This is a genomic window from Mycobacterium sp. MAC_080597_8934, assembly GCF_000523975.1.
Taxonomy (GTDB): Bacteria; Actinomycetota; Actinomycetes; order Mycobacteriales; family Mycobacteriaceae; genus Mycobacterium; species Mycobacterium avium.
Map to the genome: position 1 here is coordinate 1 of NZ_JAOS01000026.1, position 105,851 is coordinate 105,851.

Annotated in this window: 107 protein-coding genes, 5 pseudogenes and 1 other annotated feature; of the genes and pseudogenes, 45 read left to right on the forward strand and 67 right to left on the reverse strand. The window is 64.3% G+C overall.

Annotated elements, in window-relative coordinates:
* On the reverse strand, positions 1-183 hold a 183-nt coding region (locus NF20_RS27235), incomplete at its 3' end, for a helix-turn-helix domain-containing protein (protein ID WP_155947448.1).
* Between the two features lie 119 nt (positions 184-302).
* Here NF20_RS27235 and NF20_RS26375 point away from each other — a divergent pair.
* From NF20_RS26375 to NF20_RS14580, 11 genes are all read left to right on the forward strand, one after another.
* Complete coding sequence (locus NF20_RS26375) at positions 303-761, forward strand: hypothetical protein (protein WP_079628283.1); 459 nt, start codon at positions 303-305, stop codon at positions 759-761.
* Entirely contained in the window at positions 758-1,861 is a 1,104-nt protein-coding gene (locus NF20_RS26380; RefSeq protein WP_081759519.1) for a hypothetical protein, read from the forward strand. Before NF20_RS26375 ends, NF20_RS26380 begins: the two co-directional genes overlap by 4 nt.
* Before the next feature lie 80 nt (positions 1,862-1,941).
* Positions 1,942-2,808 (forward strand): hypothetical protein, encoded by an 867-nt coding sequence (locus tag NF20_RS14535; RefSeq protein WP_155947447.1) that lies wholly within the window; start codon positions 1,942-1,944, stop codon positions 2,806-2,808.
* Between the two features lie 25 nt (positions 2,809-2,833).
* Positions 2,834-3,244, forward strand: a complete 411-nt coding sequence (locus NF20_RS28250; RefSeq protein WP_255343253.1) for a hypothetical protein — start codon at positions 2,834-2,836, stop codon at positions 3,242-3,244.
* Positions 3,241-6,129: an ATP-binding protein gene (locus NF20_RS14545; protein ID WP_255343254.1), complete on the forward strand. Its 2,889-nt coding sequence runs from the start codon at positions 3,241-3,243 to the stop codon at positions 6,127-6,129. Before NF20_RS28250 ends, NF20_RS14545 begins: the two co-directional genes overlap by 4 nt.
* Positions 6,126-8,273 carry a hypothetical protein gene (locus NF20_RS14550; protein ID WP_155947449.1) on the forward strand — a complete coding sequence of 716 codons (2,148 nt, stop codon included), beginning with the start codon at positions 6,126-6,128 and terminating at the stop codon, positions 8,271-8,273. Before NF20_RS14545 ends, NF20_RS14550 begins: the two co-directional genes overlap by 4 nt.
* A gap of 77 nt (positions 8,274-8,350) precedes the next feature.
* On the forward strand, positions 8,351-10,126 hold the full coding sequence (locus NF20_RS14555; protein WP_179944212.1) for an AAA family ATPase: 1,776 nt from the start codon (positions 8,351-8,353) through the stop codon (positions 10,124-10,126).
* Positions 10,127-10,204: 78 nt separating this feature from the next.
* Positions 10,205-10,678 (forward strand): hypothetical protein, encoded by a 474-nt coding sequence (locus NF20_RS27685; protein ID WP_179944047.1) that lies wholly within the window; start codon positions 10,205-10,207, stop codon positions 10,676-10,678.
* Positions 10,679-10,766: 88 nt separating this feature from the next.
* Positions 10,767-11,102, forward strand: coding sequence for a hypothetical protein (locus NF20_RS14565; protein WP_033711445.1), 336 nt, complete (start codon positions 10,767-10,769; stop codon positions 11,100-11,102).
* Positions 11,103-11,145: 43 nt separating this feature from the next.
* Positions 11,146-12,000 carry a hypothetical protein gene (locus tag NF20_RS25695; RefSeq protein WP_050593686.1) on the forward strand — a complete coding sequence of 285 codons (855 nt, stop codon included), beginning with the start codon at positions 11,146-11,148 and terminating at the stop codon, positions 11,998-12,000.
* A 103-nt stretch (positions 12,001-12,103) separates the two neighbouring features.
* Complete coding sequence (locus NF20_RS14580; protein ID WP_033711446.1) at positions 12,104-13,213, forward strand: hypothetical protein; 1,110 nt, start codon at positions 12,104-12,106, stop codon at positions 13,211-13,213.
* A gap of 80 nt (positions 13,214-13,293) precedes the next feature.
* Here NF20_RS14580 and NF20_RS14585 read toward each other — a convergent pair whose 3' ends face one another.
* The gene (locus tag NF20_RS14585; RefSeq protein WP_033717324.1) at positions 13,294-14,721 is read right to left on the reverse strand and encodes a TraM recognition domain-containing protein; all 1,428 of its coding nucleotides are present in this window, start codon (positions 14,719-14,721) and stop codon (positions 13,294-13,296) included.
* 171 nt (positions 14,722-14,892) lie between these two features.
* On the opposite strand from NF20_RS14585, the gene NF20_RS14590 reads away from it, so the two are divergent.
* The 4 genes from NF20_RS14590 to NF20_RS26385 all read left to right on the forward strand — a co-directional run bounded on the left by NF20_RS14590 (position 14,893) and on the right by NF20_RS26385 (position 20,306).
* Positions 14,893-15,687 carry a hypothetical protein gene (locus tag NF20_RS14590; protein WP_033711448.1) on the forward strand — a complete coding sequence of 265 codons (795 nt, stop codon included), beginning with the start codon at positions 14,893-14,895 and terminating at the stop codon, positions 15,685-15,687.
* A gap of 119 nt (positions 15,688-15,806) precedes the next feature.
* A complete protein-coding gene (locus tag NF20_RS14595; protein ID WP_033711450.1) occupies positions 15,807-17,078 on the forward strand; it encodes a tyrosine-type recombinase/integrase in 1,272 nt (423 codons plus the stop codon).
* Positions 17,075-19,606 (forward strand): tyrosine-type recombinase/integrase, encoded by a 2,532-nt coding sequence (locus tag NF20_RS14600; RefSeq protein WP_205626389.1) that lies wholly within the window; start codon positions 17,075-17,077, stop codon positions 19,604-19,606. The genes NF20_RS14595 and NF20_RS14600 overlap by 4 nt, the downstream gene beginning before the upstream one ends.
* A 151-nt stretch (positions 19,607-19,757) precedes the next feature.
* Entirely contained in the window at positions 19,758-20,306 is a 549-nt protein-coding gene (locus tag NF20_RS26385; RefSeq protein ID WP_081759520.1) for an AAA family ATPase, read from the forward strand.
* Here NF20_RS26385 and mobF read toward each other — a convergent pair.
* A complete protein-coding gene (gene mobF, locus NF20_RS14605) occupies positions 20,245-26,130 on the reverse strand; it encodes a MobF family relaxase (protein WP_050594184.1) in 5,886 nt (1,961 codons plus the stop codon). The genes NF20_RS26385 and mobF overlap by 62 nt on opposite strands.
* 318 nt (positions 26,131-26,448) lie before the next feature.
* Here mobF and NF20_RS14610 point away from each other — a divergent pair, with 318 nt between their 5' ends.
* From NF20_RS14610 to NF20_RS27870, 3 genes are all read left to right on the forward strand, one after another.
* Complete coding sequence (locus tag NF20_RS14610) at positions 26,449-26,922, forward strand: hypothetical protein (RefSeq protein WP_155947450.1); 474 nt, start codon at positions 26,449-26,451, stop codon at positions 26,920-26,922.
* Complete coding sequence (locus NF20_RS14615) at positions 26,919-27,467, forward strand: hypothetical protein (protein WP_081759521.1); 549 nt, start codon at positions 26,919-26,921, stop codon at positions 27,465-27,467. Before NF20_RS14610 ends, NF20_RS14615 begins: the two co-directional genes overlap by 4 nt.
* A gap of 209 nt (positions 27,468-27,676) precedes the next feature.
* A complete protein-coding gene (locus tag NF20_RS27870; protein WP_155947451.1) occupies positions 27,677-27,865 on the forward strand; it encodes a hypothetical protein in 189 nt (62 codons plus the stop codon).
* A 38-nt stretch (positions 27,866-27,903) separates the two neighbouring features.
* On the opposite strand, the gene NF20_RS27240 is transcribed toward NF20_RS27870, so the two are convergent.
* The 8 genes from NF20_RS27240 to NF20_RS26390 form a co-directional block, all read right to left on the reverse strand.
* Complete coding sequence (locus NF20_RS27240) at positions 27,904-28,548, reverse strand: hypothetical protein (RefSeq protein WP_155947452.1); 645 nt, start codon at positions 28,546-28,548, stop codon at positions 27,904-27,906.
* A gap of 2 nt (positions 28,549-28,550) precedes the next feature.
* Positions 28,551-28,946, reverse strand: coding sequence for a hypothetical protein (locus NF20_RS14630; protein ID WP_033712482.1), 396 nt, complete (start codon positions 28,944-28,946; stop codon positions 28,551-28,553).
* 36 nt (positions 28,947-28,982) lie between these two features.
* On the reverse strand, positions 28,983-29,405 hold the full coding sequence (locus NF20_RS14635; protein ID WP_033712481.1) for a hypothetical protein: 423 nt from the start codon (positions 29,403-29,405) through the stop codon (positions 28,983-28,985).
* On the reverse strand, positions 29,402-29,665 hold the full coding sequence (locus NF20_RS14640; RefSeq protein ID WP_033712479.1) for a redoxin NrdH: 264 nt from the start codon (positions 29,663-29,665) through the stop codon (positions 29,402-29,404). Before NF20_RS14640 ends, NF20_RS14635 begins: the two co-directional genes overlap by 4 nt.
* Before the next feature lie 438 nt (positions 29,666-30,103).
* The gene (locus NF20_RS14645) at positions 30,104-30,580 is read right to left on the reverse strand and encodes a hypothetical protein (RefSeq protein WP_033712477.1); all 477 of its coding nucleotides are present in this window, start codon (positions 30,578-30,580) and stop codon (positions 30,104-30,106) included.
* Positions 30,574-30,807 carry a hypothetical protein gene (locus tag NF20_RS14650; RefSeq protein WP_033712474.1) on the reverse strand — a complete coding sequence of 78 codons (234 nt, stop codon included), beginning with the start codon at positions 30,805-30,807 and terminating at the stop codon, positions 30,574-30,576. Before NF20_RS14650 ends, NF20_RS14645 begins: the two co-directional genes overlap by 7 nt.
* 100 nt (positions 30,808-30,907) lie before the next feature.
* Positions 30,908-32,521, reverse strand: a complete 1,614-nt coding sequence (locus NF20_RS14655; RefSeq protein WP_081759522.1) for a DNA cytosine methyltransferase — start codon at positions 32,519-32,521, stop codon at positions 30,908-30,910.
* A gap of 425 nt (positions 32,522-32,946) precedes the next feature.
* Positions 32,947-33,732 (reverse strand): hypothetical protein, encoded by a 786-nt coding sequence (locus NF20_RS26390; RefSeq protein ID WP_255343271.1) that lies wholly within the window; start codon positions 33,730-33,732, stop codon positions 32,947-32,949.
* A 210-nt stretch (positions 33,733-33,942) separates the two neighbouring features.
* Between NF20_RS26390 and NF20_RS14665 the strand changes: the two genes are divergently transcribed.
* Both NF20_RS14665 and NF20_RS26395 read left to right on the forward strand, forming a co-directional pair.
* On the forward strand, positions 33,943-35,148 hold the full coding sequence (locus NF20_RS14665; protein ID WP_255343270.1) for a hypothetical protein: 1,206 nt from the start codon (positions 33,943-33,945) through the stop codon (positions 35,146-35,148).
* Positions 35,149-35,221: 73 nt separating this feature from the next.
* Positions 35,222-35,461, forward strand: coding sequence for a helix-turn-helix domain-containing protein (locus tag NF20_RS26395; protein WP_033712497.1), 240 nt, complete (start codon positions 35,222-35,224; stop codon positions 35,459-35,461).
* A gap of 86 nt (positions 35,462-35,547) precedes the next feature.
* Here the strand turns inward: NF20_RS26395 and NF20_RS14670 are convergent, their stop codons facing one another.
* Together NF20_RS14670 and NF20_RS14675 are read right to left on the reverse strand one after the other, a co-directional pair.
* Positions 35,548-36,234 (reverse strand): helix-turn-helix transcriptional regulator, encoded by a 687-nt coding sequence (locus NF20_RS14670; protein WP_155947453.1) that lies wholly within the window; start codon positions 36,232-36,234, stop codon positions 35,548-35,550.
* A 121-nt stretch (positions 36,235-36,355) separates the two neighbouring features.
* Positions 36,356-36,664 carry a hypothetical protein gene (locus NF20_RS14675; protein WP_155947454.1) on the reverse strand — a complete coding sequence of 103 codons (309 nt, stop codon included), beginning with the start codon at positions 36,662-36,664 and terminating at the stop codon, positions 36,356-36,358.
* Between the two features lie 218 nt (positions 36,665-36,882).
* Between NF20_RS14675 and NF20_RS27245 the strand changes: the two genes are divergently transcribed.
* Entirely contained in the window at positions 36,883-37,056 is a 174-nt protein-coding gene (locus NF20_RS27245) for a hypothetical protein (RefSeq protein ID WP_155947455.1), read from the forward strand.
* Positions 37,057-37,131: 75 nt separating this feature from the next.
* Here NF20_RS27245 and NF20_RS14680 read toward each other — a convergent pair whose 3' ends face one another.
* From NF20_RS14680 to NF20_RS14690, 3 genes are all read right to left on the reverse strand, one after another.
* The gene (locus NF20_RS14680; protein WP_033712468.1) at positions 37,132-37,641 is read right to left on the reverse strand and encodes a hypothetical protein; all 510 of its coding nucleotides are present in this window, start codon (positions 37,639-37,641) and stop codon (positions 37,132-37,134) included.
* Positions 37,642-37,791: 150 nt separating this feature from the next.
* Entirely contained in the window at positions 37,792-37,968 is a 177-nt protein-coding gene (locus NF20_RS14685; RefSeq protein WP_255343269.1) for a hypothetical protein, read from the reverse strand.
* Entirely contained in the window at positions 37,961-39,178 is a 1,218-nt protein-coding gene (locus tag NF20_RS14690) for a helix-turn-helix domain-containing protein (RefSeq protein WP_033712464.1), read from the reverse strand. Before NF20_RS14690 ends, NF20_RS14685 begins: the two co-directional genes overlap by 8 nt.
* A 137-nt stretch (positions 39,179-39,315) precedes the next feature.
* On the opposite strand from NF20_RS14690, the gene NF20_RS14695 reads away from it, so the two are divergent.
* The 3 genes from NF20_RS14695 to NF20_RS14705 are packed head-to-tail and all read left to right on the forward strand — an operon-like array spanning position 39,316 to position 40,281.
* The gene (locus NF20_RS14695) at positions 39,316-39,597 is read left to right on the forward strand and encodes a type II toxin-antitoxin system Phd/YefM family antitoxin (protein WP_033712462.1); all 282 of its coding nucleotides are present in this window, start codon (positions 39,316-39,318) and stop codon (positions 39,595-39,597) included.
* A gap of 1 nt (position 39,598) precedes the next feature.
* Positions 39,599-39,874: a type II toxin-antitoxin system RelE family toxin gene (locus NF20_RS14700; RefSeq protein ID WP_033712460.1), complete on the forward strand. Its 276-nt coding sequence runs from the start codon at positions 39,599-39,601 to the stop codon at positions 39,872-39,874.
* A 53-nt stretch (positions 39,875-39,927) separates the two neighbouring features.
* A complete protein-coding gene (locus tag NF20_RS14705; RefSeq protein ID WP_155947456.1) occupies positions 39,928-40,281 on the forward strand; it encodes a hypothetical protein in 354 nt (117 codons plus the stop codon).
* Between the two features lie 24 nt (positions 40,282-40,305).
* Here the strand turns inward: NF20_RS14705 and NF20_RS26400 are convergent, their stop codons facing one another.
* On the reverse strand, positions 40,306-40,911 hold the full coding sequence (locus NF20_RS26400) for an XF1762 family protein (RefSeq protein WP_255343268.1): 606 nt from the start codon (positions 40,909-40,911) through the stop codon (positions 40,306-40,308).
* A 297-nt stretch (positions 40,912-41,208) separates the two neighbouring features.
* Between NF20_RS26400 and NF20_RS14710 the strand changes: the two genes are divergently transcribed.
* Genes NF20_RS14710 through NF20_RS14725 form a run of 4 tightly spaced genes read left to right on the forward strand, consistent with a single transcriptional unit; the run spans position 41,209 to position 44,279 of the window.
* A complete protein-coding gene (locus tag NF20_RS14710; RefSeq protein WP_033712459.1) occupies positions 41,209-41,733 on the forward strand; it encodes a C40 family peptidase in 525 nt (174 codons plus the stop codon).
* Between the two features lie 14 nt (positions 41,734-41,747).
* On the forward strand, positions 41,748-42,119 hold the full coding sequence (locus tag NF20_RS14715) for a hypothetical protein (RefSeq protein WP_033712457.1): 372 nt from the start codon (positions 41,748-41,750) through the stop codon (positions 42,117-42,119).
* 42 nt (positions 42,120-42,161) lie between these two features.
* Positions 42,162-42,656: a hypothetical protein gene (locus tag NF20_RS14720; protein ID WP_033712456.1), complete on the forward strand. Its 495-nt coding sequence runs from the start codon at positions 42,162-42,164 to the stop codon at positions 42,654-42,656.
* 51 nt (positions 42,657-42,707) lie between these two features.
* Positions 42,708-44,279, forward strand: a complete 1,572-nt coding sequence (locus NF20_RS14725; protein WP_155947457.1) for a hypothetical protein — start codon at positions 42,708-42,710, stop codon at positions 44,277-44,279.
* 77 nt (positions 44,280-44,356) lie between these two features.
* On the opposite strand, the gene NF20_RS14730 is transcribed toward NF20_RS14725, so the two are convergent.
* The 4 genes from NF20_RS14730 to NF20_RS14745 form a co-directional block, all read right to left on the reverse strand.
* A complete protein-coding gene (locus NF20_RS14730; protein WP_033712452.1) occupies positions 44,357-45,949 on the reverse strand; it encodes a hypothetical protein in 1,593 nt (530 codons plus the stop codon).
* Complete coding sequence (locus NF20_RS14735) at positions 45,943-46,803, reverse strand: protein phosphatase 2C domain-containing protein (protein ID WP_033712451.1); 861 nt, start codon at positions 46,801-46,803, stop codon at positions 45,943-45,945. The genes NF20_RS14730 and NF20_RS14735 overlap by 7 nt, the downstream gene beginning before the upstream one ends.
* A 153-nt stretch (positions 46,804-46,956) precedes the next feature.
* The gene (locus NF20_RS14740) at positions 46,957-47,613 is read right to left on the reverse strand and encodes a vWA domain-containing protein (RefSeq protein WP_207550639.1); all 657 of its coding nucleotides are present in this window, start codon (positions 47,611-47,613) and stop codon (positions 46,957-46,959) included.
* Positions 47,614-48,032: 419 nt separating this feature from the next.
* A complete protein-coding gene (locus tag NF20_RS14745; RefSeq protein WP_033712445.1) occupies positions 48,033-48,359 on the reverse strand; it encodes a hypothetical protein in 327 nt (108 codons plus the stop codon).
* Between the two features lie 175 nt (positions 48,360-48,534).
* On the opposite strand from NF20_RS14745, the gene NF20_RS14750 reads away from it, so the two are divergent.
* Positions 48,535-49,026, forward strand: a complete 492-nt coding sequence (locus NF20_RS14750; protein WP_033712443.1) for a hypothetical protein — start codon at positions 48,535-48,537, stop codon at positions 49,024-49,026.
* Between the two features lie 42 nt (positions 49,027-49,068).
* Here NF20_RS14750 and NF20_RS14755 read toward each other — a convergent pair whose 3' ends face one another.
* The 11 genes and pseudogenes from NF20_RS14755 to NF20_RS14800 form a co-directional block, all read right to left on the reverse strand.
* Positions 49,069-49,461: a hypothetical protein gene (locus NF20_RS14755; protein ID WP_081759532.1), complete on the reverse strand. Its 393-nt coding sequence runs from the start codon at positions 49,459-49,461 to the stop codon at positions 49,069-49,071.
* Between the two features lie 108 nt (positions 49,462-49,569).
* On the reverse strand, positions 49,570-49,833 hold the full coding sequence (locus NF20_RS27250; RefSeq protein ID WP_132935540.1) for a hypothetical protein: 264 nt from the start codon (positions 49,831-49,833) through the stop codon (positions 49,570-49,572).
* A 69-nt stretch (positions 49,834-49,902) separates the two neighbouring features.
* Positions 49,903-52,095: a helicase-related protein gene (locus NF20_RS14760; RefSeq protein ID WP_050593723.1), complete on the reverse strand. Its 2,193-nt coding sequence runs from the start codon at positions 52,093-52,095 to the stop codon at positions 49,903-49,905.
* 215 nt (positions 52,096-52,310) lie between these two features.
* Positions 52,311-52,670, reverse strand: coding sequence for a hypothetical protein (locus NF20_RS14765; protein WP_048896566.1), 360 nt, complete (start codon positions 52,668-52,670; stop codon positions 52,311-52,313).
* 32 nt (positions 52,671-52,702) lie between these two features.
* Complete coding sequence (locus NF20_RS14770) at positions 52,703-53,644, reverse strand: metallophosphoesterase family protein (RefSeq protein ID WP_016343873.1); 942 nt, start codon at positions 53,642-53,644, stop codon at positions 52,703-52,705.
* Positions 53,641-53,955, reverse strand: coding sequence for a cupredoxin domain-containing protein (locus NF20_RS14775; protein WP_029374068.1), 315 nt, complete (start codon positions 53,953-53,955; stop codon positions 53,641-53,643). Before NF20_RS14775 ends, NF20_RS14770 begins: the two co-directional genes overlap by 4 nt.
* A gap of 240 nt (positions 53,956-54,195) precedes the next feature.
* Positions 54,196-54,900, reverse strand: coding sequence for a Rieske (2Fe-2S) protein (locus NF20_RS14780; protein ID WP_033712440.1), 705 nt, complete (start codon positions 54,898-54,900; stop codon positions 54,196-54,198).
* Positions 54,897-55,406 carry an RNA polymerase sigma factor gene (locus tag NF20_RS14785; protein ID WP_162145477.1) on the reverse strand — a complete coding sequence of 170 codons (510 nt, stop codon included), beginning with the start codon at positions 55,404-55,406 and terminating at the stop codon, positions 54,897-54,899. Before NF20_RS14785 ends, NF20_RS14780 begins: the two co-directional genes overlap by 4 nt.
* Positions 55,407-55,536: 130 nt before the next feature.
* Complete coding sequence (locus NF20_RS14790; RefSeq protein WP_016343869.1) at positions 55,537-56,568, reverse strand: NAD-dependent epimerase/dehydratase family protein; 1,032 nt, start codon at positions 56,566-56,568, stop codon at positions 55,537-55,539.
* A pseudogene (locus tag NF20_RS14795) lies at positions 56,565-58,096 on the reverse strand (molybdopterin-dependent oxidoreductase). Before NF20_RS14795 ends, NF20_RS14790 begins: the two are co-directional and overlap by 4 nt.
* Positions 58,097-58,165: 69 nt before the next feature.
* Entirely contained in the window at positions 58,166-58,735 is a 570-nt protein-coding gene (locus NF20_RS14800; protein ID WP_016343867.1) for a TIGR03086 family metal-binding protein, read from the reverse strand.
* Positions 58,736-58,834: 99 nt separating this feature from the next.
* Between NF20_RS14800 and NF20_RS14805 the strand changes: the two genes are divergently transcribed.
* Positions 58,835-59,431, forward strand: coding sequence for a CGNR zinc finger domain-containing protein (locus NF20_RS14805; protein ID WP_050593722.1), 597 nt, complete (start codon positions 58,835-58,837; stop codon positions 59,429-59,431).
* A gap of 38 nt (positions 59,432-59,469) precedes the next feature.
* Here the strand turns inward: NF20_RS14805 and NF20_RS14810 are convergent, their stop codons facing one another.
* The 3 genes from NF20_RS14810 to NF20_RS14820 all read right to left on the reverse strand — a co-directional run bounded on the left by NF20_RS14810 (position 59,470) and on the right by NF20_RS14820 (position 61,520).
* Entirely contained in the window at positions 59,470-60,444 is a 975-nt protein-coding gene (locus NF20_RS14810; RefSeq protein ID WP_016343865.1) for a quinone oxidoreductase family protein, read from the reverse strand.
* Positions 60,445-60,509: 65 nt separating this feature from the next.
* Positions 60,510-60,755: a hypothetical protein gene (locus NF20_RS14815; protein WP_016343864.1), complete on the reverse strand. Its 246-nt coding sequence runs from the start codon at positions 60,753-60,755 to the stop codon at positions 60,510-60,512.
* A gap of 198 nt (positions 60,756-60,953) precedes the next feature.
* Positions 60,954-61,520, reverse strand: coding sequence for a redoxin domain-containing protein (locus NF20_RS14820; RefSeq protein ID WP_016343863.1), 567 nt, complete (start codon positions 61,518-61,520; stop codon positions 60,954-60,956).
* Between the two features lie 94 nt (positions 61,521-61,614).
* On the opposite strand from NF20_RS14820, the gene NF20_RS14825 reads away from it, so the two are divergent.
* Both NF20_RS14825 and NF20_RS14830 read left to right on the forward strand, forming a co-directional pair.
* Positions 61,615-62,274, forward strand: a complete 660-nt coding sequence (locus NF20_RS14825) for a TetR/AcrR family transcriptional regulator (protein ID WP_016343862.1) — start codon at positions 61,615-61,617, stop codon at positions 62,272-62,274.
* Between the two features lie 392 nt (positions 62,275-62,666).
* Positions 62,667-63,143, forward strand: a complete 477-nt coding sequence (locus NF20_RS14830) for a redoxin domain-containing protein (protein ID WP_016343861.1) — start codon at positions 62,667-62,669, stop codon at positions 63,141-63,143.
* Positions 63,144-63,173: 30 nt separating this feature from the next.
* Here NF20_RS14830 and NF20_RS14835 read toward each other — a convergent pair whose 3' ends face one another.
* The gene (locus NF20_RS14835) at positions 63,174-63,440 is read right to left on the reverse strand and encodes a hypothetical protein (protein WP_050593720.1); all 267 of its coding nucleotides are present in this window, start codon (positions 63,438-63,440) and stop codon (positions 63,174-63,176) included.
* Positions 63,441-63,798: 358 nt separating this feature from the next.
* On the opposite strand from NF20_RS14835, the gene NF20_RS14840 reads away from it, so the two are divergent.
* Positions 63,799-64,221: a heavy metal-responsive transcriptional regulator gene (locus tag NF20_RS14840; RefSeq protein ID WP_016343859.1), complete on the forward strand. Its 423-nt coding sequence runs from the start codon at positions 63,799-63,801 to the stop codon at positions 64,219-64,221.
* Between the two features lie 45 nt (positions 64,222-64,266).
* Positions 64,267-65,616: a hypothetical protein gene (locus NF20_RS14845; protein WP_016343858.1), complete on the forward strand. Its 1,350-nt coding sequence runs from the start codon at positions 64,267-64,269 to the stop codon at positions 65,614-65,616.
* On the opposite strand, the gene NF20_RS26405 is transcribed toward NF20_RS14845, so the two are convergent.
* From NF20_RS26405 to NF20_RS14870, 5 genes are read right to left on the reverse strand one after another with little or no spacing between them, the layout of a single operon-like run.
* Positions 65,542-66,000 (reverse strand): hypothetical protein, encoded by a 459-nt coding sequence (locus tag NF20_RS26405; RefSeq protein WP_016343857.1) that lies wholly within the window; start codon positions 65,998-66,000, stop codon positions 65,542-65,544. The two genes, NF20_RS14845 and NF20_RS26405, sit on opposite strands and share 75 nt — an antisense overlap.
* On the reverse strand, positions 65,997-67,100 hold the full coding sequence (locus NF20_RS14855) for a molybdopterin-dependent oxidoreductase (RefSeq protein ID WP_033712437.1): 1,104 nt from the start codon (positions 67,098-67,100) through the stop codon (positions 65,997-65,999). The genes NF20_RS26405 and NF20_RS14855 overlap by 4 nt, the downstream gene beginning before the upstream one ends.
* Positions 67,097-67,726 (reverse strand): class I SAM-dependent methyltransferase, encoded by a 630-nt coding sequence (locus NF20_RS14860; RefSeq protein WP_016343855.1) that lies wholly within the window; start codon positions 67,724-67,726, stop codon positions 67,097-67,099. Before NF20_RS14860 ends, NF20_RS14855 begins: the two co-directional genes overlap by 4 nt.
* 1 nt (position 67,727) lies before the next feature.
* Entirely contained in the window at positions 67,728-68,390 is a 663-nt protein-coding gene (locus tag NF20_RS14865; RefSeq protein WP_016343854.1) for a TIGR04282 family arsenosugar biosynthesis glycosyltransferase, read from the reverse strand.
* Positions 68,387-69,043 carry a glycosyltransferase family 2 protein gene (locus NF20_RS14870; protein WP_095786048.1) on the reverse strand — a complete coding sequence of 219 codons (657 nt, stop codon included), beginning with the start codon at positions 69,041-69,043 and terminating at the stop codon, positions 68,387-68,389. The genes NF20_RS14865 and NF20_RS14870 overlap by 4 nt, the downstream gene beginning before the upstream one ends.
* A gap of 115 nt (positions 69,044-69,158) precedes the next feature.
* On the opposite strand from NF20_RS14870, the gene NF20_RS14875 reads away from it, so the two are divergent.
* From NF20_RS14875 to NF20_RS26410, 4 genes are all read left to right on the forward strand, one after another.
* Entirely contained in the window at positions 69,159-69,845 is a 687-nt protein-coding gene (locus NF20_RS14875) for a response regulator transcription factor (RefSeq protein WP_016343852.1), read from the forward strand.
* A complete protein-coding gene (locus NF20_RS14880; RefSeq protein WP_033712436.1) occupies positions 69,832-70,860 on the forward strand; it encodes a sensor histidine kinase in 1,029 nt (342 codons plus the stop codon). The genes NF20_RS14875 and NF20_RS14880 overlap by 14 nt, the downstream gene beginning before the upstream one ends.
* Positions 70,857-71,633 (forward strand): haloacid dehalogenase type II, encoded by a 777-nt coding sequence (locus tag NF20_RS14885; RefSeq protein WP_016343850.1) that lies wholly within the window; start codon positions 70,857-70,859, stop codon positions 71,631-71,633. The genes NF20_RS14880 and NF20_RS14885 overlap by 4 nt, the downstream gene beginning before the upstream one ends.
* 476 nt (positions 71,634-72,109) lie before the next feature.
* Positions 72,110-73,036, forward strand: coding sequence for an SDR family NAD(P)-dependent oxidoreductase (locus NF20_RS26410; RefSeq protein WP_016343849.1), 927 nt, complete (start codon positions 72,110-72,112; stop codon positions 73,034-73,036).
* 343 nt (positions 73,037-73,379) lie between these two features.
* Here the strand turns inward: NF20_RS26410 and NF20_RS14895 are convergent, their stop codons facing one another.
* From NF20_RS14895 to NF20_RS14910, 4 genes are read right to left on the reverse strand one after another with little or no spacing between them, the layout of a single operon-like run.
* On the reverse strand, positions 73,380-73,970 hold the full coding sequence (locus tag NF20_RS14895) for a DUF6262 family protein (protein ID WP_029374208.1): 591 nt from the start codon (positions 73,968-73,970) through the stop codon (positions 73,380-73,382).
* 2 nt (positions 73,971-73,972) lie between these two features.
* Positions 73,973-76,567, reverse strand: coding sequence for a tyrosine-type recombinase/integrase (locus tag NF20_RS27255; protein WP_205267362.1), 2,595 nt, complete (start codon positions 76,565-76,567; stop codon positions 73,973-73,975).
* A gap of 5 nt (positions 76,568-76,572) precedes the next feature.
* Positions 76,573-77,841, reverse strand: a complete 1,269-nt coding sequence (locus NF20_RS14905; protein ID WP_230589224.1) for a tyrosine-type recombinase/integrase — start codon at positions 77,839-77,841, stop codon at positions 76,573-76,575.
* Positions 77,796-80,855, reverse strand: coding sequence for a hypothetical protein (locus NF20_RS14910; RefSeq protein WP_050593718.1), 3,060 nt, complete (start codon positions 80,853-80,855; stop codon positions 77,796-77,798). Before NF20_RS14910 ends, NF20_RS14905 begins: the two co-directional genes overlap by 46 nt.
* 128 nt (positions 80,856-80,983) lie before the next feature.
* On the opposite strand from NF20_RS14910, the gene NF20_RS14915 reads away from it, so the two are divergent.
* Positions 80,984-82,288 carry an IS256-like element IS666 family transposase gene (locus NF20_RS14915; RefSeq protein WP_011724019.1) on the forward strand — a complete coding sequence of 435 codons (1,305 nt, stop codon included), beginning with the start codon at positions 80,984-80,986 and terminating at the stop codon, positions 82,286-82,288.
* Positions 82,289-82,640: 352 nt separating this feature from the next.
* Here the strand turns inward: NF20_RS14915 and NF20_RS14920 are convergent, their stop codons facing one another.
* The 12 genes and pseudogenes from NF20_RS14920 to NF20_RS28255 form a co-directional block, all read right to left on the reverse strand.
* Entirely contained in the window at positions 82,641-83,444 is an 804-nt protein-coding gene (locus tag NF20_RS14920; protein WP_255343238.1) for a hypothetical protein, read from the reverse strand.
* Positions 83,441-83,893 carry a hypothetical protein gene (locus NF20_RS14925; protein WP_155947458.1) on the reverse strand — a complete coding sequence of 151 codons (453 nt, stop codon included), beginning with the start codon at positions 83,891-83,893 and terminating at the stop codon, positions 83,441-83,443. The genes NF20_RS14920 and NF20_RS14925 overlap by 4 nt, the downstream gene beginning before the upstream one ends.
* A gap of 113 nt (positions 83,894-84,006) precedes the next feature.
* Entirely contained in the window at positions 84,007-84,150 is a 144-nt protein-coding gene (locus NF20_RS27260; RefSeq protein ID WP_155947459.1) for a hypothetical protein, read from the reverse strand.
* Between the two features lie 19 nt (positions 84,151-84,169).
* On the reverse strand, positions 84,170-84,541 hold the full coding sequence (locus tag NF20_RS14930) for a hypothetical protein (RefSeq protein WP_207558516.1): 372 nt from the start codon (positions 84,539-84,541) through the stop codon (positions 84,170-84,172).
* Between the two features lie 55 nt (positions 84,542-84,596).
* Complete coding sequence (locus NF20_RS14935) at positions 84,597-84,935, reverse strand: hypothetical protein (RefSeq protein ID WP_033711092.1); 339 nt, start codon at positions 84,933-84,935, stop codon at positions 84,597-84,599.
* A gap of 53 nt (positions 84,936-84,988) precedes the next feature.
* Entirely contained in the window at positions 84,989-86,191 is a 1,203-nt protein-coding gene (locus tag NF20_RS14940; protein WP_033711088.1) for a DUF1173 family protein, read from the reverse strand.
* 57 nt (positions 86,192-86,248) lie between these two features.
* A complete protein-coding gene (locus tag NF20_RS14945) occupies positions 86,249-86,584 on the reverse strand; it encodes a hypothetical protein (protein WP_155947460.1) in 336 nt (111 codons plus the stop codon).
* Positions 86,585-86,587: 3 nt separating this feature from the next.
* Positions 86,588-87,337, reverse strand: coding sequence for a DNA methyltransferase (locus NF20_RS26420; protein WP_081759524.1), 750 nt, complete (start codon positions 87,335-87,337; stop codon positions 86,588-86,590).
* Between the two features lie 127 nt (positions 87,338-87,464).
* Positions 87,465-88,695 (reverse strand): annotated as a pseudogene (locus NF20_RS14955) (IS256-like element IS1245 family transposase).
* 90 nt (positions 88,696-88,785) lie between these two features.
* A complete protein-coding gene (locus NF20_RS14960; RefSeq protein ID WP_033717329.1) occupies positions 88,786-89,067 on the reverse strand; it encodes a winged-helix domain-containing protein in 282 nt (93 codons plus the stop codon).
* Between the two features lie 415 nt (positions 89,068-89,482).
* Complete coding sequence (locus NF20_RS14965; RefSeq protein ID WP_050594185.1) at positions 89,483-90,028, reverse strand: hypothetical protein; 546 nt, start codon at positions 90,026-90,028, stop codon at positions 89,483-89,485.
* A 176-nt stretch (positions 90,029-90,204) separates the two neighbouring features.
* Positions 90,205-90,489, reverse strand: a pseudogene (locus tag NF20_RS28255) (DNA methyltransferase); the annotation flags it as partial.
* A gap of 68 nt (positions 90,490-90,557) precedes the next feature.
* Here NF20_RS28255 and NF20_RS14980 point away from each other — a divergent pair.
* A protein-coding gene (locus NF20_RS14980; protein ID WP_085989547.1) for an IS3 family transposase occupies positions 90,558-91,819 on the forward strand; the annotation gives its coding sequence in 2 pieces (ribosomal slippage) (positions 90,558-90,861 and positions 90,861-91,819; 1,263 coding nt in all).
* Positions 90,857-90,988 (forward strand) — a sequence feature (AL1L pseudoknot). It overlaps the preceding gene by 132 nt.
* A gap of 177 nt (positions 91,820-91,996) precedes the next feature.
* Here the strand turns inward: NF20_RS14980 and NF20_RS26430 are convergent.
* The 6 genes and pseudogenes from NF20_RS26430 to NF20_RS27700 form a co-directional block, all read right to left on the reverse strand.
* A pseudogene (locus tag NF20_RS26430) lies at positions 91,997-92,551 on the reverse strand (DNA-methyltransferase); the annotation flags it as partial.
* Positions 92,552-92,724: 173 nt separating this feature from the next.
* Entirely contained in the window at positions 92,725-93,693 is a 969-nt protein-coding gene (locus NF20_RS26435; RefSeq protein ID WP_081759527.1) for an alpha/beta fold hydrolase, read from the reverse strand.
* Positions 93,690-94,181: a hypothetical protein gene (locus tag NF20_RS26440; RefSeq protein ID WP_081759528.1), complete on the reverse strand. Its 492-nt coding sequence runs from the start codon at positions 94,179-94,181 to the stop codon at positions 93,690-93,692. Before NF20_RS26440 ends, NF20_RS26435 begins: the two co-directional genes overlap by 4 nt.
* A 314-nt stretch (positions 94,182-94,495) precedes the next feature.
* Positions 94,496-95,308: a DUF4326 domain-containing protein gene (locus NF20_RS26445; protein ID WP_081759529.1), complete on the reverse strand. Its 813-nt coding sequence runs from the start codon at positions 95,306-95,308 to the stop codon at positions 94,496-94,498.
* Complete coding sequence (locus NF20_RS14990) at positions 95,305-95,622, reverse strand: hypothetical protein (protein WP_033711378.1); 318 nt, start codon at positions 95,620-95,622, stop codon at positions 95,305-95,307. Before NF20_RS14990 ends, NF20_RS26445 begins: the two co-directional genes overlap by 4 nt.
* A gap of 19 nt (positions 95,623-95,641) precedes the next feature.
* Positions 95,642-96,094 carry a WhiB family transcriptional regulator gene (locus NF20_RS27700; protein WP_033711377.1) on the reverse strand — a complete coding sequence of 151 codons (453 nt, stop codon included), beginning with the start codon at positions 96,092-96,094 and terminating at the stop codon, positions 95,642-95,644.
* A gap of 877 nt (positions 96,095-96,971) precedes the next feature.
* Between NF20_RS27700 and NF20_RS15000 the strand changes: the two genes are divergently transcribed.
* A complete protein-coding gene (locus tag NF20_RS15000; protein WP_155947463.1) occupies positions 96,972-97,658 on the forward strand; it encodes a helix-turn-helix domain-containing protein in 687 nt (228 codons plus the stop codon).
* On the opposite strand, the gene NF20_RS26455 is transcribed toward NF20_RS15000, so the two are convergent.
* A complete protein-coding gene (locus tag NF20_RS26455) occupies positions 97,633-98,688 on the reverse strand; it encodes a C40 family peptidase (RefSeq protein ID WP_081759530.1) in 1,056 nt (351 codons plus the stop codon). The genes NF20_RS15000 and NF20_RS26455 overlap by 26 nt on opposite strands.
* 145 nt (positions 98,689-98,833) lie before the next feature.
* On the opposite strand from NF20_RS26455, the gene NF20_RS15005 reads away from it, so the two are divergent.
* Together NF20_RS15005 and NF20_RS15010 are read left to right on the forward strand one after the other, a co-directional pair.
* On the forward strand, positions 98,834-99,016 hold the full coding sequence (locus NF20_RS15005) for an antitoxin VbhA family protein (protein WP_033710484.1): 183 nt from the start codon (positions 98,834-98,836) through the stop codon (positions 99,014-99,016).
* Between the two features lie 12 nt (positions 99,017-99,028).
* A complete protein-coding gene (locus tag NF20_RS15010; RefSeq protein WP_033717330.1) occupies positions 99,029-99,667 on the forward strand; it encodes a Fic/DOC family protein in 639 nt (212 codons plus the stop codon).
* A gap of 43 nt (positions 99,668-99,710) precedes the next feature.
* Here NF20_RS15010 and NF20_RS26460 read toward each other — a convergent pair whose 3' ends face one another.
* The 3 genes from NF20_RS26460 to NF20_RS15025 all read right to left on the reverse strand — a co-directional run bounded on the left by NF20_RS26460 (position 99,711) and on the right by NF20_RS15025 (position 102,923).
* A complete protein-coding gene (locus tag NF20_RS26460; RefSeq protein ID WP_155947464.1) occupies positions 99,711-100,832 on the reverse strand; it encodes a hypothetical protein in 1,122 nt (373 codons plus the stop codon).
* Between the two features lie 310 nt (positions 100,833-101,142).
* Positions 101,143-102,075: a ParB/RepB/Spo0J family partition protein gene (locus tag NF20_RS15020; protein WP_050593650.1), complete on the reverse strand. Its 933-nt coding sequence runs from the start codon at positions 102,073-102,075 to the stop codon at positions 101,143-101,145.
* A 2-nt stretch (positions 102,076-102,077) separates the two neighbouring features.
* Positions 102,078-102,923 carry a ParA family protein gene (locus NF20_RS15025; RefSeq protein WP_081759533.1) on the reverse strand — a complete coding sequence of 282 codons (846 nt, stop codon included), beginning with the start codon at positions 102,921-102,923 and terminating at the stop codon, positions 102,078-102,080.
* A 1,188-nt stretch (positions 102,924-104,111) separates the two neighbouring features.
* Here NF20_RS15025 and istA point away from each other — a divergent pair.
* On the forward strand, positions 104,112-105,665 hold the full coding sequence (gene istA / locus NF20_RS15030; RefSeq protein ID WP_033711544.1) for an IS21 family transposase: 1,554 nt from the start codon (positions 104,112-104,114) through the stop codon (positions 105,663-105,665).
* Positions 105,662-105,851 (forward strand): annotated as a pseudogene (locus NF20_RS15035) (ATP-binding protein); the annotation flags it as partial. The gene istA and the pseudogene NF20_RS15035, both read left to right, overlap by 4 nt.

The window sequence follows — 105,851 nt, forward strand, 5'->3', positions numbered from 1 at the left end:
TGCCTGGTCGAGCTGGGCGATGGTTTCGGGGCGCAGGCCGCGGGAGTTGCGGACAGCTTTGTAGAACGTGCTGCGGCTAAGTCCTGCGCGTTTGGCCAGTTCGGTGAAGGTCATCCGTTTCTCGGTGAGGCGGCGTCTGACATACCAATCGAGCCGTGCGGGGCCATCTTGAGGTGCTTCCACGTTAGAAAGATAACTGTAGATGACAGTTTACGTCTACATGTGTCGACAGAAAGATGATTTAGTCGCTAGAGTCATGCCTACATGATGAGGTTTTGTTGACAGTGAACGGAGAAGGTGACATGAAGGTGCTGAAGGCGGCTCTGGCGCTGGCCGGGGTCGCAGCGGTCGCGCTCTACGTGGCCGTGATGCTGCTCATTGAGCTGCTGGCCCGGCTGTTGCCGCTCATCGTGCTGGGCGCGGTCGTGATGTTGACCGTCTATGTGTGGCGCCGGGTCCAGGCCTACCGCCGAGAGCGCCACCCACAGAGGGCAGCGATGAAGAATCGCGCACATCGCGCGGGGCTGGCCCGTGCACCGCAGCCGCCGGTACCCGTGGTTTCCGCACTGCCATCGCATCGGCACACGCGGGTGATCGTCGGCGGCGAAGGGGAAGGCAGCTTCGAGGGGGAGGGGTACCTACAGCTGGGGCCGCCTCTGGCTCTGCCTAGCCCGGCGGGCCAGTCCTACGCCTCGGCATCTGGGCGTTCCCACGCCCGGCGCAGCGTCTCGCACGCACGTCCGCGGAGCAGCCGGCCATGACCCGACCCACTCCGCTCGATGACGATGAACGCTGGCTTGTGGGCATCGGCGCTCAAGTTCGGCCCGAGGACAAAGACGACGAAGCCGACGCCGAGGCCGACGACGCACACGACGACGAGTTCGATCACGACCGCGGCGACTCTGACGACGATGCGGGCGACGAGACGCTCGATCAGCCCGAAGTCCACGGCGGTGACGATGATCAGGGCTCGACGACTACGCAGTTGACCACGGTCACCGATCTCGACGCAGCGCCGAGTTCAGACCGCAAGCCCGCGACCGGCGACTCCGCGGACAAGCGCCGCCGTTTCACACCGTGGGTGTTGGGAGCGGGGGTTGGCGCGGTCGCCCTGGCAACCGTAATCACCGCTGTCGCTTCAAATTTGAACAGCCCGGCTCCTGCTGCGGCGCCAACCGCGCCCACTGCGTCGTCATCGTCCGCGCCGCGGCCTGCTCCCACAGCACCACCACGACCTACGGCGCCCAGCGACGCCAACGCAGACGGGCCGCTGCCGTTCACGGCCAGTTCTGACTGCGACGAGGCCGGCTCAACCCCGGCCCAGTCGGTGGCGGTTGCCGATTCGCCGACACCGTGGATATGCGTGCTCAACGGGCCAGGACAGCGGCTGGATCTCGTATTGGGCCCACCGGGAATGCCGCAGTCTTATGTGATCACCGGAGTGGTGATTGTGCCGGGGGCGATCGGTAGGCCAGGGCGCCCCGACACTGAGCCGGACCCGTGGCTGGCCCATCAAGTTGTGACCCGGTTGCAGTGGTCATTTAACGACCCCGCCAACACCGTCAAGCCCCAGAACACGTTCAACGTGCGCGGTGAGGCGCCGATGGCCATCCCGCACATCACGGCCTCGAAAGTCACCATCATCATCCAGCAGACCAGTCCGCCACCGGCTCCGCAGCCCAGCGCGACCGAGCAACCCGCGCCCGGAGGCGTTTTCGGGTCGGTGCTCGGCCCGCCCGCGCCACCAACTGGGACACCGGGCGGCGCATTTGCCCTCGATGGCAACGAGCCCGGACCGGGTAGCAGTCTGCGGACGTTCGCGGTTTCCAGCATCAAAATCATTGGACACAAGGCGATCTGATGAAAATTTCCAATACATGGAAGCGGAGGCTCGGCGCCGGAGGCAGTATCGCGCGCCGGGGCGGGTTCGCCGCTCTGGTGTTGTTCTCGTCGATCAGTGGTCTGGCCGAGGCGAAGCGGTTCGTGTTTCCGCCACCGCCTCCGCCGATCGTCGAAGAGAGCCGGTCGGTCGTCAATGAATCCGACCGGGTCAAGGCGTTCGCTTCGGACTGCATCGAATCGCTGCTGTCGGGAACCATCAGCGGCGGAACCGATCTGAGCCGCTGCTACCCCGACGGCCGCAAGTACACCCCGGCCGTTCCCGGCTCCAAGATCGTTTCTGATGCCAAGCCTCAAGCGATCAAGTACGGGCCCAGCAACGACCAGGTGAGCCTCTACAGTGTGAAAGTCCAGGTGAGCGAACAGCTTTACCCCGGTGCTCCCAAGAGCCCGGCGATCTATCAGCTCACGGTGAGCGTCTATCAGCACACCGGTCTGCAAGCGATCGACAAAATCTCGCGCCTGCAGTCCGACCCTCCCGGGGCATATATCGCCCTGAACTATCCCGTCACGGTGGAGCCGCGCAAACCCGACTCGACCGAGTTCACACCCTTGTTCACCTCATTGTCAGGATTCGCCACCGCGTATCTGACCAACGCTGGGGGATTGGACCGATTCACTACCGCCAACTCGGGGATCACGGCGCTGGCGGCCTATAGCGAGGCGACCGTCACCGCAGCGCAGGCCGAATCGGAGGCACCGGAGAACCCGCCCGACAACTTCGAACTGCCCGTCCACATCGACGTCTCCGCGCGCCGGCCCGACTACAGCCAGGAAACGCTGTCCTACCCACTGACGCTGCGGGCCAGCGGCGGCAGCTGGTTCGTCGCGCAGATCGACGCGATGCCGGCGGTGGCCGATCTGACCCCCACCCCGGCGCCTGCACCTGCTTCAGCAGCAACCCCGTAACCCATCACATCGAAGGAGCACCATCATGAACGATCTGAGTCTCTTGCCGACATGGCTGCACGACATGCCGAACCCGGTGAGTGCCAGCAGTATCGGTGACATTGCTGCACACGGCGTCACCGAACCCAACTCGCAGCTCATCCTGGCTGCTGGCGGCGGCGGGCTCATCGACATGAGCCACTGGATCTTCTACATCATCGTCGGGATCGGCTGCGCCTACTTCCTGGGCGGCGGCATTGTCCGCGGCATGCGCGACCACTGGAAGAAAGGCGAAGGCGCGGCGTTCAAGGCGATCCTGGGTGGGGTGGGTCTGGCCATCCTCATCACCCACATCGTTGGGATCTACCAGCGCGGCAACAGCGAAGTGGAGAAGGCCCCCGGCGGTTGGTTCAACGGCGGTAACGGCGGCTCCGTCTCAGTCAACCGCGGCTGGTGACTGCGCCCACGATGGCTCCCCGCCGCAGCGGGGAGGCCGCTACCGTACACACCGGCATCCGTGACGTCGAAATCCAGGTCGGCGGCGATGTAGGCAAAGGCCAAAAGTGGCCAGGCGGCCCCTACCGGCCCGCCGAACGGGGCGCCATCATCACGATCGGCGGCGCGACGCTGTGGTGGGTGGACACCCACGAAGGTGCGTGGCCGGTCCTAGTCGGGGGCATAGCGCTCATGGTGATCACCGTGGCGCTGATGCGCGTCCTAATCCCCAGGACGCGACCGTCGTTGGCCGTGCGGATGATGTTCGTGCGCAACATGCTGCGCCCCAAACACGTCATCACCTCCAACGGCGACGATCACGGTCTCACCGTCGACGAGAGTTTCGACCCTGCCCAGCAGGTCGAGGGCAATCTGGTCTTCACCCGAGGCGGCGTGTACGCCGAGTACCTGCTCGACGGGCGTGCCGTCACGATGCAATCCTTCAACGTTCACGACGAGGCGGCCAAGCTGACACAAAGCCTGGGACGCCAACTGCCCTCGGGTGCACAGATCCGCGGGCTTCTCGTCGCCGAGGACAAGAACGCCATCATGCGCGCCATGGTCGGCCCCCACACCGACAACAAGGCATGGATCAAGCAGTGCCGCGCATGGGAGCCAACTATCGCCGCACCGTCGAAAGCCATCACCTCGGGCTACACCGGTCCCGTACGCGCGCGGTTCTGGCTGTCCATCCCCGTCGATTCGGGCACCTCGGGCCGCACCACGTTGGGCCAGGGAAAACGTGTGCTCGACTGGATCAGCGGACGGGACAAGGATTCCGATACATCGATCCACCACTACCGCACCGTCGCGCGGAATATCGTCGGGTCACTGCCCAATCAGTTCCACATTCGCCCTGCAAGTCCTGCTCAAATCCAGTGGTACTACCGCCACCGCGCGGGCCTGGGCGTGATCCACGAGCCGCTCCCTACCGCCGGCGCGGGCCCGAATTCCCTTACCTCCGCCGACTTTCCACAAATGGCACTCGACGAAGGCGACAACGCTGGCCGGCCGTGGTGGCGGCCGAAGGTCCATCCTCTTGTTCGGGTATATGACCCCAACAATCCGAAGGCGCCCAACAGCTACCAAACATTCCTCACTGTCGAGCACTTCCCCGAAATGGGGATCTGGTTTCCTCGTGCGTCCTACTTGCACGGCCTGCTCAACGTCCAGACCGATGCCACGATCGAGTGGACCCAGCACTACGACGTCCGCACCCCCGAGGAAGCCAAGGCGGTCAACTACCGCTACACCAAGAACATCAAAGACCAGATCGACCAGCGCGGCGACCGCGGCCGAGAAGACGACGAGCTCCCGAAGAAGCTGAAGAGCACCCGCGCGTACACCCGCAAATTGTCGAACCCCGCCGAACGGGAACTCGATCACACCACGATCATCGCGGTCGGCGCCGCGACGCCCGCGTCGCTCGACGACGCGGTCAAACAGATCCGACAAGAACTCGAGACGGTCGGCATCGTGGTACGACGGCGCCGCGGAGCGCAACTGCAACTCTGGAAGGCCTTCCACACCGGCAGCGAAAATTCCTGCCCTATAGACGAATTCCGCAACCCAGTAACGGCCCACGAGTGGTCACTGTTCTTGCCGCTTATCTCCGGGCGCGTCGGCAACGTGAAAGGAAGCCCCCTGGCGGTCGATCAAACCACCATGCGACCCTCGGTGATCCTGCACGATCCCGAAGGGTGCGCCAGACGCAACAACAACACCGGACTGGCGATCGTTGGCGATCCCGGGGGCGGGAAAACTCACCGCGCCAAGCTGTCTGCACTGGAATTGATCTATCGGGGCGGACGTGTGGTGGTCTTCGAGCCAGACACGATCGCAGAGTGGCGCACAGCACTGAGATCGGTTCCCGGCGTACTGTTCATCGACCCCACCTTGGCGGAATGGTGCTTCGACCCGCTGGTCATCTTCCCGTCCAACGTCGCGGCAAGGGTCGCAGCGGCTCACATACTCCCGTGGATCGGGTTGCCGGCCAACCATATTCAAGCCAAACGGTATCGGCGACTGCTTCGGCCTGAGAATCGCGAACTCCTCGGAATCAACAGCCACCGCGAACTGATGAGCTATCTGCGCGCACAGCCGGGAGCTGATGAGGACGAGTTGTTGCTGCGCTTGGAGTCAGCTGAAGAGGACTTCCCCGGCCTGTTCGACGACTCGCTACCGGCCTACCATCCCCAAGACGGTGCAGCGACGGTGTATCTGACCGGCAACCTCGCCCTTCCTGACAGTAGCGATGAATATGACCAGCTGTCCGGCCCACAACGCGCCGGTATGGCCGTGTACGGCTTGCTGATCGAGCTTGAGCAGAAGTTCATGTTCGGCCGGCGCCACATCTTCGACGCGATGATTTTCGAGGAGTGCGCCGAGCTGCTGGCCTATCGCGCGACAGCGCGCATTGCCCACCTCATCACACGCCGCGGTCGCAAGCACGCCACAGGGATCTGGTTCATCACACAGGATTACCGCGATCTGGCGCACATGGGCGACAAGTTCGTCACGCAGAAATGGATCTTCCGTGTGCAGGATCCCGAGCTGGCATATTTGACGCTGAAATGGGCCCGGATCGATCCCGAGATGTACCCCGAACTGGTGGACACGTTGTCGCAGGACACCAGCCCGGGCAATACCCGCGAAGACGACCTCGTAGAAACCGACGCCGACGGCACGGTTCACGTCACCGAGGCCAGCGCGGTCGACCCCGAGCGCCGCGGCGAAGGATTCATGGTCGATGAGCTCGGCCGCGTTGCGCGGGTGCAGTTCTTCGGCGCGCCCACCGACAACCTGGCGCGAGACTTCGACAGCACCCCGATGCAGGGGGCCGCATGATCCTGCGAGAGCGCTTGGCGCTGTGGCTTTCCCGTCACGATCGGGTGCGCCAAACACTGACGGTAATGATTGGAATGCATGCGCTGTGCGCGTTGGCGATGGCGGCAGCGCCCAGCGCCGCCGCGGCTACCGGCGCCGCGGCGCTCGGCTGGACCGGGCTGCGTGACGCCGACGGCGTCCCATTGAAAGACATGTTCTTGTCGGTGGTCAGCACTTCCGAGGCGGTCACCAACAACGGCCAAGAAGTCGACTGGAACCCCGCATCGTGGCTGCAATGGCTCAACGAAGCTGGCCAGGTCTGGATGTCCCACAGCCTGGTCACCTCCGTGCTGACCTGGGAGGCCGCCGCGATCGTCTACGGCGCAGCCCTGTCGTTCTGGTTCTTGCGCTTCGCGATGTCGAATACCTACCTGCTGGCATTGTCCGAGGTCGCTCGGCCTATCCACACCGCGGTCACAGGGTTAGTCAACGCAATGTGGCTGGGGCCCATAGCGATTGCGATCTGCGTCCTAGTAGCCGGCTTTCATTATCAGAACGGACGGCCCGGCCGCGCGTGGAGCATCGCAGGCAACGCCGCAATCCTGACACTGCTGTTGTTCACGTTCTTTCGCAACCCGATCGACGAACTGACCAGCGAGCACGGCCTGTTGGGCATGGCCCGCTCCACGGGGTTTCAGATCGCCCAAACGGTGCGTGGCCAATCATTCGCTCCCGGCCAATCGCTGGACGCCCAACTCGACGCGATGATGGGTGAGCTGATCTCCAACACCGTGCGCCCGATGATTCAGCTGATGAACTTCGGCCGTGTCGTCGACGACATACCCGGCTGCCGGCAGGCCTGGTCGGCGGCCGTTCGCGCCGCCGACGGTCAAGGCCCGGGACCGGCACACGCGATGTATGCCGACCCACGACTGCCCCAAACCGGCGGGATTCACTGCAACGCCGCCGACGCGCTCGCCCATGCCCAGCACCTGGGCGCCAACGACATCATGCTCGGGGCGCTTTTTCTGGGCATCGGATTCTTCATCGGATTCTTCATCTGGTATGTCGGGATCAGCACGCTCGTCGTCGGTGCCAAGGCCGCCTACTACGGAATCATCGTCACTCCTGCATTCCTGCTCGGCATGATCGGCTGGAAACGCGCCAAGGACTTCGCCACCCGCTCCGGTTCGCAACTGCTGTTCCATGGTGTCGAGACGATCATCTTCACCACGTTCCTGGCCATCAGCACCCTGGGCATCGCCTGGGCCCTGACAACCGGCATCATTGGGCGGGGCGAGGTCACAGTGGTTCCGCGCCTGCTCATGGTGGCAATCGGATCCATCGTGGCGGTCTTCCTGTTCCACTACATCGACAAGCACTTCTACACCGACAATGTGGGAACTATCGCCCACCACTGGCGTTCGGTGTGGGACTCCGGACGAGGCGCGGCACGCTCGGAATACGACGACTTCCACGATGGCCTCGACCGGGCGCGGGGCCTGCGCGATCGGTACCGCAACTGGCGGTCGGGCTCGTCCGACGAAGACGGCGAGGAAGGCGCCGAAACCGGTGGTGGCTCGAAACCTGATGATGTTCCCAGTTTGGATGTCGTCAAGCCGCGTCCGAGTCGACCCGCCCCCGACTTGGCAACCAAGCCTGCGGCCTCAGCCGGGACCGAAGAGGCGGCCGCACATGCGACGTCGGCGGTCGCGACCACTGCGACGCGAAGTGCTGCCACTGCAGAGGTCGGCGCGGCCGCAGAAACGGTGGCCGAGGTCGCCGCCCCAGAGGTCGCCGTGCCAGTTGCGGCCACGGTGGCGGTTGTCGAACGCGTACGCGGCCATCACCGAGACGAAAACGCTGACGGGCACGAGTCCGGTGGTGGGCACCGGCACGGGTCGCACCCACACTCTGAGCCCTCGACTCAACACTCACCGATTGATGAGCTGGCCCCAGGGACACCTGAGCCGGGCTTGGCGATGCAGGCGACATCAGCGCAGCGGCCGGCCCGCCGCGCCTCCTCGGCGCGGCATGCGGCATCAGTTGGTGACGATGACCTGTCGCAGCCCGGACCTGGCAATGTGGCCGACGACGCGTCCGATGACGGCCCCCTAGAATTTCCTGCAGCTACACCGCGGCCTGCTACGAAAGGGCAGCAATGATGACCGCCCGACAACACTTCGCTCTTGGTATCGAGGCGCTGGGACTGTCCTCACCGATACCCGGGTATCCGCTCACGTTGGCCAAGGACGCCACTGAGCAGCAGCGCGCCGCGGCGCGACCGCATTTCCAGCGTGCCGTCGACGCGGATCCCGCGATGTGCGACGCGTGGGTGGGTTTGGCCTGTGCAGGCGACGTCAGCGTGTCCACTCTGACCGGTGCCCACGAGAACTCGACATTTCTGCACCGCGAGACTCGCAGGCTGGGGCTGGAGGACACTCAGCTTTATCCCGCGGTTCCGGCTCCCATCGACTGCATCAACCTGTATCCCTGCACCCATACCGGTCTGGCCTTGGCGCGCATCGCCGCCGTCATCCGAGCACACGATTACGACCTGGCCGAAAAGCTTCTCGACACGGTGCATCTGGCCCCCGAACCCCACCAGGCCCAAATCCATCGGCTCCTCGGCGCCAGCCTGTACTACGTGACAGAACAGTGGCCTGCGGTGCTGGACTGGACATGCCGCTCAGTGTCGGTGATCGAGCCGGAAGTCGACGAGGTGACGACGTTGATGACGGGCGTGGCCCAAGCCCGTCTGGGCCGAGTCGATGAAGCCGTGGCCACGCTGGCAACGATGAAGCCGACGATTCCCCAGGTAGCTGCTGAGTCAGCCCTGTTTTTGGGGTTGTGTGAACGCGCGCGCCAGGATGAGAAGCGCGCTCATCTTCATCTCCAGAAGGCCGTCGTGGGCGATGTGCGATTGTCGGAGGCCGCGGCTGCGCTGGCCGACCCTACATACGGCCTGCTGACAACGACCGTCGATGCGATCGCCGCGCGCAGCAACCGGTGGGATCCGCGTAGCGGGCCGTCGGTGGTCGATCTCGCGCGTGAGAAGCGGCGCGCTGGAGATCCCGAGATGCTGGCCCGCGCCGAAGCACGTATCGACGCCTACGTCGGCCTGGCACCGGTTAAAGAGCGGCTGCACCAGTTGAAGATCGCTCGGCAATACGACGCGATGATGCTCGCCGCCGGCGAAGAGGTCGGTGAGATGGAAAGTCTCAACATGTCGTTTGTCGGGGCGCCCGGTACCGCGAAAACGTCGATGGCCCGCGATGTCGGTGAAGAGTATTGCGGTCTGGGGCTATTGGCCAAACCTGATGTGGTGGAGGCCTCTCGGGCCACGCTGATCGGTGAGCATATCGGCGTAACGGCCAGCCGCACCTTGGCCTTCTTGGAACAAGCCAAGGGTGGTGTGGCCCTCGTTGACGAAGCCCCGGAGCTCTACAAGCCGCACACACCCAACGATTTCGGCATAGAAGCGCTCGACACGATCATGAAGTGGACCGAAGACAACCGCGACAACACCATGGTCATTCTCGCGGGGTACAAGGGCCCACTGAACGCCATGCTGGACCATAACGTCGGAATGCGTTCACGGTTCCCGGTCCAGTTGGAGTTTCCCTCTTACACTGGTGAGGAGATGCTGGAAATCCTCACACGGATGGCGGCCAGTCGATCCAAGGTTCTCCTAGACGACGACAGCGGGCAATACTGGTTGAAACTATGCACCTATCTGTATGAGGCCTGGTCGAGTGAAGACGAAAACGCCGGGCCCAGAGGAGAACCGGGTGGCCCGCGTCGTCTCATTGACATCGCCGCCAATGGTCGTTTCGCCCGCATGGTCCTGACCGAAGCCGCGTTACTCATGAAAAACCGGGTCACACCCACACTCGACACCACCACGCCCGAAGGGCTGCGACGAGGACGCACCGTCATCACCGCCGATCTCCGCGAGGCCACTCGGCGGACCCTTCTGACTCAGCGCCTGGACCCTTCCATCGCCGACATCGCATAGCCATTCCTCACCCTGCCGGAGGCAGTCATGGATATTGCTCCACCGCGCCGAAGTGACACTCGGGTCAGCCCCGACGACGTGACTGCATTCCTGCGCCAGGCCGGGCTGGACCCACAACAATGGGATATCGGTGCCATCACACGCAAAGTCAACCACTGGGTTACTGACCACTTGATCGAACTCGGCGAGATGGACCCGACATGGTCTGACGCCGACAAAGCTGCCCACCATGCAGAATTCGGCTCCGTGGCGGCGGTGGACTTCCTCGAGCAATGTGTGATCGAGGCCGGCCCTGACAGCGCGCCGTGGCGCGATCTGCAACACCGTGTTGACGCCGGAGAATTCGATGAGTGGCAACCCATTTGGCAGCATGTCCCCGATAGCGGGCACACGATGCAGATCGGCAGACCGGCCAGCATGGAGACGCACGGATCATTGCGCGACGACGCACGCGCGGACCGCGACGAACGGCTGCTCCGTGCACAGCGGCGGGTCAACACGCTCCATCGAGGGTGCACAGGCCACCATCGTCTCAGCGTCGACCTCGCATAGATCCGCACCTCCCGCCCGGGCCTTATCGCCTCGAATCGTTGACGACCGGTGTGGGCGACAGCACCCTTCTCGAGTGAGGATGCTTACCATGATCTTCGCCTACCTCGCCGCGGCATTCCTGGTCGCACTGGCCGCCTGGTTGTTCGGATCGATCATTGCCCGGGTGTTCGGGGTGTTCTTCGCACTGCTCGGTTTGGCCGGCACGTTCGTCTACGGCGCACACAACGAAGTTGGTGCTGCCGCAGCGTGCTTCCTCGCATTCATCGGCGGGTTTGCGTTGTGGCTGGCTGGCCATTGGATGATCGCCTACAAGCATCACGGTTGGAAAAGCTCGATCGCGCGGCGCCTGTTCAACCAGACGCCACTGCGTCGCATCGACCCGACTCGGCGGTGGGGCATTCCGGTCGTGCACCGGCGGGACTAGATCCACGCGTTGACCGTGGAACGGGCGCACCGAGAATGGACGGATGGCACTGACTCCGCTGGGTGATCGCGATGTCTTCAGTTGGTTTTCGGGCAAGCCGCAGGCGTGGGGGCCCGACGGCGCTGGGTGGCGGGCCTGGTTCGCCGGGAACGTGGTCGATGGACTGTGCGAACTCCTCGATGAGCACATGGCTGTCGAACGTGTGAAGGGTGCGCGGTGGCCAGCGGCCATCGGGTGTGTTCCGTGGCTGGGCAGCCAGGAGGTCGCTGATCGGCTAGCCCAGATGTGGAGTTGCATCGTTGTCGACAAGAATGAAGTCGGTATCGTGCCCGACCAGCTGATCAACGGGCGCAGGCGCATGCCCAACACCGCGCTTCGCCTTGGCCGGCATCGGCCGGATGATTTCCCCGACGATGAAGAAGACCTTGTTCTGTCCGGCGAGGAACCCAGGTATGAGTACGGCGTCGGGCCGGTGCGCGTGTATGGGTGGCGCCAGCAGCAGCCCCCGGTGACGAAGCCGTTGCTGCACACCAAGCTGCTGGTGCTCGGCGAGATCCAGCGGTGGGTGATCGATCCAGGTGACGCACCATCCTTCGAAGAGACACACTTCGTCCCTCAACAGGTTTGGTGTGGTTCAGCCAACTGGAGTAACACATCACGATTGCATCTGGAGCTGGGTCTGGCCTGCAGCGATGAGCAGCTCGTGTACCACGCGACAGATTTCATTCGCTCCCTGATTACAGACTCCGAACCGGTATACACCCAGGCAGCGGGTCCGGAACCGAGCCTCGTCTACATCGAGGAGCCCGGCCCCACTTCGGATGAGATCGCAAAGTGGGAGGCGTACCGCGCAGAGTCCCGCGCTGACGACAGCGATCTGAACGACGACGACCATTAGTCCAGCGGCTCGCCCGAACCCGCTCGACGATTCCGCTGTCGAGCACACCCGGGCACTGGAAAATGCCGCGACGTGGCCTGTTCAACTTGGGTACGGTTTCCGGATGCTTGAGAAGGACACTGCCGCACCGGACGAGGGCGAAGACGTCCATCTTGAGTGGTGGTATGACCTCGATCGGCCGTTCCTAGCCGACGTTGAGCTACTTTCGGCACGGCCGAGCTACTCAACGTCCCTGGTTACCGACGACGGTGTCCTGCCTGTCACATTGCGCCTGCCAGCAACCCCGGCCATCGAGCGCGGACTCGCTAATTTCCTTGCGCCTCCGCAGGGCTGGACGGCGACACCGCGAGCAGCCGATGAACAATGGGGCACCCATTGCCGGCATGAGGCTCTGGGCTTCAAAGGTGTTGCCATCAAACGCATCACGTTCAGCGTTCACGCCCGCTCCGCGCAAGTGGACCCCGCCATACGCGCTGAGTGGGGCCAGGAGCTTCTCGCACAACAGATCCTGCACCACATCGACACCTGGTGGGACAACGTCCGCACGTGGCTTGAAATCTGCACCAATCAGCGGCTCGCACAAATTGGTGAAGAAGGTGACGACTGGTTAAACCCCCACATGAGGACGTCGATATGGGCAGTCGCCGACGAGGACGGGGACCGGCACGAGCTGAAGGTCGGCGGCACGGTGATTCGGGGCCCTGAGCGCGTCATCGGTGTGACACCAGAAATCCTGCAAAGTTGTGTGGCGCTCGCGACGACGCCGCCGCCATTGGCCTGGCGGCTGTTGCGTGACGCGCGCGCCCTCCAGAATGCCGACCAGGAACGCCGGGCAGTCATCGACGCCGCGACAGCAGCAGAGCTTGCCGCGACGAAACGGATCGACGACCTCCTCGCCAACGAAACGGATCCGAAACGACGGAAGACGCTCGCAAACGCCAAGACGCTGGGCGGGAAGGCCACCGCACTCGGCGGCGAACTGCCGGCGACCTTCCATGCCGATCTCGTCGAGCGGCGCAACAACGCGGTGCACGAAGGCATCGAAGTGCGCTATCCCGAGTGGGAGGCGGCGTTCCGCGCAGCGTTGGGGCTTGTCGAACGCGTCTTCCCCCTACCGACCCCGCCCGGTTCTGACGAACCGCTGACGTGCTTTTGGTCCCGCGCCACACGACCGGAGACTTTTGGCTCGCTGTACGGCCCTAGTCGGTTCTAAGCTAAGGAGCGCTGACACCCAGCTCCCAGCTATGCCAATCATGGTCGCGCACGCCCCTCCCAAACGTAGACCTGCGCCTGCTATTTGGCGGAAGCACGGGCGACGCGCGCCTTAACCGCCTGGTCATAAATTTTGAGGAAGTCCGACCAGTCGGGAATCCAGACACGTTCGCCGCCGGTTCCCTTCACGACGAGCCGGGCTTCGTTGAGATCCTGCGGCAGGAATTCCTGCCATTCGATTTGAGCACCGAACACCGATGATTGGCCACGGCTGCCGGATTGAGGTTCGTACGCCTCGGTGCGCCGGGTAGACAAGCCTTCCCAGTGAGAGGCCTGTTCGAGTAGGTGCCGTTCATGGGCTCCGCGCATGATGAGAAAGCCTGGGAAGATATCGCGCAGTGCGTCAGCGTATTTCGGGCCGAAAACGTGATCGAACTGGCTGGAGGCTTGAACCTCTGCTTGGATGCGGATGCCGCTGCCGCGGGCGGCGCCAACGTAGTTGAGCAGTCCCGGTAGCGGGCAGGAGTTGCAGACTTCGCCGAGTTGCAGCAGCAGTGGTTCGGTGAGTTCGTCGTTGGCGGCTTTGTTTTCGAAGTGGCGGATGATCGAGTCGATCAGTGCGACCGCCACGCCGGCGACAGCGCCGGTGTGGGGGGCGATGACGCAGATCGTGGTCTGGGGGTCATCGAGCATGCGGACGTCGAAATTGTGGATGTCGAGTTGCTGGATCGGGTCGGTGTCGCGGTTGTCGTTGGCTTGGGTGGCCAACCCGAGTCGTAGCCACGGTTTGATTGCTTTGCGCGCGGTGATGGCGACGCTGTCACGCATTCGTGGGTCCATGGCGAGCATGCTGACCAGGGGGTCGGTGAGCATGGCGTGTGGGCACCATTCGACTGCGGCCATCCAGGATTCGGGGGGAACTTGGGCGGGTTGCAGCGCGGCTGGGCCGGTGCCGGTGTCGGCGGCGGGATCGGGCAGGCCGTAGTTTTCGGCGGCGTTGAGCACCCACGGCATTCCGAGCCCGTTGCCTTTTGGGCTGGCCGCGTACAGCAGGGCTGCCAGTGGTGCTGATGCTGTCGACTCCCAGAGGCCGCCGGCACTCACGGTGGCCCCTGAGGTCACCCCGCCGAACCCGACACCGCCAGTGGCGAGCATGGTTTCAGCGACCGTGAGCGCCTCGTCAGCGTTCTTGATGTTGGCCGTGGGATCAGAAACCATGGTGCGAACGCCCATTGGCCACACCGGATTTCCCTTGGCCGAGAAGTCCAGAACGCCACGGATTCCCCCCAGCCGACGCTGAAAGAGCAGCTTGGCCGCATCGGGCTTGGAAGAAACATTCACGACCGGTCCGGGATGGAGCAGGGCTGCCGGCCCGAAGATTCGCCGGGTCTTTCCCACCCCGGTGGGAGCCGATACGCAGATGTGCGGAGCGGTATCCACTTTCACGGGCCGGTCGCGATCGTCGAACTTGAGACCGCAATAGGGGGTGTAGTCATCGAGGGAGGTCATGTGCTCGCACCGTAGCGCGATCGGGGCGCGATGCCCCTACACCCGTTGTTTCCCGCACTGCGCAAACCCGCCGGCCACAGCGGTGGGGTCGGTGGCGAACGCCTCAACATGCGACGGCCTGCACTCTGGAAATGCAATGCACCGGGCGAGTGCACACGTACGCTGTGGTGCATGGAGAACGTTGAGGACCGGCGGGCGGCCATGATCGAGCAGGCTGGCCAGATTCTGGCCGAAGCTCGCCAGCGGGAATCAATGGCCGCTACGGTCACGTACTGCGTCACAGGAGCGCTGGCCTATGGGCTGCGTGAGCAAGGGCTGTCGGACAAGGCGATCGGCGAGATCTTGTCGGTTTCGCGCAACCGCGTTGGCGACCTGGTGAAAGCCGGAATCTGGCCGACGTTGTTCGCCCGAATAAAGCTCGACGACGATCGCCGCAGGAAGTTCGCGGCCGCCGAGATGAAAACGATCTACCGACCCGTTGCGCAGGAACAACACGAGTGGGTTCACACGCGGACCGACCGCAGTGGTTACATCGCTGAACGGAACAACATCCCGATACCGCGGGAGTACCGGCATAGCCCTGGTGCCCTCGAACCTGAGGCGGCCGAATTCGACAACTGCGTAACCGGCGAGCGGATCGTCGCTTACACGCTGGAGCGGCATCACGGCAAGATGCTTTTCGACTCTGAGCAGAATCGCGTCGGCTACGACTACAAGGGTGAGTACCGCATCGAACTCTGCTCGGCCAACGGCGCACGCCATCCACTTCCCCTGGAGCTTCTCGGCATCACGTCAAGCGAACTGCGTTTCGGCGACAAATGGCCCGACCCTGAGGAACGCCGACTCAGCGATGACGCTTTTCGCAATGCGGTCGCGGCGGTCCGCAAACACTACGGGATCTGGCCACTTCCATCTCTGAACGAAGACGACGCAACCTACTGGGATTCCGAACTCGATAACCCGTAGGGACAGCTCGCGATAGCCAAGGCGATTCACCAGAGTGTAGGTAAGCGGGGTGAATCTGTTGACTGAACTAAGATACGAATCATTGCAGGTCAGATAGGGCTTTGGTACGTTCCCGAGTCATGGGCGATCCGGATGGGGTGCGGAATCTTGCAGTGCTGGTGGTGCCCGATGTTGGCCGGCTTGAGGCGACCGGTGACCGCTGGGTGCCGTTTCGCATGCTTGACGCAAACGGGATTTCCATTGAACCAGTCGCGGCGTTTTTCGCCGAGTTGCAGGCCGCAGATCGGCGGCCTGGCACGATCCGCTCGTATGGTCACGATCTGTTGCGGTGGTGGAGGTTTCTAGCTGCGGTCGGGGTGGACTGGGACCGCGCGACATCGATCGAGGGCCGTGACTTCGCACGTTGGATGATGCTGGCCGACAAGCCCGTTCGTGTTCATTGGCGGCACCGTGACGGAAATAAGGCAGCTGCTCCCGCACCGTCCAGGCGTGACGGTGGAGTGAATGCTGTGACTGGCAAGCCGGAACCGTCGAGTCGTTACGCTTCGTCGACGAGAGTGCACGCTGAGGCGGTATTGCGCTCGTTCTACGACTTTCAGATCGAGTTGGGGCGGGGTCCGCTGGTCAATCCGTTCCCATTGGATCGTTCACGTCGGCCGGGACGGCGCAATGCTCACCGGAACCCGCTGGATGCGGTGTCTGGCGATCGGGCAGGTCGGTACCGTCCGCGACGACAGCGTCGGATACCGAAGAGCATTCCCGATGACCAGTTCAACCGATTGTTCGCAGATCTGCGCACGCATAGGGATCGTGCCCTGCTGGCGTTTTGGGTATCGACGGGCGCCCGTGCCGACGAACTGTTGTCGACCACACAATTCGATGTGGATCCGGGGCAACAACTGATCCGTGTGACGCGTAAGGGATCTCGGGCGGTGCAATGGCTTCCCGCGTCACAGGATGCGTTCGTGTGGCTGCGCCTGTATCAGGAACAGGTGTGGAAGCGGGGCGCACCTCGCGGCAAGTCGCATCCGTTGTGGCTGACCTTGCGCCGGCCGTGGCGGCCCGTGTCGTATCCGGCGGCCCGGGCGATGTTCTCTCGTACGCAGGATGCGCTGGGGTCGAATTGGACCATTCACGATCTGCGGCATACGGCCGCGACCCGGATGAGCAATGACCCTGAAATGTCGATCACGGACGTGCAGTGGGTACTGGGCCACGCTCACCTGACGACCACGCAGATCTACACCACACCCACAGAGGAGGACGTGGTCGCGCGAACGCTGGCCCATCAGCGCCGCGTCGCCGCACAACCCAGTGACGTGGCGCCTCCGGCGGCGGGGTATCACCAACAGTCGCTCGACGTGCTCTTCAGCCGCGGAGCGACCCGATGAAAACTCCGTCGCGTCCCGACGTGGTGACTGCCGCTGTGCCGCCAGGCGTGAAACCAACGGGTTGGCAGGTTTCGGGGCGCGGTGAGTATGCCCAAGACATGCTGCGGCGCTTTCCGGCCCGTATCGCTGCACCCTGCCCCGATCTCGGCGCAGCATCCATCGATGAGGTGTTGATGCGAATCAGCGTGGCCGGCCGGGCCGCAATGCCGTTGACTCCCAAACAAGTCCGTGGTGCCACAGGCCTGTTGCGCTGGCTCGCGTCCCTATCAGGTGACACCTGGCAGCAACGATGGATAACAAGCGGAGCCGAGGAACGCGAGGCGGACTGGATCACTGAGCCTGCATTGTGGCTCGGTGCTCACACCAGACGCGTCGGCGCGTCAGCACTTAAGGCCGGCTTTCTGGTCTTGGTCGCAGCAGAAGTCTTGTCTCCCAGCTTGATGTTCTTTTCGTCACGCAAACGCGACCCTGACTTGACCGACATCATGACTGCTCGCCGCGATCCGGGCGGTTTCGCTGCCATTGAGGCGGCTACGGATTCCGATCTGTGGGGCTCGCAGCCGGGCAGACTGGCTCGATGGCAGATCGCTGCCATCCTCGCCGCCAAAGGCGGCGGGATCACCGACATCACGGTTGGCGACTGTGTACAGCTGCGCCAGGTCGAAATTAGCTTGTGCCTCACTGGATCACGCCGATACCTGTTCTATGCGATTCTGCGATCGGCCGGGGTGTTCACCGGCGGCGCACCCGCCACTCTGCGCAGAATCACCTCCTATGGAGGACAACTCACACCCGAACAGCTCATCGATCGCTATCACGTGGAGAACGGCAGAATCCGCGACCTGTTGGTGGACTACCTAACCGAACGCCAACCCGCGCTGGACTACACCAGTTTGGAGGGGTTGGCCCGCTATCTCGGTTCGAATTTCTGGCGTGACCTCGAAATTCACCATCCCGGGATCGAGTCGTTGAAATTGAGTCCTGAAGTCGCCTCGGCATGGAAAGAACGGCTGCGCACCAAAACAACTCGCCGACAGCTACCCGACGGAACCGTCACCGAGACGGTCGCACCGCGCGGCAACTACATCCCGATCCTGCACCAGGTGCGTGCCTTCTACCTTGACCTTGCTCAGTGGGCCACCGAAGACCCCGCTCGCTGGGCACCGTGGGCCGTCCCGAGTCCCATCAGCGCCACCGAGGTGCTATTGAAGAAGACCTTCGCCCGGCGCAAGGCTCGTATCGACCAGCGCACGCGGGATCTACGTCCATTCCTGCCGACGATCGTTGATGCCGCCGCACAACGGGCCCAAGACGCTCGAGTACGGCTTGAGGCAGCGTTGGCCACCGACGACGACACATTCACCGTGTGTGGTGAGACGTTCACAAGAGCGGTTCTATCGAGTCGCCGCGGCACACGCCGGCAGCGCACCGCCGCCGTCGACGCCTCGGGCCGCAAACGGCATCTGCTCAGGGAGGAGAACCGCGCGTTCTGGGGCTGGGCGGCTGTGGAGTTTCTGCGCCACACAGGAGTTCGAATCGAAGAGATGCTCGAAACAAGCCACCACAGCATCACCCAGTATCAGCTACCCAAGACGGGTGAGATCATCCCGCTGTTGCATATCGCCCCATCGAAAACCGACCAGGAACGTCTCCTGGTCGTGAGTCCCGAATTGGCCGATGTACTGGCCACGATCATTACCCGGGTCCGGGGCGACTCTGAGTCGATACCGCTGGTGCCGTTCTACGACGAACACGAGCGAGTATGGGAACCACCTTCTCCCTTGCTCTTTCAATGGAACGATGTTGGCCACCGCTCCGCCTTGTCTACCGCGACGATCCGGACAGCCATCAAAGAAGCGTTCGAGGCCACCGACGTCAAAGACGCCGACGGGCAACCCCTCTATTTCCGGCCCCACGACTTCCGGCGAATCTTTACCACCGACGCGATCCTGAACGGGATGCCACCACATATCGCCCAACTTCTACTGGGGCACAAGGACATCAACACCACCATGGGATACAAGACCATCTATCCCCAGGAAGCAATCAACGGCCACCGCGCGTTCATCGCACGGCGCCGAGCGCTGCGCCCCGGCGAGGAATACCGCACCCCGACCGACGCCGAATGGGACGAATTCCTCGGGCATTTCGAACGTCGCAAGCTCGCCCTTGGGGACTGCGGCCGCGCCTACGGGACCAGTTGTCAACACGAGCACAGCTGCATCCGCTGCCCAGTGCTTCGGGTCGATCCGGCGCAGCGGTCCCGCCTGGAGACCATCCGCGACAATCTCAGCGACCGGGTCGCTGAAGCCGAGGAAGCAGGATGGCTCGGAGAAGCCGATGGGCTACGCACGAGCCTGGCTGCCGCCGAAGAGAAACTCGCCGAGCTCGACCACCGCGCACGCCAGCAAGCGACCGTATTCCTCGCGACACCGTCATTGCCGGAGATGACCGCCCGAACCGCAGCAGATCTGCGTTCGGAGGAGTTCGCACTGGGACGCTCCCGAGAGTTCACCCTTCGCCCCTGACGAGCTGACGAGCGGCATCTGGCGCTTACCTGTGAAGCATCTCAAGGCCGTGTCTGGCCCGAACCGACTGCCGGTGGTGGATATCAGTGGCAGAATGAGCCGTGTTTTTGCACGATATCCATTGGTAGTCGAAGTGAGGCAAGCCAACAAAATGAGCCACGACGACAATGTTCGGAAGCTGGCAGCAAAGTTCAGGGCTGACCACAGATATGCCAACTTCGGGCCGATCTTGCAGTCCATTGAGATTCACGGCTTTCGGGGCGTTGCCGATCTTACTATCGAATTTCAATCACCTATTACCGCGTTGTCAGGATTGAATGGAACAGGAAAGAGCACTATTGCCCAGCTTGCAAGTTGCGCATACCGAAAAGCGGTCACTGCGGCACTTGCAAGATTTTACGTGAAGGATTTCTTCCCTGTATCGGCGGCCGACCCATCACCATTCAGCGACGATGCAAGGGTATTTTATTCATATTGCGTAGAGCGCGGGGCGGAGCCGCAAAAAGTAACGGTTAGCAGGAAGGCTAGAGAATGGTCTGGCTACAAACGACAGCCTGAAAGAGCGTGTTACTACATCGGCTTTACCCAGTTCATCGGGCGACACGCCCAAACGGGAGTGTTCGCGTACTGCGCCTTGCCTACTCGTCGGTGGCGTCGCGGCCGAGGTTCTGCTCCGTGGGCGAGGTGTGCAGTGCGGTGATCTGCTGGTGACGTTTGTAGGCGTTGCGGTTGGCGGCTCGGAGGTCATGACGGCGACGGATGGCGGCGCGGGTGTGTTCGTCGAGCAGGTGGGGTTGGACGCGTTCGGCTTGGGCGAGGATCGGATCCAGGTCGGGGGCCACCCTGCTGTGCAGTGGGCCTTGGGTCAAGACGGTGCGGGTGCGGTGTTCGTGGTCGTAGACCTTGGGTGCGTCAAGGGTGTGTGCCCAGGGGATGTCAGTGTGCAGCAGGGCCATCAGGCGAGTGGAGGGCTGTGGTGGCCAGGCTTGGGTGGAGGTGTCGAGCAGGATGACGCCGGCGCGGGCTGCGTGGGCGGCGTCGATGAGGTCGGCGAGCACGTGCGATTGGGCGGCCGCGGCGTCATCGATGACGATGAGGCTGCCTGCGGGCAGGGTCCATGTGTTCTCGGTGATCTGAGCGTGCGTGTGGGCGAGGGTGGCGACGGTGTCGGCGAGCTGGCCGCCGCGTGCGGCGTCTGCGGCTTGGGGCGTGGGGGCACACCATAGGACTTTTCGGTCTTGGGCCTTGGCGGCGTGGTGCAAGGCGCGCATCGCGTTGGTGGTATCTGGGCTGGGCAGGGCACGTACGGGTGTGACGGTGAACGGCAAGTGCGCGATAGCCGGTAGCACTGAGGCGGTGTCGGGGGATAGGCCTGCCAGATCCTGGGCGGTTAGTGACAGTGGTCGGGTGGGGTCGAAGTTGGTGGTGGTTTCGAGCACTCTCAGTTCGGTGTGCAGCAGTTCGAGGTTGCCGGTGATGTGTTCGGCCGTGCGGGTTTCGGCGTCGGCGTAGGCACGTGCGGTTTCGGCTTCGGCGGCAGCCAGATCCGCGCGTAGCTCGGCAAGCGCTGAGCGTTTGGCGTGCAGGGTGTGGTCGTCGTCGCTACGGAGTCCGGCCAGGTAGGTGTCGACGTCGGCGTGGCTGATGACGTTGTCGGGGCCGCCGGCGGCCTGGGCGCGGGCGGCTTGGGCTGCGGTGAGCAGTGGGTAGAACTTTTCGGCCGGGGTGGAGTCGGGAACCTGGGATTCGACCAGTTGCAGGTGCCAGCGGGCCGAGTCCACATCGCCTGAATCGGCGTCGGGATCGGTGCTCAGGCGTTCGTAATGCTCGCGGGCGTGCGTGACGGCGCGAGTGGCCTGGTCGTATCGCGCTTCGGCGTCGGCCCATTGTTCGGTGACGTTGATGACGGCGTCGAGGTAGGGGCGATCGGCGTCAGCGCGTTCGCGCATGTGGCGGATGTGGTCGGCGTGGGCGATGACTGCGGGGCCTTGCCCGCGCTGGCACTGGCTGGACAGTGCGGTGTATTCGGTTGCTGCAGCGACGTATTCGCTGCGAAGGGCGTGCACATTGGCCAGGGCGGGTGCCAGGGGCGGAGCGGGACGGGTCGTTGACAGCTCGTGGAACTGCAGACCATGGAACTCGTCGGCGGCTGGTGAGCGTGGGTCGGGGACAGGCTCGACATCGGGGGCCGGCTCGTGCAGGTCCAGGGCCGCATCGATCGGGTCCAGGTGAGGGGGCAGGTGCAGATCGGCGGCTGAGGGATCAGGCGGGGCGAGTTCTTCCTCCTCGGGCGAGAGCGGAGGGTGCTCGGGCGTGGGAATGGTGGTGTCGTGGGATTTGGCGGCGTGGGCGATGAATTCGATGCTGTAGGTGATCAGACGCGCGTATTCGTGAGTGCCGATGCGGGGTGCGCCCTCGGTTTCGGCGTGAGCGTCCGCGTCGGCGAGGTGTTCTGCGGACAGCTGCAGTAGGTCACGGGCAGACCAGTGGCGCGAGTCCACGGTGGCAACCGCACCGACAAGTGCGGGCCAGGCGATGTCGGCGGTGATGGCTTCGGCTGCAGCGGAGCCGAATACCTCGTGCAGGTCGCTAATCCAGGCGGGCCGCAGGTGCGAATGGGTGGTGTCCAGGGCGGTGGGGGACAGGGCCGGCGAGATGCGCCACCACAGCGCGGCGGCGGGCAGTTCGTCGGGCAGCGGGGCGTCGCGGGTGGCTTCGGTGAGCAGAGCGGGAAGGTCGGCACGGATCTTGGCGGCTTGAACCAGCCGTGCGGCGAGCTGCGGCCAGTAGCTGTCTGCCCGGATCCGAGGATTAATGGAGTCGACAAGCTCATCGAATTGGGCGAGTTGGGGTGCCTGGCGGCCTATTTCACCGATGGCGCGTTCTTCGAGCAGCGACTGGATCTTCTGCGAGCGCACCGAGATGGCACGCGGCCCGGTGAGGCGGGTGTCGGTGTCGGCGACGCCGTGGGCGGCGCGGAACACCGCGATCTCGGTGGCCAGTGCCGGGCTGGCCGCCCAGATTGCTTTTGCCCACACTGGAGCGGTGGATGCTGTCCAGGTGGCGCAGGTGGTGCGGATCTCCTCGGCGAGGTCGGTCACCAGGTCGTGTCGGCGCTGCAGGTAGCGGGCCACCTCGGGTTCGGTGCGCAGTTCGTCGGGGATGGGGGAGAGCCAGCGCAGCGGCCCGGGCGGGGACGGGTCGATTGATTCCATGCGGTAGTGCATGACGGCCGCAACCAGTCCGGCGCTGCGCAATTCGCGGCGGTGCAGCTGCTGATCGTAGAGGCGCAGCGTCTCGTCGACCCCGTGTTGCAGGGCCATGGTGGCGAGCTTGCCGCGCAGCGCAGGCCAGGCGGCGCACTCCGGGATGTCGGCGCGGATAGCGGCAACGCCATCGTCAAGGCGCGCCAGCGCGGCAGCACCGAGGCGGTGCTCGGTGAAGGTGATGACGGCGTCGTAGTACATGTCGCAGACTGCGGCGAGGCGGGTGAACGGGTCGTGGGCTTCGCGGTCTGCGGTGGTCGCCGACACTTGGGAACCGTCGCGGGCCAGGGCTGCCGAGAGCGCTTCGACCGCCGTTTCGGGCCGGGTGACCTTGGTAGACAGGATGCGGTGGGGGTCTTGCTCACTGGTGGACAAGTAGATGTGGTTTTCGGCGCGCCCGCGGGTGAGCGCGACGTAGAGCAACTGGCGGGTCATCGCGGCCGCGCCGACGATGTGGCAGCTGTGTCCGGCGGTGAGGCCTTGGGCCAGATCGACGGTGGAGGCGTAGCCGAGGGTGACGTGTTCGGCGACGTAGTCAGCGGGCAGGGTCAGGCGCTTGTTGGTGCCGAGGTGGGTGACCATCAACGCGCCGTCAGCGCGGATGCGCTCGATGCGGTAGCGGTAGCCGTTGCGGACGAAGTCGCGTGGCCCGATGGTCAGCCAGCGGGAGTTTTGGCGGGTCTTGATGATGTCACCGGCGGAGGCTGACAGGCCGTCGGAGAGAACGGTTTCGCGGCCGATGCGGGTGATGTTGGCATCGGCGAGTCGGTCACGGCGCGCCCGGGCGTTGAGTTCGTCGACGACGGCGTTGGTCGGCGCCAACAGCAGACTGTCGCGGCCGGCTTTCATGTCGGATCGCCAGGCGGTGTAGGCCATGTCGGCGGCGGTGGAATCGGCGCCGACATGGACCCGGTGGTGATCGATGTAGAAGCCGAGTGCGGCGGGGTCGCCGGCGCGCAGGGCCAGGGTCGCCGCGGCTTCGGATTCGTTGCGGAAGCGTACAAGTTCGGAGAGAGTTAGCGCATCGGTTTCGTGAGCGATGTCGCGCAGTACTCCGCCGGCGGATACCGACGCCAGCTGGCCGTCGTCGCCGACGAGCCGTACGCACGCGCCTTTGGCGAGGGCGTGTCGGATCACCGCGTCAAGGTCGAGGGTTCCAGCTTTGCCGACCTCGTCGATGATCAACATTGTTTTGGCGTTGATCTGGTGAAACCAGGGCGGAATCGCGCCCGGGCCACCGGCGGCGGTGTGGACGTATTTGGCCACCGTGTCTGTCGGTGCGTTGAGGTCGGAGGCCAGCTCGATGGCGGCAGTCGCGTTGGGCGCCAAGCCGATCACGTTGCCGCCAGAGGAGCGCCAAGCGTGCGACAGCGCCGCCATAGCGGTGGTCTTTCCGGATCCGGCTGGGGCCAGCGCCAGCATGACGCTGCGGTGGCCTGCTGCCATTTCCTGCACGAGGGCTTGTTGGCCGGCGTTGAGAGGTTTGCCGCGGGCTGACGAGTCGGCCAGTGCCAGCTCGATGTCGGTTTGGCTGGCGCGGCGCGAGCCGGTGGCGCGGACAGCCGCGATGATGCGTTGCTCGGCCGCGCGCATTGCCTGAGAAGTGAACTGATCGCTGCCGTGGCGGTGATACACGCTGGTGCCATCACGGCGGCGCAGCAGCTTGGGCTCACCGACGTCGGTGTCGCCGACGCGGGCATGTGGCACCGAAAACGGCTCGGAGAGAGCGGTTTCTGTGATGCGTTCGACCACATCGGGTGGGGCAATCGCGGCGCAGCCACTGGTTCGGACGTAGCGTTGGGCTTCGGCGAGAACGTGGTGGCGTTGCCAGCGAGCACGGTTATGGGTCACCACTGCGATGACGGCTTCGGCGGCGTCGTGGACCCATTGATCGTCGACGGTGGCGAGTTCTTCATGCTTGGCTGAGTTGACGTTGCGCAGCATCGTTGTCAGGCCGCGGTAGCCGAGAAGTTCCACGGCTTGGGTCTTCCATTTCGCGCGCTGTTCTGCCAGCGACATCGGGTCGTGCTTGGCTTCGCGGGTCTCCAAGGTGGCCTGTTGCGATAGGTCCAACAATTCGATCGCCGTGGGCTCGCGACCGTGGTTGTTCTGGAATTCCTTGGCCAGCTCAGCGGTACGCGTCTCGATCGCCGCCCGTCGCGAGGACCACATTTTCAGCAGCTCGGTGGGCACTCCGACGATCTCGCGCACAGCTCGCTTTCCCCGAGCGGGGGCTTCGGTCTCGGCGAACACCCACCCCAGCTGTTGGGTGGTGTGGTGCTCCAGGCGGGTGTTGTAGAGCTCGGATAGCGACACCATCATGTGGTGCAGCGGCTGGCCGTCCAGCGACAGCCAGCGCCGCACGCCGTTGTGGTCGATTGTCGAGACTTTGGCGCTGATCACCAGGTGTGTGTGCAGGTCGGGATCCCCGGCGCGCGAGTCGCGATGCGTCCACGCGGTGGCGATCACACCCTCGGTGTCGACCTGGGCGGCGCCGTTGGTGCCCATGCGTGTCAGCGCCACCGATCGTTCGATTTCGGCGAGCACATCTTTGACAGCGGCATGGTGGCAGTCCTCGAGGACTTGCGCCACCGGCAGCGGTGCGACTGCCCACATGGCGCTGAATGACTTCACCGGTGAGCAGGCCAAGTCATACGCTGCCACAGCGACTTTCGCGGGGCGATGAATGCGCGCAATGTAGCCGGACAGTTCGCGATCATCGGCGGGCGGGCGGCCGTATTCCTCGGCAAACCAGGCGCGGGCGAGCTCGGTCTTGATGGTGGCTTTGACGTTCGGGTCGAGTTTGGTGAACGGCGAAAGTCCCGCGGCGACGTTGTGATCCTGGTAGGCCTGCGACAGGGCGGCTACGAACGGTGGGTCGGCGTAGATCCGGAATTTGCCGCCGAGTTTGGTGGCCTTCTGGGCTGGGCCGGAACCGGCTCCTCGGGCGGTGAGGTACTTGGTGATCTTGCTGGCGTTGGGGTGTATGCCTTCTCCGAACAAGGCTTTCATTTGGTCTTCGGTGACCTCGGAGCCGGGCGCGACGGCCCAGACATCGGTGATGGTCTGCTCAGACATCGCCAGGCCGGTCGACGGTTGCGACAGTGCAGCCAGACCGCTGCCCATCCATTGGCCCGGTGCCTCACCCTTGACCGAGTAGTAGTCCGACAGGGTGCTGCGTCCCCGGTGGGTGGCATCGGAGGCAGCCACCTGCCGCACCAGGTACAGGTATCCGTCCCCGCTGCTGATCTTGTGCATGCTCACGGTCAAATCGCGCAGCCCTCCCTATGGCCGCACCGTAGAGAGCTGACCCCCATCTGCCCCCTACACCAAGGCAGGGTTCGTTACCGAATCGTTATCCACAATGCAAGAGGTGTGTAGGGCGTGGTGGTGCTTGGTGGTCGGGTCGGGTTCGGTCGGGCTGGTGAGCGGGGGTGCTGGGCAGGGGCGGTGACGGGCGTGGAGGGGCCGCTGGTGCGGCTGGATGGGCTCTGGTGGACCTGGTGGGGTGGCGGTGAGGGATTTTGATGGTCGGTGGTGGGTGTAGCCGCTGTGGCGGCGTTACGGTCGGGCTGCATGGCCAACAAGCGGACGCTGGAGCAGGCGCGTAAGGAAGCACGGGCGAGACTGGTTGAAGCCCAACAGAAGGAAGCTGAGCGGGAGCGGCTGGCGATTGAGGACGCTGCTGTGATCGTGCGGGCACGCACTAGGCGAGCCGATGTCGATTCATGGGAAGCCAAGCAGATCGCGGCCGTGGCCGTGGAAGCTGATCGCAAGCGGGTCGAGCACGACAAGACGGCAATCGAAGCCGTGCAGCGGATGCGGGAACGTGGCGAAAGCGTGAAGACGATTGCGCTGCTGTGCGGTTTGACCGAAACAGAAATCCGAAAGTACGGGCGCCAGGCGGCGAAATCGCCGGCGGCGCCCGCCGAGAGCGGTGATCGGCGCGCACTAGACGAGAGCGCGGCCGAGCGGGCGCAGGATCGGGCCGACGCGGCGCAAGCGGTGGCCGATGCGGTGCCGGCCGAGTTTGTTGTGAGCTCGACGTGAGCGGCAGGCCGCCCGCAGGCGCGGAACCGGTGCTGTGGGTCGACGAACACGTGCACGCCGCGGAGTGCCGTCGGTTCGACGCGAGCGTGGTGCATGGGCCGACTGAGGACGACTGCGACATTTGGGTGAAGGCGATCGGCGGCGACGGCTATGGCCGGTTCTACATCACCCGCAACGGGCGCGGAAGTTGTGTGCGGCCGCACCGGTACGCACTAGCTCGGGCGTTGCGGCGTCCGCTGGCGCCCGAGGTGTTTGGCCTGCACGGGTGCAACAACCCGTTATGCGTCAAAGTCAGCCCGGACCGCAAGCATGTCTACGAAGGCGACCAGAAAGAGAACATGATCTGGATGGTCCGCGCACGACGGGGAAGCTCAGGAGGGTCAGGACCGCGGCGCGACCGCCTCGCCGATCGAAGGGCGCGCTCGGTCGCGCTGCGTGAGGCCGCACGACAGGGCTGGGACCGCGCAGCCATCAACGACGTGTTGCAGCGCGGCCAGGAGCCGGGCCTGTTCGACGTGAACCGATTGTTCGGTGACGAAGCCTGAAAGCCTCGATCACTGTCGACCACTTCAACCGACCCACAATCACTTGATCGGCAAGGAGCACCATGTCCTCTCGACCACCACGTCCCATCGACAGTATTGCGTTCGCGCCGTGCGGACCTGGCGGGCGCCGGCCAGAACGCATCGACGAACTCTTAAGCGAGCTCGGCACCTACTGGAGACAACAACCTCACTTGAGGCTGGGCCAGATCGTGGACAACTTCGCCAAGGCCCTGGCGGCGAGACTCGATCTCACCGAGAACCTGGACGCGGCAGCTCGTGAACTTGAAGACGACGCGCTTCTCGGCATGCTCAGCACCGGGCAGAGGCATCCGCACGTTGCCGCATCCGAGTACCTGGATTTTGTTGAGCGGGTCGAGGATCAGCTGGGCGGCCGGTGAAGCGGCCGGGCCGGAATGACCGAGCCACAAAACGGAGGTCAGCTCGCGGCCGCGCTGGCGCCGACCAAGGCCGCCCACCACGTGGCAACGGCAACTTGTTCTGACGTAACGGTCGCATCCAGCTGGCGCTGCACGGCAGCGGCCAAGGCTGCCGCCGAGGCAGGACGGTACCCGCGCGAAACGAACACGTCGCGCAGGTCGCCGAGCCCGCTTGCAGAAAGCGCTGGCACGTCATGCAGCTCGGCGAGAACTGCGGCCTCGCACCACAGTGCACCGGCCATGAGCGGTGATTGGGCTACCGCGTCAGCGGCGTCCAGAGCGGGGTGGTTGCAGCGTCTTTCGTCGCTTGCTGTCGCTGTGGAGTTGTGGTTGCGGTGATCTGAAAGCCAGCGCAACGCGGCGGCGGCCGCGTAGTAGGGAGTGATAGCGGCGCCGGATGCTGTCACAACGAGAGGTTCAATGAACGCGGTAGCGGCGATGTTCGGTCGACCGCGCGTGCCATCGAGGCTGAGGAGTTCGAAGCAGGCACGTTGGACAGGAGCTGCAGGTTTTGGAGAGACGAGTGGCCGCAGATAGGTGTCGCTGCGTTTGGCATGGGTCAGCAGCGCGCGACTCGCGTCGTCGTAGTCGTGATGTGTCGTTGTGGTGGCGCCGGTTTGAGCCGCGACCGTGAGCTGATGCATGACTATTCCGTCCGGCCTGTGGTGGCGTGGTCAAGGTGCCGTGATGCCCTGGTGAGTTTGTCCCATTGACGTTGCACGGCAGCTCGCTCGTAGCTGTCGACGACAGTGATGCCTGTGTCGACCGCAAGCGCGTTATCGAGTACGACTTTGAGTTCAGCGGAGATATGGCGGCGAGGTGCGGCTGCGCCGAAGCGTTCGATCGTGGCAGTCGCGTGCACGCGGCTGCCGACGAGGGTGACGAGCTGCCAGCTGCTGAAGTCTGCGTGCATCTGGATCGTGTCGGTTCGGCAGTTGGCTTGCTCGACGTAGCGCTGCAGAGCGCATTTGGCGTCGGCAGCGTCGGGATGCTCACTGATGGTAGTTCCGCGGCCGGTGCGCTCAATGGTCAAGCGGTGCATCGTCGTAACTCCTTCGGTGTTGTCCAGCGGTGGCCGTCAGGGGGTGGGCAGCTCACTCCGGACAAGTGAGGGGGTGGCGGGGGTTGGGTTGGCGCCGTGTTCGGTGCCGAGTGTGTTGATGCGTTCGGCGGCTAGGAGCGTGTCGTCGTGCGCTTCGTAGCGCGCGTCACTGATGAGGGAATCCAGGAGTTCCTTAGCCTCGTACGCGTCGATGTCTTCGTCGGTCCAGGAGTCGGGGTAGCGACTGATGTAGCCGGACGGGTCTTCGGAGTTCACGCAACGCGCATTGGGGTTGTTGTTGGCGGGGCAGGAGTAATCGCCGCAGGAGCAGAACGGTCCGGCGTAGGTGTTCGTGGCAGCCGCGTAGTCGACGGACATCTGCGGGTCCGGTAGCGCCTCGGCGTGGTGCTCGATCGCACGCGGCGTCGACGACCAGGGGTCTGTCGTGCCGGTGGTCATGCAGACACCGCCGTGGCATCGGCTGTGGATACCGCAGGGTTGACGAGGGCCTTGATCCGATCCGGCCGGAAGCCCGACCAGTGCTCGTTGCCGGCCACCACGACCGGGGCCTGCAGGTAACCGAGCGCCAGGACGTAGTCGCGGGCGTCGCTGTCTGCGGTGATGTCGACCTTCTCGAACTCGATGCCCTGCTTTTCCAGCGCCTTGTAGGTGGCGTTGCACTGTACGCAGGCGGGCTTGGTGTAGACGGTGATAGCCATTTCCAACTCCTTGTGGATTGAATAGAGAAATCGTTCTCTGTATTCCTCCATATTAATATGGATGAGCGATTTATGCAATGCTTACGGCAAATTCCAATATTCACCTGTCAGAAATCCCGATAATCGTCACTAGGTCAATTACTCCCGCTTTCTTGACAATCACCAAGGCAGGTAACTACCTCCTTCTATTCCATGCAATTGCTTTGTCGCATAGTGACTCTTCGCGACATTCGATGCGAACCGAGAGCGGTTCGACCACTTCGGTAGCGTTATCCATTCTGGTCGTCCAGATTCGAGTGCACCGGACGTAGGTGCTGGGACAGACTTCGGTGTAGCAACACCACAGCAGATGGCCTGAGTGGAACGAATGCCGCGTTGCTTAAGGCTGAGTTTCAGAATGCCTGGGCCGGTTTGTCGAGTTGGAGTAATGCGAGGTCGTCAGTTCCAGTGGTCGACGCCGACGCTGACCTGGTGTCGACCCTGTGCGTCGGTGTGGTGCTGTTCGTGGCGGGCAAGGGAGCGAAGTGCGGTGGCCACAAGGTCTGGCAGTTGGCCGGCGGTGGCGGTTTCGTGGGTGACGCTGGCCAACCACACGAAGGGATCGGCGGCCGCGGTCCGTATGTCGGTCGGATAGATCGCGATGTGCCAGCCAACGTGGACGTCGTGGGCCTCGAGGGCGAGTCGTTGGGCCAGGGGGGTGATGTTGGCGGCGTAGTCGCTGATCCACAGCCAGTCGCCGGTTTCCAGCCGGGATTGGAAGTGCATGTGGCCGCCGCCGCCGACCAGCTCCAGGGCGATGCCGAAGCGGTGGTGGATTTCGTCGAGGATGGCGTTGAAACCGCGCCTGTGGGGGAGCGCGGCGGCGTTACCTTCGTTGCGAAATGGGCGGTGCGCTGGCCGCGCCGGGCTCAGCACGATGACCGGCCAGTGATTTGGCAGCGGGTGGCGTGGTCAGGCACCAGGTGGCCGACGATGTCATCGGCGATGTCGACGAGCGCGATAAGCAAGTCGCGCACCTTCTCGTCCTGGGCAGTGCTGAGCTGATCCTGGCCGCGCAGGTCACAGAGCTCATCGCGCAAGGGGAACCAGTCTCCGAGCAGCTCGATGACAGGGCGAGTGATCTGGTGTTCGGTGGCGGGCATGAGGGGCCTTTCCAGGTTTCCAGGTAGTCGGGCAGAGGGTGGGTTGGTGGTGGCGTTCACCGGAGGTGGGGGATGGTGGTCTCCCCACCTCCGGGAAAGATCAGGCCAGGAGGCGTATCGCGTGACCGCCGAGCCATTGGGAAACGTTGCTGCTGACGGCGTTGCCGAAGCCCATCGTTTGTTCCGCCTTGTTTCCCATCGCCCGGTATGTGTCTGGAAAACGTTGGGCGCGAGCGTGTTCTCGGGGGGTCAGCATGCGGAACCGGCAGTCCGCGACGTCGATGGTCGATCCTGAGACCAGTCCGGCTGAGTCGCGAGTGGCTACGGTGTGCAGTGGTTCGCGGGTGGTCTTGGCGTCACCTTTGCGGAACGGGATGACCAGGCTGATCGGCGGCTGCTGGGGGCAGGTGGCGTTGGGCGGGACGGTCAGGGCCTGGTGGCCGCCACCTCCGGAGCCTGTGGTGACCGTCGCCAGGGGGTCGGCAATGCTGGTCGCGTCGGCGTGGTTGCGTAGCACCGTGATCCACGGCTCCGGGGTGAATAGGGCTTCGGTGTCGCGAGTGGTACGGGCGCGCATCGGGACATCGGTGGTGATGGCGGTGTCGTTCCAGGTTCCGCCAGCGGGGACCAGCATCGGGGGTACGGCCATGCCGTCGCCGATCTTGGTCGAGCGGGTCGGCATGGGGGCGGCAGAGACCGGGTAGGACCGCGAGTCCCCGTCCGCGCCATGGTTGGTCGCGATGATGGTCGGTTCGGCGAACATCGCGATTCCGGCGCGGATGCGTCGCATCGTGGTGGCGGCCAGGGCCTTGCGGCGGTCACCGATCCGCTCGCCCAGGTTGGTCCAATCGATGGCGGCGGCCGCAGGGAGTACGAACGGCTCCACGATGCTGTGGCGGCAGGAGGCGTTAGGGCAGCGGTACACGTATTGCTGGCGGTACTTGCCGATGCGGCGGCGGTCGGGGCGCTTCCACGATTGGACGGCAGGGTTGACGGCGTCGCAGAGGGGGCACCAGGCCAACGGGCGGGGCCGAATCTCGTCCATTGGCACGCCTTTACGGGCGAACAGGAAGTACATGCGGTCGCGCCACTGCGGGGCGAACGGGTTGGTGTCGTCACCGATGTGGGCCGAGGAGACGGACACGAACTGGTGGCTGTAGCCGAGGGTGTCCATGGCGGTCAGCCAGACGTCGAACAGTTCCCAGCGGGCCGCCTCGACCACGTTCTCGACGAAAACCATGTCGTAGCGGTGTACTTCGGTGGCCCGCACGACATCCCAGAAGGTGGCGCGGGTGCGGTCGCGGCCGGCCGAGGGGACGTGGCCCTCGTCTTCGAGAAGCGACAGCTGAGTCCGGGGCGCGGCCGTGCCACCCGCCGGTGAGAGTTCGGTGCAGATGGGCGATGCCCACAAGATGTCGGTCTTGGGCATGCGGCGCATGTCGTAGTTGGAGACGTCGGCGATGACGTGGTCGGCGTTGGGGAAGTTGAGGGCGTGGGTGGCGATCGCCAGATCCCAGTGGTTGGCACCCATGGCCAGCTGCAAGCCCGCGTTCTCCAGGCCGATGCTCGAACCCCCGAAGCCGCAGAAGATGTCGGTGTAGGTGAGCCCGGTCGGCTGGCCGCTGGGACGCCAGTCGGAGTGTTCTGCTTCAAGGGCGATGCGGATGTCGGCGAACTGTTCTGCGGTGAGAGCGGGAGCGTCCACGATGTTCATGCGATTACCTCACGGGGATGTGGTGCGAAGGCGGGGTCGGTTCTTGGTGTTGTCTATAGTCTACACTTACTGTTGCCTATAGGCAACAGTTGGTTGCCTTGTCATTCACTTCGTTTCGCGCGAGTCATGTTGCTGTGCAGCGCAATCTGAGTGCGCGCTCGGTCTTCAGTCCGCTGGCTCCCATGAGCTGCTGTAGGTCACGACGGTGCGGGACATGACTTGCACGTACCCGGCCGGGAATCCCCAGTACTGCGCTTCGGGATGGGTGGCCCACTGACGTGCCTGGTTCTCGTTGGGAGCTTGCGTGATGTGTCCGCGCTTCGATGTCAGCGCAGGAGAGTCGCGCAGTCAGCGCACGCCCCACTCGGTGCGTTCCACACGTTTGCCGCGCTCGACCCGGCCAGGGAGGTCGAACAAGGGAAGAGTCATGATGTGACCGTGAAGAGTTCGAGCTGGCCGATCGGCAGCAGTCCAGGCATCACCTCGTAGGGCCGGTAGAGCCCCGAAGCGCCGTCGCCGAACTGCACCTTCACGTGGTTGAGGGTGATGTCCGCAACCACACCGGATTTCACAGTTCCCGGGCCGAGGACCACCTTGACGTGCTGGCCGATGCTGAACTCATCCAACGAGGTAGCGCAATGGCCGGCGCGTTCATTCTCCGGGGTGTCCAGGTCATCCTCGACCACGATGAATCCCAGCGCGCGATCGAGGACACGATCCTGCCAGTCCTGGATCCGGCGCAGCTCGCGGTAGTGGGTGTCGACTTCTTGGTCGGTCGGGTGATACTTGGCTCCGTAGATCGGGTCGCCTTCGTTGCGACTGTGGCATTCGGCTTCCCGGCCGCAGCGGCACCAGTCGCGTCGGATGTTCTCGGCGTTGAATGCGCGACGAACTGCGCGGAGTTCGTCTGTGACGTCCTGGGGCAGGCTGCGGGCGTACCGGTTGAGTTGCGCGGTAGTGACTGTCACCGTCTTGACTGGCGGCCTGCCGATATCGGTGGTCCACCATGGGCACACGATTTTCCCCCTGCCGCAGGTGTAGCCGTTGACGAGCCATTCCGGCCCTCCGTCGATCCGGCTACCGGTGCTGCTAGAGCAGCGTGACATCAAGTCCTGTACACCTTCGGGCCCGATGAGGCAGTCGCGCATTGCCCATCCACCGATCGAGCGCAGCAACCACCGCTGGTCTTCGGTCAATGTCGGCCTGGCCATCACGCATCACCCTTGCGGGAGCGATGGGCGCCGGGCCGCGTGAGCAACGCTGCGATGTGGATGCGCGGGGAACCACTTGCAGAGCGTCCGTGTGGATTTCGGGCATTTGTGGCCATAGCGTGGAATCTCCTTCCCAATGCCAACCTGTTGCCTATAGTCTACTATCGCTGTAGGCTATAGGCAACAGCAAGCGGGGAAGGATCGGTTGAAATGGGCAGCACTGCAGTCGAATTCAAGCCACGCCTGTCGGGCTTGAACGAGGGTGAGCGAACGCCGACGGTGTGCGTCTCGTTCGGCATGGGGCTGGACAGTTCAGCCTTGCTCGTGCGGTGGCTGACCGACCCATCGACCCGGGACTTCGGACTCGAGGACATGGTTGTCCTGACTGCGATGACCGGCCACGAGAGCGCAGCCACCCTCCGTGCGGTGACCCACCATATGCTCCCGCTGTTCCGACTCCACTCCGTCCGTTTCATCCAGATAGCTCGCAGTCAACGCAAGACCACCCGGGCCGGAGACGGTGTGGTGGTGCTCGACGACTCTCGATTCCCCCGCCAGCTGCACGCCGAAGGCCTCTATACTCTTGGTGATGAAATGCGCTCAGCCGCAACGCTTCCACAGCGCGGTGGTGCGAGGTTGTGCTCGGTTCACTCAAAGGGAGACCTATTGGATCCGGTGATCGCCCGGATCACCAGGGGCCGGCCATTCCGGCACGTGATTGGCTTCGAAGCCAACGAACGGGCCCGGGCCGACAAGGATCGCCTCTTTGATACCGAGCTGCGGACCGGATGGTACCCCTTGCGGGATTGGGGCTGGACCCGAGCGGATTGCCACGATTTCGTCGTCGACACTTTGGGTGAGTCGATTCCCAAGTCCTGCTGCGGGTTCTGTGTCTTCGCGATGAGCACAACCAACGGACGGGCAGCGACGGTGCAACGGTACCGGCAGGAACCGGAGCTGGGCGTGGAAGCCTTGGTCCTGGAGCACCTGGCGCGAAGCGTCAACCCGTCTCAAACCCTGATTGAGGGCAGCAGTGCCGCTGACCTCGTCGCGACAGCAGGGCTGACAGAGGTGCAGCAACGTTTCGAGGGGCACCTGGCCACCTGTGATTGGTCGCTGTATGAGGTGCGGCGGCTGGTGCGCCCGGGCCGCAGCGGAGGGAAGGGGATCACCGCTCGGTCCTTGCGCGTCGCTGCGACCGGTTCACGGGACGAGATGGCACGCCAGCTTGCGGGCCAGCCAGGACGACGCGTGCAGGGCGCTGACGGCATCGTGCGGCACATTCTGCGGGACCGTGCGACCGACTCATGCAAGGTTGATCATCTCTATGTCGCGGCACCGGCCGGCGCGCAGGACAAGCAGCGTTCAGGTTTCGAACAGTGGTGGCAGGAGGCCACCGGCGATGCGCTGTTCTGATGTGTTCCCGACGCCGACTGCGCTTGTAGACTATGAGCGACAAGAATGCAGGGACACCGACCAGAGGACGTTCGTGAGTGCTGGCGAAGAGTTTGATGAAGCAGCAGTTCAAGGCCGCATCGGCGCAAACATCAGGCTGCGGCGACAAAAGGTCGGTCTGAGCCAGGGTGCGCTCGCCGAACGCGCCGGCATCCATCGGACTTTTCTCAACCAACTGGAAAATGGCCACCGCGGGTGCACCGTGACTGTCCTGGCTCGGCTAGCCAGAGAACTTGACACCAGCACCTCAGTGCTCGTGCTCGACATCGACTGACGCCTTTCTCATCTCGGCGTCGATAATGACTCTCAGGCCGGATACGCCCGGAATGGTGACGGGCGGTGGGTCCGAGTCGTGGTCGTTCAGATCGGCGAATCTGTGAGATCCCGCAGCTTGTTGTCGACTACGGACTTCTCCACAGCGATCGCTCTGGCCGACAGGCGTCCCGTCGGGTTATCGAACACCTTCGGTAGTCGCTCGATGACAGCGGCAAGGCCGTCTGACGCGGCCCGCAACTCGGCCATGCGCTCATGCTGGGACAAATCTGCAGCCATGTACGACTCGACCTGTCCCAGGGCGAGTTCAATCCGCCTCACTGATTGGCCTTCGGCGTCGCTCGGTTCGGCTGTGCGCTCGAGGCCCCAAGCGTGCGCCACTTCGACGTCGACGCTGCTGAGATGCGCCGCGTTGCGACTGTCGAGCAGGAGCCTGCCCCGAAAATCTGACTCGAGCCTCGCTGCGATCACGTGCAGATTCTGCGGTACGGTCCAGGCGAAGCCGTCGGGGGCGCCGTCGAGTTGGCTGCTGTAAGCGCGAACCCGTTCGGCGATTGTTCGGATCTGAGTGATGACGATCGTCAATCCCTCTGGGTCATAGGAGTATCCGAACCCGTCCTGCTCCTGGCGGTACTTCTCGACGGTCTCCGGACTCCACCCCTGGAACCTGTCGCCGATTACGACGTCCGGAGCTTTGAATTCTCGCGCCCGGATCCGTGCATGGAGCACATCGCGCGTGATACCGAGGTACTCAGCCACCTGCGCTGTGCTCATGTAATGCCTCATGCTGCGAGGCTACCAACTGAAACACATTTGTGTACGCAATTGCGTTTGCCGGAAGTTCGTTCGGTCCACGCCAGGTATTTGGGCTTGCTTCCGGCGCGACTCTGGGGTTTTACATTTCGAGCGGATCGCGGTCTGCACGAACTCGCAGCGTCACGGTTTCGCCGCCTGGAACCATCGCCAGATCTGCGAGCGTGATGGATGCGATTCGCCCGGCCGCCTGGTGGGGCACCTCGATCGTTCCGACACCGTCGACACTGACGGTCCCGCCACAGGTGGGGACGTACCAGAGCGCGCGTTGCGCGGCGGTCAAGTCCGTGTCGCCGCCGACGAGCTCCTTCCCGTCGATGGTGACAGACCACGAACCGCTGCTCCCGAGGCCCGGATGGGAGATGGTGATTGTGGGGGTGTGGTTGAGCATTCCGCGCTCCATCGTGAAGGTCGGCACAGCTAGTCGCTCTTGGGTCGGGTAATGAGGCGCAGACGGGGCGACTGATGGTCAGCACCGTGCGTGGGCAGAGAGCGCGGACTTGGACCGCCACGTCGCGGCAGATGCGTTTGGGCCGTCTGCGGCAGAGCAGCCAGGTCCGAGTACGCCGGCGAATTCGCACTGGCTCGCCGATGTCTCACGTTCCACTGTTGCATGATCCCGATCTCAATGCCGAGGCGCGAAGCGACCCGATGATCGTCCCAGCCGTACCCGCGAAAGTGTGCCCATTCGTGGCGAAGGTCGGCGTCTGGGATGGCATCGAGGGGCAACCGTTGGTCCAGTTGGGCAACGTCGTGGCGATCGTGGTGTGCCATGCGTGTTGACCGTAGCGTCGCCGGAAAGCGGAGACCTACCATATCGGGTGTCCGAGTTCACGGACCTTCGGGACCAGCGATCTCTCAATGGAATCCGGCTGCGGCTGAGCGCGCGCGCGTCGCGTCGCGTCGGAGCGCGGCGGCGAGGTCTTCGCTGTCGGTGAGGTCGGCGACGGTGGTCAATGTCCGCGCTGTCCGTGCGAGCATCGCTGGGGGAGCGGCTACCGGGCCAACGGTGTGATCGGCCTGAATCAGGCCGGCCAGTGACACGAGCTGGGCGGCCTCGTGGATTCTGGCTCGTCGATCGGCATCGTCGATCTCTTCGAAGGTTCCGTAGAACTGGATGGTCTCGCCGAGGCCGGCTATGAGCCGGCCGAGGTTGGCCACGCTGATGTGAGCGGTCCGTGGAAGGTCGAACAGGTTAGTGCCGGGCGCTTCGTCAGCGAAGGTGGACACGAGCTCGTCGGCGAGCTCGTCGAGAGTGTCGTCGTCGAGGTACTGCCGGGTGTTTCGCTCGTCGACGCCCAGTTGTCTGGCGGCAGAGTAATTCTGTTCTCTCAGAAACGATTCCGCGACCTCGACTGTCAAAGTCATCCCTCGCTCACTCACCCGATCCACCAACCCGGCCGCTGCTTCCCGAAACCAACTTGGTGTTCGGCGGCGGCCGGAGGCAGGTCGTTCGGGATCGGCGCGGGGACGGTCGGTCATCGGTAGAGTCGCTCTCTTCCTGGGTTCGCGTGTGGTCTAGAGCTGGTCGCGACGCGTCGCTCCGTGTCGGCGCGGGACGACTGTGGTGAAGATGTTGGGTTTCTCCAGCTCGGCCGCGTGCTCCCATGCCTTGTCTTTGTCGTCGATCCGGGCCGATGTGGTCGCTTCGCCCGTGTCCCGGTCGACGCTGACAACCCAGTAGCCGTCACTCATCGGAGAGCGCATCTAAGCCACGTGCCTTCGCCCAGCCGAGGCGATCGAGCGGTGTGCCGGGCAGGGTTGCTGGTGTCGGTGTGTCGGCGATTGCCTTTTCGATTGCCGCCTCGATCGGCGTGCGGGCATAGGGCGGCGGCGCGTGCTCGTCGAACGCCCCTGACTCGTAGGTCTCAGGGGCGCGGGTGATGGTGATGGTGATGGGCACCTTGAGTTCCAGGGCTGCCAACTGGGCTTCGATGGCCTCGGTGAGCTGCGCGGCATAGTCATCGTATTCGCGGTGCCACTGCTCCTCGAGTGCATCGATTTCAGCCGAGATCGCTTGCAACGCTTGCTCATAGGCAACTTCACCGGGGGTGGGGTCTCGGTAGGCCTCGGCCTCTGCGGAGAGCTCGGTCAGCAGGTCCACGTCGGCGGCGTCACCTGTCCAGTCGGTGTAGCTGATGACCAGATAGCCGTTGTCGTCCACGGTGACCCAGTTCACGGCCGCGATGCGGGGGTCGTCGGGCGAGAAGGGGCCCGGCGGGAGGTCGGTGGGCAGGGGGACGTCGTTGGTGCGAGCGTCCACTTCCATTGTGGCGTCGTTGTAATCGTCGTCGCTGCTATCGCCGAGGTAGCTCAGAATGCTTTCCACCCACAAGTCGATGACCACAGGTTCGGTGCGGTGCCGCAGCAAGTCTTTGTCGTCGAATACTGTGGATTGCAGTGTCTGGCGGATTAGTTCGGCTTCCCACGAACCCGGTCGGCCGGCGAGGACGGCTTCGATGCTCCCGGCGTTGGCCGCGGCGCCGGCCAACGCCAGGGTGACGAAGGCGGCCCAGTCAATCGGGACTGCGGCCCGGGGGTCCGGATCGGCCTCCCAGTGCCCTGTGTCGGTACGTCGTGAGAGTTGGTTGGTCAGTCGGGTGGCCTCGGTCAGCACGGCGATGGCGTCGGCCAGAACCTCATCGTGGGGCCGGGTCTCGTTGGACACCGCGTCGAGATAGCCCGTGTCGAATAATGCCGCTGACAGGACTTCACGATATGGGCGTCCGATAACTCGGGCTGTGGCAACAAGATTGGTGCGCTCCGGCAACCGACGGACACCATTGGTTCGCCATTTGCGCAGGTTCTCCCGCGTGACGCCGATCCGCCTGGCCAGTTCGGACTCACTGACCCCGTGTGCGCTCCTGTATCGGTCGATCAGCTCGACGAGACGAGAGGTTGCCATGCGACCAAGTATTCTGCGAAAATCAAGGAGAGTCAAGTCTCAGTACGCATAACTGCCAACTGTCGGTTGACATAAGGTAGCTTATCGGCCTTTATTTAGGCCTTGTGAAGGGTGAAATACGGGCCTATAGTTGGCTCATGAGAATCATGCCGATCTCACGCCTGAAAGACAAGATCAACGAGTACGTCGACGCGGTGTCTCAAACGCACGACCAGATCACCATCACGAAGAACGGAGCACCCGCGGCGGTGCTCATCGGCGTCGACGAATGGGAGTCGCTTCAAGAGACTTTGCACTGGCTCTCGCAGCCAGGCACCGTCGCTTCGGTTAGTGAATCCGAAGCCGACATCGCCGCAGGCCGGACGTTCGGCGAGGACGAGATTCGAGCCGCATACCAAGTCCCGCGGCGGACCCCCTGACGTGGCCGACGCCGACAACTACACGACACGGTTCACCGCAACGGCGCGACGCGACCTCGACAAGCTGCCACCACGCATCCTCGGTGCCGTCATCGAATTCGCCTTCGGCGACCTGGCGCGCGAACCTCGTCGCGTTGGGAAGCCTCTGGGCCGCGGACTGGCCGGCCAGTACAGCGCTCGGCGTGGCCCCTACCGGCTGCTCTATCGCATCGCCGATGAGAACAACACAATCTGGGTCCATCGAATCGACCACCGCGCGAACATTTATCGACCGTAGACACCACAAATCGTCATGTGACAAATATCCCCGGAATGGAGGAATCCCCGAACATGAACGTGACATCCAAGTTGCTCAGCCCGGACTCGCATGGGCAGGTGTACATCTCGACTGCAACAATCTTCAGAGCGATGGTCACCCCCGAATTCATAGGCTGCGAAGCAGATTTCACTTGTGCCCCCACCGAGGATGGATACCGGGCGACCGGTGTACGCGCCGACCCGGACGGCAGCTTGACGTGGATCTGGGGCAACCTCGGCCATCTGCCGGTCATCAAGCTGGAAGAAGGCGTCTACAACGCTCTGGACTGGGACATCGTGGTGGTGGCCAACGGTGGCCTGCGCGTCACTAACAGAGCAACGGGTAAGGCCTTCGTCGTCGACGCTGATCGCGTCGAGGCGGCATGATAGCCAGCGAAGTCGTCGGGTGCCCTATGCCACCGACGAGCGCCGTGCGCGATGCGCGCGCACACGGCAGGCCGGCGAGCAGTGCAGCCGTTTCCGTCCCGTGGTCGGCTGCTCAATGAGAGCATCGCAACCCGGAGCCGCACAGCGCGTTTCGTTACGCAACCCGCCACCGGCCGGTTGAGTTTCGTTACGTGTGCCGATGCTCCATAAGGTGCGGGCGACATGTGTTTGGTGATGATCGGCGCGTGGTCGACCGGGCATGTCCCAACCACCGCGAGGCTGTCGAATAGCAACCACTGACCACCCGGCAGCGCGCAGGCTGGCTCCGGATTCGCCGTCCTGGGTGTAGGTGACCAGGCGGCGGTAGCCCATCGCCTTGGCGGCTCTCCACGCTGCGCCGTAGAGCATCGAATTGGCGTTTGGCGTGCCGTCTGTGCAGGTGCGGGCGACTTCAAGGGTGCGCCCGTCGTCGAGCCCGGTCGCTGCCGGTCGAGCAATGATGGCCACGCCGACCAGCTGGTCGCGGTCTTCCCGAGCGACGCCAACCGAAAACTTGTGGATCTTGAGTCGGCGGTGGTGGCGATGATGCTCGGTGACAAATGCGCACGCTTCATTGAGGGAGACCGGCACAACCTTCAGTGGTACCTGTGGCGCCCGTTTCCCCTCCCTCACGAAACTGAGTCTCGCACGGCCCGATGACATCTCGCGCCCGCCGCGCCGACAGTAGGAGATCCGTCAGGAGGCAACCTTGGGACACTCTGCTGGACTCAGGCGTCGGAGTGGGACGGGGGCTGTAAAGACAATTTGGCGCGCATGGTGGTGGGTAGAGGAGCTGCAGCCGCGCTACGGTCAAAACCAGCAAGCAGCGATCCGACAGCGGAGGTGCGAATTGTCATACGGCGCAAGCGAGCAAACGATGAAGGCTCGATGACTACGCATTCCAGTCCTGCTGAAGAGGCAGTGGAGCTTGCGTACAACTACCTTGGGCTGCCGTACGTCTTTGCGGGCGGGGATCTGGAAGGGCCTACCCAAGGTGGTTTCGATCGTGCTGGATTCATGCGGCACGTCGTCTATGCCGCGTCAGGAACTGATATCGGCAGGACGCTCGACGCCCAGCTGGACCACTGCACGAGACTTTCCGCCGGGGAAATCGCGCAGCCCGGTGACATATTGTTCTGGACCTCCCCTGGACGGTTTCAGCGAGTCGACGGGCAGGCTCTCTACACCGGCATGATGACTGTGATCGCACTGATCCCTGAGTACCTAGCGACGCCAGGGGCCCAGTTCGACACACGCATGGTTGCCCCCGTCTCGGGCACTGTCTTCTACGAACAATCAGTCGACATTGACCTGATCACAGCCAAGCCGCCGGTTGGACGGGACAAGCCCGAACTAATCATCGCCCGCCCCCCTTATTCCGACACTGCCAAGATGGGCGGTAGAGCGACGTGACCAACTTAAATCCGGTGTATGAACCGGACTTTGGAAAGTTCGTTGAACTTGCAACTGCGATCTGGCCGGGTGCCACCATCTACCCGGGCGGCACGCGGTTCAGGGTGCGCGACCACGACGACCTCGGGTATTCGATCCCCGCCTTTGCGCGCGGGCGAACAGGAACGGTCGTCACCGTCGAAGGCCCGGTGGCACTCTCCGGTGACATCCATGGCCGGAAGGCCGATGTCGAAGGGATCTCTGCAATCGGGCTTGGTGACGTTCTTGATCTGCTGGGCGTGATTGTCGAGATGGTTCATGTCGTCGAGTACGACGACGATCCGGGTGTCGCCGTGCGGTTGTCCCACCTATGGATGGAGCCGGTGGCCGATTCGGTGGACCGCTGAACGACGAAACGAGATGTCGGACCGACCAGGGAGAATCAGGTTATGAAGATTTCCGATGACGAACCGCGGGGCGAGCGGCTGATTAGGGCATTGGCCGTGGCCGCCGGGTGCGCGATCGTCGTTGCATTTGCCTTGGCGACAATCAAGCTGATCGTTTGGTTGCAGGCCTCCGCCTCGTCGGTTAACACGGTGGATGCGGTCGTCGCTGCGTTCGCATTGTGCGGACTCGTCATTGCGGGCTTGGTCGCCCGGTACATATTCGAGCGAGGGTCGGAGGGAGCCCGCCGGGTCTGCGCGTTACTCACGGAAACGGCACCAGGAAAGATTTTCGGCGGGCTGGTCGGCCTTCTCCTCGCCATCGCATCTATCTCTACCCTGACCACCGCCGATGGGTGGGGATCATGGGTGGTGTCGATTCTGTCGATGATGTTCTGGGCCGCCGTGGGCCTGCGCGAACTGAGGAATGGCTGCCGGCAGTGGACCTCGCAGGGCGAAGCCTTGCGAAATGGACCTGCCATCGAGCGCATCCCGGAATAGCTAGCCGAGACGCAGAACGCTCCCATCGCCCACCCTGAAAGAAGGTCAATCGTGTCGAATGCCGGCGATAGTGGCTCAAATGGGGACTGGGACGGTGTATCCGGTCACCGCTGGTCGGTGCCGCGACTGCGTGCCGAGGCTGTGGCCGAGATCCTTGGAGTGGACCCGCTGCTCGACATCGGCACGGCAGCGCCGGGCCTGTCAACGCCTTTTCACGACGAGATCCTCGGTTGCGAGCTCTGGTCACTCGGCCAGGTCTATGACTTCATTTTGGTGCATCGACCAGAGCTGATCGACAAGGTGGAACGGCTGTACCCGTTCACCTCTGCTCTGGGCCCGGCGCGATTCCTCTTCGGCGAGATCCGCGGATCGTTCGCGGTTCACGCCTGGCAGCCGACCGACGGTCGTGGGCCGATCGCGGTCGCCTACAGCGGTGCGGCTGCCAACGACAGCGACCTTCCCGTCCACGCGTCGGCGCTCCTCGACGAGTTACCTTGGGCAACCGCCGTGTGTTTCCCCGACGAACTTGGACAACGGGCGCCCGATGGCCAACACCAGCCCAGGGTTGTGGTCGTCGAGCCGCCGAGGCCCGGCGCAGCAGATCCGTTGGTACTCAACGACTACGCATGGTTCGACATCGTTGGACTCCTTCGGGTCGACCTGCCTTGGTGGTCGAAGTACTTGCGCGACTTCAACGCGATCGCCGCCTGGGAACCGGGCACGCCGGTGCAACAGCTAAGAGCATGGCCAGGACACACCGAGCCCGACCGGCTCTACGGTCTGCAAACCCCGAAGACCCCGAAGTACGTCACGTCGGTGATCGGTCGAGCAGTGACATACCTCGATCACAAGTTGCGGCATGACGCACAGTTGGCCCGCAATGGTGGCCACGATGGGTTCGTTGCGCGCCAGGGGCTAGCCCAGGCGGCCGTGGCAACGCCAGAACCAGCGCCCCCGCCCGACAGTGCCCTCACTTTCAGTGAGGCAGCGATGTTGCTCCATCAGCCGTGCAACGACGAAGCGGTCGCAAAAGCCTCTAGAGAGCTACTGCTGAAGGCCCTGGACGATCGCAATCCGATACGGGGCAGCACGTCGATAGCGCGAACCACGGATAACCCGTTGGCGGTGGAGTGGATTGCTCGCCTTGAGGACGCCGTCGACGAGGACGAGCTCGGTTTCTGGATCGTCCGGATGATCAACGCTCTCGCCGCGAGCGAGTGCACGATGCACCGGGATCCGTTTAACCCGCACTGCTGGGTCGTCAAGACCGGAGACACCGTCTACGCGTCAGTGGCTCAGTCGGTCCCGGCCACTGGGCAGCTGCGTGAGGTCGCCTTCGACGGCCCAAGGCAGGGCTTCTTTCGCGATTCGACCGGAACGCCGTGGCCGTGGCCCGTCGACGGGACGGGGTATCCGTCGTGCGGGCCGCAGGGCGGTGATGCTGGTCATCAGAGGCTCACCGAGCAAATCGCGAACCTAGTCTTCGACGCTGGTATCAACTTGGGACAGCGCGTGATCGCGTACGACCGGGACAGTGCTTTGGCGAAATTGGTTGCGGTGACTCCGCCTCGCCTTGCGATCAGACCGAATGACCCGGTCCTGGCGATCACACTCCCAACCTGACGAAAGCTGCCCTGAACAACCTGCTGCGATGCGTACGAGGCCCACTGCGAGAGGAAAGAACGACGACAGCGTGCACGCTACATGCCTGGTGGGGTGAGAACGCAGTCGGTGTTGAGTGGTCCTTCGTGGAAGTCGTCGAGGCCGGCGCGGTCGAGGCAGTGTTGGGATATTGCGATGACCAGGAGGTCTCCGTGTTTCTTGTAGACGCTGAGGATGCCGTCATGGTCCCAGACGGCACATTTTCCAGGGCCAAACTTGTAGGACTGGCACCGCTTGGTGATGGCATTCTTCCAGTTCGTAGGTAGGCAGCCCAGTTTGAGGGCATGCATGCTGCTGTCGGCGCCGGGTTGAACAACCCAGTAGTTCAGTCCGTTGTCGCAGTCGACGGGGTCTTCCCAGTAGTTCCGAATCCACGGGCCGTCCCAATAGGGCTGCTCATCGCTGGTGGGAGTGGGCGACGTCGTCGTTGTGGTGGTCGGTGTGTACCAGGGGGTCGTGGTTGTCGGCACCGTGGTGGGAGTCGGCGTGACGTAGACCGTCGACGCGGTCACCGTCCGCGCAGCCGAGCTGGTGTCTTCGCTGCCCTGACGGCTTGCGACAGCCTTTATTCCGAGGGCAATCAGCAGAGCGATCGCGGCGACGGCGACGACAGCGCTAATCGGCACACCGCTCGTCGCGGGCTTGTTCGGCACGGTGGCCAAAGATGGTGCTCCCCCGCTGTTGCCCGAGATGACCGGTGGGGGTGTAAGCGCGGCAGTGGCCGTGGGTTTCGGTGCGCTCTGCGCGACGGCGATGGTGTGTGGGGTGGTGTCGTGGTGGTGCTGCAGATCTTCGACGACCCGGCCCAGGATGTGCGTCCATGCCAGCGGGGCCGGCCGTTTGGATGCCGGGCGGGTCAGGGTCTCGGTGATGAGTTGGCGCAGCAGCCGCGGTGTGGTGTCGGGAAGCGATGCGGGGTCTTTGAGGTGTTGTTCACCGGCGAACAACCGCAGCGCCAACAACCCGAGTTTGTAGGTGTCGGACTGGGGTGTGGCTTTCTCTTCCCCGTCGGGGGTCCACCAGGCAGGGGTGTCGGCTTGGGGCAGCGCCGAGCGGCCGTTGACTCGCATGGCGTCGCAGTCGATGAAATGCACAGCGGGTGGGTCGAGCCGAAACAGCAGGTTCTTCGGCGACAGGTCACCGACGCAGATCCCGTTGGCGTGCAGAAATACCAGCGCCGAAGCGGTTTCGCGGAGCAGGCTGCAGCGTTGTTCGTCGGTGATCGTGATGCCGAGTTTGTCGAGGAATTCCGGCGGGTTGAGTAGGTGTTGCATTTCGGCCAGCGCCGGGCCCGGTCCTTTGGCGGTGTTGAGGCTGATGAAGAAATCCGATGAGAGCTTCGGCATTACGAACCCGGTCAGCGCGCCGTGCGCTTGGACGGTCGCGCAGGGCCAGGCGGCGATAGAGATCAGCCGCTCCCCCTCGGTTGCGGACAGCGATTCGAGGAAGGCTGGCATCGCATCGAGGACGTCGACGTCGATCGTTTGCAGCGACTGGTTGGTGTATTCCTTGTACACCATTGCTCCGGTGAAATTCGTTGCCACAGAAGGCGCGTCGTAGACGATGCCCTGACCGCCGCGGTTGATTCTGGTCAGCTCGCCAAGCTTGTCGCGGTCGATCCGGTTCACCATGCTCGTCGATCCTCCGGCGAGAGCGGCCAGGCGGCCACGAGTGTGCGGTCGTCAGTGAAGGTCTCGCGACTGAAGTCAACGACGCGGCCAAATTCCAGCAGTGAGGGCGGGATCGGACTGGTCAGCACGGTCCGGAGCAAGTCACCAACTGCGCCTTGGCCACTGCCGAGCGGGTCGCCGATGCCGTCGGTGCCGACGAGCAGCACATCGCCGCACTGGATTTGCAGCACCGTGGGATTGAGGTCGCTGGGCACCCGTGGCAGTCCGGCAACAGTGGACGACGTCACCGCTGAGGAGGAATCTTTGCCGCCCAGAACCGGTACGAACTGCCCCTCCCCTGCCGGCAGCACCCACGCCGCTGAATCGCCAACACCCAGCAGATGCACGCGCACCGACCCGAGGCCTGCCGGCTCTACGACCGCACAGACCAGTGTGGTGGCGAGGTTCTGTTCGGCCCGCGCGGCGTCGGGTTCGGGCAGTGCCAGCAGGGCTTGAATCTGTTCGCTCAGTGCCCAGGCTGTGCTTTTGACCAGCGCGGACCAGTCTGTTTCACCTGTGTCGGGCGGCATCTGCGTTTGCAGCCACTGCGCGGCGTAACGCGCCGCGGTGGTCGCCCCAATGTGTGATTGCGGAGCTTGAGAGACACCGTCGGCGACGACGATAATCACGCGTCCGTCGCCGAGCCGATGCATGGCGAAGTCGTCCTGTCGCGGAGTGCCGTTATGCCGGTGCAACGCACCGCGCGTCGACGCACCCCGCACGGTCAGCCAGTCAGTGGACCAGCCGTCGAGTACGGTGTCGGGCCGAAACGGAAACGACCGGAACTCCTCGGCGATCACCGCGGGTTCGACCACCGGAGACGGGGCTCCGATGATGACGGGAGGTACGGCGATCGCGCCGGCGGGGGCGGTCGTCCAGGGCCCGTCGTGTTGCTCGGGCGGTTCGCTGGGTGTGCGTCGCGGTATCCATCCGTGCCATTGCATGGTCGCTATACCTGGCCGGCGGGGTTAGACGACGTCGACGGCGAGGGTGAAGCCTTCGGGCTTTTCCACCTGCAGCTCGGCGGACCCGGAGGCGAAGGCCTGTCCAGAACTGATGACCGATTGCGTCAAGGAGGTGATGAACTCCGATAGGGCTGTGCCGGTGTCGATTCCACGTGCGGCCACGTACGCGAAGTGCGGCTTGGTGGCCACTTCGCGTACTACCGCGGCGTCGGCGTCGCCGATACCGAAGGCGACAATGTTGGGCGCCGCGGGTTGGGCGAGCAGCCCGGCCCGGGCCGATTGCCAGTCCTCGTTGTGGCTGGGCAGACCGTCGGTGAGGAAGAACACCGCGGGCCGGTGCACGATGTAGCCCTGTTCCTTGAGGGCTGGCACGTCGACTGAGACTCGGTAGGTCAGTTGGTCGAACGCGGCGCAGTAGGAGGTCAGACCCCGTGCCCGCAGCGGGACCATGGTCGACAGGTTGCGCAGGTCTTCGGGCTCCAGGTAAGTCTCGGCGGTTTCGGCGAACCCGATCACCGAGAACCGCACCATCGCTGCGGCGAACGACTCCCGTTGCAGCGCATCGTGCAACGACACCAACCCTTGGTTGAGCTCGTCGACGTATGGCTGCATCGAGCCGGATTCGTCGGCGACGAAGTAAATCGGCAAAACCTTACCCATCGGCTCCATGTCGGGCCGCTCCCCCCTCTTGGTGTTACTCCCCGTATGTTAGCTGTGAAGCGTAACGCTCACGGGCTCAGGACGATCGGCACATGGATGCTGAAAGCCAGACGAACAACCAGCCGCGGTATTCACTGCTGGCAGGGAATTCGAGGCCCGTCCTTGGCGAGGTGGTTCACCTCGGGGTTTTACCGTGGCGCACAACTGCGGCAAATGAGCAGTGCGGCCCGCAGGCAGGCTTGGTCGGGGGGTGGTCGGCACGGGCATCTGCTGAGGGGTGCAGGGATGCCCGTGCCGGTATGAGCGTAAAACGTTGAGGGTGTGGGCGGCCATGTTTGGCGCCAGCCGATCGCCGAGGCGCGGTGGATTGATCGCCGTCCAGCCTCAACGGTGGCCGGGCACCAGCTCGGCAGCAGCCGTTACGGCGTGGGAAGCTCGGTACGGTCGGCGGGGCGCAGTACCCATGCAGGTATCCAGTGGGTGACGCGGCGCTTGTGAGGGCCGAAGGTGATCGGGTAAGTGACCAATCCCCACCAGTGGCCTTGCTCGCATAGGCCCCAGCAGGTGAGCTCCCCTGTCACTGTGGTGTTCATCTGCAATCCGAACGGGTGGTAACGACCACGCTTGTGCGGCTCGCGCGTGAACAGCGTGACGAGGTCGACGAGCACCGCCTGCGCAGGTCGCACGGGGCGAAACACCGCCGAGGTGGGTTGGCCGGCGTAGCCGATTGCCTGCAGCTCACCCATGGATTCGATAATACGTTCGAACCGGGCTGGCCGGAGGGGGTGACCGTTAGGGCCGGGACGGAGGCCAGGTATCGCCTGGATGCCGGCGATGGCGGTGACATTCGTGAAGCTCGGGTCTGTCGTTACCGTGGCCAACTGAGGTGGCGGTCGTTAGACGGCGGCTTATGCTGGTGGTGTGGGGTTTGTTGATGCCCAGATCGCCGAGTTGGTGGCGGTGGTGGATGAGCTGGTGGGGCCGTCCACCGATGCCGTTCGGCCGGGCTTCAACGGCTCTCACGGTCTTGTGCGAGCAGCAGTCGATGTTGCCCCGGACTTCCACGGTGCAGCGAGCAAGTCGTGGCAGGCCGCGCATGAGTCAGCTGCGGCGCAGCAGGCTCGGTTGAGTGAAGGCGACCAGGCGGTGGGCGCGTTGTTGGCCGCGGTGCACGAACGGGCAATTCAGACGCAGCGGCAACTGGCTGCGATCCGCACGGATCTGCTGGCGCTGAAAGCTCGCGACCTCAGCGAGACGCAGACGAGGGCCGAGAAGATCGAGACAGTCGACTTCGTGCAGGCCAAGGCGCGAGAGCTTCAGAAGCTCACCCATGAGGCCCAGCGGTTCTCCGGCGAGATGGCCGGCAAGCTGCGCGCGGCGGCGGCGGGATATTCCACTCAGGGAACCGCCTGAACGCACTGCCTCCGCACTGATTGTCAGCAGCGGCATTTGCGGTCACCCGAAGCGCAGCAGGTCGGTGACGCGCAGTTGGACGTATAGCCGGCCAGTGGGGCCGAAGTCGACGAGTTCGGGGTCGTTATTGATCTCGTCGGCCACCTCGGGCGGCAACTCTTCAAAGGTGGTGACGCGCTGGATTTTTCCGTCGTCGACGAGCTTCTGGATGTAGCGGTGGACGCGGCGAGCAAGGATATCGACCTGTTCCCAGAAGTCGGTGCTGTAGCCGGTCACCGCTCGTAGCCGGTCGTGGGGAATGTTGTAGACCCCGATGTAGGTGTAGTGGCCATTGACGAAGCGGACGCGGGCAGTCGGCGCCACGCTGTCGCCTGCCGAGGCGCGCCCTTGCCCAGCGAATAGGGCAACGGTGGCGACATAAGTGATGGTGGTCATGGCGGTCTCCTTCGCGATCAATGTTGCCTATAGTCTACATTCAATGTTGACTATAGGCAACACAAAGTGTGGAGGGTCGTCGGGAGACGAAAGTGCGCTGTGCGGTGGTCAGACGTCGAACAGGGCGAGCTGCATGGGCTTGCCGCGGGCTTGTGGTGATCGCGTCGCTGCCCTGGATTGCTTGTGGGCGATGTGCTCAAGGGCTGCGGTGAGGATGGCTGCAGGGCAGGCGTCGAGTGTGGGATTGTCGCCGATGGCCTGTCGCAGTGGCGGGGGGAGCATCGGGAGGTGGACGTGGCAGATCAGTGCTTCTGCAGGCTCGTCGCATCCGGTCACGCGGCAGGTGGGTAGCTGCGATACGGGTTGGGACATGATGGCTTCCTTGCGAGTTGTGGTGCGTCTCAGGTCATCTGGTTGGGCCTGGCCGCGTCGTTGCGGGATTTAGAGGTCGTGGCCGAGGCTGGGGTCGTCGGGGCCTCGGTGGTAGTTCTGCAGGGCTATGCGTTCCTGTGCGGCGATGCGGCGGCGTAGGACGTCCGCGGTCGGGCAGCCCGATTCCTCGAGTACTGCTGGGGTGGGGTTGAGCAGCAGACTCCAGCCCGGGCGCCTTCCCCGCATGATCATGCGCTGCTCGGCGGCGCGGGCCTTCTCTTTGGCCTCGGGGCTGTCGGCGGCCAGGCGTAGTTCGAGGGTGAGTGCAGCGAGCTCGGCTTTGGCGGCATCGAGGGCCCCGGCCTCCTCGAATGGTGCGGGCGGATGTTCTAGGAGGTCGTCGAGTTGGGTTTGGTCGCGCTGCATGTCAGCGCGCAAGCTGGTTTGGTGTGCGGGCAGGCCCGTGTAGAGGTTTTCGAGGCGTTTAACCAGGCCGCGGGCTTTGGCTGCACCGGACTCTCCCGGCGTGGCGGTGGCCAACAGTTCGTCGGATTTCACTTCTGTGGCCCGGGAGGGCACGTTGAGTCGCAGGATCAGCATGTCGTGCATGAGCGAGCGGGCGCCCAGTACTTCGACGCCGTTGACGGTGATGCCGACCGGTTCGAACACGGACGCGCCTTCTTTGAATCGGGTGTAGGCGTGTCGGCATGCTGCCGCGACGGCGGCGGCCTGGTTTCCTCGGTCGGTGTAGCTTTTGCCGTCGATGTTCAGCGAGGGCGGGGTGTCGCGGGCGGTGAGTTCTTCGGCCGCTTTCACCACGGGGTCGAGGCGTTCAATGTTGTTGCGCTGGTTAGGGATGGAGCGTTCGAGTTGGGTGACCTGCCAGTCGCGCTGGCGCACGGCCTGGTTGTGTGAGCGTTCCAGCGCGGTGAGGCGGCGCACGTCCTCGTCGAGTTCGACTTGGCGTAGGTAGCGGGGGTCGCCGGTGGCGATCGCTTTGGTTTCGGCGGCAGCGGATCCGATGTCTCCCCCACTGAGGTCTTCGATTTCCAGGTCGACGACTTCGTTGCGGCGCATCTGTTCGATGAAGAGGGCTTTGGCTTGGACTTTCTGCCACATGACGGTGTCGTAGGTGGATTCGGTGACGTAGTTGAAGATCGAGATGCCGTCGAGGTTTTGGTTGCCTTGTCGAATGATGCGGCCCTCGCGTTGCTCGAGGTCGGCGGGCCGCCAGGGAACGTCGACGTGGTGGAGTGCGGCCGCGCGGGCTTGGACGTTGGTTCCGGTGCCCATCTTCTCGGTGCTTCCGATAAGAACGGACACCTCGCCGCGGTTGCAGTCGGCAAACAGTGCCCGCAGTTCGGAGGGTTTGCGGGCTTCGTGAATGAAGCGAATGGTCTCGGCGGGCATTCCGCGGGCGATCAGTTCGTCTTTGATCGCCTGGTAGATGGTGAATTGGTTGCGGTCGGCGTTGGGGGTGCCGCGGTCGCAGAACACGATTTGCAGCGGTCCGGTGCGCGGTAGGGGCGCGCCGGTGTCCTTGTCGTAGTAGACCCGGTCGGCCAGCGGGGTGTGGACTGCCATGATGCGCTCGGCGACGGCTTCTGCGCGGCTGTGAGCGGGTTTGGGCAAGTGGGCCAGGCGAGGATCGAGTGAGACGTTGCGGCCGTCGTTGGCGATCTTGAGCACGTTGTCGCGGCGCGGATTGCGCGCGTCGAGGTGTTCGGCGCGGAATCCGAGGTCGCTGATGAAGTCGCTGACCTGGATGTCGGGCTGCAGGCTGACGATTTGGCGTTGTCCGGTCATCAGCGGCGGCAGGGCCACGGGTACCTGGTCGCGGGTGACGACGTCGGTGTAGGCCGAGGACAGTGCCAGCAGTTCGATGAGGTTGGTGAATTTTCCGACCCGGGTGACGGGCCTGAGTTTGGTGCCGGTGGCGTTGACCTCGACGGTGCTGACGGTGGTGGTGAACGCTGCACCCCAGTCGCCGAGGTCTTCGACTCCGGCATCACGCAGCAAATCGGGCCGCAGGTAGCTTTGCATGACCCACAACTCCCCCAGCGAGTTGGCGATCGGGGTGCCGGTGGCGAAAGTGGCGACACGTTCGATCACCTTGTCCTCGGGGATGCCGGCCGCTAAGGCTTCATCCCGGCGCCGTTGCCGCAGGATCCGCAGTTTGAGGGTGAGATCCTCGGCTCGCTGTGAGGACGCCGGGCACGACAGTTCCTCGATGTTGCAGACCCGCTGCTTGTTTTTGAACATGTGGGCTTCGTCGATTTTTCCAACTGGCTTCCCGGCTGCAATGGAGTTGGCATGCGCTTTTACGTTGCACACATATGTGTGCAACGTTGACCGTTGGTATGAACCCAATAGCCCGCGCCACGAGGTGGCGTACCGCGCTGGCCCACCCGAATCAAGACACCGTCATGTGACTAGAGGTAGCAGACGAGGCCCAGTCCCGGAGCGCCGTCGGGCGGCTACGGATTCTTTCCGGCGCCTGGGTTTGATCGCTGCCGCGACATCTGCGCCAGCCAGGCGGCGACCGCCAGCACCGCCACAGCTTCGACGATAACGCTGATGAGTGCGTAAGGCGCTGGTTCCCAGCCCGTCTCCACGAATCCGAACAATCCCACTGTTCGCGACAGCCCGAACGCCGCCAGCGCGCCTGCCGACAACAGGCCCGACGCCCATCCGAACCACCTCGGAGCACCCACCGCCAGCAGGACGCCGACAGCGCAGAACACCGAAGCCTGCACCAGGAACCCGGTGCCGACTGTCGGGATGTGACCGTAACCGTGCAGGTAGAGGTACGCGTGCACACCGCCGCTGACAACCATGGCCGCCGCGATCACCAGACGATAGACGAGAGTCACAGCAGAGTCCGTTCTTTGAGCGCGAGCGTGTGCTGGCCGGTCTGATAACTCACCTCACGGATACCGAGCGCGTCGTGCAGCTTGCCGGCCGGCAGTGTCAGCGGCTTCGGCGCCGGACCGTCGCCGGGATGCGGCAGCGGATAGGCGGTGGTGGTCCCGCTGTGGAAGGTGACATTGCCTTCCGTCTTCGAAAACACCTGGTGCACATGGCCGTTGAGGCAGGTCACCGATGCGAACCGCTTCAGGTAGCTCAAGGCCTGCGTGGCATCGTCGGTCCCCCAGCCCCAATCCGGATACATCGCGAACAGCGGAATGTGGCTGAACACCACGATCGGCGTATCACTCGACAGCGAGGCGACGTCCTTCTCCACGAACTCGAGCTGATCGACGCCGAGGTGCCCGAGCTTCTTCAGGTTCAGCGTATTCACCAGCGCGATCACATGCACCCCGGCGATGTCGAAGCTGTACCAACCGTCGCCGCGGGTCCCCGCCCCGAAGGTCTTGCGGTACTTGGCCCCGGCGTCGTCGGCCGAATCATGTTCGCCCGGAACGGTGAACACGTGCGGGGTCCGCAGCCCGGTCATCATCTGCCGGACCTGATCGAACTGCTCCGGGGTGGCCAGATGCGTCAGATCGCCCGTGTGGATCACGAAATCCGGCGTGTAGCCCAGGTTGTTGACGGTGTCGATCGCATGGGTGAACGAGCCCGCCACATCGGTGTTGGCGGCACCCGTGAAGCCGATGTGGCTGTCGCTGACCTGCGCGAAGCGCAACGTGGGCTGCGCCGCCGGCGCGGATGAGCCGCTGCCCGCAACGTGCGACAGCACTTCCCCACCGACCACCGACAACCCGACAGCGGCACCGAACCACGCCGTGTGCCGGAGCAATTGGCGACGGTTCATCTGCTGCGGGTCGCGCTGCGACGAGTCGTCGGTCATCGGACCACCACCGTTCCGTGCATGAAGGGGTGAATCCCGCAGACGTAGGTGAAGGTGCCGGGCGTGGTGAAGGCGTAGCTGAAAGTGGCGCCGGAACCCATTGTGGGAGAACGGAACTGGCCACCTTCGGCGACGACGTTGTGTGGATCTTCGTCGTGGTTGGTCCAGGTGACCGTCGTTCCCGCCGGCACCGTCAGGGTGTCGGGCGCGAACGCGAAGTTGTCGATGTTGACCGCGTTCGGGCCCGCCGGCATCGGGGCTTGGTGGCCCTGTTCGGGCGGGGACATGGTCATCGACCCCATCGACCCCATGGTGGGTCCGGAGCCGGCGCCGGGTCCGCTCATGCCGGGCGTCCCACTGACGTCGGAGCTGAAAACTGGTGTGGGTGCTGCTTTTTGCTGCGGCGCTGTCGAGGTGCATGCGGCCAGGAGCAGGGCGGCGCCGCAGAGCGCCACCAGGGTTCGTCGTGACACGACGGGAACCTCCGTAGTCGTCGGGTGCGGGTGCGCCTGCGCACCCTCACCAACAGATACGGCGGCGGGTTACACGTCTCAGGCCGGCTGGCTCGGAGGCATGGGTGCGAACACCTCGATGACGCCGGCCACTTCGCGAACATCGAACTTCGGCAAGGGTTTTGGCGCGATCGGCAATTGATGGGTCAGGACGTGACCGTCCGTGGCGAACGACGTGGAATGGCACGGGCACCGTAGCCGGTCGTCCGGTCCGTCGAACCAGAGTCGGCAGCCCTGGTGCGTGCAGACACCCGAGATGCCCTGCACGTTCCCGTCGACCCTGCGCACGAACCCCACGACCGAGCCGAGGTCGAACGGATGCACCGCGCCCTCTGCCACGTCGGAGCTGTCGGCGACCTTCTGCCAGCTGCCGGCGGCCGGAACCAGCTCCTGGCTCGCGGTGTCCTGCTTCGCCGGCTCACCGCGGCCGCTCATCAACGCCCGGTCGACCGCCACTGCGGCGACTGCGGCACTGGCGGCCGCCGACGTCCCGACGATCACCTGACGACGGTTGGCGCGCAGCCAGGTGGGCGGCGGCGCGTCGTCGCCGTCGAACTGCGCGGCGAGTCGGCTCTGCAGGTCGGCGAGGAAATCCGGTCGTGGCTCGTCGGCGCCGGGCCGGGCGGCCTGCAGGTCGATCGCGGTACGCATCTGCGCCGCATCGAAGTCGTCGGGCTTGAACCCCGTCGGCTTACGCCCGCGCAGCAGATCGTCGAGGTATCGACGCAACCCGCGCGCGTTCATGGCTCGCCCTTCTCGTTGATCTGTGCCGCCAGCCGTAATGCCCGGTGTTGCAGCACCTTTGCGTTGGCAACGCTGACACCGAGCTCCGCTGCGGACTCCTTGATGGACCTGGTCTGGAGAAATCGCAGCTCCAGTATGCGTCGATAGTTGTCCGGCAGAGCGTCCAACACCGCGGCGACACGGTCCGGCGCGGTGCTGATGGACTCTTCCGCCTCCGGCGGCGCCTCGATATCGAGGTCGATGCAGGTGATCTCCCGCCCCATCGTCTCGCGCCAATGCGCGGCGAGCACGGTGCGTGCCGTGCTCCGCAGGTAGGACCGCACCTCGGCGGCACTGGCCGTCAACCGCAGCGGTCGCAGCGCGGCGAGAAACACCTCGGCAGTGAGGTCCTCGGCATCGGCCTGATTGCCGACCCGCGCGTAGATCGTGCGGTACACCCACGTCGCGTTGTCCTGGTAGACGGACTCCCAGTCCTGATACCGGGAATCCGACGAGACGACACGCAATGACGGTCGGCGTGCAGGATCACGCTGCGCTGACACATTAACCCCGTCTCATCGGTGCGGCCCGGCACACCCCAACGCCACTTCAATTTGTAAATAGCCACCAGGGTTACACGAGGCTGTCGACGTCAGATCAAGCTCGCAAGGGCGCAAACGCGAAGTCACGCAACCCCTCCCGCGGGTGGACCGATGCGGTGAATCCGAGTTCTCGGGCCGCACGTGCCGGATCGGCGACGATGTGCCGCACGTCGCCATTGCGGTGCTGCCCGGTGACTACGGGTGGCTGCGCGCCGCGCGCCGCGCACAGCAGTCCGGCCACATCGCCGATGTCGATCGGGTGCCCGGAGCAAACATTGAACGCACCGAAACCACCGATGTCGGACTCCACCGCGGCGACGTTGGCCGCTGCGACATCGTCGACGTGGACGAAGTCGCGCATCTGTCCGCCGTCCTCGTAAATGTTTGGGATGGTGCCGTTTTCCAGCGCCGACCGGAAGATCGCCGCCACGCCGGAGTAGGGCGTGTCACGCGGCATGTGTGGGCCGTACACGTTGTGGTAGCGCAGCGCGATGACGGAGCCGCAGACCGCGTCGGCCCAAGCCAGCGCGTAGTGTTCCTGCGCGGTCTTGCTCGCTGCGTACAGACTGCGCGGTCGTAACGGCGAGTCTTCCCCAACCGTGCACCATTGGAGCTCTTCGCCGCCGATCGGGCACCGGTGCTCGAATACTCCGGCATCCAGGTCGGCGCGGCGGCGCGGCAACGGGTCGACCGGCCCATGCCGGCGACATTCGTAGCGGCCCTGCCCGTAGACCACCATCGATGACGCCAGGACCAGCCGCCGGCAGCCCGCGTCGTACATCTGCGCGAGCAGTACCGCGGTGCCGTAGTCATTGTTGCTGCCGTACGCCGGCGCGTCCGCCGCGTTGATGCCAGCCCCGACAACGGCGGCCTGGTGACACACGACATCAATGCCTTTGAGCAGAACCGACAGCGCGTCGGGATCACGCACATCGTTGATCCGGCATCCGTCGGGCGGGTGCGCACCCGAGCCGTGCGCAGCGTAGAGCATCGAGTCGATCGCCACGACATCGTGGCCGGCGGCGGCTAGCGCCGTCCAAACACGAGAACCGATGAATCCGGCTGCGCCGGTGAGCAACACTCTCATGACACCTCGAACGTTATGGTAGGTAGGCCAGTGGCGCCGTCGGGCGACGGCGGAGCTTCCTCTGATGTTTGAACCGCGCCGGTGTTATCGGTGGCGCGCGCGGTGATGGTGTGGGTGCCTTCGGAGGCTGCGTCCCACTGGTAGCTCCATAGCCGCCAGGTATCGTTCGAATAGCTGGCCCCGAGACGTGCTGGGCGCCAGTCGCCGTCGTCGATACGGACCTCGACCGCCCGGATTCCTCTGCCCTGCGCCCACGCGACCCCACCGAAAGTGGTGGGGCCCGAACGGATCCGCTGGCCGTTTCGCGGAATATCAATGCGTGACTGGGTTTTGATCGGGCCATGTGCCGACCAGCCGAGTCCAGTCCAGAACGCCTGAGCCTTGTCGAAGCGGGTCAATTCCAGTTCGACGACCCACTTGGTGGCCGAGACGTAGCCGTACAGCCCCGGAACCACGAGCCGTGCGGGGTAACCATGGTTGATCGGCAAGGGTTCGCCGTTCATCCCGACCGCCAGAAGTGAGTCTCGACCATCGGTGAGTGCCTCAACCGGCGTGCCCGCGGTGAACCCGTCGATGGAGGTCGATAGCACCATGTCCGCATCGGGGTGAATTCCGGCTGCCGCCAGCAGATCACGCACGCGGTAGCCGGTCCACATGGCCGTTGAGATGAGATCCCCGCCCACCGGGTTGGACACGCAGGTAAGCGTGACCGCCTTCTCCACAAGTGGGAATGCGCGCAAATCGTCGAACATGTAGATGATTTCGCGATTCACCATGCCATGGACGCGCAGTCGCCAATCAGCACGACTGAGCTGTGGTACCACCAGGGCGGTGTCGATCCGATAGAAATCAGTGGTGGGGGTGATGAATGTCGGTAGTGCTACGCCGGGCGGCTGCACCTCGGTCGGCACCAGCGGAGCCCGTACCGCGGCGCTCGGCGTGGCGGTGACGGCTCTTTCGCCGGCCACCGAGTGTGCCCGCCGCGATAGCAGGATTCCCGAACTCGCGCCGGCGGCGCCGAGCCCCAGAAGCCCGAGCGCGGTCAGCCACATCCGGCGACTCGTGTCGGTGTTGTCGACTGTTGACGTGGAGCCCCGGGTCGTCTGCCGGGTGGTCAACATCCGTAGCGCGATGACCGCGACGGCGACCCCGATCGCGGTGGGAATGAAGTCGACCGGTGTGGCCTCGGGGCGCAGTAATATCGCTGCGCCCCGAGTACACCACCGGCCGTGATCACGGCGCTTCCGACCGGTCGGCGTCGAGCTTCAGATATTCCCGCGAACGCCGCGATAGCAGCGACAGTCAGAATGACCGCCACCACTAGAAACAGTTTGTCCGCCGTACCGAATGTCTGGATCGCCCATTCTTTGACCGACCCGGGTGTCAATTCGATAATTTCGGCACCCACCGCAGTCACAGGGTCAGCCGCCGGCCCGAATAGTACGGCCAGGATTTCACTGATACCGAGTCCTGTTGCGGCACAGGCTATCCCGGTCAGCGGCCGCAGCAAACCGTTGTTCAGTGACACGATGTCACACTACCGCCGAAATCCCGCGTCAGATCTTACGAAGTGCTGACACGTAATCATGCCGGCACCTCAGAGCGGGTTACGACCCGAAAAGGCCACCACGCGCTCAGTGGGGCTGGCATCGGTCCCCACTTCAACCTCCGGGCCGAACATGCCTTGAGGTTGTAGCGCCGGAACCAGCTGAGATCCGACGGCCTCGGCCAGAGCCGCCTCGGAGACGTCGAATTCGACCGGTTGGTCGATGGCCACCGCGAGATCCCAGCTATGAATTAGTGTCGAATACGTGATGATGCCGATGGCTTGAGCGGCCGGCATCGACCCGAGCACGGTGGCGACGGGCATGTCCCAATCGGTCACCGTCGCCCACGCCTGCTGAGAACGTTTGATCGACCGCTCGACAACGGCGACCCAGTCCGAACCGAGAATGTCCGATCCGCTGAAGAGCTCCGCCTCGGTCGGGCCGCCCAAACCGTCAACGGCCGCGGCGAATGCATCAATCGAGGCGATCGTGTGGCTCAGCATCGACCGCACCGACCATCCGCTGCACGGGCTGGGACGGTCCAGATCCGACACTGCCAGCGTCGCTACCAACCCCGCCAAACGGCCGTCGGCCCGTCGCAACAGTTCTAACGATTCCATCGCACTTCCTCTCAGTTACTAACGGTTACTAAAATCAGTTGCCGTTAGTTTCTACCCCATCGGACGTAACGGTGTCAATACCGTGCTACCGTTATAGCGATGGGCGGCTGGTCAAGACTCGACAGCGCTCAAACTCTCGGTTTTCCGCTGGCAGACGAGCCGCTCGCGGTCGACTTGGCCGACACGATCATCACCTCCACGAGCCCTGCGACGGACCTGCTTTCCGACGAAACCAGATGCCGACTCTGGTGGGACCTGCAGCACGATCGCGTGCCGGACGGCGCACCAGCGCCCCCACTCGCGCCCACTGTCGAACTACGCCACGCCGTCCGCACGATCCTCGATGGACACCTGGCCGGCACATCACCGGACATCGCGGCCCTGGACCTGGTGAACGGGATTGCCGCCAGCGTGACGTGCACCCGCCAACTCGTGCACACGAAGACCGGATGGGCAACGACAACGACGTATCACCCCATCGGCGACCAGCGGCACCAACTGGCGCTCGCCGCCGCTGCGGACAGCCTGATCGACCTACTCTCCAGCCCCTCGCAGACACGCCTGCGGTGTTGCCAAAACCCCACGTGCAGTATGCTTTTCGTCGCTGCAGACGCGCGACGGAAGTTTTGCACCCAGAACATCTGCGCCAACCGCATGCGGGCGGCGCGCCATTATCGACGTCATCACCACAGCTAGCCTGCCGGCTGTCGTGTCCCGCATGCGATCGGCAGCCGTCAGGGCACCAGGACCACTTTCCCGATGGTCTGGCGCGAAGCGATGGCATGGAACGCTTCCTTGGCCTCCGCCAGCGGGTACGACGTGTCGGCGATGATCCTCACCCGTCCTTGGCTGATCAGGTTGAGCAATTCGGGCACGAGCGGGCGCAGATCGTCCGGCCTGAGCGACGGGAAATTGAAACCAACCACAGTCTGATTGTTGTGAATGAGCTGGCGAACCTGTTCAGGCTGCAATGAGTCGTGCGCATTCTTGGCGCCGAACATTACGACGCGACCAAATGGGGCGAGCAGGGCAAAGCTCGCCTTGCCGGTCTCGCCGGAAGCCATCTCCATTACGACGTCAACGCCCCGACCGTCGGTGCGCTCCAGGACCTTCTTGCCCCAGCCTTGCTGGGTGTAGTCGATGGCCACGTCGGCACCGAGTTCGGTGACGAGGTCACGTTTTTCTGCCGTACTGGCCAACGCGATGACTTGTCCCACCCCCAAAGCCTTGGCGAGCTGGACCAGATACAGCCCGACACCGCCCGCGGCGGCCTGGATCAGCACAGTGTCAGAGGGTGTTGGTTTGGCGGCAAGTTTGAGCAGTGCCCACGCCGACAGCCCTTGCACAACAATGCTGGTGGCCTGGGCGAAGTCGATTCCTTCGGGAATTCGAAGCGCCGAATCTGCTCTTGCTGTGGCGAATTCAGCGTATCCACCGCTGAGCACCGGGGCGGCGATCGTGTCACCGATGGTCAAATCCTCGACGCCCGAGCCGAGTTCCACGACTTCGCCGGCGGCCTCGAACCCCAGCACTGCCGGCAGCGGTCGCTGCAACGGGTAGCGCCCGGTGGTCTGTTCCAGTTCGGCGTAGTTGATCCCCGCCGCGCGGACCTTGATCAATACTTCGCCGGGTGCCGGGCTGGGCTTGTCAACCTCCGATAATCGCAGGCTGTCGAAACCGTCCAAAGCGGTCAATTCGATAGCCTTCATAGGATGCCTCCGTCTGCTTCTGCCGCCGAGATCAAGCGAGCGATTTTCAGGTTGACGGTGACCGTTCAGCAGCCGTCCGGGCAGACGACGTCGACCAGCGCGGTGGGCGTGCCGCCGTCGAGTTTGCGCACACCGTTAACCGAACATGCCGTCAACGAGGCCGTCGGCGTCTGGTTGAGTTGCACGAGATATCCCTCGGCGCGCAGATCATTGATGACGCCATCGGCGGCGGCCGCGGAAGCCGCAGGCGCCTGTGCGAGCATGAGCACCGTGAACGCCGCCATTCCCAAACCAGCAAGTACCGTCTTCATCGCAACTCCTTGTCCGTTGTGAACCAATGAACGTCTAACATCGGCCGTCGACGTCGACGTCGACGGCACGCGAACCGGTCACTGCACCGTGTCGCCGATTTTCGCGTTGATGCCTCCAAAAGCACGGTAGTGCACAATCATTCGTCAAATTGTGACGGAACTATGACTACCTTCGCGGACGGGGTTCGCACCGTGCCTTCAGTCTGATTTCCCGCGGCGACCCGCATGTTGTGCCGCCTGCCGCGCGGCGGTCAGGATCTGGTCGACAGGAGCGATGTCCGCCGCTGTGGTACTGCGGTGGACGTACACAATGCGCGCATCGCTGTCGATGACGAAAGTGCCTCGCCCCTGCAGAATTTCCAACGAGGGCCGACTGATACGACTTCCGGAACGCAACACCCGAACAAGCCGTTTCGGGGCGAACGCTGCGTATCGACCGACGGAGAAGCGCTCAACTTCAGCGGCGCGTTCGAGTTCACGCTCGGGATCGCTGAGACAGTCGAGGGTGATGCCGCGCTGTGCGCATGAATCACATACCGTCTCGACGTCGTCGCGGTAAACGATGGCAACACGCGCGCCGATGGCGTCGAATTCGGCTTTCACGCTTTCAAGGTCGCGGGCGGCTTGCTGACAGAACGGACACCACAGCCGGTGAAACGCCAGGACAGCAGGACCGGTGCCGATCAGTTGCGCGATCGAGATAGGCCCTTCGCGGCCTTCGATGGCGATGTCGACAGGGAACCTGTCCCCCACATCAATACCCACGGTGTTCTCCTTCGGACGCGGCCCACACCGCACTAAAGCGGCAACACTCTGTACTGTACAGTACATTTATCGGATCGCTTGGTACGGTTGCTCGATGATCACCGCACCGTCGACGGACCGTGGCCGTGCGACGGTGACCCGCATCCTCGAGGCGGCATGCGTGCTGTTCGCCCGTCAAGGGGTGCGCGCGACGACTCTTGATCAGATCGGCAGCGCCGCTGGCGCCGGCCGCAGCCAGCTCTACCATTTCTTCGCCGACAAGGCGGACCTGGTGGCAGACGTCGTCGGTTTTCAGGTCGAACGTGTCCTGGCTTCTGTCGAGCCCTCGTTCGACACCGTCAGCACGGCCGACGATCTGCGCACATGGTGCGCGAACGCCGTCCGGGAGCACGCGTCCTCCATTGACCCCATCCGCTGCCCGATCGGCTCCCTGATCTACGAGCTCGATAGCACTGACCACGGCCTGGCACGCGCAGCGCTCAAGGCCGGGTTTGCCCGCTGGGAGCAAGCCATCGCCAACGCACTGGGACGCATTGCCGACCGTGGTGGACTGCGTCCCGAGGCCGACCCCACCCGTTCGGCCGCAGGCCTGCTCGCCGCCTATCAAGGCGGAATGCTCCTGGCAGACGTCCACAATGACGTCGCACCCCTGCGGCATGCGCTGGACACGGCACTGGCAGCGACCCTACAGCCGGCGCCACGACAAAGACCGTCGAGGACAACTGCGCGCACCCAACCGGACGCCACGCACTAATCTCGTCAGCCTACTGGCTGCGTGAGTCGCCTACGCGCCGGACCGCGGTGCCCGTGCCGACGCGGCCCATCCAGACTCCGGCGCTGCCGATGGAATTGCCGGTCGCCGAGACCCGCAGCATCGGAAGCTAATCCGATTCCGACGCTCCACATCGAGATCGATTACCCGCCACTCGATTACACAGCCGGCGATCGACATCGGCGCGACAACGCGCACTCGACGACACGCGCTTGAAGGGGGTGGTCGCCCAGTCGGCAGGATCGCCGACGCGTCGCCTAGGGAGATGTGGGTACGTGGTGAGTTGAGGATTACTGTATTCGTAATGTACTTGACGGTACAGTTTGGATACTCCATAGTGTACTAGTCAGTACAAATAACGATCGGAGCCCAACGTGCCCACTTTGCAAAATGGACAGCTGTTTCCGGAGCTGAAGTTATCGGCCGTCGGCGGCGGAACGCTGTCGCTGCCGGGCGATCTCGCTGGTTCCTACGGGATCGTCTTGATCTATCGAGGGTCCTGGTGCCCGTATTGCAACGCCCAGCTCGCCGCGTTCAGTCGGGCGCAGGGCGCGCTCGAGGAAGTCGATGCGCGGGTAGTCGCGCTATCGGTCGATGATGAGGCCACCACCGCTGCGCTGATCGAGAAGCGGCGGTTGGGTTTCCCGATCGGGCACAGCGCGGACGCCGCAGCCGTGTCCGCCGCCGTCGGGGCTTACACCAACTCGGACCCGGTCTATCTCGAGTCAACCGGATTCGTGCTCGCTCCTGATGGCACAGTGCTCACCGCTGTCTACTCCAGTGGCGCGATCGGTCGGCTGATGCCCGACGACGTGCTCGGACTTTTGGCCTATATCCAGTCCCACGGTTAACGGCGCTCCCGTGGACATATGCCCCCGCCTTCACGCGGTCTGCGGTGATTGACGACGCGGTGTTGTCACAGCGGCAGCGTGCAGGGCAGCGGCCAATTCCTGGCGATCGGGCAGCCCGTCGGTTGTCGGGTAGAGCCGGCACGCTATGGCAGGTTGTGGCCGCCTCGGGAGCCACGGGTCGATGCCGTCGATCAGGATGGTCGGCGATCCGCTGAACCCCAGCCGGAGGGCTTCGGCGGGGGTGTCGATCACCGAGGTGCGCACGGCAATGTGGCCCAGGCCGAGCTGGTCGAGCATTACCCGCACGAGGGCCTCCGTGAGAGTCCGATGCGGGCAACCGGCAATGACCAGCAGTTCTACCTGCGGCGCCGGTCTGGCATCTGTGTATGTCATGAAAAGTACTGCCTGCCTTTCGAATTCGTCTTCCAGACAGCGGTACGCATGAATGCGCTCACATCCCCGGCGGTGGAGGAGGCGGCGGGTAGCATGGGTCGTCCATCATCGCGCCAACAATCATCTCGCAACACTTCATCATCTCGATGGGATCCATTGAGGAATCAGCCCTTTCGACGTTCCGGGACTGGACGTGCTCCGGTCCCCCAACCCATCATGAACATTCTCCTGCGGTGGAAGGTCAAGGAGGACACGCACACCCATGCGCATCAGTGAAGTCGCCCACCTCAGCGGGGTCCCGGCAAGAACGCTGCGGTTCTACGAAACGCAGCGGCTGCTTGCGCCGCCTCAGCGCCTGGCCAACGGCTATCGCGACTACACGCCGGACGTCGTCGGCAGGTTGCGTTTCATCCGGTCGGCACAGGGCGCAGGGTTGACGCTGACCCACGTGCGTGACGTCCTCGACCTGCATGATCGAGGTCTCGCACCATGCGCTCGAGTCAACGAGCTCCTGGCGCAACGACTGGCCGCCGTGCAGGAACAGATCAGCGAACTGATCACGTTGCAGTTGACTCTCCAAACCCTGCTGGGGCGGGCTCGCAACGATGCGCCCGACACCGACGTCGATGTGTGCTGGATCCTCGAATCACGCGTGTGCGATGGCGCCGCGGTCGCGGGTTCATGAAATCGTCACCACTTGATCTCTGCGTGTGCTTTTAGGCTGGGACTCGTGAATATCGGTCGTAGGACAGTGACGGCAGCCATCGCCGGCCTGGTGCTTGTCGTCGCGGCATTCATGGTGCCGCGCATGCACCTCGACGGTGTTATCCCGTTGATCAACAGCACACCTGCGCAGATCCGCGCTTTCGCGCAGGCCGCTCCGATCTTCGGTTGGTGGAACGCGCACATCGGCTGGGGCACAGTGCCGGCGGTGCTGATCGCGCTGGCGGCAGTTCTGTGGGGACAGGCCGTGGCCGCGCGGCTGCCGTGGCGAGCGGTGCCCCTGACGGCGTGGGCTGTGTCGTGCGGCTGGGCGTTCGCACTGTCGATGGTCGACGGCTGGCAGGTCGGTTTCGCCGGACGCCTGACCGCCCCTAACGAATATCTGCGCCAGGTTCCCAGTGTCACCGACATTCCCGAGGCGCTGCGTACCTTCTCCTCCAGAATCCTTGACTTCCAGCCACACTCGTGGATCACCCACGTCTCCGGCCATCCACCGGCAGCGCTGTTGACGTTTGTGTGGCTGGATCGTGTGGGGCTGGGCGGGGGCGCGTGGGCGGGGCTGTGGTGCCTGGTGATCGGGTCCAGTGCCGCCGCGGCCATCGTCGTGACGCTGCGCACGCTGTGCGATGAGACCACCGCCCGTGCGGCCGCCCCGTTCGTCGCGGTCGCACCGACCGCCATCTGGATCGCCGTCTCAGCCGATGCCTACTACGCGGGCGTCGCCGCGTGGGGTATCACCCTGCTCGCACTGGCCACCCGCAACCGGCGCCCCGCGCTCACCGGCGCCGGCGCGGGGCTCCTGCTGGGTTGGGGCATCTTCCTCAACTACGGCCTCGGCTTGATGGCGATACCGGCGGTCGCGGTGCTCTGCACCGCACCTAGCCGGCGCGTGGTGACCCGAGTGCTGCTGCCCGCGGTCGGCGCCACGCTGGCGGTGGTCGGCGCGTTCGCTGCCACGGGATTCTGGTGGATCGACGGTTACATCTTGGTGCAGCAACGGTATTGGCAGGGTATCGCCACGAACCGGCCGTTCCAGTACTGGTCGTGGGCCAACCTGGCATCAGTGGTGTGCGCCATCGGGCTCGGCAGCGTCGCCGGGCTGAGCCTCGCCTTCAACCGAGCCGCGCTGCGGCGGCGCAGCGGCCTGCACCTGCTGGTGCTGGCTTCGTTGGTAGCCATCATGTGCGCGGACCTGAGCATGCTGAGCAAGGCTGAGACCGAACGGATCTGGCTGCCGTTCACCGTCTGGCTGACCGCCGCGGGCGCCCTGCTGCCGGCGCGATCACGACGCTGGTGGCTGGTCGCCAACGTCGTCGGCGCTCTTGCTCTCAACCACCTGATTATGACGAACTGGTAGAAACCGCCGACCCACCAGATAACCGGGCACACACGCCCACACCACCGCGATCGAAATCCACAGTCCAGCATGGTAATCCCGATCGAGAACGGTGGCGTTGTCCAGAGACGCCCCGGGTTTGTCGAACACCGGGATGGCGAGCAGCACCAGCACCACCGTGCACAACGCGGCCACCGCGCCGGGTGCCTGCCACACCGTCGGCAGCACCCGGCGAGACGAAAGACCCATCGCCGCGCACAGTGGCGCGAACACCACATCATGGAGCGCCACCGCCACCAACGCCCAGACCACGATGCGCATGATGATCACCGGTGGGTTCTCCGACACCAGGACCGCGCCGTAACCGGCAAGGGCCAGACCGGACATGAACAGCAGCACCCTCATGGCAGCACCTCGATCCGGGACAGCCATTTGGTCTGCAGCACTCCGGGCCGCGACGGTGCAATGAGCCGGCACGGATAGCCGTGATCGGGATGTAGCGTGTCGCCGTTGAGTTTCAGCGCGATCAGGGTCTGGCCGTCGTGAGCATGCCCGGCCGGGAGCACGGTGCGCGAATACGGCCCGGGTGGCTCCAATGACACCATCCGCACATCGGCGTCGCGGGACCCTCCGACCATGGCGATCAGGTCCGCCAGCACCACACCGGTCCATGCGGCGTCGGCGCTCCAACCCTCGACGCAGGCGATCGGCAGATGGAAGGTCTGCTGCGGCAGGGCGTTCAGCTCGGACACCGAAAAGGCGCGGCTGAGCGCACCGTTGGTCACCGTCAAGCGGTACTGCGGTGAGGCCGCGGTCTGCAGCACGCCAGCTGCAACCGCGGTTCGGTTCACCGGAATACCTTGTGGCCCTTGGCCGGAGCGCGGCGCGAGAACCGACATCCGGCGCAGCCACGGTACGGTCTGGCCGGCCGTGGCCACGGTCGCTGCCGCGACCGCCAATCCGGTGCCGCGCAGTACCGTGCGCCGGGTCGGGCCGACCGCGGCGGTGGACAGTTCGTCGAGCGGTTCGCCGAGAGCGCATCGGATCACCGGCAGCTTGACCGCGAGGTGCACTAGTACCGCGCCCGCCGCGAGGTAGGCCACTGCGTAATGCGTTGTGGTGAAGAAGAATCGGAACACGTACCACTGCGCAATGTTCAACAACCCGGTGGACAGCTCGAACAAGATCGCCCCGACGAGCACCAGGATCGACAGGCGCTCCAGCTGCCGCGTGAGGCCACCGATAATCGGGCGTTCAAACAGCTTGGGCCACACCGACCACAGCTTTACGACCGTCAGCGGGATAGCGGCGATACCCGAAGCGACATGGAGTCCCTGGGTCACCCGGTACAGCCACGCCGGGTGCGCGGGCCAGTAGAACCAGGGTTGCGGATGCTGGATGAGGTGACTGACCAGACCGGTCAGGAAGCACACGCCGACGGCGATGCCGAGCATCATGCCGACCCGCGCGGTCACCGCGGTGCTACGCAGTCCCGACGCATTCATCGCTGGGCCAGACTGGCGAGCATCCGGTCGCCGACCGGATGCATGTCCAGTACCGTCAGGCCGGCGTCACCGGCGACGCGTTCCGCGCTGTCCACCCCCACCGTGGCCCACCGGAACCACGGTCCGACCGTCCGCGACGATTCCAGCCGCACCCACTGCGTCTTGACTCCGCATGGGGCCGAGTCGAATTCGGCGATGCACGATCCGCCGCGCCGGAGCAGGTCGGCGGCGCGGCGCAGCACCCGGATCGGGTCACCACCGAGCCCGACGTTGCCGTCGGCCAGCAGTACCGTCTGCCACCGGCCGGTGCCGGGGAGCGGGTCGAACACATCGCGGCGCAATGCCGGGGCGCCGCTGCGCCGCGCGAGTTCCACGGCGGTGGCGGACTGGTCCACGCCCAGGGCTGGCACACCGCGCCGGATGAGATCGGCTACCAATCGGCCCGGGCCGCAGCCCAAGTCGATGGTCGGCCCGTGGCACAGGGCCAGCACCGCCCGGTCGAACTGCCGGTCCGCACGGCGACCGCCCAGCCAGTTGTGTACCGGCAACCGCTGGCGAGTGCCGTCGTCATGCCGGATCCAGCACCGCTCACCTACCAGGGCACGCTCATAGAGGTTCCCGAACATGTCACGCCTCGATCGCGGCGGTCAGCCGCCGGAATCGGCTATCGGCCGAGCACACACGCTGCACGGCGGCGATGTCATCGACGACGTCCACGTCAGTCAGCTTGGTCACCAGGCCCACGGACAGTCCGGCTGACGCCAGCGCGTGCAACGTCAGCGCACCCGTATCAGGTTGCGACATCGGTACGGTGCGCAAGCAATCGGCGCCAAGTATGTTGCGCAGCCCGAGCAACCACCAACCACCATCGCTGGCCGGCCCTAGCACCGCGTCCGTGCGCAGCAGACGGCGGGCGCAGTCGGCGAGCAGTGTCGCGCTGATCTGCGGGGTGTCCATGCCGATCTGCACCACGGGGTAGCCGGCGGCGGCTGCGTCGTGGTGGGCGTTGGCCAACCGGTCACCGAAATCTTGTCCGCGCTGCGGTATCACGGTGAACGTGGCGAGCCGTTCCCGAATTTCTGCGGCCGCCCGCGCCGCGCCCACGTCTCCCGTCATGGCCACCACGCGCGAGGCCACGGGTGCGGCCGCGACCGCATCCAGCGTGTCCAGCAGTGCCGCGGCCGCGACGTCGGCTGCACCGCCAACCCCCAGATCGGGCGCCAATCTCGTCTTGGCCAGCCCGGGTACCGGCGCCTTGGCCATTACCAGGACGGTCACCGGAATCGTCATGAGAGGACTCGCCAAAAATCCAGTGCAGCATGGAAACTGCCGCGCAATGAGCCGCTCACCTTCGATCGGCCGCCGGTGCGCGGGCCGTAGCTAACATCGCTTTCGGCCACCTGCCAACCGACCTGCGCGGCGCGCACCAACAGTTCCAGCGGATACCCGCACCGCCGGTCGCGCACGTCAAGTTCCACAAGCGCGTCGCGGCGCGCCACCCGCATCGGCGCGATATCGTGCACCGCAAGGCGATACTTCCTCCGTAGCCGCCAGCAGATCACTGCGGTGCCCAGCCGGGCGTGCCACGGCCACCGCAGTCCGGGCACCGCGCGGCGCCGCCCGACGGCCAGATCGGCACCGCGATCCACAGCCTCAACCAGGTATGGCAACGACCGCGGGTCCAAGGACCCGTCGGCGTCGAGCACCGCGATGGTGGGTGTCCGCGCCGCCAGCACCCCGGCGTGGACCGCGGCGCCGTAGCCGGGTTGACATTCGGTGACTACCTCGGCGCCGTGCGCCCGCGCCACCGCTGCGGTGCCGTCGGTGCTGTTGTTGTCGACCACCAGCGCGCGGTACCCGTCGGGTAGGGCGGCCAGGATCGCGGGCAGTGACTCCGCCTCGTTTAAACAGGGCAGGATCACTGTGATCGCAGTGCTGGACATAACCCGACCGTAAGGCGCAGCGGGCGCCCTCGCCAGGGTGCAATGATGACGAATTCGTGACATAGGTGCTGGTAGGGGCCAGGTAACGGGCTATCGGCCGACTACGCTGTCTGGTGTGACGAGGGTTTTGATCGCCGACGACGATCCGATCGTGCGGGATGTCGTGCGCCGGTATCTGGAGCGCGACGGCCACGACGTCAGTACTGCACGCGACGGCCACGAGGCATTGACGCTGCTGGATTCGCAGCACATCGACATGGCGGTGCTGGACGTGATGATGCCCGGACCGGACGGGCTGACGCTGTGCCGCAGCATGCGCCGCGGCGACGGGTACGGACTGCCGGTGATCCTGTTGACCGCGCTCGGCGAGGAGGACGACCGGATCGCCGGTCTGGAGGCCGGTGCCGATGACTATCTCACCAAACCGTTCAGTCCGCGTGAACTCGCGCTCCGTGTTCGTTCCGTGCTGCGCCGCACGCCGGCGCGCGCGGTCGTTGAACCGCTGGAGATCACCACCGGCGCGCTGCAGATATCGACCGCCGCGCACGCGGTGACCGTCAACGGTGCCGCGGTGAGCCTGACCAACCGCGAATTCGATCTGATTGTCTTCCTGCTCACCCATCCAGACACCGTCTACTCGCGTGAGCAGCTGCTGAAACTGGTGTGGCAGTGGGACTTCGGCGATCTGTCGACAGTGACGGTGCACATCAAACGCCTGCGCGCCAAACTCGGTGACGCACACCGGATTCAGACGGTGTGGGGTCGCGGCTACATGTGGGGAGGAGATCATGCAGGCGACTGATCTGTGGGAAATCATCGGCTGGGCATTGGCCTGCTCGGTGCCGGTGGTGATCACCGGCGCCGTGCTCATCCGGCTCGCCCGATCCTGGTCACTGGCGGTCAGCATGGTGGCGCTCGTGCTGATTCCCACCCTGGCCACCTTCACCGGGGTCTTGGGAGCCAGCGGTTTCATGATCACCGAGACCTTCGAACGGATTGCGGTGGTATTGGTGATCGTCGCGGTGGTGACCATTCCAGCTGCGGTCATGTTGGCCCGCTACCAAGCCCGCCGCACCGTGTGGGAGCAGGAGATTCGCGCATCCGAACGCGCCGCTGAACAGTCCCGGCGCCGGCTGGTGGCGTTCGTCAGCCACGACCTGCGCACCCCGCTGGCGGGCATCCGCGCGGTATCCGAAGCGATCTCCGACGGTGTTGTGGATACCGCAGAGGTGCGTGCCCACGCCAAACACATTGAACAGGAATCGATTCGGTTGTCCGAGATGGTCGATGACCTTTTCGAGATGTCGAAGATCAATGCCGGCGCAGTGCAACCGGCGCACGACGCCGTCGCACTCGACGAAGTCGTCGATGATGTATTGGCTGCGCACCGGATCGCCGCAGAGCGCGCCGGGGTGCAGTTGGCGGCCCAGCTGCCGGCTGAACCTGTCCGGGTGATCGGCAGCGACCGGGCGCTGGTGCGGGTGCTTTCCAACCTGGTGGCCAACGCCATCGCCCACACCCCCGAAGGCGGACGCGTCGAACTGACGCTGGGCCGCGACGCCGACGGCGCCTGGGCCCGCGTCGACGACACCGGTGTCGGCATTGATGAGGCGGATCTAGCCAGAGTGTTCGACGTCGCCTACCGCGGCTCGAACGGCCGTGTGCCGCGGGCAGATTCATCGCTGCCAAGCGGCTCAGGTCTGGGACTGGCCATCGCCGCGGGCCTTGTACAGGCCCACCGCGGCACCCTCTCGGCGCACAACCTCGACAACGGAGCGCGCTTCGAGGTGCGGCTACCACTTGCCGACGGCGCATGAAGGCCCCCGTATCACGCCGGGGCCTCCTCGGGCTCGCGGCCGCAGCAGGCCTGGGCGTAAGCCAAGCGTCGTTCGCCACGGCTGCTCCCAGCCCACCCGGTCCCATTCGGGCTGTTGCATTCGACGCTTTCACCGTGTTCGACCGCCGCGCGGTCGATGCCGCCGCCGAGGACGTATTTCCCGGCACGGGAACCACATTGATCGACACCTGGCGTACCCGGCAATTCGAATACACCTGGCTACGCACCTTGACAGGCACGTACACCAACTTCTGGACGATCACCCAAGACGCACTCGAATTCGCCGTACAGCAGTCCGGTCTGCAACTCAGCCCCGCCGGTCGCGAACAGCTGATGAACTCATGGCTCCAACTGACACCCTGGCCAGAAGCCCCGGCCGCGCTGCACGCGCTCAAAGAGAGCGGACTACACCTCGCGTTCCTGTCCGACGCCACCACCACCATGCTCGACTCCTGGGTCACGAACGCCGAACTCGAAGGGGTGTTCGACCCACACCTAAGCACCGACCGCGTCCAAGCATTCAAACCCGACCCCCGCGCATACCAGATGGGAGTTGATGCATTCGGGCTTCCGCGCACACAAATCGCCTTCAGCGCACACGGCGGCTGGGACTCAGCCGGCGCCAGCACATTCGGCTACCGCACATTCTGGGTAAATCGAACCAACGCCCCAACCGAACGCCTACCCACAACCCCCGAAGCCACCGGCCCCAACCTCACCCAACTAGCCGCGTTCATAGACGCACAGCAGTAAGCCATACACCCCGGCATCGTCGATGCGTGGGTTGGAATCCAGCTGAACTAGCTCAACTATGACACAGCTTGACTTCGGTATATAACGATCAGTGATGCGGTAACCGAGTTTTTGTGGAAGTTAAAGCGGTGCAGTTGATTTCGGTGACCTCGACGTCACAGATTCAGAAGTCAGTGCTCGAGATGCCGATCCCGTCCGTGGACGTAGTGCCGGGAAAATCCCGTCCGATAGGACGTTTCGATTGAGAGTCCAGCTCGATGGCATCGTGGGCATTCGTCGACGCGGCAGCATCGCAAACAGCAAGCCGCACCTTCCATCGGCGACTGTCACGCTCCGGCTGCCCCGCGAGCGCCTGATGGGAGCTTGCCTTTGGAGCAGTCTCGATTCGGTGCGCGGACCATCGCAGGACTATGTACTAATAAGTACAGTTGGTGCGTAGTCTGGTCTCGCCATCCATCAGCCGTTAAGGAACCAGTATGCAAAACGCAGTACTTATCACAGGCGCCAACTCTGGAATCGGCCGTGAATCAGCCCGCCAACTGGCGGTGCACGGCAACTATTCGGCGATTTACCTGGCCTGCCGCAACCGCGTCAAGGCGCAGCGAGCACGATCGGAGCTGCAAGCTCTGACCGGCTACACACGATTCATCACCGTCGATTTCGACGCTGCGAACCCGGAATCTGCACAGCGCCTGGTCCAGGCCCTCGATAATCCTCTCCATGGTGTCCTGCTCAACGCCGGAGGCACCGGAGGCAACATGCCGTTTCAACGGACCGATACAGGCATGACCAGAATCTTCGCCGATAATATCGGCGGCCACGCCGCGCTCTTGGCAGCGCTGATTGACTCGGGAGCACTCCTCAATACCGGGGTGCTGGCCGGCAGCGAAGCCGCCCGCGGCGTACCCGCGCTACGAATCCCGCGGCCTGCATTCCAGCAGCACTCCGTTGATGAATACGCGGCCGTAATCGACGGGTCCTTCTTCGAAGGGCGCACGCGAAACCCATTGCACGCCTATGCATACGTAAAGTTCCTCGGAGCCGCCTGGATGGCCGCATCAGCACGCCGCCATCCGAATCTGCGCCTCCTAACGATGAGCCCCGGCAATACCAGCGGTACCGGCGCACTCGACCACAGCGGATTGCTCGCACGCACGCTCGGCGCGCGGTTCGTGTTTCCGTACGTCGCACCGTTATTCGGTCTCGCACATCCTTTGCCTGCGGGCGGCGAACGGATGGTCAAAGCCCTGACCAATCCCGAACTCAAAACTGGGCTGTTCTACGCGAGCCACGCCAAGACGCTGACCGGTCCGGTCACCAACCAGGAGTACATCTATCCCGCATTGGGCAATCTGGGCTACCAGGATCACGCACTACAGGCAGTTGAACAATTCCTCGCGTGAGCACCACCGAACCAAATTACCGATGAAACCGGCACGCACCCAGATATGGCTGCGAAGCTCACAGACTGTCTCAATCAATTAACGATGCCCTCGGGCAATGCATGCCTGACGTCGAGAGCCTGCGATGCAGCCATCGCTGTAGCGGCGATTTGCGTTGAACCGGGCCGGTGGGGGGCTTTCCATCGAGCACAACGCGTTTGGCAACGTAGCCAGAACGGAACTCCGATTCATCCCATCTCAGCGAAGTGGTCGCCCTGATCATTGAGGACCACGGCTAGGGCCCAATTAGAACAGCGACTTCCTCGATAGACCAATTTCCGGAGTTGGTCGCATCGACGGGTGGTCAAGCGTTGTCCCGCACAACGGATCGGTCGATGAGTTGAGCCTCGAGGTCAGCGATTCGGTTATCCAGGAATCGATTGTTGTCGCGCGCTGCGTGGAGTCGCTCGTTGAGTCGGTTCTTTTCGTGGGTGAGGTCTTGGATTTGGCGCTTGAGGGTGGTGCGCTCGGTGATCAGCCGTTGCACGCCGTCTTCGGGTAGGTCAGCTTCGAGGTCACGGATTTTGCCGAGGAGGTCACCAATGGTGTTGCGCTGTTTAATGATTTCACGGTTCAGACACGTGAGTTGTTCTTCGGCGTTGAGTGCGCGTTCACGCCATGTCGCCGCCGTTTGCTTGTCTCTCTCGGATTGTGCTCGTGCATGGCGATCGGTCGTCTCGGCGATGGCCTCAGCGACGGCTTGGCGTGCTGCCGCATTTTGGTAGAGGAATGTGCGCGATACGTTTGCGCGTCGCGCCACGGCCGCGGCGGTGATGTCCATTTGTTCGCGTTTCATGTGTCGCAGCGCATCGTGCACACGCTCGACCATGGCGGCGGCCGCGGTGCGGCGGGACTGTAGCGCGGCCGCGGTGCGACTCGATGTGGGGCCTGCCATAGTTAGGCGATCTCCTGCCCGTCAGGATCGTCAGCGCCATCAAGGGTGGTGAGGTCAGCGACCGGAAAGTTCGTACTCCACACCCGGTGGAAGTAGTCCTGCGGGCGGCGCAGATCGAGGCTGAGGGCCTCGTCAAGCAGGCCAAGGCCAGCTAGTGCGCGTTCCAGTCCGGCGATGGCCCGGGCGGTCGGTTCGAAGACGTCGTGCAGATAGTTGGCGGTCGCTTCGTCGGGTGCACGCTCAGCGATCGAGCGCCATTGCTGTTGCTTTCTACGCCAATACAGCAGATCCGCGCCCGACAGAACAAATTTGTCGCAATTGTGGCAGTCCAGGTTCCAGGGGCAGGCCGCACCATTGACCACCGGCTGGAAGGTGCAGAACCCACCTTCGGCCGGTGTGCTGCGTCGGGACAGGTCGACGGCAATCGCCATCGCGTGCTCGCGGGTCAACGGTCGCTCGTCGGACAGCATTTCACCGGGGTTGGCAGTGGCCGGTCCGGTGACCCACACGCACGCCAGGATGTCCTCCAAATCGGAGTGGGCCACAGTGACGTAATGCTCAGCCATGCGGTCACTGACCTGGCCCAGATACCGGCGGATGTGCGCCAGGCTCGCCCCGGCCCGCAGCAGGTTGGTGGCCAGCGTATGGCGAGCCTGGTGCGCAACGGTCCGAGGCAGGGCCAACTCAGCCACCCATTCCTTGAAGCTACGGCTGAAGAATCCGTAGGAGATCGAGCGGGTTTCGGCGCGATTGCGCACGTTGGAGGGAAACAGCGCCATCACCGATCGCTCCGCCGGGGTGGGCAGGCGGCCGTGGCGGCGTTCGAACCTGGCAATCGTTTTGGTGCGGCGTTCTTCGATTCGCACGAAGAGTGGTTCGGGGATGCGGATCCCTTCGTTGTAGTTGCCGACCTTGGTCTGGTCGTGCCAGAGCATCGGCAGCTGCCCATACCGCCCGATGCAGTCCAACCGCAGCGTGAGAACCTCCCCGCAGCGCCGGCCCGTGACCACAATGGCTTCCCACACATCGCGCAGACCCCGATCGTGAGGATCGTAGGTAGCCGCGAACGCCGCGAGATTCGTGTCATCGGCGAGGGCCTGCGCGACGTCGTCGCTGAACGGACTGCGGGATGTCTTCGGGTCAGGGCCACCGGCCGGGAATTCGACGATAAAATCGCGCTTGAGTTCAATCTCGGCGGCGCGGCCGGATTCCAGTGCGCGGTACAGCAATTTGCGGATGGCGTTGAAGACCAGCCGGCGGGTCACGTTGGTGACGATCGAGGGTTTGCCGTCTTGGCGCACCATGCCCAGCGATACCAGGCCATGCTGCTCGCGATGACGCTGATCGGCGACGAAGCCCTGCGCATCCTGCGCTGTCAGCAGCGCCGGGACGTGACCTCCCTGTGCAGCGTTGAGTTCCAGGTAGGCGCCGAGTTCCACGGCCCCGCGGCGCAACGCGTCGAGCGGGCCGCGGCTGCGGGGCGGCCGTTCCGATCGCAGCAGTTCGGCCAAATGGTCCCACAGCAGATCGCGCAGCCAGCGTTGCGGAACAGTGGTCAAATCGAACTTGCTGCGCAACACCGGGAAGCGTCGGCCGAAATGATGGGTCTCGATGAATCCGGCCTCCCGGGTATCGGCCGGACTGTAATACACCATCCGCAACGAGTCGATGATTTCGCGGCCGATCTGCGAAATACGGGCGTCCAGAACCGATTTCCCATCGACGTCGGTCCATCGCTGCCCGTCGTGATCGGCCAACGACACACAACCTAGCCGCCGGCAGACGTTCACCAGCCGCTGAATTTCGAAGACCTCCCACGCCGTGGGATCGCGGTCCTGGCAGTGCGCGTGCAAGCCCCATTGGAATTCGGCCTTGAGCATCGGAGCCAACCCGATCAGGTTGATCACCCCGGACCGGTAGACCGGGTTAGCCTGCGCACACCATTGGCCAAAGAGGATGGGGTCGTCGTAGGACACCGGTACCGGCAAACCTTTGGGCTCCAGACTCAACGCCCAACTGTCGGGCAACCGCGCACCGCCGGGTTTACCGGCCTGTTTGTAGCGGTCGCCGTGTTGCTGGCACAACCCCAACGGACTGGCTGCCGGGTCCGAGCACACCATGCACCGACAAACCCCGTAGCTCGGGTAGGAATGTTGGGCCTGCAGCCAGTGATCGAAATCCGCGTCCCCGTCCGCGGTGAAGCGGCGCCACCAGGACTGATAGTGGCGCTTGCACAACCGCGTGTCGCGGTGAAAAACAGCCCGATCATTGCAGATTCGACACATCTCCAGGCCGGCACCCAAGCGCGCCGTCAACGGCTGCGCGGCGGCAACGAACACACCCAACGTGACACCCGAAGCCTGAGCCTGCAGCCACTCCTGATGGTGGCGTTCACATACCCGCGCACTGTGGCTGCGGCGGGGCCGCTCACAATTGGCGACCGCACACCCCCACCCATAGACCAGATGATCGCGCGGGATGACAATCACGTCGTCCCGATAGAGCGGATCGAACCCCGGCGCCGAGATCAGGGCAGTCAGTAGCTCCAAACGGTCACGCGCGGCCCGGCTTTCGCTCTCGTCGGGTACCAGGGTCAACGGGATCATTTTGTCCGGCCCCACACATGGTCCAGAGCCGCCGAAAAGGTCGGGTCGTCGATGTCGGCGTGGCCGTACACCTGCTCGACCGTCGTCGCCGATGCCCAACCGCCGGCATCACGCGCAATAATGCTGTTGCCGCCCGACGCCTCGAGCACATCGGTGGCGAACTGGTGCCGAAACGCATGCGGCCGAACCTTTCCCACATCAGCCCGCTTGCTGGCACGTGCCAGCATCCCCCGCACCGCAGCCGCCGCTAATGGCTCGCCCCGATTGGCTCCGTGCAACTGCACCAACAACATTCCGTGCTCCACATCCGAGGGGTATTCGGTCGTCAGGTACTCGAAATAGGCGTGCACCATGGCCGGACTGGCACGCCGGATCAATCCACCGTGCACGGTGCCTCCGTCAATTCGCCACGGGTGCTTGGTTTTCGCTCGCGCCCCGTTCGGGTTGGTCTCCCGGTGACAGATATGGACATGCCGCGACCGGCATTGCCCGCAGCCAGCGCCTTCACGCAGATGGAGATCTATCAAGTGCAGACCGCACAATTCGCCGATGCGGAAACCGCCGTCGGCCAACCAGGTCACCACCATCCGATCGCGCGCGCTCGACACAGCATCTACAAGATGACCACGTGCATCCTCCGGTGGCAGCTTCGGATGACGCCGTCGCACCGTCTTCGCCGGTGTCAATGGGTTAGATGACATCTCATTGACCGTGTGGCCTAGGAAGATTCGCCGCCGGTCTGCTGTCGTCGGCAGTCGTGTGTGTTCGAGCTCCTTGGCAAGGTCGGAACGTACGCCTCGCGAGCCCTGGTACAGATACATACCTTTTAGGCAGGCCGCGGCCGTCTCCAATGTGCCCTGGCTATAGGGACGTTTGTCGGTGCGCCACGGACAGCCGAACGGGCCGTGGTACTCCGCGCCGACGGCACCCATGTAACGCTGCAAATCCCGCAGCTGCACCGTTTCCGTTGTCAGAGACTCGAATTCCAGCCACCGCAGATGATCAACCAACAGATACGCGTATGTGCGGTCCGTGCCACCGGCGCACCTGCGCAGGTAGCCATCCGCGACACCATAAACCGCGCCGACGCCATCGAGAATCGTATAGGCGCGGCGTCCATCACCTCGCGTAATCTCCTGCACACGGAGCCCAACCACCAGACGACCCGCCACAATCCACCACCTACCGCAGACGTTACGAACATTGAATGCGAATTTGGTTAAGCAGACGGTACCTTCCCGACCACACATTTCGACGAACGACACGAACGGCAATAAGGTAGGTCGGTTAAGTCGATGAAAAGGTAGTCACAGCCACTGTTTTCGAATCCGAGGCCCTGGTCTTTGCGGTCCTGGCCGGTGAGGCGTTCCAGGCGCTCTTGGGTTTGCTTGATGGCCAGCTCAATGCGTTTGATGGTGCGGTCGGAATCGGCGGCGAGCAGTTGGCTGCGCAGCTCGGCGAGTTGTTCTTCGATGTAGTCGGACACGACGGTCGGGTCGACGCGGATGGCGGTGAATGCCGATTGCGGGATGATCACCAGATCCCATTCGCTGGCTGCGGATTGGGCGATGAAGCGGCGGCGTCCTTCGGCGGTGGTGGCTGATGATCCCAGCAAGACTCGGGCGGCGGGGTACCACTGGTTGGCCTCGCGGCCTACCTGCTCGACGATGTGGTTGGGCACCACGATCCACGGTTGGCGCACCAGCCCGAGTCGACGCAGTTCCATGGCCGCCATGAGCATGGTGCCGGTCTTGCCGGCGCCCACCACATGGTCGAGCAGTGTGGAGGGTTCGGCGATGATGCGGGCAACCGCGTCGCGTTGGTAGGGGTGCGGGGTGAAGTGATCGGACAGGCCGGGCAGCCGCAGTTTGGATCCGTCATAGCGCGGGGCGCGCAGCGAGTTGAAGCGCTGGTTGTATTCGGCCACAAGAACTTCGGTGCGTTGTGGGTCGCTGAAAATCCAGCGGCGGAACTCCTCGGTGATCTTCTCGCACTTGCCTTGTGCAGCGAAGGTGCCTTCGGTGTCGAGAGCTCCTTCATCGGTGTAGAGAACGACGCTGCGGCTGTTGCAGATGGCGTCGAGCAGGCTGACCGCGTCACAGCGATCACGGTCCAGGCCCCAGGTTTCGGTCATGAGCCGGCCGCGGCGCTTGTACTTGGCGATGTCGATGGTCCAGCGTCCGCCGAGGTGCTCGGCGATGACGTCGGTGACGCCGAAGGTTTCCTCGGCGAACTGGGCCAGATAGCGGGCGTCCACCCAGGGTGCGCCTGGGCGCACCGTGATTTCCTCGGCGGTGCGGTCGGGCGGGATCAGCTCGCGCAGCTTCTCGGCGTAGGTGACGTAGACGGGGTTGGTTTCGGCTGCCAGCGCGGCGTCGGTGTGTTTGCGGCGGACGTTGCCCGAGAGGGCGGTTGAGGCGGGGATCAGCTCGTCGGGATTGTCGAGGCTGGGATAGACCAGGCCGTCGATGAGGGCGCGAGCGTCGGCGACAGGGACTTCGAGCAAGCCAGCGATGTAATCGAGGTCGATGCGTAGGTTGCGATCGAGACTCATCGCCACGGCATCCTCGGGTGTGTCGGCGTGGAGACGTTCCGGCGCTGCGGTGAGTTGGTCGGTGGAGAAGATGGGTGCTTTGGTGGCTTTCCCGGTGTCTTCGTCGAACTCTTCGAGCGAGGAAAGCACTGCCCAGCCGGGGTCGTGGCGAATCCCTCCGTCGAGGTGGCTACGTTTGCGGTAGGGAGCGGGAGCTTCCCAGGCCGCTTCGTCCCATTGGGCGAGCAGTTCGTCGGGCACCGGGCCGCGGTACGGTAGGCCGGGTTGTCCTTCCTTTTCTCTCCACCGCTTTTCGAGCGCGGCGACCTTGTCGTCGTGACGTTCTTGAGTGATCTCTTTGGGGTAGACCCAGGTGAAACGGTTGATCGGGCCATGTTTGCTGACGTAGCGGTCGTAGAGGGTGTTCAGGTGTGCGCGCAGTTGGTCGCGTTCGGTATGGGGTCGGCCCTGGCTCTGTGCCAGCATCAGGCTGGTGGCCACGTCACGAAGGGTGATGAGCTCGCGGGTTTCGGCCATCCGCGATTTCGGGGTGTTGTTCGGTGCCCAGCCGTGGCGGGTGCGGTACTCGATGCCTTTGGTTTCGGGGTTGTAGCGCAGCGTGTACGGCGGGGTGTCGTCGCCGCGGTCGGCAGCGGTGATCAGTCCGGGGTCGAAGGTATCGGGTGAGACGACGGTGAGGTCGTCGGCCCGGGCGGTGAGCCCGTATCCGCGGTCCACGGCCCGGTCCACGATGTCGGTGAGTGTGGCGGCGAGTTGTTCAGCCAAAGCCGCGCCGGTGGACCCGTCAACGGCCAGGGTGGGTGAGCCGTTGAGTCCTCGTCCCAGCCCCATGGTGCCCAGGACGCGGTCCGGGTGGGTGGCGAAGTAGGAGTTGACGAACGTGTCGGTGGGCTGGTCATCGTCGTCGAGCATCGCCGCAGTGGTGGTGACCCATTCGGGCAGCTGCTCGGGGGCGGGTTGTGCGGGATCGCGGCGACGCAGGATGAGCAGGTCGGTGACAACGTCGGTGCCGGCGACGCGGCTGAATGCTTTCGAGGGCAGCCGGACTGCGCCGATGAGATCACCGAGGTTGGCGATCGCGCGACGGGCGGTGTCTTTGGTGGCATCGAGGGTGTAGCGGGAGGTCAGCACCGCCACGTAGCCGCCGGGGGCGGTCAAGGCCAGGGACTTGACGATGAAGTGATTGTGAATGGTCAGGCGTAGCGGGTTGTGGCTGGGGTCGGTGATGGCGTATTTGCCGAAGGGCACGTTGCCGATGGTCAGGGCGAAGGAGTTCTCCGGGACGCGGGTGGCTTCGAAACCCTGGTGGCGGATTTGGGCCGACGGATACAGGTGCGAGGCGATCGCGGCGGTGATCGCGTCGTTCTCGACACCCACCATGACCGCATTCTCGGGCGCGTGGTTGATGAATGTCCCACTGCCGCAGCCAGGTTCGAGAACACGGCCGCCACTGAACCCGGCCCGGGTCATGGCCTGCCAGATGGCCGCGGCCACGGCGGGGTCTGTGTAGTGGGCGTTGAGGATAGACGCCTCGGCCTGGCGGTACTGGGTGTCGGTGAGCAGTTCACGCAGGCGTTGCCGTTCGTCGGCGAAGGTGTCGTTGCGGGGGTCAAAGACGGCGGGTACTGCGCCCCACCCTGACCAGGCCGCCAGCACCGCTTGTTCTTCGGCGGTGGCGGGCCGCTGCGCAGTACGTAGCACCTCGAGGAGTTCGATGGCGAGCAATGATCAGAACCTGTGGATGAGCCTCGGCGGGGCGCGTGAGAAATGGGCGCACCTTCCCGAGGATGATCTGAAAGTCCAGTAGCTCTGATCAAGACCGGCGTTGGCGCGCTGGTTGGGAAGGTACGCCCATGCTCACGGTAGTTCACGACCAGGATTCCTCCAACGAGGACGCGTGCGGGTCGCGGTCGTTGCTCGATGAGATCGTCCGCGACGGTGCCCGCCAGATGCTGGCGGCGGCGTTGGCCGCCGAGGTCGCCGCCTACATCGACGCCCATGCTGGGGAGGTCGATGAGAACGGGCATCGGCTGGTGGTCCGCAACGGCTATCACCGCGAGCGTGAGGTGTTGACCGCGGCGGGTGCGGTGACGGTGATCGCGCCGCGGGTCAACGACAAGCGTATCGACGCCGATACCGCTGAGCGGCGGCGGTTTTCCTCGGCGATCCTGCCGGCGTGGGCGCGTAAGTCCCCGCAGATGACCGAGGTGCTGCCGCTGCTGTATCTGCACGGCTTGTCGACCAGTGACTTCGGTCCCGCGTTGGAACAGTTCCTCGGCTCGGGTGCCGGGCTGTCGGCCACCACGATCACTCGGCTCACCGCGCAGTGGCAGGACGAGGCCAAGGCCTTCGGCGAGCGCGATCTGTCGGGCACCGACTACGTGTACCTGTGGGTCGACGGCATTCATCTCAAGGTCAGGTTGGAGCAGGAGAAGCTCTGCTTGCTGGTGATGATCGGCGTGCGTTCCGATGGCCGAAAGGAGCTCGTTGGGCTGGCCGATGGGTATCGGGAGTCGACCGAGTCGTGGGCCGATCTGCTGCGGTCGTGTCGACGCCGCGGGATGACCGCCCCGGTGCTGGCTGTCGGTGATGGTGCACTGGGCTTCTGGAAGGCGATGCGCGAGGTGTTCCCGGCTACCCGCGAGCAGCGATGCTGGTTCCACAAGCAGGCCAATGTCCTTTCCTGCCTGCCCAAGTCAGCCCACCCCGGTGCGTTGGCGGCGATGCGGGAGATCTACAACGCCGAGGACATCGACCACGCACAGGTCGCGATCAAGGCCTTCGAAGTGGACTACGGGGCCAAGTACCCCAAGGCGGTCGCCAAGATCGTCGATGACGCCGACGTGCTGCTCGAGTTCTACCGCTACCCGGCCGAACACTGGATCCACTTGAGAACGACCAACCCGATCGAGTCGACGTTCGCCACCGTCAGGTTGAGAACCAAGGTCACCAAGGGCCCCGGATCACGCGCGGCCGGAATTGCCATGGCCTACAAGCTGATCGACGCCGCACAAGCCCGCTGGAGGGCCGTCAACGCACCACACCTGGTCGCCCTGGTCCGCGCCGGCGCGGTCTTCCACAAGGGCAAGCTACTCGAACGGCCCGTCGACATCACACCACCCGAACCGGCCGAATCAGCCGAAACGGAGGTCGCCTGAAACACCCCAATCCACAGGTCTTGACAATTCCTCTCGATGGCCGCGATGTTGGCGTGCGCGCGGGCTTTGGTCCCGCTGGGGACTCGGGTATCGGTGCTGGGTGGGAAGTCGGTGGCCGTGCGGTAGCTATCGGGCACGGGTGCAGGGGCTGCTGGGGCCTCGGCCGCGGCCTCGGCGGTGACCGAACCCTCGGTGCTGGCGGTCTCCGCACCGGCCGAGGGGGCGGCGATGGCCGCTAATGTCGGGGTTGCGGCTGGTTTGGTGACCGGTGGAAGTGCCTGGCCGCCAGGGTCGATGTCGCGCGGATCGGTGGGTTGGTCGACGACTTCGTCGAACAGTGACGGTTGTGCGGCTACCTTTCGGGCAGACCGTCGTGGCGCAGATCGGCGAGGATCAGCGGGGCCAGTGTCGCGGCCAGCGGGTCGTCGGGATGGCTGGGCAGCGGCAGGTGTTCCTCGGCGCGGGCCGCCAGCAGGTAGCCCGCCTTGATCCGAAAGACCGCCGAGAAGTCCGGGGCCGGCCACACTTCCGCGACCAGGCCCTCGATCTGCTCGGTCGGCTCGAGGCGCAAGGCGCTGTGAGTCCATCGCTGCTGCCACGGCACCTGGAGGCGATCCGGCAGTGTCGTCTGCGACGTCGGTGGCTCGCTCGACTCGTCGTCCTGTGGGATCTTCTCGTAGAGCTCCTGGCTGAGCACGATCTCCATCGCCTGTGCTCGCGTCGTGTTGAGCAGGCCCACCTTGGTCAGGTAGTCCGGGTGCTGGCCGTGCTCGGTGTGCCACTGCCGCACTGCCTGCTCGCCCATCTGCGCTGCCAACTCCGCCACCTGACGGCTGATCCGGTTGGCTTCGGCCTCCAGGAACCGGTCCCGCTGCTGCGGGGTCCACTGGGACGGCAACGTCAGGTGCTGGTCGTAGATGTTGTCCACGATCTCGCGTATCTCCGGGCTGGTCACCGCTGCCTTCCCCGTCGAGGATGCTGAACAGATCCGGCTGGTTCGGATCTGATGCGCGTTTGCCTGCCATATTGTCCTCTCCTGGGCGATGGTGTCGGGATCCGGGTAACCGCGGGCGGTCAGAAAGTGCCGCCAGTTGCGTTCAGCGATGGCCTTGCGGCGGGCTAGTGCCGCGGCCGCTCGGGACTGCTCAGGTGTCATCTCACCGACCGGAGCACCCGAGGGCGTTTGGCTGGGTTGGTTGCATTGACCATGACTTTGGTGACGCTTCGGCGTTGTCGGGCGTCCATGCACCGCAGGCGGGCAAGCGCGGTGCGCATCGGTTCGGTGGTTCGACGCTGGCTGCATGCACGTTGGGCCTCGTCCCAGGCGGCGTCGTCGCGGTCCGCGCCGTGCAGGGTTGCGCTGGTGGCGTGCACCCAGTGTGAGCCTTGTCCGCTGCCGCCGGCGGAGGCGGCAAGGATGAGGCTGGCCAGTGGTTCCAGAGCGATGCTGCACCAGAGCCTGCTGCCGGGGTCGGAGATGGTTGTGCGGGTGAGCAGTTGGTCTGCCATGCGAAAGGCGTCCGCGGGCGCGACGATGCGCGCGAGTGGGTCGCGACGTAGGGCAAGTGTCAGGCGCCGGCAGATGGTGGGGGTGTCGGTGTTCATGGGTGATGGTTCCTTCCTTGGTGGTGTGGGCGGCGCTCCTGGCGCATGGGCTCGGTCGCTAGTCGCTACACGGTCGGAAACTGACTGGGTAGGTGGATGGCCGCAGGTTGGTGCTATTCGTCGTCGTCGCCCGGTGGGCGGTAGTAGCGCAGTGCGACTCCCAGCGCGAGAAAAAGGAACGCCATGAGCCCGTAAAGCGCCCATTCGTGGGACTTCACAACAGCGTTGATCAGGTCGTCGTTGATCAGTTCGTCCATTGCTGAATCTCCTTGTCAGTCAGTTCGGATGCACTGGGCAGTCGGTGTGATTGCCGTCGGATATGCACACGCAGGCGGTCACGTCGAACGCCGCCAGCGCGGCTACGGGAAATGCTGGGCGCCAGCTGGTGTGCCGGTATTCGCATGTCCGCGGGTCGCACTCTTTGCAGCCGCAGCAGTGAAAGGTGCCGTCCTCTTCGTTCGGTGCGTAGTAGACGAAGTCGTATCCGTCGCCGCCGGGCGCGGTGCGGCAGGCGAGGACTTGGACGCCGTTGGCGTCGACGATTCCGAGGTCGGGCCTGATGCCTGCCTGGTTCATCTTTTCGACGTAGCTCTCCAGGTCGGTCTCGGTGTCGAACGTGATCATTTGAGGTGTCACTTTGGTCTGCATGGCTTCTCCTGTGTTTCGCCCACGATTGGTTTGTGTTCGGTTGTGGGGCGGCGAATTACCTGTAGATCAGTGAGATCGGGAACGCGCCGGGCGTGCTCTCTTTGATGTCGTCGCCGGTGTCGGTGTCAATCCAGAAGCGCCACTCAGGCTTCGGCGCGATCAGGACCGCCCATCGGTGATGGACATCGTCGGCGGTGAGCTGGGCATCCTCGGGATCCCGGCCGTACAGCTGGATGTCGAATTCGTTTGCCTGTCGGGCGAATTCTTCGTCCCTGTGGTGGCCGTAGGTGTAGAGCATGTCGCCGTCTTCGTGCTCGATGAACATGTAGTGGTGCTCGGCGTCGTACTCGGTGTCGAAGTCTTCGGCGGTCAGTGGGGGATGAACTGTGGTCATGGTTTTCACTCCTGTGGTCGTGTGCTCCGATAACGGGGGCGCGGGATGTGGTGTTAGAGCGTTGGTGATGGCAGATCGGGCATGTCTTCGTCGGTGCGCCAGGTCCATACCGGCAGGCCGGCGATCGAGTCATCACCGTCGGCTTCTGCGGCGGCGGGGCGGTCGATGAAGGCGGCGACGGCTGGAGTGGTGTCGGTGAAGATTAGGGAGGCCATGGGCGTTGCGCTGCCGTTGTACGACAGGACTTTGCGGAATGAGCGCTCCTGCTCGATGGCGGTATTGAGCAAGGTGCGGTCGGCGTCGCCGGTGAACGGGATCCAGTTGTGATCGGTGGTCATCAGTGACAGTTGTTCGACGTTGGCGTATCCGGCACGCGACACCGAGAACGTGCAGATCGCTAGCAGGCGCACGTCGCCGGCTTCGGCCATCTGCCAGTGTTCGAGCTCGGTGGCGAATCGTTTGGTGAGCTTGCGGTGTAGGTCTTCATCGATGAACCAGGGGTGCCCGGGCTGGTGCCGGACTTGCATCTTGTATCCGTGGTTGGCTGGCTCGATCGCCTTGACCTCGCCGATCCCGATGAGCAGGCGGGCGGTCTTTCCGGGTTGACGTCGTGCTGGCGCCCATGCCTTGATCCGGCGCTGCTCGATCTCTGTCTTGCGGGCTGCCGAGAACGGTTCGGGCACAAACAGAGACGGGGCGAGAGGGTTCTTTCGGACAAGCTTGCCGTCGACCGCTGCACGCAGACGTTGGTGAACGACTGCCCAGGAGCGGTGCCCGGTGAATGCGGCGTGCCACGTTGTCAGTTCTGCCTCGTCCCACAGGTAGTGCAGGACAGCTCGTAGCGACAGCTTGTTGCCGTCGCTTTGAACGGTGTCTGATGGCGAACCGGATGGTTCGGGGGCAGAGCGGTTGCCGGACTTCGACAGTGAGAATCCCAGCCGCAGGGCTGTGGTGCCGTCGGCGGGGTTGTCCACGATTGATTGGTCGGCAACAGCTCCATAGCCGGAGAGCTCGTGGGGCGGCAGCCACGAGCGGCACCGATGGTCGTGGGCAGCGGCCGTTCCGGGCATCCGCTTGACGATGAGGTTGTGGCCGGCTGCGGCGATGTACATCTCCACGCCTGGGGACTGGCACAGGCATAGCGGTCGGTGCCGGGCGGCTTTCGCTCGGCTAAGTGCCTGTTGGGCCTCTGGGGTGTGGACGTCGTCAACCACGTCGCCGTCAACGAAGAACGGGGTGGGTATCGTCGTTGCCATCGGTTCTGTGCTCCGTTTCAGATGGACCGCTTGGTAATCGCGGGGTGACGCGGCCAGCTAGTCGATGGGGCCGGGTTGGGGTGCGGCGTGATCGCGAAAGTAGGCAGCGACGTCGATGCGCGCGGTGTTGACCTCGAGGCCTGCCAGCGACAGCAGCAGCCCGCGGCGCAGCGCGGCCGGAAGACGGTCCCAGCAGGTGTCGCACGGGTGGTCGGCATCGGTGACTGTGCGTCCGCAGCCTCCAGGGCACCGTGTCTGGACGGTCTGTTCCAGTGGCGGCGGGAAGGCGGCGTTGTGAGAGCCCGGCACGGCGACGTAGGAGGTGGTCCAGCGGATCGGATGTCCGCATATCCGGCACGGCGACCGGTACGGGAGCAAGGCAGTGACTGGCATCGGTCAGACCTCCTGAGAGTGACGAATATCGTTGTGGGATAACAGTTCTGCTGTTCCGCTAGGCTGTGGGCAGTGCAACTGCAGGCACATTTGATCGAGCCGCCGGGCTGCGGTTTCACAGTGGCGTTCATCGAGCTCGACGCCGATCGCCCGGCGTCCCAGGTTGCGGGCGGCTACCAGGGTCGTTCCTGACCCTGAGAAGGGGTCAGCGACCACTCCTGGCGGCGCGAACAGGAGGAGCTGCTCGAGCAGGTCGAGGGGTTTGGCATGGGGATGGCCGTAGCGGTAGGCCGGTGAGGACGGGCCGGCTACCCATGACCGGCTGGTCAGCACACTGGTGCGCCCGCCGACGGCCGAGGGCCAGGGGCCGGTGAGGTAGATGGCTTCGACGTCGCGGCGGAATCCACCTCGGGCGCCGCGTATTCCAGCGTCAGCCGCTTTGGCGTAGATGAGGCACTGGACTGCGTTGCGGGGCTGAGCTACCAGCAGGTCACCGAACACGATGCCAGGCCGGGGCCCCCACGCTGTCAACGCTGTGTCGCGTGTGCCGGTGTCGCGGTCACCGGCGATACCTCCGTGGCATCGCCGAGGCTGCCCGTGACCGTCGGCGTTGGTCAGTCCACTTCCCGAGCGCCAGCGCCGCCCATAGGGCGGATCGGTGACCAGTACGTCGGCGGTGAGCCACTCAGTGAATTCCTGTGCGTCACCGTGATACAGGGTGACGTAGTCGTCGCGGTAGTACGGGGTCGTCATTGTGATGGTCCCGGGGATTGCGGGGTGATGTTGGTTGCCGACGGGCGTGCGGCGGCGTTGGCGAGGTCACGTCCCGTGGAGTGGTGTAAGAGCGGTCGCGTGTCCGCGTGTGGCTCTGTGGTAGCCACTATGCCGTGAGAGCGGCTGTGGGGGCAATGGTTTCGGCACTTTGGTCACTGACGTCGAGCAGAGCGAGGCTGGTCTCGGAGAGGTAGCGCTTGTCGGCGACCTGCCATTCGTCGTGGGCCTCAACGAGTACCGAGCCGGCCAGCCGTAACAGCGCGGCGGGGTTGGGGAACACGCCGACGACGTCGGTGCGGCGTTTGATTTCCTTGTTCAATCGCTCCAGTGGGTTGGTTGACCAGATCTTTTTCCAGTGGGCCACCGGGAAGTCGGCGAAGGCGGTGATGTCGGCGGCGGCCTCGCGCAACATGGTTTCGACCTTGGGGAACTGGCGGCCGAGCATGCCGGCGATGGTGTCGAGTTGTTCGCGCACGTGCTCGGCGTCTGGCTGGGCGAAGACGGTGCGGATCGCGGCGGCGACCATCTCTGCGGAGCCCTTGGGCACTTGGGCGAGCACGTTGCGCAGGAAGTGCACTCGACACCGCTGCCAGGCGGCCCCGATCAGCACGGCGTCAATGGCACTGCGCAGTCCGGCATGGGCATCGGAGATGACCAGTTGGACTCCGGCCAGACGCGGGATTTCAACGACCGCAAAAACGCGGTCCAGAACGCCCCGTCCTCGGAGTCTCCGACCTCAAAGCCCAGTACCTCGCGGCGCCCGTCAGCGGCCACCCCGGTGGCGATGACCACCGCCTGCGACACCACCGATGATTCACCCGGGCCTTGCAGTAGGTGGCGTCGAGGAAGACATACGGAAAGCGCTGATCACCCAACGGCCGGTCCCGGAAGGCCGCGACCTCGGTGTCGAGGTCTTTGCAGATCCGGCTGACCTCGCTTTTGGAGATCCCGGTATCGGTACCCAGTGCCTTGACCAGATCGTCGACCTTGCGGGTGGAGGTGCCGTGCAGGTAGGCCTCCATCACCACCGCGAACAAGCACTGATCGACCCGGCGACGCCGCTCCAACAACGCCGGGAAAAATGACCCGGTGCGCAGCTTGGGAATCCGCAGTTCCAGGTCCCCTGCGACCGTGGACAGCGTGCGCGGACGCGAGCCGTTGCGCTGATTGGAGCGGGTCTCGGTGCGCTCATGGGGAGAAGCCCCGATGAACGCGGTCAACTCCGCGTCGATCAAGGCTTGGTAGATCGTTTCGGCGGCTTGAGTGATCCGCTCACCGGCATCGGCGGTGCGCAGTGCGTCGAGCACCTCCAGCAAGGCAGACTGGTCCAGGGCCATCGCGATGTTCCTCTCGGTAGTGATTCTTGGTCGTTTCACCACAGAGACTCACGCGATGGCCCTCTTACGTCAGGGACCGACACGCCGCCATCACTTACACCACTCCCCGGGACGCTCCCCGTTGGCGACGGGCTGGGCGTGTTGCCAATAGATTTCAGTAGTGCCGTCTTTGGTGAGCCTCTGGACGTGACCGCGGCTGTGAAGTGTGCGCAGGGTGCGATAAACCTGCTCGGCGACCAACTGGGTGGTGCGGTTCTTGTTGACGTGACGGCGAATAGCGCTGGTGCTCAGCGGCTCGCCGGCGTTGGACAAGACGGCGAGTATCTCCTTGTGCCGTTCGTTGAGCGGATGGCGGGGATTGATGGTCACCATTGCGGCCGCCGAACCGGTTGCGACTGCGCCACCGGGATCAGACCATGGTGGCCGCTGAGGTGGCCAGTGCTTCGTCCGTAGCGTGTTCGGTACCCGTTGAGCGGTTTGGGGAGCGTCGTGGCAACGGCATCCGTGTCGATGCTTCTTTGCGCAGCGTGTTCGCTGCCGGGCCGTTGGCGGGCTGGTGCGCTGCTGGCATTGTTGGGAACGGGACCGCCTGGGGCACAGGGCATACCGCGGCGTGAGACGACTCCGGGCGGTATCTGCATCCTCCACCACGGCAGGGGCTTGTTACGGCCACAGCACGGGCACGGATTGCCGATGTGGGCCGTTGAGTCGACGCGGCAGTACCCGCAGGGCCACATTGTGGTCCCGGAATTCGCTTCGCCCGATGTGCCGGCGTGTGGTCTTGGGGTCATGAGGCCACTCGCAGTGATGTCGCGCCGGGGTGCAGGCAGTGACCATCCCGGCACAGCGGAGTGCACAGGCGGATCTGCCAACCCGTGAGCGCTGATGCCAGCCGCACGTTGGACCCGCGTGTGCCGATGGCCCTAGCGAACTGCGTTGGGCCAAAGCTGCGGTCCTCGGCGTCGAACACCATTCGCGCAACGCGTCCGGGTGAATCGATGATGTCCACACTCAAGGGGTGCGCTCCGCGCGCGACGATCGCGTGGGTGAGGTAGGTCTCGATATGCGCTGAGTATGCGACGATCCCGATGTTGTCCATACCGAGTTGATCGGCGATCGTGCGGATGCGGCGGCCTCCTGCCCCGATGCACACACCCGTGGCGCTGACGCCGGGCTGCTCGGTGGTCACTGCAACCTTGGATCGGGTGCCGTCGATGGCCACGCGCACGATTTGGACGATGTCGAACGCGATTTCAGGCACGTGCCGTGAGAGCACGTCGATCACGTCGGCTTCGCTGGTATCGGTGCACCGGTCGAATGTGTGCGGGGACATTGGATGGAGGGCTCCTTGTCGTTGGTGACCTTCGCGACCGCTCGTGGCCGGGATGTGGTGGCTGTGGTGTGTGCGCTGGCGGGAGCTGGTCATGATGCCGCCTCCCCCAGCGCGTCTTGCAGGGTCGGCGGGCCGGCGTGATCGCCGCTCGGGGATACCGGTGTATCGGTCGGGTTGGCGTCGTCGTGGAAGTCCAGGGCGGCGTCGCGCAGGCGGGTGCGTAGCGCGAGGTCGAGATAGTCGGCTTTGATGTCGATGCCGATGTAGCGGCGCCCGGCGCGTTGAGCGGCGAGCCCCGTGGTTCCTACCCCGTTGCAGGGATCGAGCACGGTGCCGCCGGGTTTGCAGCCGGCCATTACGCATTTTTGAGCCAGTGCCGGTGGCATGACGGCGAAGTGCGCGTGGGGAAAGGCTGTCGTGCTGATTGACCACACGTCGCCGGGGTTGCGGCCTAAGGGGGTTGAGGCGAATGCGCTGAAACGCCCTGGAAATCCCGGAGGCTCCTGACCTTGGAAACGAGGATGCAGGTATGCCGAAGGAACAGTCGCCCGGGAAGCCGACGACACGTCGATACAGTGCCGAGGAGAAGGCCGCCGCGGTGCGGATGGTCCGCACCTTGCGCGCGGAGCTGGGCACCGAGCAGGGCACAGTGCAGCGGGTCGCTCGCCAGCTCGGCTACGGAGTGGAATCGGTGCGCACCTGGGTCCGTCAGGTCGACATCGACGAAGGCCTGGCTCCTGGGGTGACGACCTCGGAGTCGAAGAAGGTGAAGGAACTCGAACAGGAGATCCGAGAACTCAAGCGTGCCAACGAGATTCTGAAGCGAGCGGCAAGTTTCTTCGGGGCGGAGCTCGACCGCCAACACAAGAAATAGTCGATTTCATCGACGACAATCGCGGGGAGTTCGGGGTCGAGCCCATCTGCACGGTCCTGCGCAGCGCAGGCTTGCAGGTGGCCCTGAGCACCTACTACGACGCCAAAGCCCGGGTCCCATCGGCGCGGGCCCTGCGCGACGCCGTCCTCGGGCCGGCGTTGTGCCAGCTCTGGAAAGACAACTACTGCGTCTATGGGGCCCGCAAACTCTGGAAAACGGCTCGTCGCGATGGTCATGACGTCGGTCGCGATCAGGTGGCCCGGCTGATGCGGGCCGCAGGCATTGAGGGGGTCCGGCGCGGCAAACGGGTGCGGACCACCAAAGCTGACCCAGCCGCGGCGCGGCACCCGGACTTGGTGCACCGCAACTTCGCCGCGGCTGCCCCGAACCAGCTCTGGGTGACCGACCTGACATTCGTGCCGACCTGGGCCGGGGTGGCCTACGTGTGCTTCATCATTGACGCACACTCGCGGATGATCGTGGGGTGGCGGGTGGCTTCGCACATGCGGACCTCGATGGTTCTCGACGCGTTGGAGATGGCGCGTTGGTCACGCGGAACTACATTGCAGGACTTGATATGTCACTCAGATGCCGGGTCGCAATTCACGTCCATTCGCTACGGCGAGCGGCTCGCTGAGATCGGCGCAGTCCCGTCAATTGGGACCGTTGGAGATAGTTTCGATAACGCTCTCGCGGAGACAGTCAACGGTTACTACAAGGCCGAGCTGATCTACGGGCCGGCTCGAAGCAGACCGTGGAAGACCGTCGAGGACGTAGAACTCGCCACCCTCAGTTGGGTCCACTGGCACAACACCAGCCGCCTGCACAGCTACCTCGGCGACATCCCACCCACGGAGTTCGAAGCCGCGTTCTACGATGCATACCGGACCGACCAACCCTTGATCGGAATCCAATAGCCCGAGCCTCCGGGAAACCCAGGGCGCTTCAGCGCCGATTCCCACGGTGGCCTTGCCACCGCGGCCGTGTCGCATCGGCTCTCCGAGGTCTTTGCGTTGTGCCCACGTCTTGGCGTCGTTGCGCAGGGTCGCCGGTTCCCGGATGGCGTCGAGGTCGAACCAGTACCGGGGTGACTTTGTGAGCAGGAAGAGGTACTCGTGACGTGAGGAGGGTCGATCGGTGACACTTTCGGGTTTTGCGTTGGGTTTGTCCCACACGATGTCGCGGCGCAGGATCCAGCCGTCGTCTTGCAGCGCGAATGCGACTCTCCACGGAATTCCGAGGAGCTGCTTTCGGCCGAGTGTGGTGGTGGTGTTGATTCGGCCCGGCATGGCATGGGGGCGGGAACGCCCGGAGGTCGGTCCAGCTGAGGCGTCGGCGCGGGTGCTGTAGGTATCGCCGAGGTTGAGCCACAAGGTGCCGTCGTCGGTGAGGACACGTCGCAGTTCAGTGAACAGGTCTCGCAGGTTGTTCACGTATTCGGCGGGAGTGCGCTCGAGGCCGTATTGTCCGTCGGTGCCGTAGTCGCGAAGGTTGTAGGGCGGGCTGCTAACGATGCAATCTGCTGAGCCGCTGGGTAATTGGCGTGCGACGTCGAGGGCTTTGCCGTGATAGAGCGTGACCTGTTTGTCGCAGAAATACGGTGTCAGCGACTGGCTGCTCGCGGGGTCGTCACCGTGTAGATGAGTCATCTGGCTACCACGCGGTCCGGTGCATGTGTCGACGGCGACGTGCGGTGAGCAGCAGCGCAAGATTGTCTGCGGCCTGTGGCGGTGGTGTGGGCTCGGCCGGTCGGGTTTGGACTGTTCGAGTGTTGTTGCAGTTCGTGGCGATCATGTGCGGTTTACCTTTCACCCGATGCACGTCACGCTGACGTGGCGATGTTGTTGAGCGCATGGGGGTTTGACGTCTGCTCGACGCCCTCGGGGGTGTTGATGGTGCGCAGGATGGCGTTGCCGACGACGGAAGACGCTTCTTGCAGGAGCATGTGGCCCGCGTCGGGCAGGTGGATGTGGGTGGCACCGCTGATGGAGGCGGCCATTTCCTCGGAGTGCGCCGGCGGCGTGAGGATGTCCGCTCCCCCGCTTATCACCGTGGTGGCGGCGGCGATGGTTGGCAGCAGGTCACGTTGGTCGAAGGTTTTGAGGGAGTGCAGAAATCCCAGAGCGGTGGATATGGGCGTCGATCGGAAGGCTTGGCTCAGCGACGCCGAAATCGTCTTGTCGTGGGTGACGAGCTCGCACAGGGGGCGTGCGAGGCTGTGCATGAGCCGTTCGCTGACGATGCGCGGCATATGTTGGGCCAGGCCTATGGCGGTATCGATACCCGGCACGGCCAGGAGGCGTGCCAGCCCGTGCTCGGTGAGGTTGCCCGCCGCGGTGGCGACGAGGACCAGCCCGTCGGGCCGCACGGGTTGCTGGTCGACGGGACGCGCGAGATAACTAAACGCCGCGATGCCCCCCATGCTGTGACCTGCAAGGGTGAGGGGCCCACTGACCTGCAGAGCAGTAAGAACTTCGGCCAGATCCTGAGCGAGACGTTCGGGTGTATAGGTGTGCAGTGGTGCGCCACTGGATAGCCCGTGTCCTCGGTGGTCGTATTGGATGACTCTGATGCCGTCGCGACGTAAGCGCTGCGCTGGGCGGTACCAGGATTGTCGGGTGAGACAGAGGCCGTGCAGGAGAACAACGGTGTGGGTGACCGCCGATTTTGGGTATAGGTCCGAAACACTTAGGGCCACACCGTCGCTGGTCAGTACGGTGTTGCGTTGGCGTCGCTGACTGGCGCTGGCTGGTACTGCGTCGTAGAGCGTCGACGTCGGGAGAGGAGTCATGGGTGTGCCTCGCTTCCGTTTTCCCCGCAGCCGCCAGCGCCAAATTGCCTCCAGGGCACGAACCGGTAGGTTCCGTTGAGGTTTGGGCACCAAAAGCCCCAGTCCCGTATGTGACGGCCAGTGACGATTACTGACAGGCAGGGGGTTTCTCGGCCCTCGGCGTCTCGGAGCAGGCGCACGCTGTGGCGATGCTGTGCGCGACGTACGGCGATGCTGCCGCGGCGTCGGGTGGTGACGCCACCCGGTTCGACTTCGTGGTAGGAGCCGCGCAGAAGTAGCGATGCGAACCACCACGGGTGGTCGTGGCAGGTCGGATCGTCGGATGCGATGAACCGGTGCAGGTAGATGTTGCAGTGGCGGTTGCGCGGGATGAGATACCAACGTTGCAGATAGGGTGCGCTGTTGTTGGTGATGACCTGGTGAGGACGGCCGCTGAGAAGTACCTTCAACCAACTGCCGGGATGAGGTGTGCTTACGGTGGCGCTCACGATGCTTTCCCCCTGACGCTCAGTCGAATTCAGGTGTATGGCCGCCACGCTTACAGGCCTTGGGGCGCGCGGTCACGGCACGGTCCTGAGGGTGTCAAGGTGGTGCATGCTCACTGCGGCGCCGAGTTGTGGTGCCGCAGTGGCGGGCGGAGGCTGGGCTGGCAGCCTCGGCGGCTGAGGCTGGTCGACGGCCAGCCACACAGCGGACAGGACCAGCAGCGCGTACAGCGCCATGAGGATGGCCGTGGTGATATGTCGGCTGCGCGTGGCAGTGGTTGGCCGCCGGACAGTGTTGATAGATGCGGACGTCGCAGTCACGATGACTCCTCCTCTTTTGTGCAAGCGGAAGTGCTGGGGGGCAATGCATTTGTGCGGATCAAGTTGCTCCATGGCGTGCGCCGCAGCCCCAGAAAGCCACTCCCCCGCACCGGGAGCGCGAGTCGGGCGGGATGGTCAAACACCCAGTGGTAGATCGGCGAGCCTTGCGTTGGTTCGGCACCCCAGGGGCGACAACAGTCGTCGGTGGCGGGGTGGATGTCGGTCAGAACCGCGGCTCCAAGCCAACCCTGCTGGCGGGTGTGCCACGAAGCGTCCAGACCTTCGCGCCGAGCGGCGCTGACTCCTGTGTCATCGACTCGCGCCCCGGCGATCAGCAAAACCGGGCCTCGATACAGGGTTGTCCATGTGCGGTTCTCGACGTTCTTCCCGCCGAGTTCGCGTGGTACCAGCAGAAGCGAGGCCCAGGGGCGTCGCACCGTTAGGCCCCAGCCGTGTCCATACCGGCGGCCGGCAATGATGTCGGGGTCGGCGAGGTCGGCCAGAACATCGCGGTGGCATGGCTGACCATGGCCGCAGGTGCAGCGCAGGTCGTGCCCGCGCAGCTGGGCACTGGCGGCGATAAGGTCATTGCGGCCGGCCAACCAGACTGCGTAGTCTACGACTGCGGCGGCTCGCTGTTGCCAGTTGGCCCCGGTGTCCTTGGGCTGGAATGGGTTACGCCATAGCGGATCGGTGGCCAGCTGTCGGGGTTCGAGGGCAGTGAGATCGTTGTGGATGCCAGTTGGCCAGTACGGCGGCCGTGACTCGTGCGTGGAATGTGCCTTGTGGAGGTTGGCTGCGGCGGTCATGGCTTGTCCTTGGGCTGCATTGACGGCTGCGGGGCCGCAGGCAACGCGAACACAGCGTTGAGCGTGTCGATTTCCTGCCGCGCGGCGCCCTGTGTGGTGAGCTGCCAGGCAAGGTCGCGGCCGCACGAGGGAATCGGTTCCACAAGGTTCTCGGCTCGCATCTGCTGCAGCGCGCGGTAAACGTGCTCACGCAGTGGAGCTGCTCGGACGGTGAACCCTTCGACAGGAATTGGGGCGGCGAATTCCCGCAGCCGTCTCGTGGTCAGGGGTTTGTTGGCCGCTCTGAGCTGGGCGAGCAGGTCATCGCGGAGCATCTGGCTACGTGGCGACGGGCTAGGCACCGGCCTGCTCCATCCGGGCGATGGGATCGGCGTGGGCCTGGGCCACGTGGTGGTCAACGCTGGCGTCGACGAGTTCTTGGAGTTGTTGGCGGCGTTCGCGCAATGTGCGAGCGTGTCGACGTCCGGGAAGCGCAACTCCGGCGAACACACCGTCGGTGACGCGCATGTCGAGGGCGAACTTGGCGCACTTGGTCAGCACCGGGCAGCTCGCGCAGATTTTTTTGGCGTCTCGTCGGTTGATCTGCTCGAACCAGAATTCGGGGTCCACTGCGGTGGAGGGCTGTCGGCACAATCCTGGATCGAGCTCGTGCGGTTTGACCGTGGTGTGCGGGGGTTGCAGGGCGGTCACTGCGGGAGAGGTCGTGAACAGCGTGGGCTCGTTGGGTTCCTGCGGCGCGTCGATCGCGGTGACCGTCACCACCGAGGTGTCGAGTTCGTCGCACATTCGGCAGACCGTCTCGAGGTTGTCGAGATGTTGGTGGCATCCGCGGCCTCGGACGTTGCCCGAACGAGGAATCTCCAGGTGCCGCACGACCAGGTCTTGAGTCGGATCAGCTGATGTCGCCTGGCATCCACACCGGGTGCATGTGTGTTGGTCGCGATGCATGGCTGCGAACCTGGCCAGATCCCAATTGTGGTTGACAACGAACACTCGTGCGCATTCGTCACCGCAGAAGCCCGAGCCAGCATCGGCGATGGCAGCCCCGCATGTCCCACACCGACCGCGCTGGCGGAAATGTGGGGCAATGGCGCAATCGCGAACCTTGGCTTCGTAGATCCAGAAGCGGCTGGGCTCGACCGAGAGATTCCAGTCGCCCGCCTCGGGGTCCGTGGGTGATGCGGCCGATGATCCGACAACACTAAGAGGCATGTTGTGTACTTCCCTTCCAGATTCTGTACACATCTGCTGAGTCAAATGATGACTGATGTTGACTGTAGATCACAGTCACGACAGTTGTCACTAGTTTCGTGGCGATCCGCCAATGTTGACTGTCTCAACACCCAGGAATTCCTGCCTGACCACAGGCCCGCATGCAGGCATCACCACCACGTCACCGTGTGAAGAAAACGCCCAGAACTGCGGATATCACCCGTAGCGCGCACCCTTTCGGCCACCATTCACATCGCAACAGGCAGCGATGGCGGCGATCACGCCAGTCAACGGCGAACACGCCTGGGTCGCCACAAAGTCACCATCACCCAGTCTCCAAAGATAGAAAAGATGATGTTGTTAACGGTCATCACCTCGGCAGCGAGTGACGATGATTCGTCATCTCGCTGTCGTGAGTTACCGCAGATCAGTCACACTGGGGCCTATATTCATGACAACCGTGCAGCGTCCTGCGCGTCACGTCGCCGATGAGGAGGGAAGTCAACCGATGCCCGCCGGCCGACTCAACGCCAGCGAGGAGTCGCGCGAGGAAGCACTGGCCCGTATTGGGGACGCTGTTCGCGAGGCCCGACTGACGTTGGGCATCAGCAGCCAGGCCGCGCTGGCCGAACGCGCCGGCGTGGTCACCAACACCGTGGCTTTTCTAGAGCGCGGTCAGAAGATGCCGTGGATGGCCAACCGCCGCAAAATCGAAAGTGCGCTGAATTGGCCGGTGGGCTCCCTGACTGCGATGCTGCATGAAGGCGCACCTGCGCCGACGCAGCGGCTGCAGCCGGTGCCGACGACCACTCCGCAGCCAGAAGAGCCGACACCACCGGCAAGCGGTGAGTTGAGTGGTTGGGTGCTCAATGCAGCGCTGCGGGTGACAGAGATGGCGGCCACGATCGCTGACATCGCCGCGCGCTACAGCGCAAACGCTCCTGAGGCTCAGGCTGTACTCGCCGAACTCAGCAGTCAGACAAACGCACTGGAGCAAGTTCTCTCTGCAGGCCTCGTCGACGCCCTAACAGGCGCCGAATCGGACGAAGTGGTAGATCAGCTGTACGCCGTGATGACACAGATCCGCCGCAGCCGCAAGACCTTTCGCAGCCTCACGCCGCAAAGCGACGCGCAGTAAACGACGACGGCATCGGCGAAATCTTTATCGGCACACCAGTTTGTTGTGCCTCGATGACCTCTGTCGGGCTGATCGCCAACATCACATGCCCGGGACCGCGGGAGTCCATCGAATTCGACGGGAAGATGGCATCTCCGGCTGTCACGTCACCAGGTGCGACGGGTAAGCCCTGTTTGATCTGGCTGTACGTGTCGGGACCGACTGTGATTCCCACCTGTGCGTAAGCCCACTGCACAAGACCTGAGCAGTCAAAAGCATTCGGCCCCTTTGCACCCCAGACGTAGGGGCGGCCAAGCTTGGTCAGCGCAGCGCGTACCGCTTGTTGAGCGGCCGGTCCTCCTCCGGAGCCAACCCGCGCTTGCGGGGAGTCGTTGCGACCTGCCGGAGCCGTTCGGTCATTCCCGCCGCCGAGAAGGCCAGTGAGGCGCGGCACCGACAACCCGGGAAGTCCGCCGCCGCTTCCTCCGCCGCCGAAGCTGGCCGGGCTGAATCCGCCGCCGCCGGACATCGGCATCGCGCCGCCGCGCGAAGCACTGGGATAGCCCGCGCCGGCGCTGCGGATCATCTGGGCGAGAGCGATATTGCGTTGTTCGGATTGCAGGAGTCGGCCGCGCATCTGCATCAACCGTTCCTGCAGGTGGTTGACCATCTCCACCTTGCCCGCCTGGGTATTGGTTGCCGGCGCGATCGCCGCCACTCCCCTACGCGCATCATCGACCACACCATCGGCACCACTACGACCCTGACGCGCTTGCGCCCCACCCTCGGCTACCCCAGCACTCGTGCCCTGATCCGCCCGAGACGTCGCATCCAACGCCTGCGTGGACCCCCGAGCCTGACCGCGATACCCATCACCGGCCTGACCGTTGAACTGACCACCAGACTCGGCAACCGCCGAATCCACCCGCACCCGCGCGTTATCCAAACTCGTCGCCGAATTGAACCCGGCACCCACCGGCGCCGGCCCGTACAACGACCGCCCCTCCCCCAGCGCTCGACCAGCCTCCGAAACGAACGCATCAAGGGTCATACGCCCGCACCGTAACCCCACAACCCGCACAACACCCACCACCAACACATAAACACAGCGAACTGACCGACAGGCCAGAGCGCTCTCGGCGGCATGTCGGCGTCGTCGACTATCCTGAAGTGAACGGATTGAGGGTGGTGACAGGGTGACTGAGGCTCAGAAGACGCAGCGACGGATCAAGGCTGTCCGCGCGATCCGCCGCAGCTCGGAGCTGGAGGGCTCGCGCAGCACCGACGCCACCCGCGCCGACCAGGTCGCCTACGCACGCGGCTCGATCACCGCGGCCGAACTCACCGATCGCGTGCGCCGCCGGTACAACGTCCAGTAGTCAGGCCGGGAGTTGCCACACCCCTGGGACACTGGCGATATCGAACGCAACTGGCAGGGCTATTTCGTCCCCGGCACGAGCATTCTGAGAAACCGGGTCGGAGCCCGCACAGCCGACGAACTTCGGGACGCGGAGAACGACCTCGTCGAGACCCGCCTGATCGAGCTACGCGAAGATCCCAACCTAGTGGGACACCGCTCATACGATCTCGCCTACCTGCAACGCATCCACCAGCACCTCTTCCAGGACGTCTACCAGTGGGCCGGAGAACTGCGCACTGTCGGCATCGAAAAGGGCGGCGAGTCCTTCTGTCCTCCGGGCAACATCAACCAGGCAATGAACCACGTCGTCGACGAGATCCACCGCCACAACAAGCTCAAGGATGTGCCCACCGCAGAACTCGCCCCCACCATCGCGTACCTATACGACTACGTGAATTTCGCCCACCCGTTCCGTGAGGGCAACGGCAGGTCCACACGCGAGTTCTTCGACCTACTGCTCTCCGAACGCCGCGCCGGAATCGACTGGGAAAAGACCGATCTCGCCGAACTGCACGGTGCCTGTCACGCCGCACGAGCACAATCCGACCTCAGCGGGTTGATCGCGATGTTCGCAAAGATCCTTGACGACGAGCCAGCATACGACTTCTGATGGTGTATCGGTCTGGCTTGGCGTCAACAGTCAATCATCATCATCAGGCGGCCGTGAGTTCTTCGTACATGCGGGTCGCGGGCGCGAGTTGGCTGCGAATCTCAGACAGGTAGGCCTGGCGGCCGTTGGCGAACGCGGCGTCAGCGGAGTTCTCCCCTGGTCGCTGCTGCAACCAGAAGATGTTCTTCCAAATGTCGGAGCTGGCACCCGGAGATGCGCGCAGTTTGTCGAGACGGTTGAAGAACTCGTCGATCGCGGTGTTCGGGTCGTCGCGCCCCGGATATCCAGAATCTTGCTGGTAGATGTTCTTCCAGAGCCCGTTGGGACTGACCGCCCGGGGACTTAGGGCGCTTTCTTGCATGCCGGTTGAGATGCACGCGATGGCCTCATGGGCGTTGTATCCGCGCTTCTTGGCCTGCGCGATGATCGCGGCCGCTACTTCGCGTGGACTTGAGTCGGGCCGCAATGTGCCGATCGTCGCACGTAGCGCTCCGATGGGTGAATTCCGCTCTGCGCCCGGCGCTGTGGTGCGGTTGACGGCGTTGAACAGTCCTGCCAGACGTGGCATCGACAGCCCTGAGCCCGAGCCGCCCCCGCCGCCGAAGCCGGCTGGACTGAACCCGCCACCGCCTCCGCCGGACATCGGCATTCCTGCTCCGCCTGACGTTGGCCGGTATCCAGCTGAGGCAGCGCGGATCATTTGCGCCAACGCAAGTTGGCGTTGTTCGGATTGCAGGAGTCGGCCGCGCATCTGCATCAACCGTTCCTGCAGGTGGTTGACCATCTCCACCTTGCCCGCCTGGGTATTGGTTGCCGGCGCGATCGCCGCCACTCCCCTACGCGCATCATCGACCACACCATCGGCACCACTACGACCCTGACGCGCTTGCGCCCCACCCTCGGCTACCCCAGCACTCGTGCCCTGATCCGCCCGAGACGTCGCATCCAACGCCTGCGTGGACCCCCGAGCCTGACCGCGATACCCATCACCGGCCTGACCGTTGAACTGACCACCAGACTCGGCAACCGCCGAATCCACCCGCACCCGCGCGTTATCCAAACTCGTCGCCGAATTGAACCCGGCACCCACCGGCGCCGGCCCGTACAACGACCGCCCCTCCCCCAGCGCTCGACCAGCCTCCGAAACGAACGCATCAAGGGTCATACGCCCGCACCGTAACCCCACAACCCGCACAACACCCACCACCAACACAAAAACACAGCGAACTGACCGACAGGCCAGAGCGCTCTCGGCGGCATGTCGGCGTGTTTGCGTTCGCCAAGTCGGAAAGATTGCGCCGCCGATCCGGCAGCGGTCCCGCCGTTGACACCGACTGATCGCGACGCTGCGGCAGGATCTAGTGGAGGCCGAATGCTCTTGTGGCGCAGATGGATTCATGCTCTCAGTTCGCCGCTAGAGACATGGCACCCAACAAGGGTGGGGCAGTTTACCGCGGTAAACTGCCCCACCCTTGTTATTTCAGAACTTTGCGCAGATCGCTTGCTAGCGTCCGCGCACCCGTTTCGCCGAGGTAGTCGCGCAACGCTAACGCGAGGCCTCGCGGCTCCGCATCGAACTTCCGGAGTGCCTTGGTCACCGCCCGAACAGGAGGCCCAGCTTGCTCGCTGCCCTGTTCGGACTCCGTGGGTTCGGAAGCGCCACTCCCCCGCTGCTCATCGCGTTCGTCTGCCGCGGATCGCCAGCGAGCCACCTGTTCTTGCCTGGGGATGCGGGCAAGGGACCGCGCCTCGCGCACAGCCAAATCGCCTTTCCGTACTTCTTCCTGCAGTTCCGGGGCGAGGTTGAGCAGGGCTCGGCGCTGCGATACCCACGCCTTACTCTTCTTCAGATGCGCAGCCGCGGCATCGGCACTTCCGAACTCGTCGACGAGCTGCTCGACGGCCTTGGCTTCCTCGATGACGTCGAAGCCGCTGCGGTCGACGTTCTCCGCGATGACGGCCGTCAACAGCGTGCCGCGGTCTTTCGCGAGTTCGTCTTTGATGACGATATCGAGTTCTGGCCGGCCGAATTTGTGGGCGGCCGCCAGGCGCCGGTTCCCGATGATGACGACCCACCTCGCGGGGATCTTCGCGTCCGGGTACAGCTTCTCGTAGGCCGCGCGGCTTACCGCGACGACGGGTTGGAGCTGGAATTCGACGATCGAAGCGAGCTCATCGAGGTCGCCAACGGAATCGCGCGGGTTGTGCGGGTTGCCGACGAGGTCACGGAGAGGGACCGACCGGGTTAGACCGGATCTCGGTTGCAAGCCGCCGTCACCGGTAGTTCCGTCAACTGACGATTTGTCGCCGACCGCATCGATCAGGCTGTCGAAGGAGCGCACTCCGCCTTTGGGTCGCGTGGCACGCGGCGATGGCTGCTCGGACTGGTTTGGGGTTCCGGTAGCCATGATCAGACCGCCTGCGCCGACATTGATGCCGCCAAGGCGGCGATCGACGATTCAGGGGAGTCGCCTAGTTCAGGTTCGAGCGACAGGCCGGTGATCTCTTTGGCGAGTTTGTAAAAATCGTCGGCCGCTTTGAGGGCTGGATCTTTCCTCTTCTCATCTGCCTCGCGACGCTGCGCCTCGCTGAGAGTGTTCGCGTACTCGGTCACCACGACGCCGTCGCTGGATGCATTGGTGTGGATCAGGTAGCGACGGATCACCGTTTCAGCTAACGGCCAGCCAAACGACTTCACGAAGTCTTTCGTCGCGTCGAGCCATCCCTTGCCGTCGCGAGTGTTCCAGTTGTTGATGACGACGGTGAAGGGGAGCCCACGTGGTTCGAGGAGCTTGCGAATGGTTCGTGCTGTCGGATCGAAGCACAGCGGTTCGGTCATCATCGGGACGATCACATGGTCACTGACATCGAGCACCGTCCGGAGTGCGTCGGCGGAGTATCCGATACCCAGGCCGTCGGCCGCTCCGTCGGGATCGACGTCGAACCAGCCCGGGGTGTCGACAAAGACGTAGTCGATTCCGGGCAAGTTGTTGAGCTGGCGGATCCACTCCAGCGGATCGTCGTGAGCCTGGATGAGGTGGAAGTTGAGATCGTCAACGCGGCTGGCCCACCACTGAGCCGACCCCTGCGGGTCGATCGAAATGGCGGCCACGCGCGACTGCGCATTGGCGTCGACGCGACCGCGTAGCAGGCTGATCAGTTGGATCAGTTGGGCTACCACGGCGGCGAGATTGACGACGATAGTGCTCTTGCCAACCCCGCCTTTCTGATTGACAACTGCGATGACGCGAGTCATGGGGGAGACCTCCGGTTGCTTCATCCGCGAGCGCGGACTACTACGTCGAGACAGACCACCAAAGAGTACGGTTTGTGCCCGAAATTGGCGTGTCGACACGCTGAACATCGGATAGAAATTGATGCAGTTTACCGCGGTAAACTGCACCACCCGCAGGGGTGGAGCTCAGGTCGCGAGACGCGGGCGGGTACGTGTAGAACGTTGCGCGAAATGCGGTCTGACCTGCTGCAATAGCTATTTCGCGATGCAGTTTACCGCGGTAAACTGCATCGCAACGACCGCCGTGGGGCGGCGGCATTGCCTGGCTTAGGGCCGGCGTATCGCATCCTTCACATCACTCGCCCACGGGCGCGGGCCCGTTCGGTTGGAGGCCAACTTGGCATCCGATCATCAACCGACTCGGGGTGGCGTTCACGCGGTCGACGCGGCTATCGAGCAGCGTCTGCCGGCACCCCTTGTCGGGCCCAGATGGATGGGGTTGCGACGCAGGAATGGCTCTCGCCCACGATCCTGTGTCGAGCGCCTTCGGGGGCTACTCCGGCAGCGAAGGGTTCGCCCCCTGTTCACGCTTGGGGGTGTAGACGCTTGGGGGTGTAGACGAGTGGGCAACGATGGCCCGGTGGTGCTCGTGTGTCTGAGATGGCCCCGTCGCCAACTCTGGCGTGTAGCCCGGATAGGGCGCGGTCCGCGCGGTTGTGGCGTGTACGGCGAACGGGGTGCGCTTCTTTCGTTGCCACTTGGGACACTCGGGCGGCCGGGTCCGAAGCGACGTCGCGCAATGCCTGGCGACCCCTCGGGGGAGAATGCTAGGCGGCAGCCCACTGCGTTCTCGCCGTGTCGTGCGGTCCACGTATGTGGCAAGGCCGTATGACGCGATTTGGGAGACTCTATTTCGATGGTGGGCGCGGCGGGGTGTCCGGCTCGACGAGGCGCCGGGCCGGTGCGCGCGGCGGGGTGTCCCTGTTCAAATCCCGCGGAGTACCGGAACTACGCCAGTCGCTACACAGGCGTTGGGAGAAGCCTTGTCGGCTGCCAGGTGAAAGGGACCACTTCAGAGCTGGTTTTGCCATGAGCATGGGACCACCTGTTTGCCATTGATGGGACCACCTGACTGGCTGTTTTGCCAGTTATGGGACCACCCCGGCGTGGCGTGGGTTCTTCCGGTTGTTGGGCCGCTGTATTGGCCTGATGAGCTACCGGGAGGTATCGGTGATCGAGATCGTGGAAATGCTGCGGCTGTGGCTGCAGGGGTTGGGGTTGCGGGAGGTGGCCCGGCTCTCGGGCACCGATCGTAAAACGGTGCGACGCTACGTCGACCGGGCACGGGCCTGCGGGCTCGACCGTGACGGCGGAGACAGTCAGCTCACCGATGAGCTGCTCGCGGCGGTGATCGCCGAGGTTCGCCCGCACCGGCCGACTGGCAAGAGCCTTGCCTGGGAGACGATCGCCGCTGAGCATGAGCAGATCAAGGCGTGGCTCAAAGACGGGTTGACGTTGACCAAGATCCACACGCTGCTTGGCCGCCGGGGTGTGGTGGTGTCGTATCGGACGTTGCACCGTTACGCCACAACTGAATTGGGATTCGGGCGGCGCCAAGCCACGGTGCCGGTGGCCGACTGCGAACCCGGTGCGGAGGTGCAGGTCGACTTCGGCCGCCTCGGTCTGCTCATCGATGCTGGTGATGGGCGGCGCCGGGTGGTGCACGGGTTGATCTTCACCGCGGTGTATTCGCGGCACATGTTCGTCTGGCCCACCTACCGCCAGACCCTTAACGATGTGATCGCCGGGTTCGAAGCGGCGTGGGTGTTCTTCGGCGGGGTGTTCGCGGTGGTGATCCCCGACAACATGAAAGCCATCGTCACCACCGCACACGCGACCGAACCCCGGCTCAATGACGCGTTCCGGGAGTATGCCCAGGCCCGCGGGTTCGCTGTTGACCCGACGCGGGTCCGCAGCCCCAAAGATAAGCCGCGGGTAGAACGCATGGTGCAGTACGTGCGGTCGAATTTCTATGCCGGAGAACACTTCCGGGATCTCGGGGATTGCCGGGAACGGGCGCGGCTGTGGTGTGCGCAGACCGCCGGGTTGCGGATTCATGGCACCACCCGGCTGCGCCCGGCCGAGGTGTTCGCCGCCGAGGAACTCCCTGCGCTGGGACCGGTGCCTGAGGATGTGTTCGACATCCCGGTCTGGACCCATCCCAAGGTCGCCTCAGACCGGCATGTGCAGATCGCCAAAGCGCTCTACAGCGTGCCCGGCGAGTTGGTCGGCAAGCGGATCGAGGCCCGCACGGATGCGCACGCGGTGAAGCTGTACTGGCGTGGTGAGTTGATCAAGGTCCACCCCGTCATGGCCCCGGGCCGGCGGCACACCGACCCCGCTGATCTGCCCGCGCACGTGTCGGTCTATGCGATGCGCGACATCAATGCGCTGCAGCGCAAGGCTGCTGCCCACGGCACCCACGTCGGCACCTACGCCGCCGCCGTGTTGGAACACCCGCTGCCGTGGACCAAGATGCGCCAGGTCTATCGGCTGCTGGGGCTGGTGCGCCGCCACAGCGCCGCCGCCGTGGAGGACGCCTGCCGGCGTGCCTTGGATGCCGAAGTCATCGACGTCGGACTGATCGAGCGGATCGTGACCCGCGGCGGCGGTGAACAGATGCCCCTGATACCGAAACCACCCGGGGCGGCGTCCAGGTTCGTGCGGGATGGCTCCGACTTCTCGGTCCGCAGGCCCTCATGAGCCCGGCCCGCCCCGATGCCGTGCCGGCGGTCAAACCGATCGAGGTCTCCGGCGAGCTCAAAGCGTTGATGCGCCGCCTCAAACTCGGTCAGCTGCTCGACACCCTCCCGGAGCGGCTGGCGCTGGCCCGCACCAACCGGCTGCCGCACCACGACTTTTTGGAGCTGTTGTTCGCTGATGAGGTCA

Bases quoted from the DNA above. Each gene is read 5' to 3' on its own strand.
- NF20_RS14655 (WP_081759522.1), bottom strand. From the start codon at position 32,521: ATGAACATCGTGGACGCTCCCGCTCTCACCGCAGAACAGTTCGCCGAC.
- NF20_RS14730 (WP_033712452.1), bottom strand. From the start codon at position 45,949: ATGGTGAACCGGATCGACCGCGACAAGCTTGGCGAGCTGACCAGAATC.
- NF20_RS27240 (WP_155947452.1), bottom strand. From the start codon at position 28,548: ATGCATCAGCTCACGGTCGCGGCTCAAACCGGCGCCACCACAACGACA.
- NF20_RS27250 (WP_132935540.1), bottom strand. From the start codon at position 49,833: ATGTCCCAACCCGTATCGCAGCTACCCACCTGCCGCGTGACCGGATGC.
- NF20_RS14800 (WP_016343867.1), bottom strand. From the start codon at position 58,735: ATGGAATCGTTAGAACTGTTGCGACGGGCCGACGGCCGTTTGGCGGGG.
- NF20_RS27700 (WP_033711377.1), bottom strand. From the start codon at position 96,094: ATGTGCGACGAACTCGACACCTCGGTGGTGACGGTCACCGCGATCGAC.
- NF20_RS14635 (WP_033712481.1), bottom strand. From the start codon at position 29,405: ATGACCACCGGCACGACAGACCCCTGGTCGTCGACGCCGCGTGCGATC.
- NF20_RS14710 (WP_033712459.1), top strand. From the start codon at position 41,209: ATGACTACGCATTCCAGTCCTGCTGAAGAGGCAGTGGAGCTTGCGTAC.
- NF20_RS27260 (WP_155947459.1), bottom strand. From the start codon at position 84,150: ATGGACGAACTGATCAACGACGACCTGATCAACGCTGTTGTGAAGTCC.
- NF20_RS14925 (WP_155947458.1), bottom strand. From the start codon at position 83,893: ATGAACACCGACACCCCCACCATCTGCCGGCGCCTGACACTTGCCCTA.
- NF20_RS15000 (WP_155947463.1), top strand. From the start codon at position 96,972: ATGACAACCGTGCAGCGTCCTGCGCGTCACGTCGCCGATGAGGAGGGA.
- NF20_RS14815 (WP_016343864.1), bottom strand. From the start codon at position 60,755: ATGAAGACGGTACTTGCTGGTTTGGGAATGGCGGCGTTCACGGTGCTC.
- NF20_RS14550 (WP_155947449.1), top strand. From the start codon at position 6,126: ATGATCCTGCGAGAGCGCTTGGCGCTGTGGCTTTCCCGTCACGATCGG.
- NF20_RS14770 (WP_016343873.1), bottom strand. From the start codon at position 53,644: ATGACCGACGACTCGTCGCAGCGCGACCCGCAGCAGATGAACCGTCGC.
- NF20_RS14650 (WP_033712474.1), bottom strand. From the start codon at position 30,807: ATGCCCGCCACCGAACACCAGATCACTCGCCCTGTCATCGAGCTGCTC.
- NF20_RS14595 (WP_033711450.1), top strand. From the start codon at position 15,807: ATGGGCGATCCGGATGGGGTGCGGAATCTTGCAGTGCTGGTGGTGCCC.
- NF20_RS14775 (WP_029374068.1), bottom strand. From the start codon at position 53,955: ATGGGGTCGATGGGGTCGATGACCATGTCCCCGCCCGAACAGGGCCAC.
- NF20_RS14665 (WP_255343270.1), top strand. From the start codon at position 33,943: ATGGGCAGCACTGCAGTCGAATTCAAGCCACGCCTGTCGGGCTTGAAC.
- NF20_RS14695 (WP_033712462.1), top strand. From the start codon at position 39,316: ATGAGAATCATGCCGATCTCACGCCTGAAAGACAAGATCAACGAGTAC.
- NF20_RS26390 (WP_255343271.1), bottom strand. From the start codon at position 33,732: ATGGCCAGGCCGACATTGACCGAAGACCAGCGGTGGTTGCTGCGCTCG.
- NF20_RS14610 (WP_155947450.1), top strand. From the start codon at position 26,449: ATGGCCAACAAGCGGACGCTGGAGCAGGCGCGTAAGGAAGCACGGGCG.
- mobF (WP_050594184.1), bottom strand. From the start codon at position 26,130: ATGCACAAGATCAGCAGCGGGGACGGATACCTGTACCTGGTGCGGCAG.
- NF20_RS26460 (WP_155947464.1), bottom strand. From the start codon at position 100,832: ATGACCCTTGATGCGTTCGTTTCGGAGGCTGGTCGAGCGCTGGGGGAG.
- NF20_RS14565 (WP_033711445.1), top strand. From the start codon at position 10,767: ATGATCTTCGCCTACCTCGCCGCGGCATTCCTGGTCGCACTGGCCGCC.
- NF20_RS26420 (WP_081759524.1), bottom strand. From the start codon at position 87,337: ATGACGACCCCGTACTACCGCGACGACTACGTCACCCTGTATCACGGT.
- NF20_RS14805 (WP_050593722.1), top strand. From the start codon at position 58,835: ATGGGCGGCTGGTCAAGACTCGACAGCGCTCAAACTCTCGGTTTTCCG.
- NF20_RS14760 (WP_050593723.1), bottom strand. From the start codon at position 52,095: ATGTTCAAAAACAAGCAGCGGGTCTGCAACATCGAGGAACTGTCGTGC.
- NF20_RS26445 (WP_081759529.1), bottom strand. From the start codon at position 95,308: ATGACCGCCGCAGCCAACCTCCACAAGGCACATTCCACGCACGAGTCA.
- NF20_RS14720 (WP_033712456.1), top strand. From the start codon at position 42,162: ATGAAGATTTCCGATGACGAACCGCGGGGCGAGCGGCTGATTAGGGCA.
- NF20_RS14685 (WP_255343269.1), bottom strand. From the start codon at position 37,968: ATGAGTGACGGCTACTGGGTTGTCAGCGTCGACCGGGACACGGGCGAA.
- NF20_RS14935 (WP_033711092.1), bottom strand. From the start codon at position 84,935: ATGACCACAGTTCATCCCCCACTGACCGCCGAAGACTTCGACACCGAG.
- NF20_RS14885 (WP_016343850.1), top strand. From the start codon at position 70,857: ATGAAGGCCCCCGTATCACGCCGGGGCCTCCTCGGGCTCGCGGCCGCA.
- NF20_RS14670 (WP_155947453.1), bottom strand. From the start codon at position 36,234: ATGAGCACAGCGCAGGTGGCTGAGTACCTCGGTATCACGCGCGATGTG.
- NF20_RS14780 (WP_033712440.1), bottom strand. From the start codon at position 54,900: ATGAACGCGCGCGGGTTGCGTCGATACCTCGACGATCTGCTGCGCGGG.
- NF20_RS14680 (WP_033712468.1), bottom strand. From the start codon at position 37,641: ATGACTTTGACAGTCGAGGTCGCGGAATCGTTTCTGAGAGAACAGAAT.
- NF20_RS14810 (WP_016343865.1), bottom strand. From the start codon at position 60,444: ATGAAGGCTATCGAATTGACCGCTTTGGACGGTTTCGACAGCCTGCGA.
- NF20_RS14960 (WP_033717329.1), bottom strand. From the start codon at position 89,067: ATGGTGACCATCAATCCCCGCCATCCGCTCAACGAACGGCACAAGGAG.
- NF20_RS26380 (WP_081759519.1), top strand. From the start codon at position 758: ATGACCCGACCCACTCCGCTCGATGACGATGAACGCTGGCTTGTGGGC.
- NF20_RS26385 (WP_081759520.1), top strand. From the start codon at position 19,758: ATGAGCCACGACGACAATGTTCGGAAGCTGGCAGCAAAGTTCAGGGCT.
- NF20_RS14880 (WP_033712436.1), top strand. From the start codon at position 69,832: ATGCAGGCGACTGATCTGTGGGAAATCATCGGCTGGGCATTGGCCTGC.
- NF20_RS14945 (WP_155947460.1), bottom strand. From the start codon at position 86,584: ATGCCAGTCACTGCCTTGCTCCCGTACCGGTCGCCGTGCCGGATATGC.
- NF20_RS14600 (WP_205626389.1), top strand. From the start codon at position 17,075: ATGAAAACTCCGTCGCGTCCCGACGTGGTGACTGCCGCTGTGCCGCCA.
- NF20_RS14675 (WP_155947454.1), bottom strand. From the start codon at position 36,664: ATGCTCAACCACACCCCCACAATCACCATCTCCCATCCGGGCCTCGGG.
- NF20_RS14590 (WP_033711448.1), top strand. From the start codon at position 14,893: ATGGAGAACGTTGAGGACCGGCGGGCGGCCATGATCGAGCAGGCTGGC.
- NF20_RS14755 (WP_081759532.1), bottom strand. From the start codon at position 49,461: ATGACCACCATCACTTATGTCGCCACCGTTGCCCTATTCGCTGGGCAA.
- NF20_RS26410 (WP_016343849.1), top strand. From the start codon at position 72,110: ATGCAAAACGCAGTACTTATCACAGGCGCCAACTCTGGAATCGGCCGT.
- NF20_RS14580 (WP_033711446.1), top strand. From the start codon at position 12,104: ATGCTTGAGAAGGACACTGCCGCACCGGACGAGGGCGAAGACGTCCAT.
- NF20_RS28250 (WP_255343253.1), top strand. From the start codon at position 2,834: ATGAACGATCTGAGTCTCTTGCCGACATGGCTGCACGACATGCCGAAC.
- NF20_RS14940 (WP_033711088.1), bottom strand. From the start codon at position 86,191: ATGGCAACGACGATACCCACCCCGTTCTTCGTTGACGGCGACGTGGTT.
- NF20_RS14640 (WP_033712479.1), bottom strand. From the start codon at position 29,665: ATGGCTATCACCGTCTACACCAAGCCCGCCTGCGTACAGTGCAACGCC.
- NF20_RS14895 (WP_029374208.1), bottom strand. From the start codon at position 73,970: ATGGCAGGCCCCACATCGAGTCGCACCGCGGCCGCGCTACAGTCCCGC.
- NF20_RS14705 (WP_155947456.1), top strand. From the start codon at position 39,928: ATGAACGTGACATCCAAGTTGCTCAGCCCGGACTCGCATGGGCAGGTG.
- NF20_RS15020 (WP_050593650.1), bottom strand. From the start codon at position 102,075: ATGGCTACCGGAACCCCAAACCAGTCCGAGCAGCCATCGCCGCGTGCC.
- NF20_RS14920 (WP_255343238.1), bottom strand. From the start codon at position 83,444: ATGACACCTGAGCAGTCCCGAGCGGCCGCGGCACTAGCCCGCCGCAAG.
- NF20_RS25695 (WP_050593686.1), top strand. From the start codon at position 11,146: ATGGCACTGACTCCGCTGGGTGATCGCGATGTCTTCAGTTGGTTTTCG.
- NF20_RS15025 (WP_081759533.1), bottom strand. From the start codon at position 102,923: ATGACTCGCGTCATCGCAGTTGTCAATCAGAAAGGCGGGGTTGGCAAG.
- NF20_RS14835 (WP_050593720.1), bottom strand. From the start codon at position 63,440: ATGCTCGACCAGCTCGGCCTGGGCCACATTGCCGTGCGCACCTCGGTG.
- NF20_RS14745 (WP_033712445.1), bottom strand. From the start codon at position 48,359: ATGGGTGAGCTGCAGGCAATCGGCTACGCCGGCCAACCCACCTCGGCG.
- NF20_RS14855 (WP_033712437.1), bottom strand. From the start codon at position 67,100: ATGAATGCGTCGGGACTGCGTAGCACCGCGGTGACCGCGCGGGTCGGC.
- NF20_RS14870 (WP_095786048.1), bottom strand. From the start codon at position 69,043: ATGTCCAGCACTGCGATCACAGTGATCCTGCCCTGTTTAAACGAGGCG.
- NF20_RS26375 (WP_079628283.1), top strand. From the start codon at position 303: ATGAAGGTGCTGAAGGCGGCTCTGGCGCTGGCCGGGGTCGCAGCGGTC.
- NF20_RS26405 (WP_016343857.1), bottom strand. From the start codon at position 66,000: ATGAGGGTGCTGCTGTTCATGTCCGGTCTGGCCCTTGCCGGTTACGGC.
- NF20_RS14790 (WP_016343869.1), bottom strand. From the start codon at position 56,568: ATGAGAGTGTTGCTCACCGGCGCAGCCGGATTCATCGGTTCTCGTGTT.
- NF20_RS14740 (WP_207550639.1), bottom strand. From the start codon at position 47,613: ATGGGTAAGGTTTTGCCGATTTACTTCGTCGCCGACGAATCCGGCTCG.
- NF20_RS14990 (WP_033711378.1), bottom strand. From the start codon at position 95,622: ATGCTCCGCGATGACCTGCTCGCCCAGCTCAGAGCGGCCAACAAACCC.
- NF20_RS26435 (WP_081759527.1), bottom strand. From the start codon at position 93,693: ATGACTCCTCTCCCGACGTCGACGCTCTACGACGCAGTACCAGCCAGC.
- NF20_RS26455 (WP_081759530.1), bottom strand. From the start codon at position 98,688: ATGACCCTTGATGCGTTCGTTTCGGAGGCTGGTCGAGCGCTGGGGGAG.
- NF20_RS14690 (WP_033712464.1), bottom strand. From the start codon at position 39,178: ATGGCAACCTCTCGTCTCGTCGAGCTGATCGACCGATACAGGAGCGCA.
- NF20_RS14840 (WP_016343859.1), top strand. From the start codon at position 63,799: ATGCGCATCAGTGAAGTCGCCCACCTCAGCGGGGTCCCGGCAAGAACG.
- NF20_RS14915 (WP_011724019.1), top strand. From the start codon at position 80,984: ATGCTCACGGTAGTTCACGACCAGGATTCCTCCAACGAGGACGCGTGC.
- NF20_RS14865 (WP_016343854.1), bottom strand. From the start codon at position 68,390: ATGACGATTCCGGTGACCGTCCTGGTAATGGCCAAGGCGCCGGTACCC.
- NF20_RS14585 (WP_033717324.1), bottom strand. From the start codon at position 14,721: ATGACCTCCCTCGATGACTACACCCCCTATTGCGGTCTCAAGTTCGAC.
- NF20_RS14860 (WP_016343855.1), bottom strand. From the start codon at position 67,726: ATGTTCGGGAACCTCTATGAGCGTGCCCTGGTAGGTGAGCGGTGCTGG.
- NF20_RS14765 (WP_048896566.1), bottom strand. From the start codon at position 52,670: ATGGTTGTCAGCGGCGGTGTGCACGCGTACCTCTACCTGCACGGTTAC.
- NF20_RS14630 (WP_033712482.1), bottom strand. From the start codon at position 28,946: ATGCACCGCTTGACCATTGAGCGCACCGGCCGCGGAACTACCATCAGT.
- NF20_RS14930 (WP_207558516.1), bottom strand. From the start codon at position 84,541: ATGCAGACCAAAGTGACACCTCAAATGATCACGTTCGACACCGAGACC.
- istA (WP_033711544.1), top strand. From the start codon at position 104,112: ATGAGCTACCGGGAGGTATCGGTGATCGAGATCGTGGAAATGCTGCGG.
- NF20_RS14825 (WP_016343862.1), top strand. From the start codon at position 61,615: ATGATCACCGCACCGTCGACGGACCGTGGCCGTGCGACGGTGACCCGC.
- NF20_RS14965 (WP_050594185.1), bottom strand. From the start codon at position 90,028: ATGTCCCCGCACACATTCGACCGGTGCACCGATACCAGCGAAGCCGAC.